The following is a 115,343-nucleotide window of genomic DNA, read 5'->3' as shown; positions in this document are numbered from 1 at the left end:
TGGTATTTTGAATCTGGACGATATAGTAAATCCTCTCCACAAGAGCATGATAAAACCGTAATCAAAAGGGCGTACAAAAATTTAGAATATGCAAGAGTTAATGGACACCGAGCATTTGAATTCTCAGAAATGATGGATTTTAAATTTAAATTTAGGCAACTGATTTTGGAAAAATACGATTATGAATGTTTTATTTGTGGAGTACCTGAATACATTAAAAAACTGAACATGCATAGAGTAATTCCAGGGAAAAATGGTGGCGAGTATGTTGAAGAAAACGTAGTTTTAGTTTGTCCAAAACATCACAGGGTAGTTGAGGGATGGTCATGGGAACAAATTCATCAACTGAAAGCTAATTCGTAAGAAACTTGAACATCACCTAACATATATTCACGCTGCGGACATATGCCCTTGGCCCGGCATTCGCCGGACACTCGACATGCGTCGAGCCGTGAATACAGTAACGTTATAGGAATCAATGCAAAACAAATATCGGAATAATACATAGAGATTGAGTAACTATTAATTTTGGTTATCGAGATAACTAATTGGAGGCTTGCCCATGGAGATTGCAAATGAAGTAATCGAAAGTATGTTGGTTAAGTTTAACTCCGAGAGGAAATGGACGCTACAAGCGATTGCACAATTGTCTGAGGAAGATTTAACATGGGTGCCTAACTCTGAAAGTAATAGTATCACTAATTTAGTTGCTCATATTCGTGGTTGTGTTCATTCCAGAATAGAAACAATCTTTTATGATATTCCAGACACTAGGGACAGAGAAAAGGAGTTTGAACATGGACTCCAATATTCTAAAGAGCAAGTTTACAACATGACAAAAGAAGCATTTGATATAATCATTCTCTATCTCGAACACCTCAAATCCAACCCTGAATTGTTGTTATCACAACCGTTTATCAATCGTCCACCTCTCACATATAGCCAGGTAAACAATGAGACAACGGTTCTTAATCTTATGATAGCAATGATTAGAGAAATGCATTATCACACCGGACAAATAATATATGCCGCAAAGATTAGAAAGGGACAACTTGTATGGCATTATGACTAATATAAAGGTGCCTGAATGTGAAGGTGTTACGAAGAAGGTACTGACATCCTATAACATCATATCTACGCTGCGGGCCGTCCGGTCCTTGGTTCGCAAAATGTGAGAAGCGAAGAGGTCGATTTAGCTCACAGCCCTGTGAGGCTAAGTCCGTCGGACCCGGCGCGTTCGCGCCTTAAGCTTCACGGGTTTATAGATACAGGAACATTAGACGAAACTACTGAAGATATAATTTTAAACCCATGAAAGGAGCAACTATGAAACTTGATCGAATAAATCATCTATGTTTTTTAGTTTCGAATCTTAACCAATCGATTTTATTTTATGAGCAAGCCTTCGAAGCCAAACTGTTAGTGGTAGGTCGAAAGCTTGCTTATTTTGATTTGAATGGCTTATGGATAGCACTAAATGAAGAAGAGAATATACCTAGGAATGAAATTAAAGATTCATACACTCATATCGCTTTCTCTATAGCAGAAGAAGATTACGAGGCTTGGAAAGAAAAATTGGAGAAACAAAATGTCAAAATACTTGAAGGAAGGATGAGAGATACTGAGGATAAGAAATCGATCTATTTTGAAGATCCGGATGGACACAAATTTGAATTACACACAGGACAGCTAGAAGATAGAATGAGACATTATAGAAAGACTAAAACACATATGAAATTCTGTTTGTAAGTAGAACAGCGTATCTTCGTATAACAAAGTGTTCACGCATCGGGCATCCGGCTCTTGGTTCGGCAGAGGCATTTCGAGGGAGCGGGGGTAATCGGACAACTCTGTACTGGCTAAATCCGTCGGACCCGGCGCATTCGCGTCTTAAGCCAGTGAGGGTTCGTGAATACAAGAACGTAAGATGAAATTGCTTAATTGTAAAAAGAGGTGAAATTATGGAGGAAGATCAGCATTTAAGACCAAGACTCTTAAGTTGGAAGTTTGATGATGAAGTTGAAACAGATCATGAGGACGAATGGAATTGGATAGAAATCACTATGTATTTCACGAATGGTTCAAAAAGATGGAGTATTTTGTATACACCTGAAAGATTATTAAATAATTTATCTAGACAAAACATTGATCCACCAGGCCTTCATATGCAACAGCTTATCGTAGTGAGAAGCTATGAAGTAAGTGATATTGACAGAGTGTTAAGAGTTTTTGATGAAGAGGATAAATTGATTATAGCCTCAAGATCATATAGTGAGTGATTCAAAGCAGCTAACAACATCTGAAAAGAATTGAGAAAATACTAGATGCTTATATTGAACAGAAGGTTCCTGATCATCTAAAGAATGAATTGGAAGGACAGTAAGGACAAGTGGCATTTTGTAGACGATATTGAACCAGTGAAAGATTTTGAGAAGCAATTAATGGAGATTGATAATAACGACATCTTTTGGGTGTGATCGATGTTGGCAATGATCTCACATAAATAAAGCAGGTGAGGTATGAGTAATCACTTTACTCGAGCAAGAGAAGCAGAAAGCAATTATCATGAGAAATTCTATGATGAAACCCCTCTTTTTAAGCCTGGAACTTGGTTATCTAAGCCTGTGCAAGTTGTGATGGATTTACTCGAGCAAATGGATCTTAATCAAATCAGCGTACTTGATTTAGGATGCGGAGTGGGGAGGAACAGCATTCCTATTGCTCAAAAGATCCAAAGCCTTGGGGGATGGTTCATGGTGTGGATTTGTTGCCGACTGCAATTCATAAGCTGGCCAGTTACTCAGTAGAGTATAATGTTCAAAAAACGTTGAGTGTTGAAATTGCAGATGCTGAATATTATGAAGTAAACTCGGAAGAACATAATTATATTATTGCTTGCTCATGCTTGGAACATATGTCTACTATAGATGCATTTAGAAAAGTGATTTCACGAATGATTAAAGGGACAAAACAAGAGGGAATCAATTGTATTCTGATGAGTACAGAGGTAAAAGAGTATGATGTCGAACATGGAGAAGAGACAGATGGACTTGTTGAATTGAATTTAAAGACAGAAGTTGCTATACGTATTTTGCGAGAACAATACAAGGAGTGGGAAATCCTGATTGAAAGATGTAGCCCTCAAACCATAAGGGAGAAAAAGCAAGGGAAAGATATTGAATTCAGAAGTTGTTGGTTAACGTTTGTAGCTCAAAGAGGGGGAAGATCATGCGAGCGTATGCACACTTTATATCCAAAAAAATAGATAACGAAATAAAAATATTTAGACACCATACAGAGTTTCATTCTACCAATGGCCCTGGGAGAGTAATAGGATTAGTGGTTATGATGAATCCGGGAGATGCAAGACCAATTGACGATACCCTCTTTCAACGGCTCGAAAATTCTGAATATGAAACAAGGGAGCCTGTTTTGACAGTACCTGATAATACAATAAAAAGGGTTATGCGAATGATTCAGACGGCTTACTCTCAAGAGGGAAGCACACTTCCAGATCAATACTCAATACATATTGAGAATATATTTAATATTCGCGAGAAAAATAGTGATAAGGCTAAAAGATATGCAAGAAGTATGAGTGGAATAAATAATCTCATGTTTAAATCGAGAGAACTATTGGACGATTATAATTTTGTGTTCTTAGCCTGGGGCAAGTTAGACGTAGGGATAGACCGTCAAAGCGACATCCTCAAAAGATACCCACAAGCCATAGTAGTAAATAAATTAAACCAAAAAGGGACACTCAGGAATGTTAATTATCCAGTACATCCTCTCTACATGAAAACAGAATATTTTCTAGAAGCCGCCAAAGGGAAGATAAATGGTATCTTATAACCCATGCCACACCTACAGTAAGGAGCAAAGCCTACAATGATTGAACCAACGATAGAATCGGTTAATGTCTTATTTCAGAAGCATCAAATTACTGATGCAATTGTAAGTGTCCAAAGATTATCAGGAACAACCTCAGGGTTGGTTTTAAGATTAGAATCAAGGCATGGTTCCAAATATATCTTAAAGTTTGATCAACCAACCCAAATTGGATTAGTTGAACAATTCCTTCACACCTATGAGCACTCCGTATTATTGCCGAAAGCCCTTTTTTTCGCCAAAGATAGTTCATATTTTGCTTATACATTTCTTGAAGGAACAACTCATTTTAATCGTGGCTCAAAGAGCAGTTGGATGAAAATATTGATCATGGATTTATTCAACAAATATGTAGAACAAGAAGAAACAAATACATGGGGAAGAATAGAATACCCACTAAAGACATGGAAGCAATTTAATGAAATAAGTATTGATGAAGCAAGGATAAATCTGAGGAATATATTATCAACAGAAGACTATAATTACGTTAAATTGAAAGCTAGCAAACTATTTAATGATGATGCAAAGCAAGGGAGAAAATATTATCTGCACGGTGATACTGGCGTACATAACTTCGTCTATAATCATGCAACATTAACTGGTGTGATTGATCCATCACCCATGGTGGGACCCATCGTATATGATTTTCTATATGCATTTTGTTCTTCGCCTGATGATATTAATACTGACACCTTGTTTACCGCATCGGATTTACTTGAACATGGAAATATTGAAAGAACGAGATGGATTGAAGAGACTTTAATTCAGCTTTACTGTCGATTAGGGCTTAGTGTGCGTCATCATCCGAACGATTTGAAGGAATACATGCAGGCATGGGAATATTGGAAACAACTATGCAAGCAAATTGACGAGGGCATTAGCATCTTTTAACAGTTCACACGCCGGTGTAATATGCTTTAAAGCCCCTTCAAAACCAAAATAAATATTGGAGAATTTACCGATGAAGCATTATGTATACCATTACTATGAATATGAGCGTGGACCCTTCAAGAATCTGTCCAGTTTGTCTGAGGAGATAGCGGAGAAGACATTGGATCAACTGAGACAAAGTGGAGATGTTTTTGCAAGTAAGAGGTCGGCGGATTATTTATCAATTAGAAGAGAACTGGAGAATAAAGCCAGAGAAATGTTTATGAAGAAGGGAGGCAAACCGACCAAGGAGTTCCCACATTATATGACGTTGGGCGAGTGTGAGTGGATTCGGAGTTGGTACAATCAGGGATGTGTCATTCAGATTGACTTGGATCAATTTGATCCGGCTACTATCAGCTTTACCTACGGGGACTTGTTCCCAACGATGAGATACAAGGATAGTAAGCCCTATAGAGGGCAGGTCTATACGCTTGAAGAGATTAGGAAAATCATTGGTGAGTATGGAATGCCGCAGGTGTGGAACCATGATGGTAAGCGTGGACCAGAGCGGTATGTTGAAGTTCAGGTTTGGGATGATACAGTGATAAGTAGACATATTTTGTGAGAAAAAAAGCCCTAAGGTGATGAATATGATAAATCTGGACACAGAAAGATTACTTATAAGGAACTTTCAATCCAATGACTGGAAGGACTTATATGAGTACTTGTCCATAGAAGAAGTGCTGAAGTATGAACCAGGTAACGTTTGTGATGAAGTTGAGTGCAAGCAGATGGCATTTGAGCGGTCACAGAACGATATCTTTATGGCTGTAGTGTTAAGAGAGACTAATAACATGGTTGGACACATTTACTTTAATCAAACAAAACCAGATGAGTTTTTAACGTGGGAGCTTGGGTATATATTTAACCCTAAATACTATGGAAATGGATATGCTACCGAGGCAAGTAGAAGAGTATTACAGTACGGATTTGAAGTGTTAAAGGCCCATCGGGTGATAGCCATGTGTAATCCTGAAAATAATTCGTCGTGGAGATTGTTGGAACGCTTGCTCATGCGAAGAGAAGGCCACCATATGAAAAAAGCATTTTTCTATAAAGATAATGAAGGGCAGCCCATCTGGCATGATGCCTATCAGTATGCCATTTTGGCGGAAGAGTGGGTGTCTAAGTAGCAGACGGTTATGCACAATTTTCTCCTCGAAGGGAATGGCCAGGTTGGGGGAGCTTCAGGAGTTATCTTTATATTTTTGCAAAACTTGTACACTTAATGTACAGCAAAATGGTATCCAACACTTTAAGATATAAAGCATGGAGGATCAATATATGAACAGCAGTAAAACTTTTGATGATGTAATACAATACCTTGAAAAAAACATATTTGACGGTTTTGAAATTGATTATAATGAAATATCAAAAATTGCGATGAGTCCAGCAGCTTTGTTCCAGCGTATTTTTATTTTTATATCGGGTGTCAGTATCGCCGACTATGTAAGGAAACGCAAGCTGACACTAGCTGGATATGATTTGAAAAATGGTGATATCTCCTTTTTAGATGTAGCCATAAAGTATGGATTTCATTCACACTCTTCATTTTCACGCGCATTTAAAGAACACCATGGTATCACGCCATCAGAAGCAAAGATTGAAACTGCTAAACTAAATAACTATCTTCCGATTAATTATTTGGAAATGCGATTTATAGGAGGAAAACGTATTATGGCGGAGATGAAAAAGATTATTTATAAGGAAGTTGAAGAGCGCCTAATGGTAGGAATGCATCGTGATACCTCCTTTTTTGAGGCTGGGGAGGTGTGGCAAGACTTCTTCAAAAGTAACGTTACCGAGAAATTAGAAACTTTGTCGGATGTAAAATGTTGCAATGATATTGACTCGAATGCTGGCATTGGTATGATGTACAATTTTCAAGATATGAATAACTTTGAATTTATTATCGGAGATTTTGTATGTATTGGCACACAAATACCAGATGGATTAGTTGCGAAGCATGTTCCTGCCGGTTTGACGGCACATATTCAGATTGAAGGAGCTAATGTTGCGGAAATACTTGATTCAGCATACTTATTAATCACAGAGGCAATTGAAAAAACCGGTAAAAAAATTGATCATGACAGTTTTTACTGGTGTGAAGTATATACGATCGAACGCTATTGTGAGCCCTTGAATCGGGGGGAGAAGGTCATTATAGATTATGTATTGCCTATTAAAAACAATTGAAATGAAATAGAAAGGAATGAACTTAATGCAAAAAGCAGTGATCGTTTGGTTCTTAACGGAAAAGAGAAATAACTTGGAAGAGCTTAATCATTTATTATCAGATGGCTGGAAAGTAATCAGTCAAAAACCAATGGGGACTGGTGACGGTAATGTTTCGGTCTCTTTAGTTATTGTTGAGAAATAATAGGAATTTCATGATATCGAATTTCTTGTTATTTGGGCTTATCTGCCATCGGCCTCGTTGTGGCATTGTACACATATTGAAAAAGTGTTATTCTCCAAGGAGATGAGTTGTTACCTGGAAAACTACATGATCGTCCGTTTTAGCACTAGATATTCATGTTGAGGATACAAAACGCCCCAGTCTAAGATAAGAACTATCTAAGGCTGGGGTGTTTAGATTGGGGGATATTTGAGATGATACGAAATACAGTAAGAGCTTTAATTATTAAGGATAATCATCTATTATTAATCAAGAAAAGCAGACCGAATATAGGTATTTATTATGCACTGCCCGGAGGAGCTCAAGAACCAAGAGAAACATTAGAAGAGGCACTAATTCGCGAATGTATGGAAGAACTAGGAATTGAAATATCGATAAATAAGTTCGTTTGTATAAGAGAGTACATTTCCAATAATCATGAATATTCATTCATAATGAAAGAAGTTCATTCTATTGAATTTATTTATGAATGCACGGTTCAATCCCCGACTAGTAAATTAAAAAGCGTACAAGCTGATATTGGACAGGTCGGGAGCGAGTGGTTACCCATTAATAAAATTAAGCAAACGGTATTCAAATCACAAGATTTAATAGAACTTTATAAATTTCCTAAAACTACGCATGAATTCTTTAATGAATATTTTTCAGATCAATCCATACTCCCATATACTAGTAAGGTATTTTGAAAAATCATAGAATTATAAAGCAATATAAAAAAAGGCGGTAGATTATATTGAATTACCCCAATATTGAATCTGAAAGATTATTTATGAGGGAACTAACTCTGGATGATGTTGAAGCCGTTTACAAACACTTTTCTTACCCAGAAGTAACGAGATTTATGGACATTGAAGTATGTAAAGATAGGAGTGAGGCTGAAGAGATCATTGCTTTTCACATACAAGATTCAGGCTGTAGATATGGGCTCTTTAGTAAAGAGAATTATGAACTGGTAGGGACATGCGGCTTTCACTGTTGGTCAACAGAGACAATAGAATCCAAGGCTGAAATAGGCTTTGATTTATCCCCTCAATACTGGGGCAAGGGACTTATGAAGGAAGCATTGGAGAAGATGATTAGAATGGGATTCGATCTAATGAAGTTAGATTATATTGAAGCAACAACGGAAGTGGAAAATATTCAGTCACAGAGCGTACTAATAAAAATGGGCTTTAAGCAAGATAGTGAACTTAAAGATAATTTAGCGTATTTCACATTGAGAAATAACGAAAGTGCCTGATTAAGAAAAAATGATGAATGGAGAGGTGCATAATCATGGAGAACATATCGCAATCGGAGAGAGCTGAAGCATTAAAATCGATACAATCTACAATCCACAAATCCGAAACTGCCTTAGCTAAAATGACGGATGAAGGTTCCAATACTACGCTTATAAAGAAACGACTCAAAGCCCATTACATTGGCTTAGCGATGCTTGAATACGATTGGAATCAAACTCCTCACAACTATTCCCAGAATGATGTAAAAGTAGCTCTTGAAACCTTGACCAATTTATTTCCATCCCTTGAGAAAAGTTATGCTAAGTGTAAGGAGAATAGTTCCCAAAGAACACTATTAGATAGAAGAATCCGAGCATTAAAAATGGCTGTTCAAGTCATAAATGAATATACCAACGCATGAATACTCATTCGCAATTGATTTATTGGATTGGCGGATCTCCTTGTTCGGGTAAGAGCACTATTGCTGAGCTGCTAGCTGCCAAGTATAACCTAACCTATTATAAATGTGACGAGGTTTATCAGAATCATATTGAAAGAAGTAAAGCAAACCTACATCCAACAATGAACAAAATTAAGGGACTATCAATAAATGATAATTTTTCACGGCCTCTAGAGCAACAAATAAATGACACGATTATGTTTTACAAAGAAGAATTCGGAATGATCTTGGAAGATATAGAGCGGCATGATTTTAGTAAACCTTTACTGATTGAGGGAGTTGCGTTATTGCCGGAGCTTGTTTTTCAGTATCTTCCCCATGTTAATCATGGTGTGTGGATCATTCCAACTTCAGATTTTCAAATGGAGCAATATTCGAAACGGGACTGGATTCATTCAATATTGGACGAATGTCAAGATCCAGACCAATCTTTTGAAAATTGGATGAATCGGGATATTCAGTTTGCTAATTTTATCAAAAGCGAAGTACATAGCAGGGGTTTGAAATTAATTGAAGTAGATGGAAGAGCAACAGTAGAAGATAACTTGGCCATTGTTGAGAATTTTTTTGAATTGTCGCAAAATCTTTAAAACATGAATTACTCGTAAGGAGACTTTGGGATGTACATTGAAACCACAAGATTAATCATTCGGGATCTCGTAATGGAGGATTGGGTTGATATACATATATATGCTTCTAACCCTAAGGTGACAGAACATATGATTTGGGGACCCAACGATGAAGATGAAACAAAATCATATGTAAAACAACAAATTGAAAAACAACAAGCAGTGGATCGCACTGATTTTGAATTTGCCGTTTTATTGAAAGATAGCAATCAGTTAATAGGCGGATGTGGAATTTTTATTAAAGAGCTAAACGCGGAAATCGGGTATTGCTTCAATCCGGAATACTGGAGAAAAGGATACGCAAGTGAAGCTTCAAAAGCGTTGTTAAAGGTAGCCTTTGAAGAGTTCAAGGTACATCGAGTTTATGCAACATGTCGCCCAGGTAATATTGGATCAGCGAATGTTTTAAGCAAGATTGGCATGAAGAAGGAAGGCCATTTAAGAGAACACCTATGGACTAAAGGGAAATTTCATGACTCCTATTTATTTTCCATTTTGGAGAATGAATATACAAAAATATTCGCTTTGGGGGACATTTATGATTAAGCAACAGATCATCGAGATGTTAGACCAGTTACCCGAGGAGGAGCTGCAAAGAGTATATTGGTCACTTGAGTTTATCCAAAAAAATTATCTGTTCAGAAAGAATCTGCTTCAAAAGGGAGTAGTCATAACAGAAATATATGAAGGGGACCAAGAGATTATAGAACTATGGGAAAATACGTTTGCCCAACATATCAGTGATGAGGTTAAAGAGGCCATTTATTATGATCAATTTAAGTGGCATATTTTCAGTTATGAAAAGCAACCTTGCTTGAAAGAAGCTGAGGCAAGGGAAGCCTTTGATGCTGAAGCTAAAGCGGAGCTATACGTGATGTATCAAAATTCTCCCCTGCTTCTGCAGTATAGTAATGCCAACAATGTGGTTGCTGGAGACTTTGATTCTGAACAAGATATTTATGTATTTGACAAGCATTTTAACTGGACCTATGTTCATACACATGAGTCAACATGCGGGCCCTATTTTTACAAGTTAAGCAACCCGAAATCAGATTGAAGAATAATGAATGCAGTAAGAAAGAGGTAAACGAATTGAAGAAAATGTTCGTAGTGATCTCTGTGCTTTTATTGATCTCTGTTGCAACTAATATCATCTTATATAATAAGTCCAAGAAGGCTGATCGCTATGAAGCTGCTGTTGACATCGCCTTTGACTATTTTTCTGTGGAGTACAAAGTTCGCTCTGTACATGAAGCTTTGGAGCAGGCGATGAAGGAGCAAAGATTGATTTTTGGACAGCCTGGGGCATTCAATAACTATTACAGCGATAGGCTGCAAAAAATAAGCACTACACATTATCAACTTACTATATTATACGGAGTTGTCTTTGACTTCGACCAATATGATCGAATCAGTAGTCTCAGAACCAATGGCCTGTTCAATTTGCTTGTAGATTGTTCGACTTTTTTGCAATATTTGGGTGAAAACTCGAAAAATTCTCTCACCAATGATGGAGAACAGCAATACCTGGACTTTGACCAAATAGATGATGAAGCACTGGCCGGCCTTGAGATGGTAACTGAAATTATTGGCGAACTCTCTGCTTTGCGAAGCTCCAGTTATGACGATAAGTCGGGCAGCGACATCTCTGCCTTACAAGATTATTTGCTTAGAAGTGCAGATTATATTGCATCAGCAGAGGTTCAAGAAAAAGCTAAGCGGATTGAAGCGTTAAATGTACGTGCGAATTAAATCCGTCAACTAGGTCTTACATCCTATTTCCCAATAAAAGGGTTGACATGGAAAAAGAACTTGGCTTAAGATGAGTTACATTAAATGAAGGGAGGTTGAAGGCAATGATGGTAGTTTATGATGCTCGGTCGTTTAGCTTTGGTGTAAATGTAATTCCATATACTGCTCATCGTTTCTTCAGCCTCATACGGGAGACATAGGAGAGAAGGTGACTTATCACGGGATGCCTTAATGTTCCTTGGTATGTCACTTTACGGCTATGGCTATGGAAGGAGCGGCTGTCAGGTAGCTGGCAGCGAGTTCTTCTGCATGAAAATGTTTAAAGCGAAGAAGTCATGGGCGAGCTGGCCCATGGCTTTTTTGTGCTCTATGAGCGAAATATGACTTCGAACAGGATATGTACACTTTATGAAATGGATTAAGAAAGGATTAATAAATAATATATGAATACTCAAATTTATGGAACATCATTAGATGAACAAGGTGCCTTTCGTCATGAGGTGAAGCTGCCCTCTGGCGATCTGACGGTTTATGCGGCACAGCAGCTATTCTCATCGCTGGATTACAAGGTATTTGAAATGGCAAACAACAATCTGCAAATTCCGGATATTCGCTATATGAGTTATACTCCGGACGTGCATGTGGGTGTGGGTACTTGTATCGGCACCACGGCGGTATGGGATGCGCAGAGCGGATATGTATCTCCCAGCATTGTAGGCAGTGATATCGGCTGCGGCATGCGGGTGCATATGACCAACCTGCACAAGGATGATCTTAAAGACGTAAAGCTGCGGCGTAAATTGGTCAAGGCCATTGAAAAGGTGTTGCCGATGGAGGCCAATCAGCGTGGACATTATTCCGATATTCGGTTGGAACATATCGTTCGCAAAGGACTGCACGGATTGCCTAAGAAATATATTCCGGACAGCTATACTCCTAAAAAATCCACCTCATTAACTCACGTGGAGAGCAGCAAATTTACTTTTGATGAAAGTGTGCTGGATCTTGTGCCGGATATGACCTGGCATCGGGCACATAGACAGCTTGGCACGCTGGGAGGCGGCAACCACTTTGCCGAGATTCAGGCGATTGAAATTGCCGAGGAGAACCGAAGTACCGCGGAAGCATGGGGGTTGTATGACGGACAGATCGTTGTCATGATTCACTCTGGATCGCGCGCCTGGGGCGGGTATGTTAGCCAAATGAGCTCATCAGCCATCCTTAAGGTGATGCAGCGCCACGGATGGGGGACCTCTGATCCCAAGCTGGTCTTTGCTCCCTTGGAGCATACAGAAGGCAGACATTATGTGAATATGATGTACTCTGCACTGAACTACGCGGTGACGAACCGCCACCTGATTGCCTATGCCATGCGAGAAGCTTTCCGCGAAGTGTTTGGGCCAAAATGCGAATTTAGCACATTGTATGACTTGATGCACAATTATGCCTGGGAAGAACAACATCCGCAGCAAGGCGGGGTGTTCGTGCATCGCAAAGGGGCAACACGGGCGTTGCCGGCTGGCCATGCTGATAATCCGAAGCCTTATATGGCTACCGGACACCCGGCGCTCATTCCCGGTTCGATGGGGACCGCTTCCTATATTATGGTGGGGCAACCGGAAGGCGCAGACAATTATTATTCCATCTGCCATGGAGCAGGCCGCATCCGCTCACGTACAGCCACCAAACGCTTGGTGAAGGTTGAGGATTTTGAAGCTGCGCTCCGCGTAGGAACCGAAGATGAAATCGTCGTGAACCAGCGCTCGCTGGAATCCATCCTGGATGAGTCACCGCAAGCGTATAAAAATGTAGATGAAATTATTGAAAGTGTAACCGGAGCAGGACTGGCGCAGGTTGTCGCCAAATGCAAACCCCTTGCTGCCGTGAAGGGAGCCAAGTCATGACATTACAGAATCTAAATAAACTACAAAGTATCTCTTCCATTTATGCGCTGAAGCCTCATTCCGTAGAAGAGGTTGAAGGTTATGCTACGTATGCGCATCTCATTAGCGGTATTATTGAGGCGCTTTATTCCCGCTACGGAATACGCTATGAGCTGTTTGCCAGCGATGACCCGAATAATGAATACTGGAGTCTTCTGGAGGAAGATCTTCGCTCGGAGAGCGAGAATGTGGAACTGGTGGCTCGGGTCTTTGAGGACCTGGAGCTTCGCACATTCCACTACGACGATGAAGGAGATGTACCTAAGTACGGCATGCAATATTCGTTGCGTAATAATGTGTTCGCCTATCCCAAATGGGGGGTTGCCCTGGCTAGAATTCCGTTCTTCCGCTCCAACGGCATCTACACAGAAGATTTCGTATTTGCCGCGAGTGAAGAGCAGATGAAGCAATTCTTGAGCACGGTGCGCGAGCGTGAACGGCAGCAAAATATGAAGCGGGTGACCGTCTTCACCGATACGCGGAACGGTATTGAACGTCAAGGCGAAGCGATTACCCGAGCAGTTACCCGGGATCAGGTGGTACTCTCGGAACAGATCAAGCAGGATATCTTTGGTGCGTTGGATCAGTTTTTTGAGGAGGATCGCACATTTTATCGCCAGTTTGATATCCCTTACAAGCGGGGAATTCTGCTGTATGGACATCCCGGGAATGGCAAAACAACCTTGGTAAAATCGATCGCCGGGAGTGTACCTGGCCCGTCAGCCTACTGGCAAATAACCGAGTATACCACGAGCGAGTCGGTGCGTGAGGTATTTGACGCCGCGAAGCGACTTGCCCCGATGGTCCTCATTATTGAAGACATCGATTCTATGCCTGAAGGCGTTCGCTCCTTCTTCCTGAACACACTGGATGGTGCGACTTCCAAAGAAGGCATTTTCTTGATTGGTACGACGAATTATCCGGAGAAGATTGATCCGGGACTCATGAACCGGGCCGGACGGTTTGACCGTGCCTATGAAATTTCGATGCCGAATGAAGTCCTGCGTGAGCAGTATCTCAAGCAACGGGGATTTGATTTGTTTGCTGGAGCAGAAGGAACGCAGGAAGCAGCGCGGCATACCGAATCCTTCTCACTGGCCCAGCTTGGAGAGGTGTATGTGAGTGCGGCGCTGGAGTGGCACCGGGAAGGCCGGGTGGATATTGTCAAGCTGATCCAGGCGCTACGCGGGGAATTGGACAAGAGCCATAAGCATCAGTGGCTGGAGCAGCCGGGACAGGGCCGAGTTGGTTTCTTCTGAGCGGCTGGATCACTATAAATATGACATTAACAAAAATGACCACTTCTTCATCATACAAGAAGTGGTCATTGATTTGAAAATAGGAATCGGAGTAGTGGGATTCGAACCCACGGCCTCACCCACCCCAAGGGTGCGCGCTACCTGACTGCGCCATACCCCGATATTGTGACTCTTAACGCAATAACTGATTATGTCCATTATAATGTATACGCTAGCAAGCCTGCAATATGTGGCGAGTTCTCCACAATATAGCTGCAGCTGAATTTTTGGGCTAACGTTGTAGTCAACTATCTGTTACAACAGCCTATACCGTTCGTCCACGCTTCTCATACTATGCATTAGCTTGCAAAGGAAGGGGAGCTCGTAATGGTCGAAATTTATTATAATTGTATGTATTGTATGAACAAGAGAGTACGTGTCATGTGCCGCGATGGCAATGTTTACGAGGGTACCGTTGTTAATGTAGACCGGGAAAATGTTTACTTGAAAGTCTCGGGCGGACGAGGACGAGTTAAAACATCAGCATTTATTCCTCCGTACGGTTATGGCTATGGACCGTCTCCTGCTGGAGAGCAAATCTTGACGCTTAGCTTGTTTACGCTGTTGGCCATTGCCTTGATCTGATTCGCTGTAATCCGCAGGAAGGGCCTCTGATATTCAAGGAGGCTTTTTTTGCGTATAGCAGTATTGACTCATAGTCGATGATGGAGTATTATAAAAACCAAAAAAACCAAAAAACAAATGAATTGTTCAGAATGAATTTCACAAACAATCATAATTTAATCTATAGGATGCCATTTATTTAGTTTTTTGGTTTTTTGTGAAAAGGGGCTGGCAGATGAAAATCCTTTTGTTCTATTCGTCAATTGGTCAAGGTCATCTTAGTGCTGTTAATGCTATTGAGCAGGATATCCGCCGAAAAGCAGAAGATGCTATCATTGTAAAAAAAGATATACGAGATTTTATGCATCCGGTCATGAACTGGATTGACGAAAAAACGTATTGGTTTGTAGCTAAGCATTGTCCTAAATGGTTTGATTATATTTACCAAAGAAAACAGTCAGAGGGGCAAAAAATAGGAACGCTAACTTCATTAGCTCATGATTACAACGAAAAACAGGTTTATGAATTTATAAAGACAGAATCACCAGATGCCATATTAACCTCTCACTATGGAGCAGCACAGGTATTAGGCAACTTAAGAGAGCAGTGTCTACTTGAAAATATCAGAATAGGTTGGATTCATACGGATTATATCGAAGGATATTTCCCCCGAATTTCCAAAAGACTTGATCGTACGTTCTTAGCACATACAGCGCTTATGGACAAGTGGTTGAGAGCCGGGGTGTTTGCTGATTTGGTTGATGTTTCAGGTCTTCCTGTGAATCTTCCAGTAATTGAGGACAAGAACTCAAGTCCTACAAGGTTATCTAGTAAGACGATTACAATTGCTTGCGGGAAAGAAGGAGTGTGTAATTTCTCAGAGATTGTGCTGAGTTTAATTGATTTTAACGCAGAGCCATTAATAATAAATGCCGTGTGCGGACGCAACACGCGTCAGATTCATCGTTTGGAAAAGATAAAGAAAAACCTCCCGGCTGGTGTTGAACTTAAGGTATTTGGATTTATTCCACAAAGCACTGTTATATCTTTAATTCGCGCCTCTGATATTTATATTACTAAGGCTGGAGGGCTTTCCCCTACCGAAGCGTTTATGATTGGCAAGCCAACCATACTACTCAATGCTATAAGCGGTCATGAAAGTGAGAATGCGGCATTCTTCTCCGAACTGAAGCTTGCAACATTCAATACGGATAGAAGAAAAATCGGACTCCAGGTGCAGGAACTTCTGAGAAGCCCGGAACAACATAATCAGATGCTAGCAGCGCAACGAGAATTCCAGTTAAATGTAAATATAGATAAAATCACTGAATTTCTTGTGGATCAAGAAGGAAATGGTCGCCATTTGTCTCCGGTATTTGGCATGGAATTTGGGTGCCCAGCTAGCAATACTTATGCGGCCTTGGAGCAATTAGCTAATGAGTCTCCAGCGGACATCGAGGTTTTGCTTTCTTATTCCTCTTCACAAGACAAAACTCGAATTGCTATGGAAAATCCTTTTGGTCATATTGCACTTTGTATTAATGACACAGTATATAGCAGCAATCATAGAGCTCGGCCAGGGAAAGAGTTGTTGCTCCAAGGGATGAATTTACATCATTATCTATTCGGGGTGGTTCCGCCTTCCAATAATCAGATTCATACAAGCACCTATGGAATGGTTTATGGCAGAGATACGATTGGGCTCCGGATTAAAGGAATTCCATTGGAAACCCTTGTCAGGATGCATGAAGCAGCTGAACAAATTGAATATGAATTTAGCCGGGGAATTACGGTGTATGATGTAAAAAAATCAAACTGTGCCGACTATGTCAGACGTATTTTTCAACAAAGCGGCTATACAATCCTTCCCATCCAAAGATTAACCTCAATGTATAGCATGCCACTTGATGTATTTGAGGAAATTTGTGTTGCATTGTCAGCTGAACCCGGAATCAAGACAGAGATGGTAGGTTATAGAAGATTACCGGGTTCCCGCTCAGAGTACAGTTATTCCCATTTTCCATACTCTATTGCTCAACCCTTAAGATCATTAGCCCATATCACGAGACAATCAAAAATGGATAAAGTGGAGCTAAAAGTCAACAAGCAGTTGGCAGGGGCAGCAGGGGATGGTCGTGTTTATTATGAACAGTTGAGCGTGCCATGTTTACAACGCGAATTTGTAGATGAGCAACCAGGTCATTACGAAGAGGATTATTATGCTGCTCTAAACAACATGTAAAAATAAAACATCATTTGATCTGGATTCAAATAGGTATATCGTGTTACATCAAAGGGTAAAATAAATGAAGAAACAGCTTTTTATTCGTTGTTTTTTGGTCTTCTGTGTATTTTTTTGCTATAATGAGATGAAAACGAAAAGGAGAGATGTAGTATGAAAGAAACCGTTGAAAAAGCCTTCTCATTGGCATTTGGTCTTGCTGCAATGGGCAAGGAACAGGTAGAAAAGGTCGTCGGAGAAATGGTGAAGAAAGGTGAGCTTACTAAAGAGGAATCTAAAGCATGGATGGATGCTGCGTTCAAAAAGGGAGATGAGGTAGAAAAAGTGATTGAGGAGAAGGCCAAGGATCAAATCGCGATGTTGCTTAAGGAATATGGTCTAGTTACAAAGGAAGAGCTGGAGACACTGACTAAGCGAATTGAAATGTTGGAACAACAGCAGCACTGAATGGAGAGATTGTTTTGTTTACTCACAAAATTAAACACTTGCTGCGTTACCAGGCTATTGTAAGTGCATTAACACGGAATGGACTAGGGTATATTGTTGAAGGCTTGAATGATAGAGGGAAGAATTGGTTCCATACTGGCCATGATGAAGCGGGGTCTAAAGGGAAAAAAATTGGCGTTCGAGTACAGCATATGTTGGAGGAATTAGGTCCAACTTTTATTAAGCTGGGGCAAATCGCCAGTACTCGGCTTGATTTAATTCCAGCAGACATCATAGAGGAACTACAGAAATTGCAGGATAATGTCCAATCATTTCCGTATCATGAAGTGGTCAAACGAGTAGAAGCTGAACTGGGGGCTCCCATTTCTTCTATCTTTTTGTCCTTCACTGAGGAGCCCTTGGCAGCCGCCTCTATTGGTCAAGTGCATCGTGCGGTACTCAAGAATGGAACTGAAGTTATTGTGAAAATTCAGCGGCCAGGTATCCAAGAAATGGTGGAAACAGATTTGGAAATATTGGCTGACTGGGCGCGTATTAGCGAGATGAAGATGGAATGGGCTAAACATTATCAATTACAAACCGCAGTTATGGAGCTAAGTCGTGCTCTGTTGGGTGAACTAAACTATTTGGAAGAGGCCCATAATGCGGACAGAATGAGAACCAGCAATCAGTTGCCTTATGTATATATTCCTGAAGTTTATTGGGAATATACAACAAAGCGAGTGCTAACCCTGGAATTTATACAAGGTGTATCCTTTTCTGATGCTCTTCAGTTAAGTAAAGTAAACGCTGACCACAAACAGCTTGCAAATCGGTTGGCAATGACTATATTTTCACAGATTCTGGAACAAGGATTTTTTCATGCTGATCCTCATCCAGGCAATGTAATGATGCTGCCCGACGGCAGATTGGCCTTTCTGGATTTCGGGATGGTAGGAGAGTTGCACAACCCGCTAAAGAAGCATTTTGTTTCATTTTTAATCTCACTTCGCAACCAAAGTTCAAAAGGTGTTATCCGGGCTATTTCTAACATGGGCGTGATCCCTGATGATGTGGATGATGCGGAGCTATTTAAGGATGTCGACCAGCTACGTCAGAAATATTATGATATTTCGTTAAATCAAATCAGTGTAGGGGGTGCTGTGCAAGATTTATTCCAAGTTGCCTATAGACATCGGATTCAAATCCCAGGAGAAATGACCATGCTGGGCAAATCACTTTTGACGATGGAAGGCGTTGCAACGGCCCTTGACCCTGACATCAGTGTGATGGATATCGCAGAGCCATTTGGTAAGAAGCTATTTATGGAGCGGCTTAATCCTTTGGAGATCGGCAAGGAATTCATGGAGGAAATTCCGGATATTATTGATGTAGCCAAAGAAATGCCTACAGCTTTTAAGCAGCTGATCAAGGGAATGAGGAAAGGGAAGCTGCGAATTGAGGCAGACTCCCCACAGTTAGGCGAGCTATTGACAAAATTGGATCATGTGATTAATCGATTATCCTTTAGCATTGTGCTGCTGGCTTTAAGCATTATCATGCTTGGTTTAATTATCGGCTCCGCTATAAGTGGAACGATGTCTCCGATGCTCGGCAAGATTCCAGTTATTGAAGTCGGGTTTTTGATTGCATTGCTCATGTTTTTTTGGCTTATTTACGCGATTTTTCGTTCTGGCCGCTTTTAAAGCTGCTCAGAAACAAGGTGCATGTCTTCAGTCACTGAGGAACAATGTACTGCATTGTAAGATATCTGTATCACACTTACGCCCCAGGATAATCCAGCACCAAATCCCACCATTAAAACAAGATCCCCCGGGAACAATTTCTTTTGTTCTACCGCTTCTGCGAGTGCAATGGGAATAGAGGCAGCGGAAGTATTACCGTAGTGTTGAATATTCACATAAAACTTGTCCATAGTTATTCCAAGTCGTTCTGCTGCGCTCTGAATAATTCTTATATTTGCCTGGTGAGGAATAATCAGGGCTACATCCTTTAATTCTAAATGGAGCTGCTGTAGTGTTTCCTGAATTGCTTGGCTAAGGGAACGAACGCCAAATTTGAATACTTCACTACCTTGCATCGTAATTGGGCCCTTGACCGGGGCTTGGAGGAGTTCAGGTACTCCTTTCTCGGATTCTAACCGGAAGAAGCTGGGATATGCAGAATATTGCTGCTTAATAATAACCGCTCCAGCTCCATCGCCAAATAAGACGGCAGTTTGTCTGTCTTTCCAGTCCACAATAGTAGACATTTTATCTACACCAATAATAAGTACATTATCATAGGCACCTGTTTGAATGAATTGACTGCCCACAGAAAGAGCATAGATGAAGCCGGTGCAGGCTGCAGATAAGTCGAAGGCTGGAGCGACACATCCAAGCTTATGCCTCACTAGCATGGCAGTTGAGGGGAAGGCGTACTCTGCGGTGGAAGTGGCGACAATGATTAATTGAATATCTTGAATAGAAAGTTGTGATTGGAAGAGTGCCTTTGTTGTAGCAGCAACAGCTAAATCCGCAATGGATGTTTGTGTCGAGGCGATATGTCGCTGTTTGATCCCTGTGCGTTGGGTAATCCACTCGTCGGAAGTATCTATTATAGTGGATAAATTCTTATTTGTTACCGGGTATCCAGGCACATAGAATCCTGTACCGCTAATAACTGCTTTTGGGGAACCAGAAGTTTGTTTCATAATAAATCCTCCATACAAATTCAAATAAATTATACAAAAGACCAAAAAACTAAATAGTAATAGTACTAAATAGTAGTAGTTGACTATGAAAATTCAAGATGATAATATTAAATCACAAAAAACCAAAAAACACAATTTAAACAGGTTGTTAAATCAAGAAAAGGGGTACTGCATGGTGTTATCTAAGAGAAGACTTCAATTTCTGGATAAGCTTGTAGGGATGTATCGAAAGCAAAGGCTGCCTGTTCATTATGAAGCACTGGCTAAAGCTATTGGAGTTAGTAAATGGACTGCCTATGATATGCTTACAGCCATTGAAAAGTCAGGGTATGTTACACGCAGCTACGAAGTGAATCCAAACGAGACAGGTCGCTCTCAAGTTGTGTTTACTCCAACACAGCAAGCGACAGAATTATTTGAACAACAACGTCCTCTTGAAGGAAACGTTGAGAACTGGGAAGAGAGCATGCAGGCGTTGTGGGAGATGCTCAATAGTCTCAAGTACACCAGTTTACAAGACCTACTGAAAAAGATGCTGGATGAGATACCCAAAAGAAAATCAAACCTGGAATTTTGCGGCTATGTTTTGGGTATATTAATTGTATATTTGAGAAAAGTTGGAGGTCGCACTGAAACGGTTATTTGCAAAATCATTAATACAACTGCTGGTTATAGCACTAGTTTACTGATGTTTGTAGGTACGGTGATGGGAATGATGATTCAAAGTATGAGCGAAGAAATTAGCAACGAAGTGGCAGATTTGTTAGGCGCGTATGTAAAAATAATTGGCAGCTTGTCCAATGAGGAACACAAACTTTTAGCTGACTTTGTAACTGAGGCGCTTGCCTGAAGCAAGCGTCTTTTTAACTTATTTTTTGGTGTTTTGGGCATTTCCATTAGGAGTTGAATGAATTTGAAGAAAATAGGATTGGTGTTAGGTGGGGGAGCAGTTCGGGGGCTAGCCCATGTAGGTGTGTTGAAGTCATTGGAGAAGCATCAGATACCACTTCATTGCATCATTGGCACAAGTATGGGAGGAGTGATCGGAGGACTTTACGCCGCTGGTATCTCTGCACAAAACATAGAACATTGTTTTGTCCATACACCCAAATATCGCTTTATTGATCTAGGTCTATGGCAACGAGGATTACTCGCTGGTAATGGAGTTAGCCAAATGGTTGGGGAGTTGCTTGAAAAAAATAATAAAAAAGGTCTCCAGATTGAGCAGTTTCCAATTCGTTTTAAAGCGATCACTGTAGATTTGATGGAAGGGAAGCAGATCACTTTAGATAAAGGGGATCTTGGAGTGGCTTTAAGAGCAACATCTGCTTTTCCTGGTGTATTCGCTCCTTTCGTCGTGAATAATCAAATGTTGGTGGATGGAGGAGTATTAAACAATTTACCAGTTGCAGAAATGCTGAGTGAAGACGTGGATTATATTATTGCTGTAGATGTTGCCCGTGAGCATGAGAAAAAACAGCCCCGCAACATGGTGGAGGTTGTTTACCGTTCTTATAGTTTAATGACCGCGGAGCGTAAGCATAGTAGCTTACACATGGCCAATCTAGTTATTCGACCAGATGTTGGGCAGTATGCTGCATTTGACTTTACAAAAACAATGGAATGTATTGAAGCCGGGGAGCAAGCAACTGAACTCCTTATGCCCCAGATAACCCAATTGATTATGGATAATTAGAGCGAAGTCGCAAATGAGACTAGTAGTGTCAATGATTTCTGCTGTCAATGATTTCTTGCGATGAGCTTGTAAATATGATATTATTACTTTTGTTGTGAATTCGGTGGTCCGCTGCGGATGATGAAGGAGAACACTGAGATTTCTCCGGAAGAGGCATGAACACCTGAGTGGAAGGAGGGAGTCATAGATGAATATCGTACAAGCGATTACGCAAGAACAACTTCGCAAGGATATTCCGAGTTTTCGCCCTGGGGACACTTTGAAAGTGTTCGTTAAGGTTATTGAGGGAACTCGTGAGCGTGTCCAATTGTTTGAAGGTGTTGTTATCAAGCGTCGTGGCGGTGGAATTAGCGAAACTTTTACCGTTCGTAAAATTTCGAATGGTGTAGGTGTGGAAAGAACTTTCCCGATCAATTCCCCAAAACTCGATAAAATCGAAGTGGCTCGCCGTGGTAAAGTGCGTCGTGCGAAGTTGTATTATCTTCGTGAACTTCGCGGTAAAGCAGCGAGAATTAAAGAAGTGCGTCGTTAATTTAATTAACGAACAAGAGGGGCTTGTATATTCAAGCCCCTTTACTTTTTCCATTTACCCATTTGTGAGGGATAAGGGAGGCCGCGACCCATGGAGACACAGGGAGAGCAGCACTATTCGGAGCATTCGCAGTCGTTTGACCAGATGGGGCAACCGGAAGGGCCGGGAACGGTACATAAGGATAAGAATGAAAAAAGCGAGATGCTGGAATGGCTAAAGGCCATTATTATCGCTGTTGTGCTCGTTCTCTTGATCCGTTGGCTGTTCTTTGCACCGTTTATCGTGGATGGTTCGTCCATGCAGCCTAATTTTCACACGAGTGAACGTATTATCGTTAACAAGATCATTTATGATATACGCGATCCCAAGCATGGAGAAGTTATCGTATTCCATGTTCCGCAGGAGGGTCGTGATTTTATCAAGCGTGTGATTGGAGTTCCCGGAGATACTGTACAAGTAGAAGGGGACACGGTAACGGTAAATGGACAAATCGTGGACGAGACATACATTAAAGATGTTGTCGATGAGAAGCATAAACTTAATGAGTTATATAATATAGAAGCCAACTTCCCGAACCAGGACGTGCCTGACGGAACTGTACCTGAGGGGTACGTGTTTGTGCTGGGGGATAACCGGTCGAACAGTACCGATAGCCGGAGAATCGGCTACGTTAGCTACAATGAAATTGTGGGCCGAGCCGATATGGTATTTTGGCCGCTGAGCGATTTTAAGTTCATCCGGCATTAATTGAAGGGTAAACTAGAAGGCGCGTTCATTGGAAATATGAGGTGAGCAAATTTGGCAATACAATGGTTTCCCGGTCATATGACCAAGGCACGCCGGCAAATTCAGGATAAATTGAAGCTGATCGATGTGGTGATAGAACTGCTGGACGCTCGGCTGCCTGTATCCAGTCGTAATCCGATGATTGATGAGATTTTGCAGGGCAAGCCACGCTTGATCGTGCTGAACAAAGCTGATTTGGCTGACCCGCTTGTGACAAAGCAGTGGATCGAACACTTTAAGCAAGAGGGTCATTTGGCGGTGGAAGCGGACGCTTCCAGCGGGCAAGGCTTAAAGGAAATTCCTCGCTTGGCGAAGGAATTGTTCAAGGATAAGATTGAGAAGCAAATTGCCAAGGGAATCAATCCCCGGGCGGTGCGGGCTCTCATTGTAGGGATCCCTAACGTAGGTAAGTCGACCCTCATTAACGGGCTGGCTGGTCGGAAAATAGCCGCTACCGGTGATCGGCCTGGTGTAACCAAGGGACAGCAATGGATTAAGGTCGGTACGGAGATGGAATTACTGGACACGCCGGGTATTCTATGGCCCAAATTCGAGGATCAAAACGTAGGTTACCGGTTGGCCGTGACAGGAGCCATTAAAGAAGAGATCCTGAATGTGGAAGATATCGCCTTTTTTGCGGTCAAATATCTCGTCCGTTATTATTGGGAACCATTCCAGGCACGTTTTGAGCTGGCTGAAGAGCCGCAGGACTATGAGAATCCTGATGAGATTGTTGCCGTGATGGAGGCAGTTGGGCGTAAGCGCGGTTGCATTATGAGCGGTGGACGTGTGGACTTGGAGAAGGCGTCGCAAATCCTGCTTCGTGAGCTCAGGGCCGGTAAGCTGGGTAGATATTCACTAGAAGCACCTTACTAAGAAATAGCCGTCGGCCTCTCGCCGGGGGCTATTTGTTTTTTCACAGGATGTACTATAGAATCCAAGGCAGAAAGCCGATAATAAGGGATAAGGCCATAGTGGTGACTTCCATCAGCTTGGAGTAGCTTATAGGCAAGTTCCACGGTGGAGGTTTGAAGGAGGCATTATGGAAGACTTGTTGAAATATGAACAGGAATATGGAGCTTCCTATCAGCATATTGCTGGCATTGACGAAGTGGGAAGAGGTTGCTTGTTCGGAGATGTGGTGGCCGCAGCGGTCATTTTGCCCCAGCAGCTTGTGCTCCAGGACGTCAATGATTCTAAGAAGCTAAGCGCAAAAAAACGAGATCAATTATACGATATCATTATGGATCAGGCGTTGGCCGTAGGGATTGGTTATGTGGATGCGGCGACCATCGACAGAATTAATATCAAGCAAGCGACTCGGCTGGCTATGAAGCAAGCGGTAGAAGGGCTGGCAGTTCCGGCAGATTTTCTGCTGATTGATGCTGAGAAGGTGGATGTTCCGATCCCCCAATTGTCGGTCATCAAGGGAGATGCGACCAGCCAGTCGATTGCCGCAGCCTCGATTATCGCCAAAGTGACGCGAGACAGGTTATGCCAAGGGGAATGGGATGCGAGGTATCCTGAGTACGGTATTGCCATACATAAGGGTTATGGGACCAAATTTCATCGTGAGCAGATTTTAGCCCTTGGACCCACGCCGCTGCACCGCAGAAGCTTTATGCGAAACCTGCTTGCGGAAGAAGAGCAGACGTTGTTCTAAACCCGTGTCATTGACCCGCTCTCGCAGGAGGCGGGTTTTCCATATCAGGTTATAGGAGGAGGGGAAGTTATGAATATCGGACCGCTGCTGCGCAGCATGATGGGAGATGTAAAGGCCGGGGAGCCCAAATCCTTGGAATTAAGAACGGGGCAGGTGGTTCGGGGCACGGTGTTATCCGTATCGGAGAATGGGCAGGATGCGGTAATCCAGGTTCAGGGTGTCAAGTTACACGCAGCTCTGGAAACTCCACTTCGTCCGGGAGAAACCACGTTGCTTCAGGTCCAGCCTGAAGCCGAGGGGGGATTGCCCGTACTAAAGCCTATGGAGATGACGGCCAATACGGTGTTATCTGCGGCTTCCCTTACCAAGACACTGGAATCCTTAGGCTTTGAGGATACCCCGGCTAATCGGGAACTCCTGCAGTTAATGCAGAAGAGCGGACTGCCTTTGACGAAGGAAAATGTATTATTGCTACAACAGATATCCGGTCAAAGGCCTGCCGGGGTGCCCTTGTCGGAGTGGGTTCAGGCGGCGGGTATTGCCTTTAGCCGTGGCCTGCCGATTACGGGTGAATCGGTTGCAGGGCTGCATCAAGCTATTTTTGGTCCTCCACTTCATATACTGTTATCCTCGCTCGAGGATCAGTTGGCTGCTTTTCTGCGTCAGCCTGAGAGCGGAAATAGTGGGACGGGGGGGAAGAACGTCACTCCCGCACCCACAGCAATGCCTTCCAATCAGACACCGCAACCTGGAGTTGGAACGGGAGCTTCGCCATCTTCGGTGGCAGGGAGTACTGTGGCTGGTGGTACAGCTCAGCCAAATCAGGCGGCGGGTCTGGTGCAGTTAGCGCAGCAAGGAGGTTTGCCTGCCGGCGGGGTAGGGGGACAAGCACTGACGGCAGGCGTATCTGCCGGAAATGCGGGCGCCTCTGCCGAGTTAGCAGGTAGGCTACAAACGTTGCTGCTTGCGCTTAGTTCGGCTATGACGGAGGAGAGCATGGCCGGGGGAACCGCGGGCCGGGGAGCCAGTAGCCCGCAGCAGGGAGGCGCTCCCGGCACAGCGATGCCGGGAGGGAGTGGCCTTGTCGCCGGTAGCCCCGCTCCTCCGGCGACAGCGCCGTTACCCGGCGGCGGTAGCGCCGCCGGGGCTGCGCCAGCGAGCACGCACCCCGCCCCCGCGGCAGAGCCGTGGGTAGGGCGCGTGCTGAAGCTGCTCGGTGCGGAGCACGAGCAGCAAGTGCTGCGCGCGGCCGGGCCGGGCGGCGGTACGCCGGCCCCGGCCGCGGCGCAAGAAGCGCCGCCGCAGGCAGGCGGCGCCGCGGGGGCTCCCGCCGGGGGCGCACAGGCGCCCGGCGGCCCGGGAGCCGGCAGCGTGCCTACGGCCGCGCCGGGCGAAGCCCCGCTGCTGCGCCAGGAGGGCGCAGCAACCGGGGCGGGCGGCGTGAGCACGACGCCGCCCAAGGAACCCGCCGCGCTGGATGCGCGCGCGGCGGGAGCCCCTGCGCAGCCTACGGCCAGCGAGGCGGCCGTCGTGGCCGCCCGCAGCGGCGGCGTGCCGATGACCGGCACCGCCAGCACGGCTGCGCAAGAGAGCTTGAAGGGCCTTCTGCTGCAGGCGATGGCCTCAAGCGAACTGCCGCCGCCTTTGCAAGAGGCCGCTCGGCAACTGGTGATGCAACTGACCGGACAGCAGTTGCTACTGAATACCGATCGGACCGCTCCATTTGCGCAGGTTACGATGTTCCTGCCCTTCATCGGTCCCGACGGGCAGCAGACCGCCGCGGTGCATATCGAATCGCGCCGTGGCCGCAAGGGCGAATTGGACCCGGCTAACTGCCGGTTATGGTTCGATTTGCAGATGCAAGCATTAGGACAAATTATGGTCGACGTACAGGTTGCTGATAAGAAGGTATTGCTTAAGCTGTACAGCGAGAAGGAAGTCACCGGTGTATTTCTGGAATCTCGTCATGACGAGATTGAGACGGCACTAGCTGGGGCTGGCTACAAGCTTCTTTCGCTGAAGGCGGAGCCACTCATCTCACCTGAGACAGAAGAAGGGGAGACGACGGATTTCAGCCTGCCGCTGTCCTATGCGCCAAGTCCCTACAAAGGGGTGGATTACCGGGTATGAGTGAAGGGGCAAAAGAGCCTGAATTGGCTTTCAAAAAGGCGGTTGCTTTGAAATATGATCCTGGTCAGGGAGAGTCCCCTATCGTGGCTGCCAAGGGTAAGGGACTGCTGGCAGAGCGTATTCTGGAGACGGCTCGGGAACATGGGATTCCTGTTCAGGAGGATGCCGCTCTGGTGGAGGTGCTGTCCAAGCTGGATCTGGATCAGCAAATTCCAGCCGAGCTGTATGATCTGGTCGCGGAAATTTTAACGTTTATATATCGTTCCGATAAAATGATGGAAAGAGAGTTGTTCCTTGAATAACCCATACAGGAAAAGAACTCCGGGAGATGAGCGAAAAGAGCGGGGACGTCATGCGGAACAGGCAGCCGCTGAGTATTTACTCTCCCTTGACTATACAATCGTGGAGCGTAACTGGCACTGTCGTTCCGGAGAGATTGATCTGATTGCCCGGCAAGGAGACTGGATCATTATCGTTGAAGTCCGAAGCCGTAGTAGCAGGGCTGCTGGGTATGGAACGGCTGTTGAGGCAGTGACTCCTCGTAAAATCGCTCAGGTTCGCAGCACTGCGGCAGTGTATTTGCATCAGACCGGGCAATCGGATGCCCATGTTCGATTTGATGTGATTGCCATTACCTTTGACCGGACTGGAAAAGTAGAACTGGAGCATATCCCGGCGGCCTTCTAAGCCGCGGGGCATCATTGTATCGTTACCTAAGCTAAGGGTGGAACTTATATTAAATAAATATGGGCCAGGACTTTAGTGGGAATCATCCCCCTTGAAGTCCTGGCCCGTTATTTCTTCAGTGCCTTGTGCCACGGACTTGATGTAGTATACAGTTATTGCTAATCACTATCGTACGAAGAGGGGGAACTTGGAAGACATGAACGGAGAAATGTATCAAATCAGTAGTCTTGTAGCCAGCACGAAGCAGGCGTTGAGACAGAAGAGCAAAATAAAGTACAAGACGACCTCCTACGAGCATTCCGTGACCTTCGATTGTCTTCACAAGGATAGGGCAGTGAGAAGTCCATTCAACAACGTGGAGGAATGGTATAAACAAGCTCTCAAACGCAAACTGACAGAGGTCAAATTTTTGACCCCTGCCGAGGTACAGGATAGGCATTTGCTTGCTTTTGCCGGTGCGCGCCGTAACCTGCTGACTTGTTTTTACAAGGATGGGGAAGTCACGTATTTAATGCCGACGTGGACATTCAATACCGGGAAAAAGGGATGGGACATCCATTATGTTGAACATCGCTGGGAAAACCCGCCGCAAGAGAAGCCTGTTTTCCCAGATAATACAGAGGATTTTGCCAAAGTGCTTCGTGAAATTGCCCAGTTGGCTGACGATATTGAGTGTGACAATTTTGGCTATTTGTTCCGACAAGCGGAGCAGGTGCTAACAGGAGAGTCGCCCAAAGCGTCCGGTATTGAAATTCCCTTGCCACAGAAGCATTTGAACATGTTCCACGCGGCTAGCTCCGCAGATGTCTTTGGGGGCATGGGCTCTTGGAACGATTCCCCCTGGGGAATGGCTCGGGAGAAAAATTTATCCGAGAAGTACGAGCAGCTCTCCTCGGAATTATATAAGCAGATTGTAGGAGCCGTACTGTACGCGGTTAATGAGTGGTAAGCTGGTCGAACTGGCGGTATTGAATGGCTTCGGCAATATGTTCTGCTCGAATTTGTTCTTGTCCGTTCAGATCCGCGATGGTCCGGGCAAGCTTGATGATGCGGTCGCAGGCTCGCAGACTGAGCCCAAGTGATTCAAACCCGGCTTGCAACAGCTTGGTTGCATCCGGCTCCAACGGGGCAAACCTTCTGAGCAGACTTCCGGAAAGCTCACTATTGCGGGAAATTGAGGTGCCTTTGTATCGCTGGCGTTGAATTTGTTCTGCACTAAGCACCTGCTTTCGCATATCAGCCGAACTGAGAGGCTGGATATCCTCCTGCCATTGCTGTGGTCTTGGTACTTCCACCTGCATATCGATACGATCCAGCAGCGGGCCTGAGAGCTTCTCCCGGTATTGAGCGATGCGCCAAGGCGTGCAAGTGCAAGCTGGCAGGGGCGGCTCGGAGCGAAAAAATCCACAAGGGCATGGGTTTAAAGAACCCCCAAGTAAAAAATGGGCTGGGAAAGTAAATGCAGCCCGGGAGCGGCTAATTGTGACCTTACGTTCCTCAAGCGGTTGACGAAGTACCTCTAGCACCTGCCTGGAGAATTCGGGCAGCTCGTCGAGAAAGAGAACGCCGTGATGGGCCAGACTCACCTCACCGGGCTTGGGAATGCTGCCACCTCCAATCAGACCTCCCGATGAGATTGTGTGATGTGGGGAGCGAAAGGGTCGGACAGAGATCAAGCCTTGTCCATGCTGGTTCAGCTTGCCTGCCGAGCTGTAGATTTTAGTGACCTCCAGCGATTCCTCCGGGCTCAGCGGAGGAAGGATTGACGGTAGCCTTTGAATCAGCATGGTCTTGCCTGTTCCTGGCGGGCCAATCAGCACAATATTATGAAAGCCGGCGGCAGCAATGGTCAACGCGCGTTTGATATGGCGCTGGCCCACGACATCGCTATAATCAAGCGTAGGCGCCAGGGCGGTAGAGATGCTGGAACTCGCTCCTGACTCAACCTCAAGATGTTTTAGCGTGGTCAAAATCAGGGGTTGTCCCTCTCCTTGCGGGGGATGACAACTCATATCACTTTCTTCCCTCTTGGAGCCATCAGCCCCAGGATTCAGTTCATTCAGATGCGAGATGCCATATACCCGAATTCCTCCTAGTAATAGGGCCTCCTCCGCATTTTCGCGCGGAAGCAGAACAGAGTGGAAGCCTTCCCTTCGTGCCCGATCCACCATCGATAAAACGCCCGGTACTGGGCGAAGCTGGCCATCGAGCGATAATTCTCCAATGATCAAGATACGTTCATCCGCAGGCAGTCTGACTTGATCGCTCGCCGTAAGCAGGGCAAGGGCGATGGCCAGGTCAAAAGCAGCGCCTTCCTTTCTCAAATCCGCAGGTGCCAGATTAATTGTCACTCGCTGAAGGGGAAAGCGGTACCCGCAGTTTTTGATTGCTGCCCGCACCCGGTCCACTGCTTCCCGAACGGCAGAGTCAGGTAGTCCCACGATATGCGTTTGGGGAATGCCACTAGCCAAGTCTACTTCTACCTCAATCACAACTCCATCAATACCGTACAAGCACGCACTGTGCAATTTTCCATACATCGCAAAAAGCACCCCTTCCCATAAATTACCGCACAATTACAAAGCGGATTTGGAAAAAGGTGCCTCCTTATTTTCCGGTTCAACTAAATAATATGTATTTTAGGATTCCATTGTAAAATTGTCAAGGTATCGTGGACTTAAGTTTCAGAACAACCAAATATATCACAAGAATAGTAGCTTTATTAGAAAAGTTGAAATAGGCTTCATTCATCTCATATTGAGATATTTTGTCGTATTCTGTCAGGAAAAACAAAATAACTGGCCCAAGGTACGATACTTAAGATTAAGGATAAAATCAACAATTAAAAGCGCTTGCATGAAATGGAGAGGCCTCGCACAACTTTTAACCTTTCATTTATTGATTCATCTCAAAATGAGATGAAAACCATATAAAAAAGTTGTGTATAAATAATGAACTTTTTAAGGTAAGCGTTTTAAAAAAGTGGTACAATGATCTCGGTTTGAACTCTCTAATACCGCCTGTTGATAGGAGGATTTTTACCCATGAATATCCATGAATATCAAGGAAAAGAAGTCCTGAAGCAGTACGGCGTGGCCGTTCCTGAGGGAAGAGTGGCCTTTACGGTGGATGAAGCCGTGGAAGCAGCGGTAGCGCTAGGAACTCCGGTTGTGGTCGTGAAGGCACAGATTCATGCTGGAGGACGGGGCAAGGCTGGAGGAGTAAAGGTGGCCAAGGGCCTGGAGGAAGTTCGAGCGTATGCCAGTGAACTGCTTGGAAAGGTACTGGTTACGCATCAGACGAGTCCAGAAGGCAAAGAAATCAAGCGGCTGCTCATCGAGCAAGGCTGTGACATTAAAAAAGAGTATTATGTTGGGGTAGTCATCGACCGTGTAACTGGCCGGGTAACCATGATGGCGTCGGAAGAAGGCGGTACGGAGATCGAAGAGGTGGCCGCATCCTCGCCGGAGAAAATATTCAAGGAAGTTATTGATCCGGCTATCGGCTTACAACCTTATCAGGCTCGGCGCCTGGCTTACAACATCCATATTCCGTCTGAACTGGTCGGCAAAACTGTACAATTTATGCTTGCTCTCTATGAGGCCTTTGTCGATAAAGATTGCTCTATCGCAGAGATTAATCCCCTCGTTGTAACAGGTGATGGAAATGTGTTGGCGCTGGATGCCAAGCTGAACTTTGATTCTAATGCGCTGTTCCGTCATAAGGATATCTTGTCCCTGCGGGATTTAACCGAGGAGGACGAGAAGGAGATCGAGGCATCCAAGTTTGATTTGAGCTACATTTCACTAGATGGCAATATCGGCTGTATGGTGAATGGAGCGGGCCTGGCCATGGCGACGATGGATATCATTAAATACTACGGCGGAGATCCCGCCAACTTCCTGGATGTAGGTGGCGGAGCCACAGCAGAGAAGGTAACTGAGGCCTTCAAGATCATCTTGTCTGATGCCCAGGTGAAGGGGATTTTCGTGAACATATTTGGTGGCATTATGAGATGTGATGTGATTGCTTCGGGTATCGTTGAGGCGGCACGTCAAGTTGAGTTGAACCGCCCGCTGGTCGTGCGCCTGGAAGGGACGAATGTGGAACTCGGTAAGCAGATTTTAGCCGACTCCGGTTTGCCTATCGTTGCGGCGGGCTCGATGGCGGACGGTGCCCAGAAAATAGTTGCACTTGTATCCTGAAGTCATTCACCTATCCATGAAGGGGAGGCTCGAAATATGAGTATTTTGGTTGATAAAAATACGAAGGTCATTACCCAGGGAATTACGGGAAAAACAGCATTGTTTCATGCCAAAGGGGCCTTGGATTACGGGACACAAATGGTTGGCGGAACCTCGCCAGGCAAGGGTGGCACCCAGGTTGATATCACCCTGGAGACGGGGGGAGTAGTTAGCCTGCCGGTATTCAATACGGTACTGGAGGCCAAGGAAGCTACGGGTGCGACAGCGAGCGTGATATATGTACCTCCTGCCTTTGCGGCGGACTCCATTCTGGAGGCTGTGGATGCAGAGTTGGAGCTTGTCATATGTATCACGGAAGGTATTCCGGTGCTCGACATGGTTAAGGTCAATCGTTATATGGAAGGAAAAAATACGATCCTGATCGGTCCGAACTGTCCAGGTGTCATTACTCCGGGGGAATGCAAGATCGGTATTATGCCAGGTTACATTCATCTTCCTGGACATATTGGTGTTGTTTCGCGGAGCGGCACGCTGACCTATGAAGCGGTTCATCAATTGACGACTCGTGGCATCGGGCAATCCTCTGCTGTCGGCATTGGTGGGGACCCGGTCAAGGGTTCTGAATTCATTGATATTTTACGCCGTTTCAATGACGATGAAGACACTCATGCGGTCATCATGATTGGTGAAATTGGAGGTACGGCTGAGGAAGAGGCTGCCGAATGGATTGAGCAGAACATGACGAAGCCAGTCGTGGGCTTTATCGGCGGTGTAACAGCGCCTCCAGGCAAGCGGATGGGCCATGCCGGCGCGATCATATCCGGAGGCAAGGGGACAGCCAAGGAGAAAATCGCCAAGCTTGAGGCTTGCGGGATTAAGGTAGCTCCAACCCCCTCGGAAATGGGAGCGACACTGGTTAGCGTTCTGGAGGAACGCGGCCTCTTAAATCTTTGCACTACCCATTAAGCTTTGCTATAATGCAAGAAAAATGTCTCTTAGAGAGGTAGTGCGAGAATTCAATACCTCTTAATGCAAGGTAAGCAACCTTCTACGCCTATGGGCAGAGGGTTGCTTTTTGTTGTTTTATGAGGCGAATATGGAGGAAGTCTATGGAGAAGAAATGGATATTGGCAGGACTGCACGCCTTTCCGGGAATTGGCTTTGCCACATTGCAACGTATTATTAATCATCCTTTCGGGGACTGGGAGAATGCCTTGCATTTTAGCCCATCCGATTGGTTCGAACGTGGACTGGATCTGGAACTGGCTATGAAGCTGTGCAGTGAGTGGTCAAAGGACTGGATCGAAGCGCGGAGGGAACAGCTTGAACAAAAAGACATTGAGGTCATTACCCGGCTTGATCCGGAATACCCCTTACTAATGAAGGAAACGATGCGTCCTCCCTGGGTACTTTATGCCAAAGGAGATTTAAAGCTGTTACATCGTCTGTCTGTGGCATTGGTTGGTACACGCGTGCCTACAGCTTATGGCAGGAAGGTCGCTGCCATGCTGACGGAGGAGCTGGCATCACGAGGAATCGGGATTGTCAGCGGGTTAGCCCGGGGAATCGATGGTGTCTGCCACGAAGCGGCCTTGCTGGCTGCAGGGCCAACTATTGCCGTGTTAGGTACGGCCATCGATGTACCTTATCCTTCGGAGCATACTTCACTGTATCGGCACATTGTAGAACAGGGCCTGGTAGTCTCCGAGTATCCTCCCGGAACCCCAGGACATCCAGGGATGTTCCCGCAACGTAACCGGATTATCGCCGGAATTGCCCGAGGCACGGTAGTGGTTGAAGCGGATGCGCGTAGCGGGTCGCTTATAACAGCCGATTTGGCATTGGAGGCCAATCGGGACGTATTTGCTGTACCGGGCCCAATCACTTCGCCCAAAAGCCGAGGAACATTGACATTGCTTAAACAAGGGGCAAAGATCGTGACGGATGCGAGTGATATTTTGGAGGAATACGAAGCATTTTTACCGTCTCTGGGAGAGCCTGTCAAGGAAGCGGTAACAGAAAACGAGTTGACAGATGAGGAGCGCCGCATATACCATATGTTGGAGCAGGGAACACTTGGTTTTGATGAATTGCTCATGCGGACCGGGTGGGATTTTGGACTTTTGCATTCAGTTCTGTTATCTTTAATCATGAAAAAAACGGTGGTACAGTTACCCGGCACCGTTTATCAATTAATATAGTCCATTCCTAACTGAGAGTGGCTCCATATATGACTATATGTGTATCATCTATTAGAAGCTTTGTATTGTTCGAGAGGAGGACGAACCTGTGGCGGATTCACTCGTCATCGTGGAGTCGCCTGCAAAGGCGAAAACGATTGGCAAATACCTAGGCAGCAAATTCATCGTGAAAGCCTCAATGGGTCATGTTCGCGATTTGCCCAAGAGTCAGATTGGGGTTGAAGTAGAGAACGACTTCAGTCCGAAGTATATTACGATCCGTGGGAAGGGTTCCGTATTAAAGGAATTAAAAGATGCCAGCAAAAAAGTGAAGAAAATTTATCTGGCGGCTGACCCGGATCGTGAAGGGGAAGCGATTGCCTGGCATCTGGCCCATGTCCTTGACATGGATAAAACGGAAACATGCCGCGTTGTATTTAATGAAATTACCAAGCAAGCTGTCAAGGATGCCTTCAAAACGCCGCGCAAGATCAATATGGATCTTGTCAACGCGCAGCAGGCGAGACGTATTCTGGACCGTCTTGTGGGTTACAAAATCAGCCCGCTGTTATGGAAGAAGGTCAAGAAGGGCTTGTCCGCAGGACGGGTACAGTCCGTTGCGGTCAAAATTATTTTGGATCGTGAGAACGAGATCTCTGCATTTGTTCCGGAAGAATACTGGAGTATTACGGCTAAGTTGAAGACCGGAGATAACGCCTTTGAAGCGAAATTCCATCAACTCCATGGCCAGAAGCTGGAACTGAAGAGTGAAGAACAAGTCCAGGAGATTCTGAGTGCCATTGAGAAGGCCAAATTCAGTGTAGCTGATGTGAAGGAAAAGGAACGTCTTCGCCACCCGGCGGCTCCTTTTACCACGAGTTCCCTGCAACAGGAGGCTGCGCGTAAGCTTAATTTCCGTGCTGCCAAAACGATGTCCGTAGCCCAGCAATTGTATGAAGGGGTGGACCTCGGCAAAGAGGGTACCGTCGGTTTGATCACTTATATGCGTACCGACTCCACACGAATCGCTGCTTCGGCTCAGGAAGAGGCGAAGGAATATATTCTCGGGAAATATGGAGATGCCTATGCGCCCGAGACTCCACGGCAGTATGTGAAGAAGGCTGCGGGGGCACAAGATGCCCATGAAGCCATTCGTCCAACCTCGGCATTGCGTGATCCTGAATCCGTGAAGGAATTCACGACCCGGGATCAATATCGCCTGTACAAGTTAGTGTGGGATCGGTTTATGGCCAGTCAGATGTCCTCTGCCGTGCTGGATACGATGTCTGTGGACATTGCCGCTGGTGAAGCTACATTTCGTGCTGTAGGCTCGAAAATTCGTTTCCCCGGCTTCATGAAGGTGTATGTGGAAGGCAACGATGACGGGAAAGCCAATGAAGACGATAAATTTTTGCCACCATTAAAACCGGGGGATAAGCTTAAGAAAGAAGCCATTGATCCCAAGCAGCATTTCACCCAACCCCCTCCACGCTATACCGAAGCCCGTCTGGTTAAAACACTAGAGGAGCTTGGTATCGGGCGTCCGAGTACGTATGCCCCAACATTGGAGACGATTCAGAAACGTGGGTACGTCGCTATTGAAGAAAAGAAGTTTATGCCTACGGAATTAGGGGAACTCATTATCGAGCAGATGGAACAATTTTTCCCTGAAATATTGAATGTGGAGTTCACAGCTCATATGGAGGAAGACCTTGACCATGTAGAAGAAGGAGCCGAGGATTGGGTCCGAGTGCTTGGCGAGTTCTATGAGTCCTTCGAGAAGCGCCTTCAAGTGGCTGAGGAAGAGATGAAGGAAATTGAGATCGAGGATGAGGTTTCCGACGAAATCTGCGAGAAATGTGGCAAGCCCATGGTTTACAAGCTGGGGCGCTTCGGTAAGTTTCTGGCGTGCTCAGGTTTCCCGGATTGCCGCAATACCAAGCCCATTGTCAAGGATATTGGCGTTCCCTGTCCCACCTGTAAGGAAGGTCATGTGGTGGAGCGTCGAAGCAAGAAAGGGCGGGTCTTCTATGGTTGTGACCGCTATCCGGAGTGCGACTTCGTATCCTGGGATAGACCGTCGCCGAAGCCATGCCCTAAATGTAGCTCTTTGATGATTGAGAAGCGTAACAAGCAAGGTGTCAAATTGCGTTGTACGGCTTGCGACTACGTGGAAGAAGTTGAAGAGAACGATGATGGTGCCGATGAGTAAAAATCCTGGGGCGTGCGGGTAGGCTCCGGCAGCTTAGAGATACTTCATGGGTAGCGTAGGGAGGATTAAAGTTGACAACTAAAGATAAAGTAACCGTGATTGGGGCGGGTCTGGCTGGGAGTGAGGCGGCTTGGCAGATTGCCAGCCGCGGCATCCCTGTTGTGCTGTATGAGATGCGTCCCGTCGTCAAGACCCCGGCCCATCATACCGATCAGTTTGCTGAACTGGTATGCAGCAACTCGCTACGTGCCAATGGGCTAACGAATGCGGTCGGCGTTCTGAAGGAAGAGATGCGGATGCTTGATTCGCTGGTGCTGGGAGCGGCTGATCGTCATGCGGTTCCTGCGGGCGGAGCGCTTGCGGTTGATCGGGATGGGTTCTCGGGAGAGATAACCAGAACTTTGCGTGAGCATCCGCTCATTGAGGTGCGGAATGAAGAGATTACTGAAATTCCGCAAGAGGGTATTGTGGTCATTGCTACAGGTCCACTGACCTCTCCGGCGTTAGGAGAGCAAATTCGTCGTTTGACCGGCGAGGACTATTTCTATTTCTATGATGCCGCTGCTCCTATTGTGGAGAAGGAATCGATTGATATGAGCAAAGTATATCTGGCATCGCGTTATGATAAGGGTGAAGCTGCCTATCTGAATTGTCCGATGACGGAAGAAGAATTTGATGCCTTCTATGATGCTTTGATTACGGCAGAGGTTGCCGAATTGAAGGAGTTTGAGAAAGAGATTTATTTTGAAGGCTGTATGCCAATTGAAATTATGATGCGTCGCGGAAAGCAGACGGCGTTATTCGGTCCCATGAAGCCTGTCGGCCTGATGAATCCCCATACGGGTAAGCTTCCTCATGCGGTTGTTCAACTGCGTCAGGACAATGCTGCGGGCACCCTGTACAATCTGGTGGGGTTCCAGACTCATCTGAAGTGGGGAGAGCAAAAACGGGTCTTCTCCATGATTCCGGGATTGGAGAATGCTGAGTTTGTCCGTTATGGCGTCATGCATCGCAATACGTTTATTAATTCGCCCAAGCTGCTGTCCCCGACATATCAATTAAAGACACGGCCGACCTTGTTTTTTGCCGGTCAAATGACCGGGGTAGAGGGGTATGTTGAATCTGCGGCATCGGGTCTGATTGCGGGCATTAACGCAGCTCGAGCTGCCACCGAGACAGAGGGCATCGTCTTCCCGGAAGATACAACTCTAGGGAGTATGGCCCGATATATAACAACAGCTGATTTTGAGCACTTTCAGCCGATGAATGCCAACTTTGGACTATTTCCGAAGCTGGATGCCCGCTATCGCAAAAAAGCGGAGAAGAACGAAGCGCTCGCTAAGCGTGCGTTACAAAGCTTAACATCCTTTATTACAGAAAAACGGTTGGACTAACAACCGTTTTTTTGCAATCTATAAGGCAAAAAGGTTATGCTGACAATAAGCTATTTCATAACATAGAATGAGCGCTAATGAAAGGAAGGCATAGCCATGGACATGACTTTTCACGCCACAACGATTTGCGCCGTGCGTCATAACGGTCAGGGAGCAATAGCCGGAGACGGGCAAGTCACATTTGGGCAAAATGTAATTATGAAGCAGACAGCCAAGAAGGTGCGCCGCTTGTACCGGGGTCAGGTGATTGCCGGATTTGCCGGCTCGGTGGCCGATGCCATTACGCTGTTTGAGAAATTTGAAGGCAAGCTGGAAGAGCATCACGGCAGTTTGCAAAGGGCTGCGGTGGAATTGGCCAAGGATTGGCGGCAAGACCGCGTATTGCGCAAATTAGAGGCTCTTATGATTGTTATGGATAAGACCGGCATGTTATTGATTTCCGGGAACGGAGAGATCATTGAGCCGGATGATGAGATACTTGCCATTGGCTCTGGCGGGAATTTTGCGCTATCGGCAGCCCGGGCGCTGAAGCGGCATGCTACTGGTATGGAAGCAAAGGAAATGGCTCGTGCTTCCTTGGAGGTTGCTTCAGAAATTTGCGTATACACCAACGGGAACATCATTGTAGAAGAGTTGTGATTTTATGATCTCAGGCAAGAACATAGTTTGGGGGGACGTAAAATGGCTGATCAGAATTTAACACCAAGACAAATCGTTGCGGAGCTTGATAAATATATCGTGGGGCAGAAACAGGCCAAGAAATCGGTCGCGGTCGCTTTGCGTAACCGTTACCGTCGTAGCCTGCTTCATGAAGAAGTGCAAGATGAGATCGTGCCCAAGAATATACTGATGATTGGTCCGACCGGGGTGGGTAAGACGGAGATTGCCCGCAGGCTCGCCAAATTGGTCGGTGCGCCGTTTATCAAGGTAGAGGCGACCAAATTCACGGAGGTCGGGTATGTGGGCCGTGACGTGGAATCTATGGTCCGTGATCTTATCGAAACGGCGATACGTACCGTTAAACTGGAGCGTACGGAGAAGGTAAAGGATAAAGCGGAAGAACTGGCTAACGAGCGTTTGGTTCACATCCTTGTTCCCTCTGAGAATAAAGCTAAAAATGGTCGTAATCCATTTGAGATGCTGTTCGGGGGTGGGAATACCAATGAGACGCCCGCACAGGAATCCAGCACGGAAGATGCTGACTTGACTGAACGTCGCCGCCAATTACGATTTAAGTTGTTATCGGGCCAGTTGGAGGACGACATCGTGGAAGTAGAGGTGGAGGATAACGCCCCGACCATGATGGATATGTTTGCCGGTCAGGGCAATGACCAGATGGGCATGAACATGCAGGAAATGTTCGGTAGTCTCCTTCCCAAACGTACCAAAAAAAGAAAATTGACGGTCAAGGAAGCGCGTAAAGTATTGACTCAAGAGGAAGCAGCCAAATTAATCGATCAAGATGATCTGGTTCAAGAAGCGGTAACACGTGCCGAGCAAACCGGAATTATTTTTATCGATGAAATTGATAAGGTAGCTAGTCGCAGTGGCCAGGGAGGAGGTCCCGATGTCTCACGTGAAGGTGTTCAAAGGGACATTTTACCTATTGTTGAAGGTTCGACGATCATGACTAAATATGGCCCAGTTAAAACAGATTATATTCTGTTCATCGCAGCAGGGGCTTTTCACATTGCCAAACCCTCGGATCTGATCCCCGAACTTCAGGGGCGTTTTCCGATTCGCGTAGAGCTTAGCAGTCTTACACTGGAGGACTTTGTCTCTATACTGACGGAACCTCAGAATGCATTAACCAAGCAATATGTGGAGTTGCTGCGTACTGAGAGTCTGGAGATTGAATTTTCTACGGCAGCAATACAAGAAATTGCTCGTATTGCAGCGGCAGTGAATGCCAATACGGAGAACATTGGAGCTCGAAGATTGCATACCATTCTGGAGAAGCTTCTGGAAGACCTTTCCTTTGAAGCTCCAGAGCTAACCCTTGATAAAATGGTGATTACTCCAGAGTACGTGAAAGAAAAACTGGGAAATATTGCCCAGGATCGTGACCTCAGCCAGTTCATCTTGTAAGCTAATTTGAAAATTTCTGACTGGGACCTGAGACGTTTTTCACAAATTGTTAACAAAGGACCATTTTGCCGGATACAGGCGAATGGTCCTTTGTTTATCTGACAAAATCTACAAAATATTGCCGTAAACTATTTACATTAATATTGAAAATATACCATTATTATATAATAATATAAATGAATTACATGGAATTTTGGAAAGATAGGGCTTTTTTCTTATTGTAATAATGTCGAATCTCCGTGAAACTTAGGATATATGACATTATTAGTCGTTTTTTCGACTAGGACATAAGAAAGATAAAAAGAAAGACAATGATTAGCAAAATAATGTCGAAAAAAAGAGGATTTACGTACTGTTTGTTGAATAATGAAAATTAAGGTAATTTGATGAAGCAGGGGAGGGAAATGAAGTGCAATTGTTGAACGGAGTAGGGTTCGACAGACTAGAAACAGCCGTTCAGGCCGCGAATGTCCGGCAAGGGGTTATTTCCAATAATATTGCTAATGTAGATACTCCCTACTTCAAACGCTCGAGCGTAGCTTTTGAAAATATGCTGCAAGCCGAGATGAAGGATGGAGTACCCGAGTTGCAAGGAAAAAGAACTAATTCCAGGCATTTCGTTATAGGTCCAACGAATGGCGTTCCTGAGCCTTTGGTTACAACGGACGAGAACACGGTTATGAATAATAACCTAAACAACGTGGATATCGATAGTGAAATGACACAGCTTGCAAACAACCAACTGCGTTACAACGCCTATATCGAACAAATGAACTATCTGATTAGAATGAAACGAACTGCTGTAGAAGGGAGATAATGGACAGTGAAGATCAGCGACAGTTTTAGTATCACCTCTTCGGCTTTAACCGCACAACGTCTTCGTATGGACGTTATTTCCTCGAACATCGCCAATGCTGAAACGACTCGATCCAGAGTGGAGGATGGCAAGGCTGTTCCTTACCGCCGCAAAACCGTAGTCATGGCTCCTAAAGAATTTGATTTTAATAGTGCTCTCGACTCAGCTATGGGAAAAGGCGCAATTGGTCAAGGGGTCAAAATCACTAAAATTCAGGAGGATGCGGCCCCGTTCAAACCGGTTTATAACCCAACTCATCCTGATGCAGACAATGAAGGTTATGTATACATGCCTAATGTAGATATTTTAAAAGAGATGGTCGATATGATCTCGGCTACTCGTTCCTATGAGGCCAATGTGACCGCGCTCAATGCAAGTAAAGCGATGATTACCAAGGCTTTGCAAATCGGTAAATAGCAGATAGATGATAGATAACTTATAACTTGTAGTTAGGAGTGTTGATGTTGATTGAGAGAATGAGCTTTGACGCTGTAAAGCCATTGGCCGGAACACAACTGACCAGCCAGACGCAGTCGCAGACTCCCGCGGGATCGATCAAACAGTTTGGTACTTTTTTGAATGATGCTATTGAAGGTATTGCCGCTCAGGAAGTCAATGCACAGCAAGTGAACAATCAGTTCCTCTTGGGCAAAGTGAACGCCGATGAAATGATGATCGCCTCTGAGCAAGCTTTGTTAAGTTTGCAATTGACTACGCAAGTCCGCAATAAAGTGATAGAAGCTTATCAAGAGATTATGCGTACGCAAATTTAATGCTCGAACATGCTTCGGATGAGGTGACATTGTGAATGAGAGAATTACACAGTATCGGGATCGTTTAACCGCATACTGGAACCAATTCAGTCAAAAACAAAAAATACTATTGATCTCAACGATTGCTTTTATTATGCTAGCCATTATTTTGCTGACGATCCAATTCTCCAAGACCGAATATGAGGTAGCTTTCACAAACCTGGATTCTACCGATGCGGCTGGAATCATCACTCATCTAGAATCAGCGGGTGTTCCTTATCAGCTTGGGTCTGATGGCTCGACCATATCGGTGCCCAGCAAGGATGCTGCTCGTGTGAAAGTAGATGTTGGATCACAAGGTATTGTACAGAACGGTTCCATCGGCTTAGAGGCCTTTAACCAAAGTTCCTCTTTGATCGGGATGACCGACAACGAGTTTAACGTTAAGTATAAGAGCGCGTTAAACGGAGAAGTGGAACAACTCCTTAAACGGATGCAGGGCATCAACGATGCCAAGGTGCTCATTAACCTTCCGGCAGAAAATGTTTTTGCCAGTGCGGAAGAGCAACAAAAGGCAACGGCTTCCATCGTATTGTCGTTCAAACCGGGATATCGTCCTAATCAGGATGCCATTGACGGATATTTCAACTTGGTGAAGACGTCCGTGCCTAACTTGCCGACAGAGAACATTTCCTTATCGGCCAGCGATGACACTGTACTTCTTCCAACAGGGCAAGGCGGATCATCGGGTTCGCTTACGACTGCCGTTCAGGAGAACATGGCGCTACAGAAGAAGTTCGAAAGCGATGTTCGCCAAAGCGTAAAACAATTTCTATCCAAGCTGACTGGTCCTGACAAAATTGAAGTGTTGGTAGCCTCCAAGCTCAATTTTGACCAGATTAGTCAAAAAGATAACCTCGTTACTCCGGTAGATACGGAGAATATGAGAGGGATTGAAATTAGTGCTCAGCGGATTCAAAAGAGCTACACAGGTGCGAGTCCGGATAGTGGTGTGCCCGGGACAGGGCAAGAGGATGTCGTTAATTATCCTTCGGCAGAAGAAAGTGGGGGATCGTCGTCAGAAGAAAGCTCGTCGACGATTAACTATGAAGTCAACAGAATTACCAAGGATATTATCGCCAGCCCTTATGTTATTAAAGATTTAACCATCAATGTTGCGGTTGAACCACCTGAAGGCGAAGAAACTTTGGATGAGAATACCCGTACGGCGATTGAGAATATTCTATCTAATATTGTCGGATCGTACTTGGCGGATTCAGGTACTACTTATACAGACGAGGAATTGCAGGGAAAAGTTTCGGTATTGTCCCAACCTTTTCATTCGGGAGACGCACAAAAGGCTGGTTTGAGCTTGTCCAGCCCGTGGGTATGGGGCGTTGGCGCGGCAGCATTGCTGGCTTTGATCGCTCTCAGTATCGTATTGTTCCGTCGTCGCAAGCCAGACCTGGAAGTGGAGGAAGAAATTCCATTGCCGCTCGCTCCGGAGTTTCCATCAATTAATTTGGATACAGTCACGAATGAGAACCAAGTGCGCAAACAATTGGAAACACTGGCCCAGAAGAAGCCGGATGAGTTCGTTAACTTGCTTCGCACCTGGCTGGCTGACGAATAGGGGTGAACGCATTGTCAAAAACAGCGAGCCCGGTTTTAAGCGGGAAACAAAAAGCCGCCATATTGCTGATTACATTGGGTCCGGAAGTATCGGCTCAAATCTTCAAGCATTTGCGGGATGATGAAATTGAACAATTAACGTTGGAAATTGCCAATGTCCGTACGGTTGATAGCGCGGACAAAGATATGATTATGGCCGAATTCCACCAAATTTGCTTGGCTCAGGAATATATCAGTCAGGGCGGTATCAATTACGCCAAGGAAATTTTGGAGAAGGCACTTGGCCAATCCAAGGCTGTCGATATTATCAATCGTTTGACGGCAACCTTGCAAGTTCGACCCTTTGATTTTGCTAGAAAGGCTGATCCAAGCCAAATTCTGAACTTTATTCAGAATGAAAATGCACAAACGATTGCTTTGGTTCTATCCTATTTGCAATTTGAACAAGCCGCGGCGATTCTGTCCTCGCTTCCTCAGGAGAAACAGGCCGAGGTAGCCAGAAGGATTGCGGTCATGGATAGTACCTCTCCTGAGGTTATCTCTCAAGTGGAACGCGTGCTGGAGCAAAAGTTGTCCGCAACGGTAACACAAGACTACACCAGCGCGGGCGGCATCGAGTCCATCGTGCAGATTCTGAACGGGGTAGACCGCGGGACGGAGAGAACGATTCTGGATTCCTTGGAGGTTCAAGATCCGGAATTGGCCGAAGAAATCAAGAAACGGATGTTTGTGTTCGAAGATCTTGTCAACATCGACAATCGTTCGATTCAACGTATTATCCGCGACCTCGAAAATGCCGATTTGCAACTTGCCCTCAAAGTGGCCAGCGAAGAGGTCAGAGAAGCGGTGTTCCGCAATATGTCGAAACGGATGTCCGAGACATTCAAGGAAGAAATGGAATATATGGGGCCGGTACGGCTGCGTGACGTTGAAGAAGCTCAAACGCGTATCGTAGCTACCATCCGCAGATTGGAAGAAGCGGGTGAGATTATCATTGCCCGTGGCGGAGGAGATGACATCGTTGTCTAACCTGATCAAGGTGTCGCAGTATGTTCCCGTTGAAATATTGAAGCAACTAGATTTAGCCAAGTCTTACGCTGCTCCTGCGGCGGAGGAAGTGACAAATTTTCCTGCCGAGCGTGAGCAGGTAAAGGAAGTTGTTCCCTCTCCCGAAGATATTGAGGCAGAGCGAGCCAGACGGCAGATGCTGAGTGATGCCAAGGATTTTGCTGAACAGCAGGTCAGGGAGGCTTCGGACAAAGCCGAACAGCTGTTGACGGAGGCCAAGGAACAAATCGAGCTTTGGTGGCAAGAACGCCGTCAACAGGACGAGGATATGATTGAAGCTCTGAAAGCTGAAGGCTTCAATCAAGGTTATGAAGAAGGCAAGGCTCAAGCCGAGGAAGCGATGAAATCCCAAGTTGAGGAAATGATGCATGAAGCTAGCACAGTCCTGGAGCACGCCTATGAGGAGAAAAATCGTATTATTCAGGAAGCAGAGCCATTCTTGGTAGACTTGAGTTGCGCGATTGCCGAGAAAGTGATCGACAAGCAACTCTCTCTGGAGCCAGACTATACCATGGAGCTTATCCGAAAGAGTCTGGCTCGTAAAAGAGAGCAGGGAGTTATTGCGTTATGCGTATCCCCGGGATACTTCTCGTTTGTACAAGCTGCGCGTGAGGAATTAACGTTGGCCATCGACTCTCAGGCGGAGCTGCAAATTCTTCCAGACCCTACAGTTAAGGATCGCGGTTGTGTTATCCGCTCATCCTTTGGAAGTGTGGACGCACGAATTGATACTCAACTGTCGGAGATTAAAAAAGAGTTGCTTCGCATTTCATTGCAGTCGGAGGATCGGGGGCAAGGGAACGATGAGCATGAACGCTGAACGTTATATCGATCATCTCAAGCAGCTTGATCCGGTCAGGGTTAACGGCAAGGTCACGCAAGTCATTGGGCTGATGGTTGAATCCGAAGGCCCGGATGCCAGCATAGGCGAGCTTTGCTACATTTATCCCAGCAAGGCTTCCCAGCCACTGCAAGCTGAAGTTGTCGGATTTCGTGATAACAAAGTGCTGTTGATGCCACTAGGGGAATTACAGGCGATTGGTCCGGGCTGTGATGTTGTGGGAACAGGCAAGCCACTTACTGTACAAGTGGGTTCTGAACTGCTCGGCAAGGTACTGGATGGATTAGGGCAACCCCTAGATGGGTCATTGCTGCCATCAAGAATGAGCCATCATTCAACCTATAGTAAGCCGGTTAATCCCTTGAATCGTCCCCGTGTACTTGAACCCATTAGTATTGGTGTGCGGGCTATTGACGGCTTGCTGACCATCGGTAAGGGACAGCGGGTAGGGATATTTGCTGGTTCCGGTGTCGGGAAGAGTACTCTGATGGGGATGATTGCCCGCAATACGGCGGCAGACGTCAATGTGATTGCCCTAGTGGGGGAACGCGGACGCGAAGTCCTAGACTTTATTGAGCGGGATTTGGGACCGGAAGGACTGGAACGCTCAGTAGTCATTGTGGCTACTTCCGACCAGCCGGCCTTGATTCGGATGAAGGGTGCGCTAATTGCCACGAGCATTGCTGAATATTTTCGGGATCGCGGCTTGAATGTCATGCTGATGATGGACTCTGTCACCCGGTACGCCATGGCACTTCGGGAAGTGGGACTGGCTGTTGGTGAACCTCCGGCCATGCGTGGATACACTCCATCCGTATTTGCGGCACTACCTAAGCTGATGGAAAGGGCGGGTACAGGGCCAACAGGGTCAATTACCGCTTTCTACACGGTACTCGTAGACGGCGATGATATGAATGAGCCGATTGCTGATGCGGTACGTGGAATTTTGGATGGACATATCGTGCTGAACCGAAACATCGCTAACAAGGGTCACTTTCCTGCCATCGATATTCTAGCGAGTATCAGTCGGGTCATGAAGGATATCGTGACGGACGAGCAAAATGATGCTGCGGAGAATTTGAAGAGACTGATGGCGGTATACAAGGATTCCGAGGATTTGATTAATATCGGAGCCTATCAATCAGGCTCAAATGCAGACATTGATGAAGCCATTGGATACATCCAGAGCATCTGGGCGTTCACAAGGCAGAAGGTAGATGAGAAGGTAACGCTTGCCGAAGTACAGAATCGTTTAATTTCTGAATTTGCAAGGAGATGACCCTTAAAGGATGAGGTTCCGTTATGTCTATCAAAAAGTTGTGGATTTGAAATCAAACGAGAAGACGCAAGCTGAGTGGATGCTCTCTGCTGCGGTAGGACAGCTTCAATCTGAGCAACGTTCCCTCAAACAATTGCTGGAGGAGCAAGAACAGACCGCTGCGGTGCTGCAATATGAGATGGCCAATAGAGCTCCGATGGTCAAACTCCAGGAGTTACAGCGTTATATGGAGTACATGGAGCAGGCCATTGAGCGGAAGCTTGGGGATATCCGAAGGGCAGAAATAAACGTGGAGCAAAAAAAGACTATATTGAACGGCAAGCTGTTGGATGAGAAGGTTTGGCTAAAGGCGAAGGAAAAAGCCAAAGACAAATTTCAGCACGAACTGCTTCTTCGGGAACAAAACGAGCTGGATGAGATGGCGACTGTCCGGTTTGCCATGAGAGCCCGTTAAGGATAGCGGGATTGACATGGACTTGTCGAAGGAGGGGGATTAATGGCTAGAACGAATCTGGAGCTGGATGAGGAGTTGGAAGAATCAGGCGGAGGATTTTCACGTTTCCTGTTTTTTGCGACGCCGATTCTATTCACGGTTGTACTACTGGGAGTTATGCTCACCTTATTTAATATGGATTTCCGCAACATGATGTACCGGTGGGCTGATGCCATTCCTGTCGTAAGAGATTTCGTTCCGGACCCGGAGCGAACGGAAGGCGAGCAGGAGCAGAAGCTGGCCGCAGATAAGGAAAAGGAACTGAAAGAGCAGCAGAAGAGTATAGACGCTGCGGTAAAGCAGCTCCAGGAGCAAGTGGCTAAGCAGGATGCGGATTTGCAAACTGCGGCTCAGCAAGCCGAGGCCCAGCAAGCAAAGGTGAAAGAACTGGAAGAACAACTTGCGGCTGCTCAGGTGCAGAAGCAGGTAGAGGAAGAGAAGGCAGAAGCGGAAGCTTATCAGAAGGAAGTCAAGAAGCTGGCACAGTTATATTCCGGGATGAGCCCCAGTAAAGCGGCTGCTATCTTAGATAAATTAACTACAGAAGAAACGTTGCAAATGCTTGATGCGATGAATAATGAGAGCAAGGCGGCCATCTTAGAGAAGATGAATCCGCAAAAAGCGGCTGACATTTCGATTAAATTGAAAGACGTCAAAGAAGCAGATGATTTGGCCATCGCTGCTTTGCAATCGAGATTGAAAAAAGAAGCAGAGACTGGTCAGGCTGCGTCAACTACCGGAACGGCATTGGACGATACGGAGTTAAGTCAGACCTTCTCCGCTATGCCGGCCGCCGAGGCCGCTAAGCTTGTGTTACAGACCTACAAAATAAGCCCTGATAAAGGCCTGAGAATCATGAAGTCGGTGAATAGTTCGGCACGGTCTGATATATTAGCCGAGATGACGAAGGCGGATGAGAAAACTTCTGTGAAGATCCTGAATCAACTTGTCTCGAAATAAGAGGGCTACAACAACTTTCGCTTGAAAGGAGGTGAAAATGAAAATGAGTCAAGCAATCACGAATGTAAATACGGGCAAGGCAACGACAAATGCTTTGTGGTACGGAGCTAGTGGTAAAGCAGATGCAGGTCAAAGTAGCGGTGCTTCCTTTGATCAAAAGCTTATTTCTATGCTGATGGGCGATGCAAAGTCACAGGAAGGTCAAACCTCGATGTCGCTGCTGGCTTTGGTCGGTTTGACAGGGTTAGCGGAAGGTGCGGAGGCTGAGGGGAATGAGGCTGAGCTAAATACGGCACTTGAAAATCTCTTGCAGGATCTGCCCAAGCTGGATGAGGCGCTGCAAAATGATTCCACGTTGTTGTCTGTTCTTCAGGGCTGGCTGCAATCTCTCCAGACGTTACTTTTGCCGGGGAATGCCGGGACTACAGAGAACGGCAATCAAGAGGCATCTGCTCTGCCTATATTGGCACAGCATTCGGAAACGATACGTTTTGCCGTGCAGGATGCATTGGTTCAATTAATATCGTCAAACGAGTCGCTCTCTGGCAAGGAGAATCAACATCAGGTCAAGTTGATGCTGCAGACATTGCAAAATCTGCTTAATGAGCTGCCAGATACGTCAGATTCCAAAGCCCAAAATCTTAAAGGTGCTGATTTAACAAACTTAACTACGCAAGCCAAGATAGTTCCCGAGTCAGGGGCTACGGCTGGTGGGCAAGGCAACTCAGGACAACACTCTGAGGGGCTGAAGAATGGAAATCTATCAGTTCCATTGCAGCAAGGACCACAAGCATCTGATGTTGCGGCAACCAAGTTTGCTCAAATCATTGGAACGTCAGCAGCTTCGTCTGAATCGGTAAGCGATAATCCAGGTGGAATGCAGGATACGGGGCTGGAAACAGGAAATATCGTGACCGCCGGACAGTTAGCTTTGAGAGATCAGGGTGTGGCTGCCTTGAAGCAAGTAGCTAAGCCAGTGCCAGTTGAGAACTTTGGCAAAGAAATGAGTGGTTTCCTGGTCAACAAACTGGAGATCGTCAAATTACAAGGTGTTTCAGAGGCGAGAATTTCGCTCTATCCGGAACATTTGGGCCAAGTCGATGTGAAAATTACGATGCAAAATGGGCTGTTAACGGCTCAATTTGTAACGGAACATGCCTTCGCCAAGGAATCTCTAGAGCAACAAATGTCACAATTAAGAGCTGCGCTCCAATCGCAAGGGCTACAAGTCAGCAAATTGGAAGTTACGCAGAATACAGCGTTGTCTTCCCATATGTATCATGATGAAGGACGTCAATCCGGTAATGGTACAGGGCAGCAGCAAGCTGAGAAACGTAGACAACTGGCGGAAGATGATCTTCTGACTATCCATGATCTTAATGAAGAGTGGAATGAATGGATAGCTGAAGTGAAGGCCAAGGAGCAGGATTACGGCAGTTCCTTTGTTGCCAGGGCTTAGATTAGGCGGAAAGGAGGTAATTCCATGGCAGATACGTATACATCCTCTGTGATGTGGCCGAATTACTCGCAAGCGAATGTAGAAAAAGCAAGCAAAAAAAGCAATGAGCTGGGCAAGGATGCTTTCTTGAAGCTGATGATGGCTCAAATGCAAAATCAGGACCCGCTGTCTCCTATGGATAACACACAGATGGTTGCCCAGATGGCTCAGTTTACTTCAGTGGAACAACTGACCAACATTTCGGATCAGCTTAGCAAGATGGGAGATTCTTTGGGGAATACATCAGGGCTGATTGGTAAAGAAATAACCTGGCTTATCCAAACGAAAACAGGTAATTATGATGTGGTTACTGGCCAGCCTGAAGTCATTCAGGAGAGAGAGAGTGGCATTGTGGATTCCATTGTTGTACGCAGTGGTGTACATTATGTCAAAATCGGAGCTAGAGAGGTTGAAGTCTCGCAGATTGAACAAGTTTCAGTGCCTGTGGAGGAAGAGACGGAACAGGGAGTTGATCCGTCATGAATATCCCCATAAAAGTTGGACAGTTCTATGCGGGCAGACTGCAACCGGGTAGCCTGCAACAGAGTAAAGCGGTTCAAGCGAGTAACCCCCAAGCGGCATCCTTTAAGGACATGCTGCAGGATCAACTGGTGCACTTTAGCAGCCATGCGGTCAAAAGATTGGAGCAGCGCGGGATTGAATTAAAGCCGGAGCAGCTTCATCAAATCGGTTCAGCCATTGATAGTGCGGCGGCCAAAGGGGCGAAGGACTCGCTGATTCTGATGAAGGATATGGCCTTAATCGTGAATGTGAATAACCGTACGGTTGTAACTGCGATGGATGGCAACAGTATGAAGGATAATGTATTCACACAAATTGATAGCGCAGTAATCATTGTTTAACCAGACTGGCTGGACCGGGTACGGAAGCCAGGAAGACCGTGGATCGACTGAAGCGGCTTCAGAGAAAGACAATTAAAGAGGAGGATGAAAGAATGTTAAGATCTATGTATTCTGGCGTATCCGGAATGCGCGGCTTTCAAACCAAGCTTGACGTTATCGGTAATAACATCGCTAACGTAAATACTGTTGGTTTTAAGGCCGGGCGAGTGATGTTTAAGGATATTATGAGCCAGACTATCGCAGGTGTTACTGCTCCAGTTGAAGGAGAATCCGGCGGGGTGAACCCGAAACAGATTGGGTTGGGGGTATCTATAGGTTCTATTGATACTTTGCATACGGGCGGAAGCGCAATGACTACTAACAATCCGCTGGATATGCGTATTGATGGTGATGGATTTTTTCTAGTTAAACTAACAGAAGATCAAGAAGTACCATTCCTAACTCGAGCTGGAGACTTCCACTTGGATGCTGCTGGTCAACTAGTAACTTCTGATGGCTTGTTTGTATGTAATAGTGATGGAGACATCCTTGAACCTATTGATTTTGAAACGGTTACCGCATTCTCTGTATCTGCTAATGGTACTATAGTAACTAAACTAAATGATGGTACTAATGGTGAGGGTGGAATTATTGGTGTTACTAAAATAACGAATCCTGAGGGGCTTGAGAAAATTGGTGGTAGCCTCTACAGAATAACGGTAAACTCCCTTGTTGACGATCCTGTGTATACCAACCCTAATGATGCGGAAGTTGGTACAGGGGCACTTGTGGCAGGACAGTTGGAAATGTCCAACGTTGACCTCACTGGCGAGTTCACTGAGATGATTGTGGCTCAACGTGGCTTCCAGGCTAATTCGCGGATTATCACTACGTCTGACGAAGTTTTACAGGAAGTCGTTAACCTGAAACGATAAGCTAGTGGGTAGCCTGGGGAGGACCCGTTCTTCCCGGGCTGCTTATACAGTCCCATGATCATTCAGGAGGGAAATCATGATTTCTGTAACGCGCTTGAACGGTTCACAGTTATGGCTTAATGCAATAATGATTGAAACGGTGGAAGAAACACCGGATACATACGTCACCCTTGTAACGGGCAAGCGTATTATTGTGCTGGAGAAGGCGGCCGATGTAATTGCGATGGTCAAGGAATATTACCAGGAAATCGGCATCCACGCAGCAACTATTAAAGTGCAACAAACGGAGGAATGGTCATGAAGAAAATGCTGCCTTGGCTGATGACGATTTTGCTGGCTGTCACCCTGATCGTGCTGGCTGCCTTTTTGCTGGTAAATCAAATGAACAAACCTGAGCCTGGTACAGAAGTGAGAAGTGCTGTTAATAGCGTAGCTCAGACGAAACAATTATCGGCAGACGAAATTGTATTGGTGACAGCAACAATCGACGATATCAAAACGAATCTATCAGATCCTAATTATGTGGTAGTCATGAATTTTGCCTTCCAGTTGGATAACGAAATCTCTAAGGAATCCTTCGACAAAATCAAAGATTATAAAATTAAGCCAATCATCATTAAAACGTTGGCTGATACCAAGCCGGAAGAACTGACAGGAGCATTAGGAAAGGACAATCTGAGTACCAAACTCCTCAACCTGATCAACAAATCACTGCCGGAAGGGAATTTGATTCAGATCGATATTACCAACTTTATTATGACGAGAATTTAAATCTACTAATATCGAACGGATACGAGTTTTCCAAGGGGGTGAGATGGTTGGTTGATGTATTATCGCAGAATGAGATTGACGCACTGCTTGCCGCGCTGTCATCTGGAGAGATGGATGCCGAGGAACTGAAGAAGGAAGAGACGCAGAAGAAAATCCGGGCCTATGATTTTAAACGAGCCGTGAGATTTTCGAAGGATCATATTCGAAGCTTGACTCGAATTCATGAGAATTTTGCCCGTTATCTCACTACCTATTTTTCAGCCCAGCTTCGCACATTTGTTCAAATTAGTGTGGTTCAGGTAGAACAACTTCCTTACGACGAATTTATCCGCTCTATTCCGAAAATGACGATCCTGAACATTTTTGAGGCGGAGCCGTTGGAAGGAAGAATGGTGCTTGAAGTGCATCCCAATGTCGCCTTTGCCATGCTGGACAGGTTGCTTGGAGGGGTAGGAACTACACCTTCAAAAGTTGGTGCTTTAACGGAAATTGAAACGATTATCATGGAACGCATATTTAGCCGGGCATTCGAAAGCTTGCAGGAAGCCTGGAAGACCATTGTGGACATTAGTCCACGGATGGAAGGACTTGAGACAAACCCGCAGTTTATGCAAATTGTTTCACCCAACGAGACGATTGCGCTTATTTCTTTAAGCACCAAGATAGGTGATACGACCGGGATGATCAATCTCTGTATTCCACATGTTGTTATCGAACCTATTATGCCAAAGCTTTCGGTTCACCATTGGTTTGTATCGCAAAAGAAATCGCGTGTTCCTGAAGAAGTTGAAGCACTGCGCAACCGTGTCCATAAGGCCCAACTACCGATTATCGCGGAGTTAGGGGAGTCTCAACTTTCAATACAGGAATTTTTGGGACTTTCTGTAGGCGATGTTATCTCGTTGAATAAACCGGTGCAGGAAGGGCTACAGATTAGGGTTGGGGAGAGGCTGAAATACATTGGTAGTCCGGGAACCTTAAAAGACCGGGTTGCTGTACAAATTGATGAAATTGTCAGCGAAGGAGTTGAAGAACTTGACGAGTAAAGATTATTTATCTCAAGAGGAGATCGATGCCCTGTTGAAGCAGGCTAATCAGGAATCTGATTCTGCGCCAGCCGAACCGACAGTTGATGATGTGTTGTCGCCACTAGAGCAGGATGCTCTTGGGGAAATCGGTAATATCACGTTCGGTAGCGCAGCAACTGCATTGTCTACCCTGCTGAATAAGAAGGTGGATATTACAACCCCGAAGGTATCGGTGATTACACGGGCGCAGTTCGAAGCTGAATTTCCAAAACCGCATGTAGCCATTCACGTCGAGTATGTCGATGGTTTCGAAGGGATGAACTCTCTGGTCATCAAGACCCGTGATGCTCAAGTGATCGCTGATTTGATGTTAGGTGGAGAAGGAAATCCGGCTGAAGAGGAATTAAACGAAATTCATATCAGTGCGGTTCAAGAAGCCATGAACCAGATGATGGGTTCTTCGGCGACATCAATGTCAACTATTTTCAATAGGTTTGTCAACATATCTCCCCCTGGCATTGATATTCTTAATATGTCTGAGGGAAATGGAGTGGGGAGCTTGCCACCTTCCGACCCACTAATTAAAATTTCTTTTCGTCTAACTATAGGTGATTTAATAGATTCTACAATTATGCAACTGCTCACCGTGAAGTTTTCCAAAGAGATGGTTCATAGTTTAATTAGCGGATCTACAACGGAAAGCGCGTCACTCGAAGCAGCGGCAACAGCGGCTCCAGTAGCACCGCCAGCACCATCGATATCAGCGCCACCCATGCCGGCAGCCACTCAAGATGTGCCAGCGCCGGTATATCAGCAGCCGCCAGCAGTCGGATATAGCCAACCTCCTGCACCTTACGGTTATCCTCCGCAAGGTCAGCCTTATGCAGAACCACATCATTATGGAACTGCTCCTGGGCGCAATCCGAATGTGCAGCCTGTACAGTTTGCAAACCTGGGAAATCCGTCATTCAATCAAATTGACGAAAATAATTTAAACTTACTGATGGACATACCCCTGAAAGTCACCGTAGAATTAGGAAGGACCCAAAGGCAAATCAGAGATATCCTGGAATTGTCGCAAGGCTCTATCATTGAGTTGGACAAGCTTGCTGGTGAACCTGTGGATATTCTGGTGAACAATAAGTTGATTGCCAAAGGCGAGGTCGTAGTTATTGATGAAAACTTCGGCGTTCGCGTTACGGATATCGTTAGCCAATGGGACCGCATTCAAAAATTACAATAGTAGATAGTTTAGGGAGGATTTTAAATCAATGGCAAACCGAATTCTAATCGTAGACGATGCAGCTTTTATGAGAATGATGATCCGCGACATTTTGACCAAGAACGGATTTGAAGTTGTGGGAGAAGCTCAAGACGGCGCGCAAGCGGTGGAGAAATTTAAGGAGCTGCATCCTGACCTGATTACGATGGATATCACGATGCCTGAAATGGACGGCATTGCAGCACTGAAAGAAATAAGAACTTTGGACCCGAATGCTAGAGTTATCATGTGCTCTGCTATGGGGCAGCAAGCGATGGTCATCGATGCGATACAGGCAGGGGCGAAGGATTTCATTGTGAAGCCTTTCCAATCTGATCGTGTTATTGAAGCGATCAACAAGACGCTTGGAATGTAGGGTTCAGAGATGACTTTGGTGCAGCAGGAGCCTCCGTACCCTACCGGAGACGTTGATCTTTGGGGAAGTTTGGTTACCGTAATCGTTGTTCTGGTCCTTATTGTGGCGTTGATTATAATATTGGCCCGTTTTCTGGGCAAGCGGAACCGGTACCTTTCTCAGAGTCGCTCTATACGGATATTGGGAGCCGTTGGCCTTGGCCCGAACAAATCTCTCCAGGTTATTGAAATCGGAGATCATGTATACCTCATCGGTGTAGGGGAGGACGTTTCCTTCATTGATAAAATATCCGATCCGGATGAGGTGGCTGTACTGGAGCAAGCGTTTGAGTCGGAAGGCACCGAACTGTCAGGCCTCGCGTCCAGTATTTCTGGTCTGATCTCCCGTTTCAAAAAGGAGCCACCGCAAGAAGAGGAATTGGAAGGCACCGCTTTTCATGAGGTGTTCCAGTCACAACTGCGTAAGCTGCCGGATCGGAAGCGGCAGATGGAAGAACTGCTACAAGAGCCGGAAGAACAATCTACAGATCGGTCGAGGGATTAATGAAGAAAAAAGTGCTGATAGTCAGCTTGTTGCTGGCCTTGTGGAGTGTGCTTGTTGTCACCGTCGCTTCTGCCGAGCCAGTCAATCCGATTCCGAATATAGATATTCAAATCGGAGATTCGGGAGGGACACCAAGCACCAGCTCACTTTCTATTATTCTACTGATTACGGTGCTTAGCATTGCACCCGCCATACTGGTGTTGATGACAAGCTTTACTCGCATTGTCGTCGTGCTTGGCTTTGTCCGTAGTTCCTTGGGTACGCAACAAATGCCACCCAACCAGGTGTTAATCGGTCTTGCCCTGTTCCTGACGTTGTTCGTCATGAGTCCAACGCTCTCTACTATTAATGAAGTGTCTCTTCAGCCTTATATTAAGGGGGAGATCACGCAAACAGAAGCATTGGATAAGGCATCTGTACCGATGAAGAAGTTTATGTATACTCATACGAGAACCAAGGATCTTCAATTGTTTATGGGGTACACCAAGATGGAGAAGCCAAATAGCTATGAAGATATCCCGTTGTCCGTTATGGTTCCAGCCTTCGCTATCAGCGAACTGAAAACAGCGTTTCAGATGGGCTTCATGATCTTTATTCCATTCTTGATCATAGACATTGTCGTTTCAAGCGTACTCATGGCCATGGGGATGATGATGTTACCGCCGGTCATGATCTCATTACCTTTCAAAATACTGCTGTTTGTACTTGTTGACGGCTGGTATTTAATCGTTAAATCATTACTCGTCAGCTTTAATCCATAGAGAAGTGCAGTAGGTTATTTCAGGGAGGGGGAAGACGGTTTATGAGTTCGGAATTCATTATAGGTCTGGCCGGACAAGCCGTGTATACCGTGCTAAAAGTCAGTGCGCCGATGCTGCTTATCGCACTAACGGTGGGGCTCCTGATAAGTATCTTTCAAGCAACAACCCAGATTCAGGAACAGACACTGGCCTTCGTTCCCAAAATTATCGCTGTACTGATTGCTTTATTGATATTTGGCCCATGGATTCTGACTACTTTGGTTGATTTTACGTATGGCATACTAAACAACCTTGCTAGTTATATCGGTTAGGCATCGGTGATTATGGAGACTTTGCTGCAAGGTATTTCTGTGTTTATGCTGATTTTTTGTCGAATGACCGCTTTTTTTGTAGTATCAGCGATTTTTTCATCCCGTTCTGTACCTACTACATTTAAGGTTGGGTTCTCGGGAATGATCGCGCTTGTGATCTTGTTGACCATCGGTACACAACAGGCAGTGCCAAATGACCTGAACTATGTTTTGTATATTATCCGTGAAGTGTTGATCGGATTGCTTATGGGATATGTGGCCAACTTAATTTTTAACATTATTCAAATGGCTGGTTCATTTATTGACATTCAGATTGGCTTTGGGATCGCCAACGTCATCGACCCGATGACAGGTGCTTCTGCACCGGTGCTCGGTAATCTCAAATACATTATCGCTACGCTGGTATTTCTAAGTATGAACGGACATCACTATCTTATTGATGCCGTGATTCGTAGCTATAACTGGATTCCGTTATCCAATGATTTATTCCAAAAAATATATAACGGAAACTTGGCAGAATTTCTTGTTCAGACGTTCAGTCATGCGTTTCTCTTGGCGTTCCAATTGGCTGCGCCAATGGTAGTTGCCTTGTTTGTCACGGATGTAGCACTTGGTTTTCTGGCGCGTACTGCGCCACAATTCAATATTTTCGTGATCGGGATTCCGGTTAAGATTATCGTTGGGTTGGTGGTCTTGCTCATCCTGGTGCCAAGTTTCATTTACGCGTTCCAATCTTTGTTCGAAGTGCTGTTTAATGCGCTGCATGATCTGCTCAGCACGATCGGCCGAAGACCGACGTAGGATGGGGGATTGTAATGGCGTATCGGTATTCGCTGGACCTGCAGCTTTTTGCCGGAGAGAAGACGGAAAAAGCGACCCCGAAGAAGCGGCAGGATGCCCGTAAAAAGGGCCAGGTCGCCAAAAGCCAGGATTTGACGGGTGCCTTCATTCTGTTGGCCGGTTTTCTTAGTCTTACTTTTTTCGGAGGATACATTAAGGAACGTCTGGTGATTCTGTTCACTGATGTTTTTTACCATCGGATGACGATGAATGTCACCCAGGAAAATGTGATGACGATGTTCAGTGATTTGGGAGTTCAGATTCTGTTGTTGCTGGCTCCTATCTTCCTCGTCGTCGTAGTTATCGCCGTGATAGTGAGCTATGGACAGGTGGGGTTCATGCTTACCGGAGAATCACTGAAGATGCAGTTCAGCAAGCTTAATCCTATTAAAGGATTTAAAAATATTTTCTCTATGAGGTCGTTGGTAGAATTCTTAAAGACCTTATTCAAGCTCTCCATTATTGGATATCTCGTATATTCAACGATTTGGGGATATCGTGGTACCATCGCTTCTCTGGGGCATTTGTCCATAGAAGATACTTTCTACTTTACAGCTCGTCTGACTATGAACTTGGGAATCAAGATTGCGGCCGCTCTTATCGTGCTTGCCGTACTGGACTATATGTATCAGAGATACGAGCATGAGAAGAGTTTGAAGATGTCCAAGCAGGATATCAAGGACGAGTATAAGAAGATGGAAGGGGACCCGCTCGTCAAAGGGAAAATTCGTGAACGGCAACGCAGAATGGCGTTGCAGCGGATGATGCAGGAAATCCCTAAGGCTGACGTAATCATTACGAATCCTACGCATTTCGCTGTTGCCATCAAGTATGACGGTACACAGATGGAGGCTCCGCAGGTCGTTGCCAAAGGCCAGGATTACGTGGCCCTTCGTATTAAGGAAATCGCTAAGGAGCATGGGATTATCACGATGGAGAACAGGCCGCTCGCTCGGGCGTTGTTTCAACGGACCGAGATCGGGGAGACCATTCCCGCCGATTTGTTCCAGGCTGTAGCCGAAGTATTGGCCTATGTATACAAACTTAAGGGCAAGGTTAGATGATGAAGGGATCGAGGGGAACAACGATGAAAAAATTCAAAGAAATATTTATCCTTGTTGGCATTATAGGTATTGTTCTGCTCATGATCGTCCCGATCCCGACATGGTTGTTGGACTTTTTGCTGATTATCAATATCTCGCTTTCATTAATTATTTTGCTCGTCGCGATGAACACCAGGGAAGCACTGCAATTTTCCATATTTCCGGCGATGCTGCTCATAACGACCTTATTCCGTCTAGCGCTGAATGTGTCGACCACCAAGCTGATTCTGGGGCAAGCCAAAGCCGGCCACGTTGTGGCCACGTTCGGCTCATGGGTCTCCCAGGGGGAACCCGTTGTCGGTTTTGTCGTCTTCCTGATTCTCGTGGTTGTTCAATTTATCGTTATTACCAAAGGCTCCGAGCGTGTGGCTGAAGTTGCCGCTCGTTTTACCCTCGATGCGATGCCAGGTAAGCAGATGAGTATTGATGCGGATCTTAATGCGGGCATGATCAATGAACAGCAGGCGCGCGAGCGCCGCAGAAAAGTAGAGAGAGAAGCTGACTTTTACGGGGCAATGGACGGGGCGAGTAAATTTGTTAAAGGTGACGCCATCGCCAGCATCATTATCCTCATCATCAACTTGATCGGCGGCTTCATCATCGGGATGACAATCCATGGTATGGAGTTTGGCGAAGCGATGTCCACGTATTCACTGCTGACCATCGGGGATGGTCTGGTAAGTCAGATTCCAGCATTGTTGATTTCTACGGCGGCAGGGTTAATTGTTACCCGTGCTTCTTCCGAAGGTAATCTTGGTGAAGATATTACCGGACAATTGCTGGCTTATCCTAAATTGCTCTATATCGTAGCCGGAACGATTGCTCTGCTCGGGTTGTTTACACCGATTGGCCCTTGGACCACGTTGCCCTTCGCCGGTCTGCTCATCTTTGCGGCTTTCCGAATGCAGAAAAACATCGATCGGCGTGTTGTCGAGCAGGAGCAGCAGGAGGAGGAACAACAGATCGAAGAGGTACGAAGTCCGGAGAGTGTCATCAATCTGTTACAGGTAGACCCTATCGAATTTGAATTTGGTTACGGGTTAATTCCGTTAGCGGATACGGGGCAAGGTGGAGACTTGTTGGATCGTATTATTATGATTCGTCGACAGTGCGCACTTGAGCTTGGACTTGTAGTACCGGTGATTCGAATTCGCGACAATATTCAACTAAAACCGAACGAATATGTCATTAAAATAAAAGGAAATGTCGTAGGTGGCGGTGAATTATTACTTAATCACTATTTGGCCATGAGTCCCGGGATGGAGGATGATAGCATCACGGGTATTGAGACCCAGGAACCAGCCTTTGGTCTTCCGGCCCTTTGGATTGATGAAGCTTCCAAGGATCGGGCAGAGCTGTCAGGTTACACCGTGGTGGACCCCCCATCTGTAGTTGCTACACACTTAACGGAATTAATCAAGAAGCATGCACATGAGCTGCTTGGACGTCAAGAGACCAAAGCCCTGGTGGATAACCTCAAGGAAAGCTATGCCGTGCTTGTGGATGAACTTATTCCGTCCGTGTTGACGATTGGCGATGTACAGAAGGTATTGGCCAAATTACTGCGGGAGAAAATTTCTATCCGCGATATGGTGACGATCTTTGAGACGTTGGCAGATTACGGGACTTACACCAAGGACCCGGATGTGCTGACCGAATATGTCAGACAAGCTCTTTCCCGGCAGATTACCCAGCAGTTTACGCAGCCAGGCGAAACGATGCGAGTCATTACCGTAGGACCTACACTGGAGAAGAAAATCGCAGAGAGTGTGCAGCAGTCGGAGCAAGGCAGCTACCTGGCCCTTGATCCGGCGTCGACGCAGACGGTGTTCCAAAAGTTGACCGAGCAGATCAACCGCTTGATCCAGACGGGACATCAGCCGATTCTCCTGACCTCTCCAACCATTCGCATGTACTTGCGTCAGGTCATTGAGCGTAGCATGCAGGATATCCCGGTATTGTCTTACAGCGAGTTAGAGCCGAATGTTGAAATTCAGAGTGTCGGGGTGGTGAATTTATGAGAGTGAAGCGCTACATCGTAGACACAATGCCTGACGCTATGCTGAAAATCAGGAATGAGCTTGGAGCGGATGCCGTCATCTTGAGTACCAAGGATATGAAGGTAGGCGGCTTTCTCGGAATGTTTCGCAAGAAGAAGATTGAAGTCATTGCGGCAACTGAGAGCCATAGTGCTCCCGCCGCGAAGGGGACTGGAGCCAAACCGCAAGCAACCAAGCCGGCGGCTCCCGCGCCGGTTGCCCGTCGTGCTGTGCCGGAAGCTTATCGCAAATCGGCGCAGTTAGCCTCAACTTCTTCTTCGGAAGAGAAGGCGGTATCAGCGGTAACGGCAACTTTGTTGCAGGAGCGGGAGGAACGGTCACAGGTGTTAACGGCACAGTCTTCTGTGAATGCGGCTCCGCCCAAGGTTCAGGTTCCCCCCGGATCAGCGGGTTCCGCCATCTCGGCGGAGCAATTCGGAGAAGCCATTAAGCGAGCTTCGGCTATGGATACCGCTTCGCTTATTTCCGAACAGGTAAGTCCAGAACTGCACAAGAAGGAAGAGGTTCTGTTAGAAGAAATTAGACAAATGAAGCTGTGGATGAGCCAATTGGCTAAGAAACAGGGAGATGAGCGTGAATTGCCGCCCAAGTTGCTGGAGATTCGCCAGCGCCTGACCGATCAGGAAGTGGCGCCCGAGTGGATTGACGCCTGGATCGACGAGGTTTACGACAAGTGGATGATCTCCGGAAGAAGCTTAAGCGATGAGGATGTGCTGGAGCGCACGAGGGAGACCATCGAGTCATTTCTGGAGGGGAGAGTCAGCTCCGGTATCGGAGAACACACGCGGATAGTGTACATTGCCGGACCTACTGGCGTGGGGAAAACAACAACTATCGCGAAACTGGCGGCTGATCAGATTTTTCGTCTCCGGAAGAAGGTAGGGTTCATCACGGCGGACACGTATCGCATCTCGGCCGTCGAACAGCTAAGAACGTATGCTTCCATTTTAAATGTACCGATGGAGGTAGTGCAGTCTCCTGGCGATGTGCAGCGTGCGATGCAGCGTTTGGAGCATTGTGATTTAATCCTGATGGATACCGCCGGGCGCAATTACTTAAATGAGTTGTTCGTTGCGGAGCTACACAGTCTGTTGACCCCTTCGGACGAAAGTGAAACCTATCTTGTGTTGAGTCTGACCTCAAAGTCACAGGATATGAAACGAATTACCGAGCATTTCAGCAGGTATGACTTGACCCGAGTGATCTTCACGAAGCTGGATGAAACAGAAAGCTTTGGTCCTATCTATAATCTGCTGGGACAGTATCCTCTTCAGGTCTGCTACCTGACCAACGGTCAAAATGTGCCGGATGATCTGCTGCATGCTGAGGAGAAGCTCCTGGTGGACATTCTTCTCGGAGAGCAGCAGCTATGAATGATCAGGCTGAGACGCTCCGAAAGCTGGTGTCCTCAAGGGTAAACCCTGGCGAGCCCCGAGTCGGCAAAGGGGCAGCTCGGATTCTTACCGTCAGCAGCGGCAAGGGGGGTGTGGGCAAATCTAATTTCACGTTGAATTTTGCCCTTGCTTTAAAGACGCTGGGATGTAAGGTTCTGCTCTTTGACGCTGACATCGGGATGGCTAATATCGACGTCCTGATGGGGGTGCGATCCAGGTACAATTTGTATCATTTATTAAAGGGCGAAAGAGATATCAATGAGATCATCGAGTTGGGCACGCAGGCGTTGCCCTTTATCGCCGGAGGTTCCGGCCTCGCCGATCTTTTTTCGCTCTCCGAAGCAGATTTGAATGTTTTTACCTCGCAAATTGAAGCATTGTCAGACGAGATGGATTACATCATCTTTGATACCGGAGCGGGATTGTCGAAGGAAACGCTGAAATTCATCATGGCCGCAGATGAGTGTCTGGTTGTTACTACGCCGGAGCCTACGGCGATTACCGATGCTTATGCGTTAATTAAAGTGGTGCATGGGATGGAAACAGAGGCAAACTTTCGACTGGTGATCAACAGGGTTACGGGAGAGCCGGAAGCGAAGCAGGTGGCCGACAAAATTTCGCTCGTAGCCCAGCGCTTTCTGGACATGGACATCCCTACGCTGGGTTACATCCATGATGATACCCATGTCATGCAGGCGGTCAAGAAGCAGATTCCTTTCTCTGTCGCTTTCCCCGGCTGTATGGCTGCCCGGGATATCCAGCGTTTGGCGTTCCAGTATCTGAATGTTCCGCAAACCAAGCCAAGGGATACTTTATCAGGAATCAAGGGATTTATGCACAAATGGTTAAAGCTAGCAAAATGATTCTGCGTGAAGGAACAGGAGTGGAGGGCAATGCCTTATCGAGTGTTGGTCGTTGATGATTCGGCGTTTATGCGGAAGATCATATCCGATCTCATCGAACAGGACCCGGCCTATCGTGTAGAGGCCACCGCCAAGAATGGAAGGGAAGCGGTTGAACAAGTCGCCGCCATTCAACCGGATTTGGTGACCATGGACGTAGAAATGCCGGAGCTCAACGGTCTGGATGCACTGAAAGTAATAATGAAAGAGCATCCCTTGCCGGTGATCATGCTCTCGGGCATCAATGAGCAGGGCATGCGGGAGACGATCATGGCGCTGGAACTTGGCGCCTTCGACTTCATCCGCAAGCCATCGGCTACCACCAGCTCGCATGACATCGAAGAGGTGGGGCGCGAGCTTCGCGAACAGATGCGGGTAGCGATGGCAGCGAAGGAGCGGCGGGCCGCGCGGGCGGCGGCACTGGATGCCGCCAAGGCGGAACTTCCGCCCGCGGCGCGCAAGTCGTGGGCTAGCGGGGCACCGCCGCCGGCTACGCGCGCGGCGGCTTCCGAGGCGGCCGGCATCGCACCCGCCTCGCCAGTGCCCGGGGCTCCGGGCAGCAGCAGTACACCTGCTGCCCCGCTGCCCCGGGCGCCCCAGCCTCGTCCACAGACGAGGCTGGCTGGGGCCAGCCCGGCGCAGGGACGAGGCGCCGGCGGAGAGCACGCGGCCTCCTGCGGGGGCCGCGCAAGAAGCCCCCGGCGGCGTATCGCCCGCCGGGGTGACCCGCTCGCCGCGCGCATCGGCGCCGGTGGAACCGGTCGCCGCCCCGAGCCGGGCGGCGGGCGCAGCCGGCCTGGTGCCTGAGGCCGGCCCGCGGACGGGCTTCACCGATCTGGTCGCGATCGGGACTTCCACGGGCGGCCCCAAAGCGTTGAAGGCCGTCCTGGAGAAAATTCCGGGGAATTTCCCGGCACCGATTGTCATCGTGCAGCACATGCCCCCGAATTTCACCAAGTCCCTCGCTCAGCGGCTGAATAGCTTGAGCGAGCTGACCGTAGTCGAAGCGGAGCAGGGTGAAAGGCTGCACAGCGGTACAGCTTACATCGCGCCGGGTGGCTTTCATCTGAACGTGGTATCCAGCCCTGGCGGCGGTTATCGCGTACATCTTACAGAGCAGGAGCCGCGTAACGGACACAGGCCTTCAGTGGACGTCTTGTACGAATCGCTGCTTCCTCTGGAAGCATTAAAGCGGCATGCCGTGCTGCTGACCGGAATGGGCAGCGACGGAGCGAAAGTCATGAAGCGGCTGTATGACGCTGGCGTGACTTCCACCCTGGCCGAGAGCGAAGAAACCTGCGTGGTGTTCGGGATGCCGCGCTCGGCTATTGAACTGAATTGCGTCAGTCATGTTTTGCCGTTGCATGACATCGGTCCTAAGCTAGTACAAGTTGTGAAATAACGGAATCTCTTGGAGGAGGTGCCTCACCATGGACATGAACCAATATTTATCCATGTTTATCGATGAGTCGAACGATCATTTGCAATCATTAAACGAAAAAATGCTGGAGTTGGAGGGTAACCCTGATGATATCAGCATTGTCCAGGTTATCTTCCGTTCTGCCCATACCCTGAAAGGGATGGCGGCGACAATGGGCTTCGAGGATTTGTCCTCGCTGACGCATCAGATGGAGAACGTACTTGATCTGGTGCGCAACGAAAAGCTTAAAATGCAGGAGTTCATTTTTGACACGCTGTTCAAGAGCTTGGATGCCTTGCAATTAATGGTCGAAGATATTACGCAGGGCGGGGAGGGCAAGGAGGACGTTAGTGCCATCGTGGCTTCATTGCAATCGATCGTGCGTGGCGATTTCGAAGGCGGAGGCAAATCCGGGGCTGACAAGCCAGCGGAATCGGGAACGGGTGGCTCAGCTACTCCAGCCATTCAATTGGATGAGTTCCAATATTCCGTATTGGAGCAATCGATTGGTGAAGGTCACAAGGTCATGTATATCGATGTGGCGATTCGTGAGGATTGTCAACTGAAGGCAGCCAGAGCGTACCTGGTATTTGACCTGCTAGAGCGTTACGGGGAGATTGTGAAATCCTCTCCATCCGTACAGGATATTGAACAAGAAAAGTTTGACCGCAACTTCTCACTCTATTACATAACCCAAAAAGAAGCTGCCGAAATTCAGAGCATGATTATAAACCTGTCGGAGATCGCTTCTGCTGAAGCTACGGCGCTGGACCATGAGACCTTGTCGCAATTGGCTTCGGGAGCCATGGGAGCGGCAGCTACCGCAGATGTTACGGCTCCGGCAGTAGCCGAGAAGACAACTGATGCTGTACCAGTCAAAAAGGCGGAGCCACCTGCTGCAGACCATAATCAGAAGAACGGTGCACGGGCTGGGGGCGGAACTCCTGCTCCTTCACGGACGATTCGCGTAGATATTGATCGTCTGGATGTGCTCATGAATTTGCTTAGCGAGCTGCTGATTGACCGTTCGCGATTGGAACAACTGGCTGAGGAAGTAAAGCGCACCGACCTTACAGAGACGGTAGAGCATATGAGCCGGGTTGGCAGTGACTTGCAAAATATCGTGCTGAAGCTGCGAATGGTGCCAATCGACACGGTATTCAACCGGTTCCCCCGGATGATACGGGATCTCGCGAAATCGCTGGATAAGAAAATCGATCTCGTCATCGTGGGTGCGGAGACGGAGCTTGACCGAACCGTTATCGATGAAATCGGTGATCCGCTCGTGCATTTACTCCGCAATGCCGTTGACCATGGCGTCGAATCTACCGCAGACCGTATCGCAGCGGGCAAACCCGAGACAGGTACTGTTCAATTACGCGCCTTCCATAGCGGCAATCATGTCTTCATTGAAATAGAAGATGATGGACATGGTATCGACCGGGAGAGAATCCTGAAGAAAGCCATCAAGAACGGTGTTGTTACCGAAGGCGAAGGAAAGATGATGTCCGATGAACAGGTGTTCATGCTGCTGTTCGCCGCCGGTTTCAGTACAGCAGAGGTCATTTCGGATATATCCGGACGTGGTGTTGGGCTGGATGTGGTCAAGTCGAAGATCGAATCCTTGAGCGGTGTCGTGTCCGTTGAATCGAAGCTGGGACAGGGCACGAAGTTCTCGGTGCAACTGCCGCTGACCTTGTCCATTATCTCTGCTATGCTCGTGAAGGTGGGCTTGGAGAAATATGCGATCCCGTTGTCCTCTATTGTAGAGACTGGATTGATCAAGCGCGATCAGATCCGCGAGGTTCACGGATACACCATGATTCCTTATCGCAATACGCATATTCCGCTGATGTCTCTTACCGCACTCTTTGGTGTTCCTGGCTTCTTAGAGAACGAGGAAGAGGAATCCGAGATTGTTGTCATCCGCAAGGGCGAGAGAATGGCGGCCTTAACGGTAGAGGAATTCATTGGTCAAAGCGAAATCGTCATCAAGAATCTGGGCAAATACTTGCCGGCGGTGCAGGGAGTTGCTGGGGCAACCATTCTGGGCGATGGCCAGGTTGCGCTTATCATTGATCCCAACGCGTTCATCAAATAAGACGATTCACATACTCTTAAGGAGGTTTTCCACATGGGAGAGGAATTAAAAGTCATCGTATTTAAATTGGGACAAGAGGAGTACGGGATTGACGTCGATAACGTACAAACCATCGAGCGGATGATGCCGATTACCCGCGTACCCAAAACATTCTCTTTTGTCAAAGGGGTCATCAATTTACGTGGTGTGGTCATACCGGTCATCGATTTGCGAGGACGCTTCGGCTTAGAAGAGGTGGAGCATACCGATCAGACCCGGATCATCATCGTATCGGCGGATGAGTTGGAAGTTGGTTTTATCGTCGATTCAGCAAATGATGTTATCGATTTGGACTCCGACCTGATTGACTCTCCGCCAGATGTGGTAGGAGGTATTAAGGCCAAATATTTGCATGGGGTTGCCCGTATTTCTGAAGAGCGCTTGCTCGTGATGCTGAATCTGTCGGAAGTGCTTAGCCGGAAGGAAATCATTCAGTTGGAAAGTCTAGAGGGCTAAAGCCATGGATCCGGTTAAAGGATTTGAAGAATTCAAGATGGACATTTTGAAGGAAGTGGGCAATATCGGGGCCGGGAACGCGGCTACGGCGCTTTCCAAGTTGCTCGACAAACCCATCGATATGGCTGTTCCGAAAGTGCAGATGCTTCCGTTCGAAGCAATTGCTGAGCGCGTTGGAGGAGCCGAGAATATCGTGCTTGCCGTGTTCTTCCGTGTGGAAGGAGATGCGCCGGGCAACTTGTTTTTCATCCTTAGCCCGGAAGCGGCCAAGAAGCTCTTGCAGCGATTGGCAGGCATCAGCGTAGAAAGTTCTAATGAATTTTCGGAAATGGAATGGTCGGCGTTGTCGGAGATCGGCAATATATTGGCAGGCTCTTATCTGTCTTCATTGGCCGATTTCACTTCCCTGTCCATGACTCCTACGGTGCCGGCTCTTGCCCTTGATATGGCGGGAGCGATTCTAAGCTATGGGCTCCTGCAATTTGGAGAGATGGGGGATTCCGCCCTGCTGATTGATACCACGTTTATTGAAGGACATCATGAGGTGGAAGGACAATTCTTCCTCATTCCTGATCCGGATTCCTTCGCTAAAATTTTTGCCGCGCTTGGAGTATCCACTGATCATGATTGGTGAGCAACACATCGTTAAGGTAGGCATGGCCGAGTTAAGTGTCATTACTCAGCAGGGGTTGATACGAACAACTGGGCTAGGTTCATGCGTCGGGTTGACACTGTTTGACCCACAACTCAAGCTAGCTGGTCTGGCGCATGTCATGCTTCCCTCTGCAAGCATTGCCCGGGAAGGGGCATTGAACATTGCCAAATATGCAGATACCGCTATTCCGGCATTGTTCGACAAATTAATTTCTATCGGTGCAGTTCCTGGCCGTGTAGTAGCGAAGATGGCTGGCGGGGCTCAGATGTTTTCCTTTGCCGGGAGGGGAGATTCCATGCGAATCGGCCCGAGAAATGTTGAATCTTGCAAGATTCAGCTAGAAGAACTAGGTATTCCTTTGCTGGGAGAGGATACAGGCGGGAATTATGGTCGTACGATTGAACTGGACAGTGAGACAGGGTTGTTATATGTGCGAAGTGTACAAATGGGGATAAAGGAATTGTAGCCATGACTGGAAAATTGCGATATTACTTTTTATTGGGCTTTATCGGTTTTCTGATTTCGTTTGCCGCATCGGCGGGAAACAATTTGTTCATGACCAGCTTTATCCGGGGATTAATTTCCTTTGCGGTCTGGTTCCTCCTGGCCTTTGCCGGGGGCCGGATGCTTAGCTTTCTAAAAGAGATGCCCAGCGGTAATAGCCTTGAAGGCGAGGATGAATTTGCATCCGAGGAAGGGAAGGGCGGCAATCTTGACCTGACTACCCCGGATGAAAGTGAAGAGCTTAATGATTTGTTGAAGCCGGAGCCGGCTTCGGCGGAGGATGCGCCATTTGCGCCACTCAATCCGCCCAAACTAGTGAAGACACCTGACGACAAGGATCCGGAAGAGCTGGCTAAGATCGTTCGTCACCTGACAGAACAATAAGGAGGGTGAAGACCATTGATCCAGCGGAAGACATCCACTCTGAATTATGCCGAGCTATGGGAGCAGTGGAAAGAACAAGGCGATTTAGAGGCCAAGAAACAACTTATCGAGAAATACCTGCATATTGTCGACTACGTTTCAGGACGTCTCGCTGTTGGTCTGCCCAAAAATGTGTCTAAGGATGATCTTGCCAGCAATGGAGTCATGGGACTGATCGATGCGGTTGAAAAATTTGACTACAAGCGTGGACTTCAGTTCGAGACCTATGCATCATGGCGGGTCAGAGGAGCCATTTTGGACGGCCTGCGACAGGGGGATTGGGTTCCCCGGTCCGTGAGAGAGAAAGCCAAAAGAATTGAGGAGGGCTACCAGCATCTGGAGCAGCAATACCTCCGCTCTGTTACGGATTCCGAGATGAGTGCCTATTTAGATATCAGCGAGAAAGAGTTCCAAGGCATGCTGCAAGAAGTTGCCGTCATGACGCTTTGTTCCCTGGAGGATCCGATTCGTGAAGAAGAGTCGGAGACTCGTCTTACTTTACTCGTTGACGAAAAAGCAAAAAACCCGGATTATAAGGTTAGAGAATTCTATCTACGAGATTCGCTGACGAAAGGCATCGAGAAATTAACAGAAAAGGAACGCATGGTGATCTCTCTGCTATACTACGAGGATCTGTCGCTAAGCGAAATCGCTGAAGTGATGTCACTTTCTCCTTCGCGTATTTCTCAGTTACATTCCAAGGCGATCTTCAGGCTTCGTTGTAGTTTGGACAAGCAGCGAGATTTACTGCTTCGTGAAGACTAACGGGTTATTGTGAACGAGCAAATGGATGGAAGGAGGAACAACTTCGTGGAACTTCTGGATGATTTGAAACAAATGCTAACCGTAACGCTGAATGATGATAAGACCGTTGCTTACTTGCAATTTGCCAAGAAGGAGGATAACTTCTCCTGTACGGCGGATCAATTGCTCCGTTTCTTGCAAGGAGAAGGGGTGAAGCACGGCATTCAGGACGATATTGTCCGGCGTTTTTCAGCAAATCCTAGGGAGTACTTCTTCAGCAAAACACCGATTGCCATTGGTCAGGAACCATTTGATGGAGAAGACGGTATGATTCGTTATGCGGTGGCCATTGATGATGCTAATCGGCATAAACCTGCGGAGAACGACGAGGGAACAGTAGATTTGAAGGATGTTACTCGGCTGAACAATATCCGCAAAGGGCAGATTATTGCTGAACTCGTCCCTCCTGTTCCAGGGCGTAACGGAACTGCAGTGACCGGAGAAGCAATTCCATGCAGGGAGGGAAAGCCTGCCCATTTTAAAGTGGGCAAGAATGTGGTCATGAATCCGGAGCAAACGGCACTATATGCCGCTATCGATGGATTGGTCACTCGGACGGACAAAGGCGCCCTGAATGTGTTTCCCGTTTATGAGATTAACGGAGATGTTGACTACAGCAGCGGGAATATTGATTTTGTAGGTACCGTGGTTGTCCGTGGCAACGTATTAACCGGTTTCAGAATTACGGCAGCGGGAGACATCCGCGTTGTTGGTGGAGTCGAAGGGGCCGAGTTGTTTGCGGATGGCTCCATCGAAATTTCGGGTGGTATTATCGGTTACAACAAAGGACTGGTCAAAGCCGGTCAAAATGTCAAGAGCTCATTCATCCAGGACGGAAACGTTCAGGCGGGAGAAGATGTTATTGTCTCGCAAAGTATTATGCACTCCAACATTCGCGCCGGACGGGACATTATATGCAGTGGAGCTAAAGGTTTGATCGTCGGGGGCAACCTTCAGGCGGGAGAAAGAGTAGTAGCACGCATTATCGGCAATCCGATGTCGACGACGACGACGATTGAAGTAGGCGTTCTTCCGGAACTTCGGAATGAATTGCAGGACCTTCGCCAGCAGCTTAAGGAGCAAATGGCCAATCTGGACAAAACAGAGAAGGCGCTTACGTTGCTGAACCAGCTTGCTTCTATGGGAAGACTAACGCCGGATAAGGTCGAGATGCGTTCCAAGCTGAGCATGACCAAGAAAGCAAGCACCCAAGAGATGAACCTGATGAAGGAGCGCATGCTTACTATTGAGAAAGCGCTTGAAGATACAGGGAGAGCGCGGGTAGATGTGTTCAAGATGATCTATGGCGGCTCCAAAATCGTAATAGGACGTTATACCAAATATATTAAAGACCCTGTATCTCATATGTCCTTCCATTATAGTGAAGGTGATATCTCCATGTCGGCTTATATCTAGAATCGGTTTTGGAGCGGATTTGAATTCCCAATGCGAGCTATTCAAGCCTTTCACTAACGATGAGGTGATCCCATGAATATGAAATCCGTAGAGATGCAAATCGCAGTCCCCCGGACAGGTGATGCCGGACGTGTTCAGCAAGATCAGCAGCATCGACCGATTCTGGATCAAAGCTTGCTATCAGGCCAAACGGTCAAGAATAGCGAATTAGAACGTCAACGCAGTGCTGGCGTGGACGAGAGTGCCCAGAACCTGAACGTGAGACGGGAAGGGAATGGCTCCGCTTCACCAGAGCATGAGGAAGCACGTTCCGAGGACAGCGCCGAAGAGGAAGAACGGGAACACATGGCGGAACACCCTTACAAAGGAAAACACATCGACTTGTCTTGGTAGCATTCCGGGCAGCCGGAGTGCTACCTTGACTTTCTTGTAGCAAATTCAACAGCAAAAGGTGAGGATTGCATGTTTGAAGCTCCCTGGGTTTTCATAGTATTGCTTGGGATTGCGGCGCTGGTGTATGCCTTGCTGCTTCCCAAGCGTCAAGTCGCGGAGATATCCAAGGGCGAGGCAGCCAGAGAGATGGAAGCTACGCTTGAGCAATATATGGCAGATATCGAGAAAGAAAATGAAGAACTGATCGGTATGGTCGCCCAAATGAAACAAGATTTTGCCGGCAAGCAATTGGCTCAGCAGGAGCTTATGGTTGAACTTCGTCAGCGCCTGGGAGAAGTGGAGGTACTTGCACGTCAAAGTGATTCCCGGCTTCTCGCGGTGGAGGCAGGAATGCAGCAACATGAGTTTGCTGTCGCAGATGCTGTAGCAGAGCAAGCACAATCGCTTGTGGCTGTGGCTGCCGAACCTACACTACCTCCTGTCCCTGCCGAGGTGCAACCGGAGCCCGTCTTGCCTGTGGCAGAGGAGCCCGAGCCTCAGGAAGAGCATGTTCGGGATCGTTATCCCGAGTTGTTTGATTTATATGCCCAAGGAAAGTCGATGGACATGATTGCCAAGACAGTGGGCCTTCAACGCGGCGAAGTGCAGTTGATTTTGCAATTGGCCCGGAAGGAGGAGTCCCCATGATGAAGAATCGCCATTTCATGTTTGGCTTGGGCTGCGGACTTATTGTCGGAGCCTTGTTGCTGCAGCTTATGCTGATCGGCCAGAATATGGGCGGACAGTTACATACCAAGGAGCAAATCGAGCAGGCTGCGGAACGCGCCGGGCTCAGAGTCTCCGAACTGGATGAGGAACTGCTGACCGAAGAGCAGTGGCAGGAACGATCTAATGAGGATGTACCTGCTCTGGAAGGTCAGGAGCAAGGTGATCCAGATACACCGGTAATTCCTGATATGAATCAACCAATAGACCCTGATACCCCGCAGCAGCCTGAAGTTCAGGGGGAAGATTCAGCGGGGAATAAAGGCCAACCTGCAGGGGAGCAGGCCGCGGTTGAAGTGGAATACAAAATTGCAGGCGGAACGACCCTGGAGGGCGTAGCCAACGGTTTGCTACAGGCCGGAGTGATTGCGGACAAGGATAAGTTTGTAGAGGCTGCGGTAGCCCGGAAGATCAACTATAAGGTTCGTGCAGGCACTTACAAATTCCATGTCGGAGAAGAGTTTGACTCTATCATTAAGAAGATTTCCACGCGAAATAACTAGAAGTAACATATGGCAGAAGGGCGCTTTATAGTGCCTTTTTTTCATTTCAGCGGATAGAGGAAACTTCGGTTGCATCCGTTTTTCACTTATGGTATATTAAATGACGGTGTTATAACGCATGGAGATCGATTTCGTCAGGGGTGCTCACTTGATTTGACAAGGAGTCCTGCCGGGAAATGAAATCTCCAGAGGAAGCATCAAAACAAAAAACCAAACTTAGGAGGTGCGTGAAGATGGCAGTAATCTCCATGAAACAACTGCTTGAAGCAGGTGTGCACTTCGGTCACCAAACTCGTCGTTGGAACCCGAAAATGGATCGTTATATCTTCACTGAAAGAAACGGCATTTACATTATCGACCTGCAAAAAACGGTCAAGAAAGTAGAAGAGGCTTATAACTTCGTTAAGAGCATCGCAGAAGAGAATGGTACTATTCTGTTCGTGGGCACGAAGAAGCAAGCTCAAGATTCCGTCAAGGAAGAAGCTGAGCGCGCTGGTCAATTCTACATCAACCAACGTTGGCTTGGTGGTACTCTGACAAACTTCCAAACGATTCAAAAACGGATCGACCGTTTGAAGAAGCTGGAAGCTTGGGAAGAGGACGGCACATTCGCCGTATTGCCGAAGAAAGAAGTTATCATTCTTCGCAAAGAAAAAGATCGTCTTGAGAAATTCTTGGGCGGGATCAAGAATATGAAAGGCCTACCAAGTGCCTTGTTCATCATTGACCCACGCAAAGAGCGTATTGCGGTAGCAGAAGCCCGCAAATTGGGTATCCCAATCGTAGGTATCGTTGATACGAACTGCGATCCGGACGAAATCGACTATGTCATCCCAGGTAACGACGACGCTATCCGCGCCGTAAAACTGTTGACTGGCAAAATGGCAGACGCCGTGATCGAAGCTCACCAAGGCGAACAAACAACGGCCTAATGGCCTGACTAATCCGATAAATTAAAATGAAAGGGTGGTTGGAAGGTGTCAAACCTCTCACTACCCTTTTTTTAAAGTGTGAAGGTTTTAGATTTAAAGGGAACCACCTTATATATCGATATGGAGGGAATATAAACATGGCAGTAGATGCAAAAGCGGTTAAAGAACTACGTGAAAAAACAGGTGCGGGCATGTTGGATTGTAAAAAAGCACTTGAGGAAGCAAATGGTGATTTGACCAAAGCGGCTGAGCTGCTTCGGGAAAAAGGCCTTGCTGCCGCTGCTAACAAAGCAGGACGTATCGCTACAGAAGGCGTTGTTGAATCTTACATCCACGCTGGCGGCCGGATTGGCGTTCTTGTGGAAATCAACTGTGAAACTGACTTCGTAGCTAAAACCGATCAATTCAAAGATTTCGCTCGCGATGTTGCCATGCATATTGCGGCTATGAGTCCGCTTTATGTACGCCGTGAAGAAGTTCCAAACGACGCGATTGAGAAAGAAAAAGAAATCTTGAAGGCTCAAGCTTTGAACGAAGGCAAACCAGAGAAAATCGTTGAGAAAATGGTCGAAGGCCGCATCGGTAAATACTATGAAGAGTATTGCTTGTTGGAACAATCCTTCGTTAAAGATCCAGACAAAACGATCTCCCAATTGCTGAATGAAAAAATCAGCACGATCGGTGAGAACATTTCCATCCGTCGCTTTGTTCGTTATGAGCTTGGTGAAGGTCTGGAGAAAAAAGTGGACAACTTCGTAGAAGAAGTTATGTCTCAGGTGAAGAGATAAGCATAAAGCAAACCATCCATAGAGGGTAGGAAAGTTGGAACACGCGGTGTTCCTTCTTTTTTAACCTGTGAATGAGTTCATGGTGGAGGTATACATTTGAAGCAGCCAGTGTTTAAACGTGTTGTATTGAAAGTCAGTGGCGAGTCACTGGCGGGTCAAAATGGTTATGGTATTGATGCGGATACTATCGCCTCTATTGCAGAGCAGGTGAAGGAAGTCGTGGAGCTTGGCGTGCAGGTGGCCATCGTTTGCGGAGGCGGTAATATCTGGCGGGGTATTGCTGGTAGCGCCAAGGGTATCGACCGGGCAACAGCCGATTATATGGGCATGCTTGCCACGGTAATGAACTCTTTGGCCCTTCAAGATGCCTTGGAGCAAATTGAAGTGCCTACGCGAGTGCAAACTTCCATTGCTATGCAGCAGATTGCAGAGCCTTATATTCGCCGCCGGGCTATTCGCCATTTGGAGAAAGGCCGGGTTGTTATCTTTGCAGCGGGCACGGGGAATCCATTCTTCTCTACCGATACTACGGCAGCTCTTCGCGCCGCAGAGATCGAAGCAGAGGTCATTCTCATGGCCAAGAACAAAGTGGATGGCGTTTACTCCGCGGATCCGTTCGTTGATTCGAGTGCTGTGAAGTATGAGACATTGACGTATATGGAAGTGCTGAACAAGAATCTGGGTGTCATGGACTCAACAGCGTCCTCGTTGTGCATGGACAATGACATCCCGCTGATCGTTTTTGCGATAACCGAGCAAGGGAACATTAAGCGCGTCGTTCTCGGTGAAAAAATCGGGACGATCGTCAAAGGGAGTGTAGATTAATGCCGCAAGCGATTAAGAAACATGCGGAAGAACGGATGGACAAAGCGATTCAAGCCTTGAAGAGAGAACTGGCGACACTTCGTGCAGGAAGAGCCGCTCCTTCGTTGCTGGACCGGGTTCATGTGGACTATTACGGATCGCCGACCCCAATTAATCAACTAGCTAACATCAATACACCAGATTCTCGGACTTTGATGATTCAGCCTTGGGATAAATCATCCTTGTCTGAAATCGAAAGAGCGATTCAGAAGTCTGACTTGGGCTTGACCCCTGCTAATGACGGGGCGCTGATTCGCCTGACCATTCCACCTCTAACCGAAGAGCGTCGGGTTGAACTGGTTAAATTGACCAAGAAATTTGGTGAAGAAGCGAAGGTGGCTATCCGTAATATCCGTCGCGATGCCAACGATGATATTAAGAAGTTGGAAAAAACAGATATTTCGGAAGATGAGTCACGCCGCCACCAGGAAGACATTCAAAAAACGACGGATAAATTTATCGCGGAAGTGGATAAGGTCCTAGCTGCGAAAGAGAAAGAGATCATGGAAGTTTAAGAGACATAAAGCGGCCCCTCCTATTACGGTGGGGTTTGTCTCTTTTTCATCACCCGGCTGGAGGAAAAGGAATGATCAAGTTATTTCAACCCTGGTGGAAAAAGAAAAAGCATCCCACATCCGTCGTGCTGTCCCCGGATAATATTCCCAAGCATGTCGCAATCATTATGGACGGCAACGGACGTTGGGCGCGCAGGCTAGGTTTGCCGCGTATTGTCGGTCATCGGTCAGGGATGAAAGCCGTGAAGAGGGCAACGATTGCCGCGGATGAACTTGGTATTTCTGTTTTAACGCTGTATGCTTTCTCGACGGAAAATTGGAAGCGGCCTAAGGATGAAGTTGATTTTTTGATGTCGCTCCCTCAGGAGTTTCTTGCGGTGGAGCTTGATGAATTGGTCGAAAAAAACGTCCAGGTGCGTATGATGGGACATACGGAAGAATTGCCCCCACATACCTTAACCGCAATGGAAGAAGCCATTGAACGGACGAAAAATAATACAGGTCTTATTTTGAATTTTGCATTGAATTACGGCAGTCGTCGCGAAATTACGGAGAGTGTAAAGGATATAGCCAGAAAGGTGCAATCCGGGGGAATGTCTGTGGAGGAGATTACGGCAGATACAATTCAGGCCGGGCTCTTGTCGGCAGAACTTCCCGAGCCGGACTTATTAATCCGGACGAGTGGAGAGCTCAGACTGAGCAACTTTATGCTTTGGCAAACCGCTTATAGCGAACTGTGGTTTACGGATATTTACTGGCCCGATTTCGGGAAGGAACATTTGATTGAAGCCGTAGCGGAATTTCAGCGCCGCACACGGAGATATGGTGGACTAACCTAGCGAGGAAGGTGTGACTGGTGAAACAGCGGTTAATTACGGGCATTGTCGCCGGTGGCTTTTTTTTAGGAATATGCTGGTTGGGCGGATTGACCTACCACGTACTTGTCTTGCTTATGGCTTTGATCGGGTTTTATGAATTTGTCCGTATGACCAAGCTGCCTGCCTTTGGGGGCACTGCTATTCTGGGTTACCTTGGCGTATTGTACCTGGTCTTCCCGTGGGAGTTGCTTGGTTTTGCCAGACCACTTGACCCGTACGCAGCACTGTGGTTGTTTATGCTATTGTTCTTGGCTGTTACGGTTATTTCAAAAAATGAACAACCGATCGGTCAAATGGCGCTACTATACCTGGGCGTGGTGTACATTGGTGTAGGTTTCTCATCGATGGCTGAAATGCGCAACATCGAGGGCGGCAACGGACTTTTCTGGACCTTGCTGATGCTGGCCGCAATTTGGAGCAGCGATGCCGGTGCTTATTTTACTGGACGCCGTTTTGGTCGTCATAAACTTTGGCCGGCCATCAGCCCGAACAAGACCGTGGAAGGGGCCCTGGGTGGCGTCGTCATGGCAATCGGGATTGCCGTTTTGTTTGCTCTGGCTTCCGGTGGTTTGTTGACGGTTGGACGTGCTGTCTTGCTAGGTGCTTCGGCTGCGGTGGTAGGACAGTTCGGTGATCTCATTCAGTCGGCCTACAAGCGAGTGTATGGTATTAAGGATTCGGGGAAGCTGCTACCTGGCCATGGCGGGATTTTGGATCGGTGTGATAGCTGGATCGCCGTGTTTCCGTTTATACATATCCTCAGTCTCCTTCCGTAAGAATGTTTTTGCTAGCAACTTCTCATCACGAAGAGATGACCTTATATATTACGTTTGACTACGAGGTGTGAAATGAAGAAAATAGCGTTGATCGGCTCAACGGGATCGATTGGTACGCAGACATTGGATGTTTTACGTGCCCATCCTGAAAGCTTCTGTCTAGAGGGAATGGCGGCAGGCACCAATATCGATTTGTTCGTCCAGCAGGTTCATGAATTTGCGCCGAAGAAAGCTTCGGTAGCAACCAAGGAGCTCGCTGAACGGGTACGTCTACAACTTCCTGAGCATGTGGAACTGTACTATGGCGAGCAGGGACTCATTGAGGTTGCTGCCGGTACGGATGCGGATACTGTGGTAACGGCGATTGTAGGCAGTGCCGGATTGCCGGCAACGTTGGCCGCGATTGAAGAAGGCAAGCATATCGCTCTGGCTAACAAAGAAACGCTGGTTACTGCGGGGCACCTGGTAACAGAGCGCGCCAAGCAAAAGGGAGTGGCCCTGTTGCCAGTCGATAGCGAGCATTCAGCTATTTTTCAATGCCTGAACGGAGAAAGGGCAGAAGAAGTAGAGCAAATTACGCTAACGGCTTCAGGTGGCTCCTTCCGTGATCTGACGCGCGAACAACTCCGGAATGTGACTGTGGAAGATGCACTTAAGCATCCTAACTGGTCGATGGGGGCGAAGGTTACGATCGACTCGGCCACGATGGTCAACAAAGGATTGGAAGTGATCGAGGCCCGTTGGCTCTTTGATCTTCCCTTTGAGAAAATTGGAGTACTACTGCATCCGGAGAGCATCATCCACTCTTTCGTTGAGTATCGTGACGGCAGCGTCATTGCCCAATTGGGTACACCGGATATGCGCGTTCCGATCCAATATGCTTTATCGTATCCTTATCGTTGGACTTCACAGGCTCGTCGGCTCTCGCTGGCAGAGGTGGGAAAGTTACATTTTCGCGAGATGGACTTCGAACGTTTCCCGTGTTTAAGACTGGCCTATGAATGTGGTAAAATAGGTGGTACAGCAACCAGTGTTTATAATGCGGCTAATGAAGTGGCTGTTGCCCGCTTTCTTAGTGGAAGCATTTCATTTCTGGAAATAGAAACGATCATAGAGAAGGCTTTGTCCCGGCATGACGTGCAGTCTAGTCCAGATTTGGAAACGATTCGTGATGCTGACCGCTGGGCAAGAACGCTGGCCGAGACTCTGTAGGCGTTCACAGTATTCTCTTGTGCCTGGTCGGGGAATATATTAATTGAAATAGATGCCTGGACGATCCGTGGCCAAAAGGAGGATGCTTACGCTTGGAATTACTAAGAATCATATTTTTAACGGTGCTCATGTTTTTTGTCATCGTTACGGTGCATGAATGGGGACATTATTTCTTTGCGAAGCGTGCCGGTATTTTGGTGCGGGAGTTTGCTATCGGTTTTGGTCCGAAGCTGCTGTCCTTCAAACGGGATGAAACGCAGTTCACTTTGCGTCTGCTGCCTTTCGGAGGTTATGCCAGAATGGCAGGCGAAGACCCTGAACTGGTTCAGATTGCCGAAGGCCAGACAATTGCGCTGCGCCTGGAGCAAGGCAAGGTACAGAAGATTTATCTAGACCGCCTGGACAGCCGCAAAAATGTGATTCGCGGAGAGGTGCAGCATATTGACCTTGAGGATGACCTGACGGTCCGCATGGATGTGGATGGGGAAGTCCTTAGCTACCCTGTTCATCCACAGGCGATGATGGTCACCAAGGGCCGGGAGACACAGATTGCTCCGAGAGATCGGCAATATGGCAGCAAGACGGTTGGACAACGCGCTCTTTCTATCTTTGCGGGACCGCTAATGAACTTTATTTTGGCCTTCGTGTTGTTTGCCTTGCATATCCAAATGGCCGGAATTCCGCTGGAGCAACCTACCCACTTGCAAATCGGTGAAGTGATGAAGGGAATGCCAGCAGAGGAAGTCGGGCTGCAAGCCGGGGACATCATAGAGACCATTAATGGTCAGGCGGTGGGTACGGATGCCAACAAAATGATTGAGATGATTCAGGCATCCAAGAACCAACCGATGGAATGGACGGTCAACCGTGACGGAGCCACTGTTCGTGTGACGATTACGCCACAAGGGGCAAGCAATGAGGACGGCAAAATCGGCAGTACGATTGTTACGGTCTTCCCGACGCGGAGCGCTTCGTTCGGGGAAACGTTCCAGGTGGCCGGGCAAAGCATGGTTCATACCACCAAGGCCATTTTCCTTGGCTTCAAGCAACTGATTAACCAATTCTCAATGGATGATTTGGGTGGACCGGTACGAACTTTTGAAGTAACCGGGCAAATTGCCAAGCAAGGTATTGCACAACTTACCTACTGGGCAGCTATTCTGAGCTTGTATCTCGGGATCTTCAACCTGTTGCCAATTCCGGCGCTGGACGGGAGCCGATTGATCTTCCTGGGCGTCGAAGCGCTGCGAGGCAAGCCGATTGACCCCAACCGCGAAGGCATGGTACATTTTATCGGCTTTGCGATGTTGTTCCTGCTGATGATTGCGGTAACCTACAATGATATTTTACGGCTGATTCAAGGCTGATGCATATTTAAAAACTTGTGTTATTTACGGGAGGAAAAAGGTTCTTATGGCAAAAGAGGAGAAACAATTCGTTACGGAGATTACCCCCCAAGGGGAGGATTTCTCCCGCTGGTATATCGATGTAATCAAGAAAGCGGATCTGATGGACTATTCTCCGGTTCGCGGGTGTATCGTATTCAAGCCGGATGGCTATGAAATTTGGGAGCATATGCAAGCAGAACTGGACCGTCGCTTCAAGGAAACGGGCCATCGCAATGCTTATTTCCCGCTATTCATTCCGGAGAGCTTCTTCCAGAAGGAAAAGGAGCATGTGGAAGGCTTTAACCCCGAGCTGCCTTGGGTGACAGAAGCTGCTGGCGAGAAGCTGGAAGAGCGCCTTGCGATTCGTCCGACCTCCGAAACGATGGTTGGTCATATGTATGAGAAATGGATTCAATCCTACCGCGATTTGCCTGTGCTGATCAACCAGTGGGCTAACGTGGTTCGTTGGGAGAAGCGCACCTTGCCGTTCCTGCGCACGAGTGAGTTCTTGTGGCAAGAAGGGCATACAGCCCATGAAAACGAACAGGATGCTCGTGAGGAAACCATGCGGATGCTGGAAGTTTATCGTGATTTTGTAGAGAACTACCTGGCCATTCCGGTGATTGAAGGGCAGAAGACACCTTCTGAGAAATTTGCCGGAGCGGTAGATACATTCTCGATTGAAGCCATGATGAAAGACGGCCGTGCCGTTCAGGCTGGAACCTCGCATTATATGGGAACCAACTTTGCCGCAGCGTTTGATATTCAATATCTGAACCGTGAAAATGTACGGGAATATGTACATACCACTTCTTGGGGAGTAAGTACACGCTTGATCGGCTCGCTGATCATGGTACATGGCGATGACCGTGGACTCGCCTTGCCACCGAAGGTAGCTCCGAAGCAAGTTATGATTATACCGATTGGCCCGCCAAAAACATGGGAAGCCGTTGTCAACAGAGCGGACGAGTTATTCGCTCAGCTTAAGAAAGCAGGCATCCGTGTAGGAATCGATGATCGTGCCGATTTCCGCCCAGGTTGGAAGTTTAATGAGTATGAGATGCGTGGTGTTCCAGTACGTCTTGAGATTGGACCACGCGACATGGATAACGGCGTATGTGTTCTCGCTTCACGCATTAGCGGAGAGAAGAAAGTGATTCAGCAGGATCAACTGGTTGAAGAGGTTACTGCGATGCTGGAGCAAGTTCATCAGGAGATGTACGATCGGGCTAAGGCTTTCCGTGAGGAGCATTTCTATAACGTCGATACGCTGGATGAAATGAAAGCAAGCATAGAAGAAAAACGTGGCTTTACCTTAGCCGGATGGTGCGGCTCGGAGGCTTGCGAACGTCAGGTCAAGGAAGAGACGGGAGCAACTAGCCGGAACATTCCATTCAAGCCGGCAACGACGAAGGATACCTGTCTCGTCTGCGGGGAAAAGGCGAAACATACGGTTGTTTTTGCCAGAGCCTATTAATAAATGAGCTCGTTTGGCCGTAGAAGCCCTGGGAACTTCAGGTGCGGACAAACGCAATTAGCCACCAAGGCTTTCGGCAGACTGGCACCGGCAGGATTTAAGCGCCTGCTGGCCACTGCCGGAAGCCTCTTTTTTGTTGTAGGTTTGGAACACCAGCAAGCAAGACGGAGGGAGAGAATATGACCGGGATACAGGAGAAGAGGAATCGGCTCGAGCTGTTGATGAAGCAGGCTGAAGTGCCGGAGCCGCTGATCGATCCCTATTTTCTTGATGGACATATTGAGAAGGTAGAGGTCAGCCGGAGCAATCGGGAATGGAAGATTACGATTGCCAAGGATACACTGGTACCGTCTGAAATTTATCGTACCTATTGCCTTAGAATCAAAGAGCGGATGGAGCATATCGCTGCAATATCGTTTGAATTTAAATATGGCCCTGACTTGTCTGCCAAGGAAATCGTTAGCGAGTATTGGGGATTGTTTATTGAGTGGGTGAAGCGTCAAATTCCGTCCGTTAACGGGTGGATGGCACGTGCCAGCTTTGAGGTAGAGCAAGACTTGATAACTATTACGCTTGGCGATGCTACAGCCTTGGAATTAGCGGGCAAAAAGCATATTGATAAAGCAGCGGCCACTTTTTACGAGACTTACTTCGCCCTGGTTTTACGTGTGAAGATGCAAGTAGGAGAAAACCAGAATGAAGCCGTTGAAGAATTTCAGCAGCGGATTGTTGAAGAGAATCGTGAAGTCATTCAGCAGATGATGGAGAGTGCAGCGGCTGAAGCGCCTCCGGAAGAAATGGTTGACGGGGAAGTTATCAAGCTGCAGCTTGGCTACGATATCAAGGAACAGCCCGTCCCTATTCAGCAAATCCAGGATGAAGAGAAGAAGATTACGATTCAGGGTACCGTCTTTGGCTTGGACCGCAAGGAGCTTCGTAACGGGAACACGCTGTTTATGTTCTACCTGACGGATTTCTCGGATTCCTTGCAAATGAAGCTGTTTGCCAAGAACAAAGATGATTTGAAGGTGATGGGCCAACTCGCCAATGGGAAATGGATCAAAGCCCGCGGCAAGGTGGAGATGGACCGTTTTATGACGGTTCCTGAATTAGTAATGATCCCGTCTGATCTTTGTGAGATCGGCGCACCACCGGGACGGAAGGACAATGCTCCAGAGAAACGCGTGGAATTCCACTTGCATACGACCATGAGTACGATGGATGCGGTTGCGCCGATTGGTGATTATGTGAAGTTGGCTGCCAAGTGGGGACATAAGGCCATAGCTGTTACGGATCATGGCGGGGTTCAATGTTATCCTGATGCGGCCAAGGCGGCCAAGAAGAACGGTATTAAAATGATCTATGGTGTTGAGGCGAACGTTGTCAACGATAACGTGGCCGTAGTATTGAACGCCCGAGGTGACAATTTAAAGGCAGCGACCTATATCGTATTCGATATTGAAACCACCGGCCTATCTGTCACTCAGAACAAAATTATAGAAATTGCTGCGGTGAAGATGGAAGAGGGCAAAGAAATCGACCGCTATGCCACCTTCGTCAATCCGCATGTTCGTATCCCCTATAATATTCAGCAATTGACGAACATTAATGACGAGATGGTCAAGGATGCTCCTGACGTAGAAGGGGTACTCAAGCAATTCGTTCAGTTTGCTGGAGATGCGGTGCTCGTAGCCCATAATGCCCGTTTTGACGTTGATTTTGTCAATGCCAAGCTGAAAGAACTCGGTTTGCCAGAGATGACTAACCCGGTGCTGGATACGTTGGAACTCGCACGGATGTTATTCCCGACAATGAAGAATCACCGGCTGAATACACTGGCCGCCAAGTATAAAGTTTCATTGGAGAATCATCACCGGGCCATTGACGATACACTTGCCCTTGGTGAAATTCTGAATGGCCTGCTTGAGGATGCCAACAAGATGGAAGGGTACACGACTCTGGATCGTCTAAATGATAAGGTGGGTAAGGATTTATCCAACTCCCGTCCATTCCATTGCGGTATTTATGCGCTAAATGCTATCGGTAAGAAGAACTTGTTCAAGCTGGTCTCCATGTCGCATACGGAATACTTCAAGCGTGTACCTTGTATTCCCAAATCAAAGCTGGTGGATATGCGCGAAGGCTTACTAATCATGTCCGGCTGTGAGAAGGGCGAATTCTTCGAGGCCGTGCTGAACAAATCGGTAGAGGAAGCTGAAGCTATAGCCGAATTCTATGATGTTTTGGAAGTTCAGCCCCTGACGATGTATATGCATTTGGTTGAAAAAGGGTTGGTTGGCAGCAAGGATGAGCTCCAGACGGCTGTTCGGAAGGTGGTGGAGATTGGCATGAGGCTGGGTAAGCCGGTGGTGGCTACTGGCAATGTGCATTATCTCGAACCGAAGGACAAGCTGTTCCGCGATATTACGATTCACGGAATCACCGGCTTCAGCCCGCTAAAAGATATCCGCAAACCTGATGCTCATCTTCGGACGACCGAGGAGATGCTGGAGGAATTCGCTTTTCTGGGTCAAGATAAGGCGCAGGAAGTGGTAGTGAAGAATACGGTGGCTCTGGCAGAGCAGTTTGAAGAGCTGGAGTTATTCCCTGACAAGTTGTTCACCCCTATTATTGACGGGGCGGACGACGAAATCCGGGAGACTTGCTACAATACGGCAAAATCAATTTACGGCGACGAGTTACCGGATGTCATCATCAAGCGCCTGGAGAAGGAACTAGAGCCCATTATTAAATACGGGTTCTCGGCGAACTATCTGATCTCGGAAAGACTGGTGAAGAAGTCCAATCAGGATGGTTATCTCGTTGGTTCCCGGGGTTCTGTTGGTTCTTCCGTCGTTGCGCTGTTCCTCGGTATCTCCGAGGTGAATCCACTCCCTGCCCATTACATTTGCCAAAATTCTGAATGTCGACATAGCGAATGGTTCCTGGACGGTAGTGTGCCGAGTGGCTTTGACTTGCCTGACAAGGATTGCCCGCATTGCGGCGGCAAGCTGAAGGGTGAGGGCCAGGATATCCCTTTCGAAACCTTCCTGGGCTTCAAAGGAGACAAGGTGCCTGATATCGATTTGAACTTCTCGGGGGAATACCAACCGGTAGCGCACAATTATACCAAGGTATTGTTCGGGGAGAAAAATGTATTCCGGGCAGGTACGATCGGTACTGTCGCCGAGAAGACTGCTTTTGGCTTCGCCAAGAAATACGAGGAAGCTCATAGCAAACAATGGCGTGGCGCCGAATTGAACCGTTTGGCGGGGGGCTGTACCGGAGTCAAGCGTAGCACAGGACAGCATCCCGGCGGGATTGTGGTTGTGCCGGATTACATCGAAGTAGAGGATATTACTCCTGTGCAATTTCCTGCCGATGATACAAGCTCCGAGTGGAAAACCACTCACTTTGATTACCATGCCTTCGACGCGAATCTGTTGAAGCTGGATATTCTGGGGCACGATGATCCGACGATGATGCGGATGCTGCAGGATTTGACTGGCGTTGATCCTACGAGTATCCCGATGAATGATCCGAAGGTCATGAGCATGTTCAACTCTACGGAAGCACTTGAAGTACAACCACAGCAAATACGCACGCCGGTAGCTACTTATGGTGTTCCGGAAATGGGGACCAAATTTGTGCGTCAGATGTTGGTGGAGTCGCAGCCTTCATCATTTGCCGACTTACTGCAAATATCCGGTTTGTCACACGGAACCGGCGTATGGTTAGGTAATGCCCAGGATTTGATCAAGAACGGGACGTGCAACATCAAGACCGTAATCGGCTGTCGTGACGATATTATGTTGTTCCTTATATATAAAGCCGGGATGGATGCAGGTCTGGCCTTTAAGATTACGGAGAGCGTCCGTAAGGGCAAGGGACTTACGCCCGAATGGATCGATGAGATGAAGAAGTGCAAGGTTCCGCAATGGTATATCGATTCCTGCTTGAAAATACAGTACATGTTTCCGAAAGCCCATGCTGCGGCTTATGTTATCTCTGCGGTACGGACCGCGTACTTCAAGCTTTATTATCCCATCGAGTATTATGCGACTTATTTCTCCGTACGCGGTGAGGACTTTGATATCGAGTTGTTCTGTCAAGGGTATGAAGCCATCTATCGTAAGATTGAGGAAATTGAACAGAAGGGTTTTCAAGCGCTACCTAAGGAAAAGAGTATGCTATCCATCTTGGAGATGGCGCTTGAGATGACGGCGCGGGGCTTCCGCTTCAAGCCAATTGATCTTTATCGCTCGGATGCTACCAAGTTTGCAGTGGACGGCGATTCCCTGATTCCTCCTTTCTCGGCATTGGCCGGGATTGGCGAGAACGCAGCCAAGAATATTGCCGCAGCGAAGGATCAAGGCGAATTCTTGTCCATTGAGGACTTCCAGCAGAAATCCAAGGCGAGTAAGACGATTATTGAGTTGCTTAACTCCATGGGCTGCTTCCGCGGCCTGCCAGAAAGTAATCAACTGTCATTATTCTAAGATAAACCGTATGCATGGTAAAGATGGTCGAGTGTCGCACAACATCTACAAGGACCTTTACCGGCACAACCTGATGTTTGGTGGCGACGCATGAGGGGAATTGTCCACTTAACGGGAAATCCTCCAGCTAATATTTACTGCTGTCGCCATTATCAACCATTAGCTGGAAATGCTCCATATAATTTCGCCGAAAACACTGAAAATGGGTAAGAATCACACATTTATAAGGAGGTTTTCCATTTAAATAGCCAAATTCAGTCCATTTAGGCAAATTAGCTGGAGAATTTCCCATTAGTGTACTCGGCACCATGGGGGAACTGAGAACAGTAGACATCAAGAGTTGGATGGGCAGCGGAGCTACACGTTTTCGTAGAAGATGACTTGGAAAGCATGGAGACGTGAGCAACCCAAATGCTTCTGTAAGGAACATACTGTGGAAACATACGCTTGGCCCGGCTGAATTCAAGATTCGCTGCCGAATAAGCCTCTTGTATAGGCTTCGTGATCCGAAGATGATTTTTTAAACAACCGTTCAGTGAAAGTTCAAAAAATTAGGTTTGGAGCATCAAGAAGATTGGATGAAGTTAGGGACTGAGTAGCAGAGCGTAGACAGATCTACGTGAGCAACGGAAGGCCCGGCTGAATTCAAGATTCGCCGTCGAATAAGCTTCTTGTAAAGGCTCCGTGAACCGAAGATGATTTTTTGAACAACCGTTTCAGTGAAAGTTCAAAAAATTAGGTTTGGAGCATCAAGAAGATTGGATGAAGTTAGGGACTGAGTAGCAGAGCGTAGACAGATCTACGTGAGCAACGGAAGGCCCGGCTGAATTCAAGATTCGCTGCCGAATAAGCTTCTTGTAAAGGCTCCGTGAACCGAAGATGATTTTTTGAACAACCGTTTCAGTGAAAGTTCAAAAAATTAGGTTTGGAGCATCAAGAAGATTGGATGAAGTTAGGGACTGAGTAGCGGAGCGTAGACAGATCTACGTGAGCAACGGAAGGCCCGGCTGAATTCAAGATTCGCTGCCGAATAAGCTTCTTGTAAAGGCTCCGTGATCGGAAGATGATTTTTTGAACAACAGCTAGTAAAGGTGTTTTACTTGTCACTATTCCCGGACTATGTTATAATTTTTTTGGCAATCATGAAGATAGAACCGTTGTTTAAAGAGTGGGGAAACCCACTCTTTACTCTTTGGTATACAGGAATGAACCTATGGAGGTAATGTACGCTTGAGCACACCAAAGATCAAAGCGACCGTGGAGGAAATGGTCACGCCTTATTTGGAGGAAAACGGCTTTGAACTGGTTGACGTGGAATACGTCAAAGAGGGGAGCAATTGGTTCCTGCGCGTATTTGTGGATAAGACAGGCGGCATCGACATTGATGACTGCGGCCGAATCAGCGAATATTTGAGTGAGCGTCTTGACAAGAACGATCCGATTCCTTCGGCTTATTTTCTGGAGGTATCATCGCCTGGCGCAGAACGCCCGCTTAAGAAAGCCGAGGATGTATCCAAGGCTGTTGGTAAAGACGTGTTTATTACTACATACGAACCGGTAGACGGCCTGAAAGAATTTGAGGGCCGACTTCTTTCCTTTACCGACGACGAGTTGGTCGTTGAAGCGGGGAAGAAGAGTCACGCCATTCCATATAGCAAAGTTGCCAGCGCCAGATTAGCCATCATTTTTTGATATGAGTCAGGCCTTTTTTGGAGCTTTCGCCTGCGGACTATTCTTATATCTTCTGGATTGGCCGCGGCGGGCGCGGCTTTACTTATGCAAAGAAATATGCATCTGCAACGTTTAATTGTATGTGATTATGTGTGACCTACAGGGGACTATTGAAAGGGGGAACTCGAGGCAAATGAGTATGGATTTTATCGAAGCCTTGAATGAATTAGAACGGGAAAAAGGGATCAGTAAAGACATCTTATTCGAGGCGATTGAAGCTGCGCTGATCTCCAGCTATAAACGTAACTTTAACACAGCGCAAAACGTACGGGTCGATATGAACCGCCATACTGGAGCAATCAAGGTATTTGCCCGCAAGCTTGTGGTTGAGGAGGTCCTTGATCCGCGCACGGAAATTTCGTTGCCAGCGGCCCGGGAGATCAATGCCAATTATCACCTTGACGACATTACCGAAATCGAGGTGACGCCTCGCGACTTTGGACGAATTGCTGCACAAACGGCCAAGCAGGTCGTGACACAGCGTATTCGTGAAGCGGAGCGCGGTTTGATCTACAACGCTTTTGTCGAGAAGGAAGACGATATCGTAACGGGGATCGTGCAACGTCAGGATTTGCGTAACATTTACGTCGATCTAGGCAAGATCGAGGCGCATCTTCCATTGAACGAACTGATGCCGAATGAAAAGTTCAAGCACGGAGATCGTATCAAAGCCTATATTACGAAGGTGGAAAATACGACAAAAGGGCCACAAATCTTGCTGTCCCGTACACATCCAGGCTTGCTAAAGCGCTTGTTCGAACTGGAGGTACCAGAAATATTTGATGGCGTGGTGGAAATTCGTTCCGTGGCCCGTGAGGCTGGCTTCCGCTCCAAGATTGCTGTCTATTCCCGCAACAGTGAAGTGGATCCGGTAGGTTCGTGCGTAGGACCCAAAGGGACTCGCGTTCAAACCATCGTAAACGAACTGCGTGGGGAGAAGATTGATATCGTGCGTTACTCCGAAGAAGTGGAGGAGTACGTAGCCAACGCGCTGAGCCCTTCCAAGGTGCTGGAGGTGCAAGTGTTCGAAGCAGAGAAGATGGCACGTGTCATTGTGCCGGATTACCAGCTTTCACTAGCCATTGGCATTAAGGGGCAAAATGCTCGTCTTGCAGCCAAATTAACCAGTTGGAAAATCGATATTAAGAGTGAAAGCCAAGCGGAAGAGGAATTCGGAAGAGAAAAGACCGAACAAAGCGAATTGCCTCAGGATTCCATCTCCGTAGATTAAGCGGGAGGTGGCGTGATGAAGATAAGGAAAGTGCCGTTACGCAAATGTGTAGCCTGTCAGGAAATGATGCCCAAGAAAGCATTAATTCGTATCGTGCGTTCTCCGGAAGGAGAAGTATCGATCGACCTGACGGGGAAGAAGTCGGGTCGTGGGGCTTATCTGTGCGGCAAGGAGGCCTGCTTCAAGCTGGCGCAGAAGAATCGCGCGCTGGATCGTGCGCTCAAGGCGCCGGTAGGGGCTGAGGTATACGAGCAGCTAGCCCGCGACTTCCTGGCCGTAGAGGAACAATTTAACGCCGCTGGGGCGCAGGAAGAGCATGAAGATGAATAGGCAGCCTTTATCGGGGCTTGGCTTGGCCATGCGGGCTGGGAAGCTGGTAACCGGTGATGAAATCGTAACGAAGGCGATTCGTTCCGGCGAGGCCAAGCTCGTCATTGTAGCGAAGGATGCATCAGACAATACTCAGAAGAAGTTTCGCGACAAATGCGGAACCTACAAAATCCCCTTGATGGTCGGATTTGACCGCGAGCGGCTCGGAAACAGTGTAGGGAAGCCGGAAAGGGTTGTCATGGCCCTCATCGATCAAGGGTTTGCCGATATGATTCGTAAAGCGATCGTGAAAACGTCGGAGGTGGAGTATATTGAGTAAACAAGAAAAACAAGATAAGCTCAGAGTGTACGAATATGCCAAGTCGCTCAACATGAGCAGCAAGGAAATTATCACCATTCTTAAACGCCTGGATATCCCGGTGAACAACCATATGAGTGTCATGGAGAATAACGCCGTGACCCGAGTGGAACAATTCTTCAAGGATATCAAGAGCAATGCGGCAGCGAAACGCGAGAACTCGGTGCGTTCGGAGGCTTCTGCCAAATCGCCGGCTTCGGCTTCCGCAGGAGGAAGCCAGACACCGAAAACTTCAACCCGAGAGGGTTCCGCAACGCGCGGAGAGCAAGGACGCCAAACCCAAGGTAACCATAGTTCGGCAAGAAACCAAAATCAACAGGAAAAGCAGGTAAGCATGAATAATAGACCAAATACAACTCAAAATGTAACGAGCGGCAGCACGACTGTCCAGGAAAGACAAAATCGTCCTACCAGCAATCAGCAAGGAAGTCGCCCGCAGGGGCAACAAGGTGGCGGTGCAAACCGTGGACCTCAAGGCAACAACCGGAGTCAGGGTCAAGGAGGCGCACCGCGCCAAGGCCAGAGCTCGGGAGCACCACGTCAGGGGCAAAGTCAAGGCGGGGGCGCACCACGCCAAGGCCAAACGCAAGGTCAAGGCCAAGGTGGAGGCAATCGCAGCGGACAGCAGCAAAACCGCAGCTTTACTCCAAGTAATAACAGCGGTGGAAGCAACAACAACCGTAGCCAAGGCCAAGGTCAGGGTCAAGGTCAAGGCGCGAGAAAAGGAAATAATAGCGGCGGTCGCAACCAAAGAGGTTTTGATGACCGTGGCGGCAATTACAGAAACAATCGCGGTGGTAAAGGCGGCCGTGGTGGTAGAGGCGGCAATCAACAACCACCACGTGAGAAGATTGATAATACGCCGAAGAAAATCATTGTACGCGGTACAATGACCGTTGGTGAAACCGCTAAGCTGCTCCACAAGGATGCTTCAGAAGTCATCAAGAAGCTGATTACGCTTGGAGTTATGGCAACCATTAACCAGGAGTTGGACATCGATACGATCCTGCTGCTGGCAGGAGACTTCGGAGTCGAGGTCGAAGTGAAGATTCCGGTAGAGGAAGATCGCTTCGAGACACTTGAAGAGGTTGATGAAGAAGCAGATCTTAAGGAACGTCCTCCGGTTGTAACGATTATGGGTCACGTTGACCACGGGAAAACAACACTCCTGGATGCCATTCGCTCGACAAATGTGAGCAGTGGTGAAGCCGGGGGGATTACCCAGCATATTGGTGCTTATCAGGTGGAGATTAATAATAAGAAGATTACGTTCCTCGATACCCCGGGTCACGAAGCCTTTACGGCTATGCGTGCTCGCGGAGCACAGATGACGGACATTACCATTATCGTGGTAGCAGCCGATGATGGCGTTATGCCACAGACCGTTGAGGCAGTTAACCATGCCAAGGCGGCAGGCTTGCCGATCATCGTAGCGGTGAACAAAGTCGACAAACCGGACGCGAATCCGGATAAAGTAAAACAAGAACTGACCGAGTACGGACTTGTGCCGGAAGAATGGGGCGGGGATACGATCTTTGTTAACGTTTCGGCGAAGCAAAGGATCGGTCTGGAAGGTTTGCTGGAAATGATTCTGCTCGTTGCCGAAGTCAATGAGTACAAAGCTAATCCGAACAAACGTGCTCGCGGAGCCGTCATTGAGGCCGAGCTTGACAAGAGTCGTGGTCCAGTAGTCCGGATGCTCATTCAGCACGGTACGCTCAAAGTCGGGGATGCCTTTGTGGCAGGTAACTGCTTCGGACGTGTTCGTGCCATGGTCAACGACCGTGGACGTCGTCTGAAGGAAGCCGGTCCTTCCACTCCGGTGGAAATTACCGGTCTGACCGAGGTTCCTCAAGCGGGTGATCCGCTTATGGTGTTCGAGGATGAGCGTAAAGCCCGCTCCATTGCCGAGAAGCGCGCAAGCGACCAACGTCAATCGGATTTGGGTGTGAATACGCGGGTTACGCTGGATGACTTGTTCCGTCACATCAAGGAAGGCGAGATCAAGGACCTGAACGTCATCATCAAAGCTGACGTACAAGGCTCTGTTGAAGCTCTCAAAGGCTCGCTGGAGAAGATTGAAGTTGAAGGCGTACGTGTGAAGATCATCCATAGTGGTGCCGGAGCTATTACAGAATCCGATATCATTTTGGCAGCGGCTTCCAATGCTATTGTCATCGGCTTTAACGTTCGTCCGGATAGCCAGACGAAGGCTACTGCCGAGCAAGAGAAGGTGGATATCCGTCTTCACCGGGTAATCTATAACGCGATTGAAGAGATCGAACAAGCGATGAAGGGAATGCTTGATCCGGTCTTCAAGGAAGTGGTTATTGGTCATGCGGAAGTACGCAATACGTTCAAGATCAGTAAAGTGGGTACGATCGCGGGTTGTATGGTAACCTCGGGTAAAATCACCCGTTCTGCGGAAATGCGTTTGATCCGCGACGGAATTGTCATATTTGAAGGTAAAATCGATTCCTTGAAACGGTTCAAGGACGACGCCAAGGAAGTTGCACAAGGTTACGAATGCGGAATTACCTTGGACAATTACAATGACCTTAAAGAAGGCGACGTCATCGAAGCGTTCATCATGGAAACGGTGCAGCCGAAGTAAGGTAGGTGTGAAGAAATGGCCAAAAATCGTACCGGCCGCGTAGGCGAACAGATCAAGAAAGAACTCAGTTTGCTCATTCAAAGCGAACTTAAGGACCCGCGCATCGGCTTTGTCACCGTGACCGGCGTCGATGTCACCAATGATCTTTCGCAGGCCAAAGTGTACCTCAGTGTATTCGGCGACGATGAGAAGAAAAACGAGTCGTTGAAGGGAATTGAAAAAGCAACCGGCTTTCTGCGTACGGAGCTTGGCAAGCGAATTCGGCTTCGCCATACTCCGGAGCTGATCTTCAAGATTGATGAATCGATTGCTTACGGAAGCCGAATTGAGAAGTTACTGGGCGATATCACGCACGATAAATGAATGTAAAAGGAGACGGCAATGCAGACCATGAATCGGGAGCTGCATCAGAGTAAACAATTTCTGATGGAGCATGACCACTTTCTCGTAGTGTCGCATGTACAGCCGGACGGAGACGCAGTCAGTTCCACCCTAGCGGTGGGCTGGCTTCTGTCATGTCTGGGTAAAAAATACGTTATGGTCAATGAAGGACCTATCCCGAAACGGATGGGTTACTTGTGGCAGGCAAATCAGATCCATGATCTTTCGGTAACCCCGCTGGATCAGAAATTTGAGCATGTTATTTGCGTGGATTGTGCTGATTTTAAACGGGTTGGGAAGACCAAAGACTGGTTCGAAGAAGGTGCGAAACTGCTGAATATTGACCACCATCCGACGAATGATGCCTTTGGTACAGTCAATTTGGTGGTGCCTGATGCTGCAGCGACGGCTGAAATTTTATATGATCTTGTGGCGTATATGGGGCTTGAGTTGAACAAGGAAGTAGCGACAGCCCTTTATACCGGGCTTTTAACCGATACTGGCGGATTTCGCTATTCAAGCACATCCCCAAAAGTTATGGAGATTGCATCCATACTGCTGGAGTACGGTGTAGACGGGCCGGCTCTGTCCGAACTGTTGCTTGAACAGATGACGTTGCCACAGTTGCGCTTATTAACGCGGGCTTTGAACGGTTTGCAGCTAAGCGATGATGGACTTATTGCCTGGGTATCGGTGTCCGATGAGGACCTGCAAGCTGCGGGGGCAAGCCACGAGGATATGGAGGGTATTGTGAACTACCCTCGCAATATTCAGGGGGTTGAGACAGGCTTGTTGTTCAAGGTAATTGATGAACAAGCGGTCAAGGTGAGTATGCGCTCGGCAGGTAAAGTGGATGTGGCCCAGGTGGCAAAGCACTTTGGCGGTGGCGGACATGTCCGGGCTGCAGGCGCGCGCATTGAGGGTACGCTGAACACCATTGTTCCTCAAGTTCTGGAGCAGGTGAGGCTACAATTATGACATCGTATGAGGGCATACTGCCTATATATAAGCCGACAGGCTTTACTTCACATGATGTGGTTGCCAAGTGTCGCGGCATTCTGCGAATGAAGCGTATCGGGCACACCGGAACGCTGGATCCTGCCGTAACGGGCGTGTTGCCCCTATGCCTGGGGCGGGCCACACGAATGGTTGAGTATTTGCAGGAGTTGCCGAAGGAATATGAGGCCACCCTGGTGCTCGGAATAGCCACCGATACAGAGGATATGACGGGGAATGTGGTAGAAGAAGCCGATCATATTGCCGTGACAGAAGCTCAGTTGGAAGAGGTGTTCAGCCGCTTTGTCGGAACGATCTTGCAAATTCCGCCGATGTACTCCGCTTTGAAACAGGATGGGAAACGTCTCTATGAGTTGGCTCGCGAAGGCAAAGTGGTGGAGCGGCAACCTCGTGAGGTGACTATACACGAACTGGAACTGTTGTCATTCCAGGCTGAGGGACCTCATCCGCAAATCTCTTTCCGTGTTCTCTGCTCGAAAGGAACTTATATACGTACATTATGCGTGGATATCGGCCAAGCCTTGGGCGTGCCTGCCGCAATGAATCAGCTTGTACGTACGATGTCCGCTGGATTTACTGGAGAGAAATGCTTGACGTTGGAGCAGGTGGCAAGCCATGTTACCGCTGGAACATTACAGGATTACATACTTCCAGTGGATTATGGCGCACGGCATCTTCCGGCTCACACGGTGGTTGCGGAGAAGGTAGCTGCTGCTTTGCAAGGCCAGCGCCTGTCCTCAGCCGTTGTTGAGCCAACCGCTTCACGTGGAGAGACGATCCGCCTTTATGATCCGGAGCAGCGGTTTTTAGGTATTTTTCGAGCCGAGGAAGACACCGGGGCTATTAGAGCGGTCAAAGTCTTCTTGCCTGAATAGGCCATAATTGCGAGTTCAAAAAGTCGGGTTTACAGGACCAAGAAGGTTGGATGAAGCTAGGGAGTGAGTAGCGGAGCGTAGACAGATCTACGTGAGCAACTGAAATGTTTCTGCAAGAAACATACTACGGAAGCATATGCTAGGTCCGGCTGAATTCAAGATTCGAAGCCCGAATTTACTTCTCGAACAGCTTCGTCCTGGGAAGACGACCTCTAAATAAGTTAAAGTGCTAATCCGTGGGAAATGGCAGGTGATATAATATGCAAACGATCAGATTGGCTTATCCGTTAACTGAACAATTTATAGAGCAACATTCCCGGCCGCAGGTGCTGGCTATCGGACAATTTGATGGACTGCACTTGGGACATGCGAGTGTTATAGAATCCGCTATAAAGCTGGCAACGGAGCTTGGCTTGCCTGCTTCCGTGATGACGTTCCATCCGCATCCGAAGGAAGTGATGAAGAAGGGGGATTACGACGGATACTTGACACCGCCCGGGGAGAAAGAACGCATTTTGCGGGAGATGGGTGTGGAGTATGTGTACATTGTCGATTTTGATGATGCCTTTTCCCAAGTCAGCCCTAAAGATTTTGTGACGGGTATTCTCGTTCCGCTTCAAGTGCATACGGCTGTCGTGGGCTTCGATTTTCATTATGGTTATCGTGGTGAAGGAGATGCCGGGATGCTTCGCGAACTGAGCGGGAACGCTCTGGATGTCCACACCGTTCCCCCTTTTCTGATTAACGGGGAGAAGGTAAGCAGCTCTGGAATTCGTAAAGCGTTGCAAGAAGGGCAAATTGAGCACGCCAATCGCTGGTTCGGCCGCTCTTATTCATTGAAGGGTACCGTCATGCACGGAGAGAAGCGCGGACGCCAGCTTGGCTTTCCAACAGCAAATCTCAAGCTGTCAGAGCATTATGTAGTACCTGCTAGCGGGGTTTATGCCGTGCGAGCGACTCATGGGCAAGACAGCTATGGTGGGGTTATGAACGTAGGAGTCAAGCCGACATTTCATGAGGATGGCAAGGTCTTCTGGCTGGAGGCGCATTTGTTTGACTTCTCGGGAGATTTGTATGGTCAGACTCTCTCCGTTGAACTGGTTAGCTATATTCGGCCAGAACGCAAGTTTAACTCGCTGGACGAACTGGTTGCACAAATTACTCATGATGCAGCTTGCGCCAAGCAACTTCTAAGTGTAACGCCTTAACGGGCATTTACTTTTGCCTGGAGGCTATGGTATACTATGTAACGTTGTTATGAGGAATTTATTTCTTGCTGGCAACAGGAACCTTGGCTTGGTCGTACGGTTTCACCGCCGGCAACGAGGCCAATGGCGATTTGATATGAAGGAGGTGAATAGGATGGCATTGACTCAAGAACGTAAACAACAACTGATCCAAGAGCACAAGACTCATGAATCCGATACCGGATCTCCAGAGGTGCAAATTGCTATCCTTACGGAGAACATCGTGAATTTGACGGACCACTTGCGTACGCACAAGAAGGACCATCATTCCCGTCGCGGTCTTCTGAAAATGGTTGGTCAACGTCGTAAATTGTTGGCTTACTTGAAGAACAATGACGTAAGACGTTACTCCGCTTTGATCGAGAAGCTTGGATTGCGTCGTTAATATGCAATGTTTGATCAAAGCAGCCTAGTTGCATGGCGGACGCTGGCATAGCGTGCGCCGTGCGGCCAGGTTGTTTTTTACAAATGAGACTTACCATAACTATTAGAACGAGTAGCTCCGTCAGGAGCTTTTGTTACGAATGGGGTTATCTCCCGTAAAGCAGGAAATAATGAACCCAGTACCGAACTTTTATTCAAGATAAGGAGGGATTTCATGGAGAATCAAGTGAAAATGCAGCTAGGGGGAAGAACCCTGGTGCTGGAAACCGGCCGTTTGGCCAAGCAGGCAAATGCAGCGGTCATGGTTCGGTATGGTGATACTGCAGTATTGTGTACCGTTACAGCATCTTCAGAACCAAAGGATCTGGACTTTTTTCCACTGACGGTCAACTATGAAGAGAAACTGTATGCCGTGGGCAAGATTCCAGGTGGATTTATCAAGCGTGAAGGACGTCCTAGCGAAAAGGCGATTCTTGCGAGCCGTTTGACGGACCGTCCGATTCGTCCGCTGTTCCCGGAAGGATTCCGTAATGATGTACAAATCGTTAATTTAGTCATGAGTGTGGACCAGGACTGTGAGCCGGAAATTGCGGCTATGATCGGGACTTCAGCCGCGCTTAGCATCTCCGATGTTCCGTTTAATGGGCCGATCGGTGGTGTCGCTGTTGGACGTGTGAACGGGCAATTTGTAATTAATCCGGACATTGCTCAGCAGGAAGCCAGTGACATCTATGTTGTTGTTGCCGGAACCAAGGAAGCCATCATGATGGTGGAAGCGGAAGCCAATGAAGTGCCTGAGGATGTAATGCTCGAAGCGATCATGTTTGGTCATGACGAGATTAAAAACATCGTAGCGGTTATTGAAGAGCTGGTGAAGGTAGCTGGTAAAGAGAAAATGCAAGTAAAGCTGCATGCCGTGAATGCGGATGTGAATGCGGCGGTTCGTGCATTTGCTCAAGAGAAGCTGGTAGAAGCGGTCAAGATTGCCGAGAAGCATGCACGTCAGGACGCCATTGATGCTATCAATGAAGCAACGGTGGTTCACTTCGAGGAGCAATACATAGACACGCCCGAGTTGCTTGGCGATGTCAAAGAGGTATTGCATGATATCGTGAAGGAAGAAGTGCGTCGTCTGATTACTCATGACAAGGTTCGTCCTGATGGACGTAAGCTGGATGAGATTCGTCCGATCGAATGTGATACCAGTCTGTTGCCGCGTACGCATGGTTCGGGCTTGTTCACACGTGGACAAACACAGGCCCTTAGCATCTGTACATTAGGTGCACTGGGTGATGTGCAAATTCTGGACGGTATCGACTTGGAAGAGTCGAAGCGCTTCATGCATCATTATAACTTCCCTCCATTTAGCGTAGGTGAAGCGCGTCCACTCCGTGCACCAGGCCGTCGTGAAATTGGACATGGCGCCTTAGGTGAACGAGCATTGTCCAAGGTCATCCCGTCGGAGACAGAATTCCCGTACACGATTCGTCTCGTATCCGAAGTGCTTGAATCCAATGGTTCTACTTCCCAGGCCAGCATCTGTGCCAGTACCTTGGCGATGATGGATGCAGGTGTACCGATCAAAGCACCTGTAGCTGGTGTGGCGATGGGCTTGATCAAGGATGGAGAACATGTATCCATTTTGACAGATATTCAAGGGATGGAAGATCATCTTGGCGATATGGACTTCAAGGTGGCTGGTACCAGCGAAGGCGTAACCGCTATTCAAATGGATATCAAGATTGACGGTATCGACCGGCAAATTCTGACGGAGGCCTTGTCCCAAGCTAAGGAAGGCCGGATGTTTATCTTGTCCAAGATGACAGAACGGATTCAGAAGCCAAAAGAGCAATTGTCTCCATACGCACCGAAGATCGTTATCATGCAGATCAATCCGGACAAGATTCGCGATGTCATCGGAGCCGGCGGCAAAATCATCAACAAAATCATCGAAGAAACCGGCGTGAAGATCGATATCGAGCAAGATGGACGCGTATTTATCGCATCGACTAGCCAAGAGATGAACAGCAAGGCCCAAGCGATCATTGAGGGCATTGTTAAAGAAGTTGTCGTTGGTGAAATCTATGTGGGTACGGTTAAGCGGATCGAGAAGTTTGGTGCGTTTGTTGAAATCTTGCCAGGTAAAGACGGGCTGGTGCATATCTCGCAACTGTCTACAGAACGTGTAGGCAAAGTAGAGGATGTAGTGGCTATCGGAGATACCGTAACCGTGAAGGTTACCGAGATTGACCAACAAGGCCGCGTAAACCTTTCGCGTAAGGCTGTATTGACGGCGGAAACGGAAAAGTCTTCTTAATAAGATGAATTTCAAAAAGTAACTTTTGATCACACTTTATTGGAGACTGCGGGAAAAGAGACAGAATATTTATTCTGGCTCTTTTTTAATGCTGTTTTTCTCTGAATGTCATGGGCTAAGACTTGCCTGGTTGTTGCATAATCCCGAGCTTGTCAACATAAGATGGGGACAACAACCATAGGAAAGGGATGGGCCTTGGTATGGATCGGAACAAGTTTGCCATCATTGCAATATGTATTGCCTTGGTGATGATATTGGGGCAGTTTTCGGGGGTACGCGCGTTCGTGGAGCGTGGGAACAATACGGAAGTTGATAGCTTTGCTTTTCGATTGCTGACCGGCCTGATCGATGGAGAAGACGGCAAGGATACGCAGGCTGCAGACGGCGGTCGTGATACGTTATCGAGGGAAGAAATCCTGCTTCGCCAAATTCGTCAGGCTGCTATTCAGCGGCGTGTGGAGCCCGTGGATGCCGTAGTGGACCGGGTATGGAAGGCGATTCCCGGATATAACGGTCAGGAAGTCGATATTGAACAGACTTATGACCAGGCGAAGGGCTTGCCCAAGGATACGCCAATTCCCTACGTATATAAGGAAATCCCACCCAAGGTGATGTTGGATGATTTGGGTCCTCAGCCGATTTACCGAGGCAATCCGAATAAACCGATGGTCGCTCTGATGATCAATGTGGCTTGGGGCAATGAATTCCTGGTGCCGATGCTGGATACGTTGGATGAGATGGGGACCAAGGCGACCTTCTTCCTGGATGGAAGCTGGTTGAACAAAAATGAACAACTGGCCCTGGAAATTAAAAAACGAGGGCATCAGATTGAAAATCATGCCTATTCGCACCCGAATATGAGCCAATTGGAGTCTACACGGGCGCGTCTTGAAATAACAAAGACCAAAAAGCTTTTGCAGGAGCGGATTGGAATAGAAAACCGCTGGTTTGCGCCACCCTCGGGAGATTTTAACCAACAAACGGTTAAGCTTGCCGCGGAGGAAGGGCTAAAGACGGTTCTCTGGACGGTAGATACGGTAGATTGGAAGAAGCCACCAGCCTCCGCGATCGTCTCGAAAATCGATAGCAAGATTGCCCCGGGGTCCCTGGTGTTGATGCATCCGACGGCTTCAAGCAGGGATGCATTGAAGGATATGATTAAGGTGATACGTGGCAAGGGGCTGACCCTTGGGACGGTGGAGCAAACGCTCTCTTCAGACCGGGTGGAGTTACCGCAAAGTTGAGCTTGCTCGCTTTTTTTGATAGGATAGGAATGCATTTATGATGCTTTTTTGGAAACGGGTTTTGCGGGTTGCAAAACTTTGAAGGAGGGCCTTAGATGAATAAGCTGCAATTAAAAAACGGCCTTCGGGTGGTGATGGAGCGCATACCGACCAGCCGATCGGTATCGTTTGGTATTTGGGTGAAGACCGGCTCACGTAACGAGGTACCTGAACAAGGCGGAATATCCCACTTTATTGAGCACATGTTGTTCAAAGGAACACAGCGATTTGATGCCAAAGACATCGCTGAGCAATTCGATGCTATTGGCGGGAATGTTAACGCGTTTACTTCCAAGGAATATACATGTTATTTTGCGAAGGTACTGGATGAGCACTTGCCGATTGCGGTAGATGTGTTGTCTGATATGTTCTTCCGTTCCTTGCTTGATGACGAAGAGCTGCGGAAAGAGAAGAACGTGATTGTCGAGGAAATCTCGATGTATGAAGATACACCGGACGACATCGTGCACGATCTGGTCTCTCAGGCGGCTTATGGTGAGCATCCGCTGGCTTTGCCGATACTTGGAACTGAAGAGAAGCTTCGGACGATGAGTTCTGAGCATCTGCGAAAATATATGCAGGAGCATTATACAATACAGAACACAGTCATCAGTGTGGCCGGCAATATCGATGATGGAGTCATTCAGCTCCTTGAGAAATACTTCGGAGATTTCTCCAATGTGGGAGAGGCTGGGGTACCTAGTGTTCCTGACTTCCTGGGAGGTTTGGAGTATCGGCGCAAGAAGACGGAGCAAAATCATATTTGCCTATCGTTCCCAGGCTTGCGAATCGGTGATGATAAGCAATATGCGATGGCTTTGCTGAATAACGCCATTGGCGGCGGGATGAGTTCCCGATTGTTCCAGGAAATTCGCGAAAAGCGTGGATTGGCTTATTCGGTCTATTCTTATCACAGCTCTCATGCCGATAGCGGATTGTTTACGGTATATGCCGGAACTGCACCACGCCAGACCAAAGAGGTGCTCGATCTGACCAAGGAAATTTTGGCTGATGTATCCGTGAAGGGAATGACGGACAAGGAACTGAGCAAAGGGAAAGAGCAGCTCAAGGGCAGCTTGATCCTCAGTCTGGAAAGCACGGGAAGCCGAATGAACCGCCTGGGTAAAAATGAGCTGATGTTAGGCCGACATTATACATTAGATGAGATGATAGCTCGTATTGAGGCAGTGACTATGGATGATGTCAACGCGGTGTTGAAGGGAATGTTCCAACAGCCGTTCTCATTAGCTATGGTAGGCTCGTCCGATCGGGTAATATCAGGAATAAGGAGAGATGAACTTGTCATTTGAAGTACAGATCCATCGTCTAGCCGGGAACGAAGATATTGAATTGCCACGTAAAATGTCAGAGCTGGCCTCCGGTTTTGACTTGTATGCCGCCGTCAGTGAGGAACTGACGCTGGGGCCGGGACAACGCTTGCTCGTACCAACAGGGATAGCTATTGCTATGCCTGGGGGCCTGGAAGCACAAATCCGTCCACGTAGTGGATTGGCTTATAAGCACGGGATTACCTGTCTGAATTCACCGGGTACGATTGATGCGGATTATCGCGGTGAAATCAAGGTGCTACTGGCGAATTTAGGACAAGAAGCCTTTGTCATTCGTCGTAATGAGCGTATTGCGCAAATGGTCTTCCAAATCGTGCCCGAAGTAGAGCTCATTCAAGTGGACGAGCTGTCCGAGACCCTTCGCGGTGCTGGTGGCTTCGGACATACGGGAACAAAATAGAGATAGCAGGTCCAGATCAAAAACCTTCAATGACTGCCTTGTGCAGTTATCATTGAAGGTTTTTTTGCGTTTCACCACATTTCGGCTGGCGGCATAAGATGGTTTATACTGTGTTGCTTGGAAGGAGTGCCATCTGCGAATGCTGACCGGAATATCGATTGTATTCCTCGGTGGAGACGCCCGTCAGGTAGAAGTCATTAATAAATGCTTGGAACTGGACGCCGGGGTAGCGGTCGTTGGTTTTGACCGGCTGGACCCTCCGCTTACAGGAGTAGCTCATGAGAAGATAAGTCCTGCTTTGCTGGCTAACGCTGATGTAATCATTCTTCCAGTAACCGGTTGCGATGATCAAGGCGTCATTCCGGCCCCGTTCTCGGCAGAACAGCTTGTCATTGAACAGGAGTGGTTCTCGTCTATTCGGCAAAGCACCTTGGTGTATACAGGTATTGCCAAGAAGTTGCTCAAGCAAATGGGAACAGAGCATGGTTTCCGTATTATTGAGTTGCTGGAACGTGATGATATCGCCATTTACAACTCTATTCCTACGGCCGAAGGCGCTGTAATGATGGCGATTCAGAATACGGATATCACGATTCATGGCTCGACATGCATCGTGCTGGGTATGGGACGAACCGGATTCACCCTGGCCAGCACATTGCAAGGGTTGGGAGCAACGGTGAAGGTTGGAGTGCGGCGGGAGGACGATGTGGCAAGGGCTGTGCAAATGGGCTGGAAGCCTTTTGCAACAAGGGATTTGGCTGCGAATATCGGGGAAGTTGACTTGATTTTTAATACAATTCCGACTATGATAGTCACAGCGCAAATCATCTCGAAATTGCCCCGTAGAACAGTTGTCATTGATCTGGCTTCCGCTCCCGGAGGAACGGACTTCCGCTTCGCGGAGAAGCGGGGGATCAAGGCAATTTTGGCTCCCGGCATCCCCGGAATCGTTGCTCCCAAAACGGCTGGAATCATTATGGCCAATACGACGTGTCAGTCGATTTTGGAAGAGTATCATTTACGGGGGGATGAAGAGTGAATTGGCAAGGGAAAACGGTAGGATACGCCATTACGGGCTCGCATTGCACGTTCGCCGAGGTTATGCCGCAGATTCAGCGCTTTGTGGACGGAGGCGCAAAGGTGGTGCCGATCATATCCCATACGGTGCTGATGACAGACACCCGTTTTGGCAAATCGGAAGATTGGCGGAAACAGTTGAAAGATATTACCGGGAATGATATCATTTCTTCAATTGTGGAGGCTGAGCCGCTTGGTCCAAGCAAATTGCTTGATGTCTTGGTTATTGCTCCCTGCACAGGGACTTCAACAAGCAAGCTGGCGAATGCCGTAACGGATAGTCCTGTGTTGATGGCGGCGAAGGCGCAATTGCGCAATGGACGGCCGCTAGTTATTGCAGTGTCCACCAACGACGGTTTAGGATTTAATCTGGCGAATATCGCCAAGCTAATTGTAGCGAAGAATGTGTACTTCGTGCCGTTTGGTCAAGATAATCCCACAGCCAAACCTAACTCGCTGGTAGCGGACATGAGTTTGGTGCCGGAGGCTTGCTACGCGGCGTTGGAAGGTAAACAGCTTCAACCTTTAATTATTGAACGCTTTCATGCTTGAACAATTTCGTCGCATTCATCATACAGTGGTGTTTCGGAAAAGAAACTACGCACCGAATGAGCAACTGAACATGAATATCGTGGCGGAGCCCCTGCGACTCCGAATTAGTAGGCTTGGAACAGGTGGAACGTGTCCTGTAGATTGCTCTGGGGGCGCAGCTTCGAATGCTGTAGAATTGCGGAGAGATCAGACAGCCAAGGGTCCAGAGTGAGATGGGTACGATGAATCCGCTCTGATGACCACTGGCATATTGAACAAACGGAATGAAGTCATCGCTTTACTCCGCATTTATTAACTGGAGGAATACCCATGCGCATTTTGGTGCAAAAATTTGGCGGCACGTCTCTATCTACGCAAGCAGCCAGGGAGCATGTTGTTTCACACATTCGCCGGGAGCTGAACAATGGTTTCCGGCTTGTCGTAGTGGTGTCGGCTATGGGACGTAAGGGTGATCCTTATGCCACGGATACGCTGCTTGGATTGGTAGCCGAAGGGGGCGGGAGCTTGCCGCCTCGCGAGCAGGACATGTTGATGGCCTGTGGAGAGATTATATCGGCATCCAAGCTTTGCAGCTTGCTGACGGAACGGGAAATTTCATCAGTCGTGCTTACTGGCGCGCAAGCGGGCTTCCGGACCGACGGACAATATGGCAATGCGAGAATTCTTGATATTGTCCCGACCAGAGTGCTGGAAGAGATGAAGCATAAGGACGTCGTCATTGTGACGGGCTTCCAGGGGCAGAACCAGAGCGGAGACTTCACGACGCTTGGACGTGGGGGCAGTGATACATCGGCAACGGCACTTGGGGCCGCTCTGCATGCAGAAATGGTCGATATTTATACGGATGTGAACGGTATTTTGACGGCAGATCCTAGAATTGTAGAGGATGCCAAGCCGCTGGAATATGTCAGCTATGCAGAAATATGCAATATGGCGCATCAAGGTGCCAAGGTCATTCATCCGCGTGCGGTGGAGATTGCCATGCAGGCAGGCATTCCGGTGCGCGTACGTTCCACGTTTTCAGAGGGAGAAGGAACCTTGGTGGCTAACCCGGAAGGCTTTCGGGATGTGCAAATGGGTGTGGTTGACCGTTATGTGACAGGTATTGCTTATGTGGCTAACATTACGCAGATTCGGGTCGAGTCTGCCGATACGGGAGTTCATCATCTTCAACTTCAGGTCTTTAAAGCGATGGCGGAAAACGCCATCAGCGTCGATTTTATTAATGTGACCCCGTCTGGGGTTGTTTATACCGTCTTTGACAAGGATGCGGACAAGGCGCTGGCGGTGCTCCAAGCTTTGAAGTTATCGCCGCAAATATGCTCCGGCTGTGCCAAGGTATCTGTGATTGGCGGGGGCATCAACGGGGTTCCAGGCATCATGGCCAACATCGTTGAAGCTTTAACAGATCAAGGCATTCAGATTCTGCAGTCAGCGGACTCCAACACCACCATCTGGGTGCTTGTGCATAAGGATGACATGGTTGATTCCTTACGAGCCCTGCATGCCAAGTTTGAACTCGCACGGTAATAAGACAACAGAGATTATGAAATGAACATAAATCGCACAGCGGGAGATGGGAGGAGGAAATGGCGTGATTGATTTTGGACGAATGATTACAGCCATGGTAACGCCTTTTGATGAACAAGGAAAGATAGATTGGGATCAAGCTGCAAACTTAATTGACTATTTGGTGGAGGAGCAGAAGTCCGATAGTCTTGTGGTCTGTGGTACGACGGGGGAATCACCAACTCTGACGGACGAGGAGAAGCTGGAGTTGTTCTCTTTTGCCGTGAAGCATGCGGCGGGCCGTTGCAAGATCATTGCCGGTACAGGCAGCAATAATACCGCTCATTCCATTCATTTAACCAAGCAAGCCGAAGAGCAAGGGGCTGATGGCATATTGCTGGTTGCTCCTTACTACAACAAGCCTAATCAGGAGGGGCTTTACCAGCATTTTAAAGCGATAGCGGAAGCGACAACGTTGCCGGTGATGTTATATAATGTGCCAAGCCGTACGGCTGTTAGCCTGACGACAGAAACGACGTTGCGTCTAGCTCAAATCACGAATATCGTAGCGACTAAGGAATGTGCCTCTCTGGATCAAGTGGCGTCTGTGGTCGCGGCAGCTCCTTCTCATTTCAGAGTATATTCTGGCGATGATTCTTGTGCATTGCCTGCCATTGCTGTGGGGGCCTACGGAATTGTCAGTGTGGCCAGCCATCTTGCCGGACGTTCTATTCAAGATATGATTCACTGTTACCTAGAGGGTAAGGTGGAGGAAGCGGGCAAGTTGCACCGTAAGTTACTTCCGTTATTCAAGGGGCTGTTCGAGTGTCCAAATCCGGTAGCGGTAAAATATGCATTAAATGAAATCGGCCATCCGGTAGGCTCGGTGCGGTTACCACTGGTACCACCAAATGAGCAGGAAGCAGCTCGCATACGCGGCTTGTTATAAAGTAAACAGACTCCACAACCAAATCTACGCTGTACTTCCAGAAACCGATGTCTTCTTAGAAGGCATCGGTTTTTTTCATGTTGAGCAAGGTAATGTTAAAGAGAGGTAAACCTATCTGACTTGTGTTTTGCCAAAAAAATCATGTATAATAGTGTCAAGTGACTGGGTGCGGTGAATTTTTATGAAGATAATGACTTTGAGACTCGGCAAGACCGTCCATATATTCGAGGCGGTTGTTTATTCCTGCGAATATGTTGTCGCCATGCAGTGATCGGAGCCATTTCCATATGAAATAAGAAAACAACGTCCAATAAATTAGGAGGGTTAGATAGACTTGTCTAAAAAAATGAATAATGAAAAATTGACGATCTTCGCTTTGGGCGGTGTCGCAGAAATCGGGAAGAACATGTATGTCGTCCAATATGGCAATGACATTGTAGTCATTGACTCCGGTTTGAAATTTCCGGAAGAGGACATGCTGGGTATTGACATCGTCATTCCCGATATCACTTACTTGACGGAGAACCGTGACAAGGTAAGAGGGATTGTCTTGACGCATGGACACGAGGATCACATTGGCGGATTGCCTTATGTACTGAAGAATTTGAATGTACCGGTCTACGGGACGAAGTTGACCTTGGGGCTAGTGGAGAACAAGCTTAAGGAAGCGGGACTACTCGGAGAGACCAAGCGGATTCTCATTCATGCCGATTCCGTTATTGAGCTCGGTTCGACGATGAAGGCTAGCTTCTTCCGTACCAACCACAGTATTCCCGACTCGGTCGGCGTATGTATTGAAACACCGGAAGGCAATGTTGTTCACACGGGGGACTTCAAATTTGATCATACACCAGTCAATGATCAATATGCAGATTTGCACCGGATGGGCGAGATTGGCAAGAATGGCGTGTTAGCTCTTTTGTCGGATAGTACCAATGCAGAAAAACCAGGCTTCACTCCTTCGGAGAAAAATGTCGGCCTCGTGCTGAATGATATATTCTATAAAGCTAAGCAACGTGTGGTTGTGGCTACATTCGCTTCCAATGTGCACCGGGTTCAGCAGGTGATTGATGCAGCTTATGCAACGGATCGCAAGTTGACCATTATTGGTCGGAGTATGGTGAATGTAGTGAACATCGCCAGCGAGCTTGGTTATCTGAATGTTCCTGACGGCATATTGATCGAGCCGGAGGAAGTCAACAAGATGGCTGCGGATCGTGTAGTTATTTTATGCACCGGTAGCCAAGGGGAACCCATGTCCGCTCTGACGCGCATGGCGCGCTCGACGCATCGCAAGGTTGACATTTTACCGGGTGATACTGTGATTATCGCGGCTACGCCGGTTCCGGGCAACGAGAAATTCGTGGGACGAACCATTGACGAGTTGTTCCGCCTGGGAGCGGAAGTGATCTACAGTGGCTCCAATTCGGGAGTTCACGTATCTGGTCATGGTAGTCAGGAAGAATTGAAGCTGATGCTGAATTTAATGCGTCCGAAATATTTCATTCCGATTCACGGCGAATACCGTATGCTACGCAAGCATGCCCTGTTGGGTGAATCCGTCGGGGTAGATCCGGAGAATATTTTCCTGATTGATATCGGCGAAACGATTGAAATTCAAAATGGTCAGGCACGCAAGGCGGGCAAAATCCCTGCCGGGAACGTTCTCATTGACGGTCTGGGCGTGGGTGATGTCGGAAATATTGTATTGCGGGATCGCAAGTTGCTATCTCAAGATGGCATTCTGGTCGTTGTCGTTACGCTAAGCAAGCAAGACGGCAAGATCGTGTCAGGACCGGATATTATTTCAAGAGGTTTTGTTTACGTTCGGGAGTCCGAAGGGCTGTTGGATGAAGCAAACCGTATCGTCTCCAGTACGTTGGAGAAGTTAATGAGCGAGAATGTGAATGAGTGGGCTTCCCTGAAAACGAATGTTAAGGATTCTCTGGGACGCTTCCTGTTTGAGCAAACACGCCGTAGACCGATGATCCTGCCGATCATCATGGAAGTATAAATACAAAGATAAATGCACACAGTCGCCTCTTCTTCCCACTGGTAATTTTGGACGGTTACCAGTCGGGAGAGGGGGCTTTTTTTGTTTGGATTGCAATGGGGAGTTTTTCTTCTGTATAGAGTCGGGAAGGTTGTCGGCATACTAAAGCTTGCATATGGTTGACTACCTCTAAACAAGGCTAATGGCTGAACCGAAAGGAAGGCTTACCATGAATCCCAATCTGAATCAACCAAATTCTCGCGAAGAATCGGAGCTGCCCGCCATACAACCACCTCCTGTTGCTGATCCTGGGCCCAAGGAGGCTACGGTACCCGAAATCATTCAACAACTGGGACAGACCACTGTGCCAACGCCAGGGGAATCCAATGTCTACTGCTTGACCATCATCGGTCAAGTTGAAGGCCATTTGGTGCTACCGCCGCAGAACAAGACTACCAAGTATGAGCACCTGATCCCTCAGCTTGTAGCCGCCGAGCAGAATCCACGGATTGAAGGGTTACTTATCATTTTAAACACGGTAGGTGGTGATGTGGAGGCCGGTCTGGCTATCGCGGAGATGATTGCTTCTCTAACGAAGCCCACTGTCACGGTCGTTATTGGAGGTGGGCATAGTATCGGTGTGCCTATTGCTGTGGCCTCGGATTATTCCCTGATTGCCGAGAGCGCAACGATGACCATTCACCCCATCCGGATGACGGGGCTCGTCATTGGTGTTCCCCAGACCTTCGAGTATATTGAGAAGATGCAAGAGCGGGTGGTACGTTTTGTGACTACTCACTCGCATATTACGGAGAAACGCTTCAAGGAATTGATGTTCAAGACGGGCGAGCTAAATCGGGATATTGGAACCGCTGTCGGAGGCAATGACGCAGTGAAGTATGGCCTTATCGATGCCATCGGCGGAATCGGGGAGGGATTGACCCGGCTGCAATCGTTGATGGACACAAGGCGGCAAACAGGGACTCCAGGAGGGATGCCGCAATGACTCATTACACCATATTGCCCGAAGAGGCCTATTGGGAGAATGCCGAGAATCAAGCGGCATACAACGAAATAGAAATGCAGGGAATTTTAATGCAGGTCAGGATGGAGGGAGGTAATCGGGCTACGATCATCCGCTTGCTGCGTTGTCAACTGGACGATTATCTGAATCCGGACCTGGCACCGGGCCGAGAGATCGCTTTTTACCCGGTACTTATGGCGAAAGAGCAAAATTAAGAACATATGCCCGCATTCCTCCTAGGTTCCCCCCAGATGAATATGGTATAATATTCATCTGGGGGGTGTTTTCGTTTTGGCACGGAAACGGAAGAAGAGGAAAGCTGCCCTGGGCAGCATGCTTAAATATGAAATATACGGAATCATCCTGATTACGTTATCCATTATAGCTTTGTCGGGGGAAGCGGCTGTCGGCAGGACATTGTCGAAGATGGCGGCACTGGTCCTCGGCAAGTTTTATTTTGTGATACCACTGGTTGGCATTTACATAGGCCTGTCCGTAATGATTCAGCGGAAATGGCCCAATCGCTGGAATACGCGGCGAAGTGGGGTGCTACTGGGCGTATTAGCCCTTTCGCTCATGAGTACCATATCCGCCATGGGACAGAAGCTCGCTCCTACCGGATCGCTTGGGGCGGGCAGCATTCTTGGACAGATTCACCGTGATTTGCAGGGGGCATTGTTCCAGTCGGCATCGCCAGACGCAGGCTTCAGCTTGCTTGGGCTGGACATTAGCGGCGGCTATGTGGGCGGCTTGGAATTCGCAATGCTGTTCTCTTTGTTTGGTATGGCAGGAGCTAAATTGATTATGATCGTCATGCTCGCCATCAGCTTCATGCTAATTACCGGACTTTCTTATGTCGATTTGTTCCGTCTTCTGCGCACCAAATTAGGTACGCTGGGTGAGCAACTGGGGCAGAAGATACGTATGCTTCGTCCGGTGCCGGTTCGCGGAAGAGCAAAGAAGGTGAAGAAGCCAGCTCCGGTGGTAGCTATGGCAGAGCAAGCGATGCAGGATGAGGAAGAAGATCTGTACGTTGCCGATCCCGAGGAAGAAGTTCCCGTGTTGGCATCGACTCGCAAGAAGCCGGTGTTCTTCCAGTTGTTTGGTTTCAAGGGACGCCAGGAGCGCCCTGAGACGCAAACCTCCAGTATCCTGGAGACCGAAGAAGCCGGGAATCATGGACCCGATACAACGGTACCCGACATACCAGGGGGAGCCGTCAACTGGAACGAGCTGAGTTATGCGGGCAAAGGAACAACGGGATCCTTCGGGGCTACTGGATCAGATCTTACCGAGGATGAGAGCAATACGGGTCCGATCATTCGTGATTTCTTCGATCATATCCAACGGGAAAGCTTGCATAGCGACGAAGAACAGGATGACAGCGAGTTTGACGCAACTGCTGCTCCAGTGGCACCGTTTGGCGAGGCAATGGACCTAGATACTGACTTATCCGCTGCTGTGGACGAAGCCTCTGTTAACGAGGGTGAGGAAATAGACGGAGAGTTGGAGGGTGAGCTACAGGGCAGTGGTGATGCTGCTCTGGAAGCACCTCTTCCACCCAAGCCAGCTCCAAAGCCGTACAAGCTGCCCTCCTTCCGCTTGCTAGCAAAGCCGGCGGCCTCGGGCAAAGCTGGAGATCAGGCCGATTATATGCAGACAGCACGCAAGCTGGAAGCGACGCTGGAAAGCTTTGGTGTTCGTGCCAAGGTACTGGAGGTTGTAAGGGGGCCGGCGGTTACTCGCTATGAAATTCAGCCGGACATCGGGGTGAAGGTGAGCCGAATCGTCAACTTGACGGACGACATCGCATTGGCACTGGCTGCCAAGGATATTCGGATGGAGGCGCCGATCCCTGGCAAGTCCGCCATTGGTATCGAGGTACCGAATAATGAAGTATCTGTGGTTACGATGCGTGAGGTGATGGAGACGCCAACGTTTATGGAGGCGGATTCCAAGCTGACCATTGCCTTTGGTCGGGATATCTCAGGACAGACCATTGTGGGCAACCTGGCCAAGATGCCCCATTTACTAGTCGCAGGGGCTACAGGCTCAGGCAAGTCGGTGTGCATTAACGGGATCATTACGAGCATTCTGTTCAAGGCCAAGCCGGACGAAGTGAAATTTCTGATGGTTGACCCGAAAATGGTTGAACTCAATGTATATAATGGCATTCCCCATTTGCTAGCTCCGGTTGTTACCGATCCCCGTAGGGCGTCGTTAGCACTGAAGAAGATCGTTGTCGAGATGGAGAAGCGTTATGAGTTATTCTCCAAATCGGGGGCCCGTAATGTAGAAGGTTACAATCAGATGATGAAGGATAATCCGGAGGCGATTCTGCCTTATATCGTGGTCATTGTCGATGAGTTGGCGGATCTGATGATGGTGGCAGCAAGTGATGTTGAGGATGCGATTGCCCGCTTGGCCCAAATGGCTCGTGCCGCTGGTATTCATCTAATTATAGCTACGCAACGGCCTTCTGTAGATGTCATTACCGGTGTAATCAAAGCGAATATCCCGTCACGGATTGCGTTTGGCGTGTCCTCCCAGGTTGATTCGCGGACGATTCTTGATATGGCGGGAGCCGAGAAGTTGCTGGGTCGCGGAGATATGCTGTTTATGCCGATGGGAGCCTCCAAGCCGGTTCGAGTACAGGGTGCTTTTATGAGCGATCAGGAAGTCGAGACGATTGTTAATTACGTCAGAGGCCAAGGTCAGGCTGAATATGACGAGAGTCTGGTGCCAGAGGTGGACGACGAGGTGCAGGAGCATGAGGAGGTGTTGGACGAGCTGTATGACCAAGCCGTTCAGATTGTACTTGAAGCCAAGCAGGCCTCGGTCTCTCTCTTGCAACGTCGTATGCGTGTCGGTTACACCAGGGCAGCCCGGCTCATTGATTCCATGGAAGCTCGGGGAATCGTAGGCCCTTATGAAGGTAGCAAACCACGCGAAGTGTTAATGTCGATTGAGCAATATAAGATGGGTAAGAGTGGGTAAGATGAAGCCGACATGATGGATTTTCCGCATGTCGGATTTTTATTATGGACGCCGATATATTTGACATTAAGTAACAGGTTGCATATTATAAAGGTAACTAGTTACTCATATAGAGGGAGGAGTAAAAATGTTGGAATTAGAAAAGCAGGCTTATATCTTCGGGGGGATTCTAACCTTGGCTAATCGGTTGCAAGTGCTGGGTGATCAACTGGATCAGCAGGTTACGCTCAAGCAATGGCTACTCGTTGCCATCATCATGAAAATGGAGCCATCTGCTCCCACCCTCAGCGAAGTCGCCAGCATCACGGGCAACTCGCGGCAAAATGTCAAGAAAATGGCGGCTATTCTGGATAAGCAAGGGTTTGTGAGATTAGTTAAAGATGATCTGGATGCAAGAATCGTCAGAGTTCACCTGACAGCTAAATGCAAAGCTTACTTTGAGAGCAGGGCTGAAATGGAACAAAGCTTTATGAGTAATCTGTTCGATAATTTCGATGGAGAATTAACGGACGGTCTGTACCAAGGAATCATGAAGCTGGCGATGAATGTGAGCCAAATGGAGCAGAAGTAATGAGAAGGAGGCATAGAAGAATGTGGTTGACGATTTCGGTCATCGCGCTGATGGTAAGTGGAATCGGTCTGCTTCTGGGGTGGCCCCATTCCAGAACGAAGGCTGAATTTGAACGGCTGGCTACAAATCATCTCAGTAGCCAAGCGCTCAGGGAGTCCAATGTGTTCACATTGAAAGATATTAAGGAACTCCCAGAGCCGGTTCAGGCCTATTTCAGGTATTCTGGATTTCTGGGCCAGCCCAAAATGGCCTACATGAAAATAACTTTCCAAGATGTTAATTTTGTGATGTCACCTCAAAACAAGAAGCTGAAGATGGATTATACGCAATATAATTTCGCTCGTGAGCCTGTCAGACTGGCTTACATTGATGCTGCCATGTACGGCATTCCCTTTGAAGGACTGGATACCTATATTGGCGGCCATGGAGGAATGAAGGGGGTATTAGGCAAGTGGATATCCTTATTTAATCAACAAGGAAAAGAGATGGATCAGGCGTGCCTCGTTACCTTTCTATCGGAAAGTTTGATTTTGCCCAGTGCAGCCTTGCAGCCTTATGTGGTTTGGGCTTCAATGGATGATCCCAATCAAGCCAAAGCGACGATTACCTACGGCGGAGGACTCTCGGCCAGCGGCATCTTTACGTTCAGCGAAGAAGGGGAACTTCTGACCTTCACTACAGAGGACAGAGCTATGATTACAACGGATGGGGAACAACGGCATATCCCATGGTCGGCTTTATTTAAGGACTACAAATTAATCAATGGAATACGGCTGCCCACTCATTTACAGGCGGTCTGGAATGAGGAGAAAGGTGATCTTATCTATTTTGACAGCCATCATTTTACGGTTAGTTACCAGTAGCTTTGAATCAGAAGTAGGGCGTTAGGCTTGCCTGAATTTTAGGGTGCATAGGAAGGGAGAGTGCTTGTCATACTAAAGTTACCCATCCTTGTTAATCCACTAAAAGAAAGGTAGAGCTAAACGTATGAATAAAGCGAAAATCTGGTTAGCCTTCGGTCTAGTGCTGCTTCTGTTCGGAATCGGATACGGAGCAGGTACATTATGGCATACGATTCAGGCCAGCGGCATCCCTTCTCAGGAAGCGGAGCCTGCGTTCAGCGATCAGATCATTGATTACGGGGCATATGGCAAAGACGTGTATGAGCTCCAGGGCCGGTTATCCTACCTTGGCTTTTACCATGGCAAGCTGGATAGTCAGTTCGGCTCCAAGACCCGAGATGCCCTGAAATGGTTCCAATCGGAGTTCGGAATGACGGTTGATGGTCTGGCTGGTCCGAAAACGAAGCTCAAGCTATACAATGCTACAAAAAATTGGAAGCCGGGCATGGAATATGCAAATAGCGGCGGCGGTAAGGGTAGCGGGAATGCGGGTTCGGGGGAAAAGGCCAAGCCGGAATCCGAGCTGGCTCCGTCCAATGCTATGGGATTATCGGAAAATGACCTGAAGATTATGGCCAATGCCGTTTACGGCGAATCGCGCGGCGAGCCCTTTGAAGGACAAGTAGCCGTAGCGGCAGTTATTCTCAACCGGGTTAAATCTCCAAGCTTCCCGAACACGGTGTCGGGCGTTATTTTTCAGCCAGGGGCATTTACTGCGGTAGCCGACGGGCAGATCTGGCTGGAGCCTAATGAGACCGCACGGAAGGCGGTGCAGCAGGCGCTTAATGGCTGGGACCCTAGCGGTGGATGCTTGTACTACTTCAACCCCAATACGGCCACATCCAAATGGATTTGGACAAGACCACAGGTCAAGACCATCGGGGAGCATATTTTCTGCATGTAATTAAATAAAAGAAGTGAAGGGAGCAGCCCGTCGTTGTCAGGTTGCTTCTTTCCTTTGAATTGGTATAGAATGGAACTGAATTTCAGGATTGATAAAGTCTCTGGCAAAGGAGTTTTCGCTTTGAACAAAACGGTATTTGAGCGCGGCAGTGTGGGGCATATTGGGTTGCATGTATTGCCGACCACCCGATTTAAGACGTTTGCGATTTCCCTCTACGCAGGTTTGCCGCTGGATGAACAGAAGGTAACAACTACGGCTCTTACCCCCTTTGTTCTGCGGCGGGGCACGGAATCCTATCCGGAAACGACTCAGTTCAGGGAGCAATTGGAGCATCTTTACGGAGCCGGGTTCGGGTTTGATGTATATAAACGTGGGAACTATCAGCTTATTCAATTTCGTATGGATACGATCAATGATTCTTTTGTACAAAGTGAAGGATCATTACTGGATAAGAGCTTTGCCTTTCTAGGTGAGGTACTTACCAAACCTGCTCTGGAGAACGGTGCCTTCCGTGAGGGTTATGTCAATTCAGAGCGGGAATCGGTGCGCAAGAAGCTGGAAGGCATTATTAATGATAAAATCCGCTATGCCGCCGAGCGCTGTATGGAGGAGATGTTCAAGAACGATTCCTATCGGTTACATCCACTCGGAGAACGCAGCGAACTGGATGCCATTACGCCAGAATCGCTATATGCTGCTTATCAAGAATGGCTGCAGCAAGCCCATTTGGACCTGTATGTGGTGGGAGACACCACTCTGGCCGAAGTGGAAGAGCTGGTTGCCCGGCATTTTAGCTTGAGCCGTTCTGCTACTCCGCAGTATGAGCCGGAGAAGGTGAGCTTGCGCTCTGGAGAAGTAAGATCGGTCAAGGAAGCACTGGATGTCAATCAAGGCAAATTGAACCTGGGGATGCGAACATCGATTACCTATGGAGACGAACGTTATGCCGCGGCCTTGCTATATAATGGAGTGCTCGGAAGCTATCCGCATTCCAAGCTGTTTATCAATGTTCGGGAGAAGGAAAGCCTGGCTTATTATGCATCTTCAAGATTTGATGGTCATAAAGGGATCGTAAGCATCCAATCCGGGATCGAGATTGCCAACTATGAGAAAGCACTGCAAATTATCCAAGCACAATTGGCCAGCATGCGTGCCGGGGAGATTAGCGAACTGGAGATGTCGCAAACCAAAGCCATGATCCGCAACAGTTTGCTCGAAATGCAGGATTCTGCTTTTGAAATGATTGCGTACGACTTTAACCGCGTATTGTCGGGCAAGGAGCGTTCTGCTGAACAACTGTTGCAGCAAGTCGAGCAGGTGACCGTTCAGGATATCGTGCAGGCGGCGGAAGCCGTACAACTGGATACGATATACTTTTTGACAGGTCGGAAGGAGGAGTAGCCGGATGGATACCATTCGTTACGATGCGTTGCAAGAGACGCTATATCATGAAACGATGGATAATGGGTTGCAGGTTTATGTGCTGCCCAAACCCGGATTTCAAAAAATATATGCAACGTTCTCCACGAAATATGGATCAATTGATAACCATTTCCGTGTAGAAGGCGAAGAAGACATTGCGGTCCCAGACGGTATCGCTCATTTCCTGGAGCATAAAATGTTTGAGGAGCCGGAAGGCGACATTTTTGCTACCTTTGCCTCCCAAGGAGCCTCAGCCAATGCGTTTACGAGCTTTGATCAGACCGTCTACTTGTTCTCCGCAACAGACAATATTCCAGCTAATTTGGAAACCTTGATTAATTTTGTGCAGAATCCTTACTTCACAGATCAAAATGTGGAGAAGGAGAAGGGCATTATTGGCCAAGAGATTGGCATGTACCGCGATAACCCGGATTGGCGGGTTTACTTTGGATTAATTGAAGCGATGTATAAAGTGCATCCTGTTCACATTGATATCGCCGGGACGGTAGAATCGATTACAACGATTACGAAGGAAACCTTGTACACGTG

At 47.7% G+C, this 115,343-nt stretch carries 120 protein-coding genes and 1 tRNA gene (2 of these 121 cut by a window edge); 118 read left to right on the top strand and 3 right to left on the bottom strand.

The window, feature by feature from the left end; genetic code table 11:
- From AC1VOR_RS02140 to AC1VOR_RS02035, 22 genes are all read left to right on the top strand, one after another.
- Nucleotides 1–363: the final stretch of an HNH endonuclease gene (locus tag AC1VOR_RS02140; RefSeq protein ID WP_482615567.1), read on the top strand. Its footprint begins 402 nt before the window's first position; 363 of the gene's 765 nt are visible here — the last part of the coding sequence; the start codon falls outside the window, past its left edge; it ends in the stop codon at nucleotides 361–363.
- A gap of 199 nt (nucleotides 364–562) precedes the next feature.
- Complete coding sequence (locus AC1VOR_RS02135; RefSeq protein ID WP_482615565.1) at nucleotides 563–1,072, top strand: DinB family protein; 510 nt, start codon at nucleotides 563–565, stop codon at nucleotides 1,070–1,072.
- 254 nt (nucleotides 1,073–1,326) lie between these two features.
- Nucleotides 1,327–1,749 (top strand): metallothiol transferase FosB, encoded by a 423-nt coding sequence (gene fosB / locus AC1VOR_RS02130; RefSeq protein ID WP_482615563.1) that lies wholly within the window; start codon nucleotides 1,327–1,329, stop codon nucleotides 1,747–1,749.
- A gap of 212 nt (nucleotides 1,750–1,961) precedes the next feature.
- Nucleotides 1,962–2,279 (top strand): hypothetical protein, encoded by a 318-nt coding sequence (locus AC1VOR_RS02125; RefSeq protein WP_482615561.1) that lies wholly within the window; start codon nucleotides 1,962–1,964, stop codon nucleotides 2,277–2,279.
- Between the two features lie 84 nt (nucleotides 2,280–2,363).
- Nucleotides 2,364–2,477: a DUF3024 domain-containing protein gene (locus AC1VOR_RS02120; protein ID WP_482615559.1), complete on the top strand. Its 114-nt coding sequence runs from the start codon at nucleotides 2,364–2,366 to the stop codon at nucleotides 2,475–2,477.
- A gap of 42 nt (nucleotides 2,478–2,519) precedes the next feature.
- A complete protein-coding gene (locus tag AC1VOR_RS02115) occupies nucleotides 2,520–2,807 on the top strand; it encodes a hypothetical protein (RefSeq protein ID WP_482615558.1) in 288 nt (95 codons plus the stop codon).
- A complete protein-coding gene (locus AC1VOR_RS02110) occupies nucleotides 2,759–3,265 on the top strand; it encodes a hypothetical protein (RefSeq protein WP_482615556.1) in 507 nt (168 codons plus the stop codon). Before AC1VOR_RS02115 ends, AC1VOR_RS02110 begins: the two co-directional genes overlap by 49 nt.
- The gene (locus AC1VOR_RS02105) at nucleotides 3,229–3,855 is read left to right on the top strand and encodes a DUF1643 domain-containing protein (RefSeq protein ID WP_482615554.1); all 627 of its coding nucleotides are present in this window, start codon (nucleotides 3,229–3,231) and stop codon (nucleotides 3,853–3,855) included. Before AC1VOR_RS02110 ends, AC1VOR_RS02105 begins: the two co-directional genes overlap by 37 nt.
- Nucleotides 3,856–3,891: 36 nt before the next feature.
- Nucleotides 3,892–4,782 (top strand): phosphotransferase, encoded by an 891-nt coding sequence (locus AC1VOR_RS02100; RefSeq protein WP_482615552.1) that lies wholly within the window; start codon nucleotides 3,892–3,894, stop codon nucleotides 4,780–4,782.
- Nucleotides 4,783–4,852: 70 nt separating this feature from the next.
- Nucleotides 4,853–5,389: a hypothetical protein gene (locus tag AC1VOR_RS02095; protein WP_482615550.1), complete on the top strand. Its 537-nt coding sequence runs from the start codon at nucleotides 4,853–4,855 to the stop codon at nucleotides 5,387–5,389.
- A 25-nt stretch (nucleotides 5,390–5,414) separates the two neighbouring features.
- Complete coding sequence (locus AC1VOR_RS02090) at nucleotides 5,415–5,957, top strand: GNAT family N-acetyltransferase (RefSeq protein ID WP_482615547.1); 543 nt, start codon at nucleotides 5,415–5,417, stop codon at nucleotides 5,955–5,957.
- A gap of 151 nt (nucleotides 5,958–6,108) precedes the next feature.
- Nucleotides 6,109–7,020 carry a helix-turn-helix domain-containing protein gene (locus AC1VOR_RS02085; RefSeq protein ID WP_482615544.1) on the top strand — a complete coding sequence of 304 codons (912 nt, stop codon included), beginning with the start codon at nucleotides 6,109–6,111 and terminating at the stop codon, nucleotides 7,018–7,020.
- A 25-nt stretch (nucleotides 7,021–7,045) separates the two neighbouring features.
- Nucleotides 7,046–7,204, top strand: coding sequence for a hypothetical protein (locus AC1VOR_RS02080; RefSeq protein WP_157686468.1), 159 nt, complete (start codon nucleotides 7,046–7,048; stop codon nucleotides 7,202–7,204).
- Between the two features lie 233 nt (nucleotides 7,205–7,437).
- Complete coding sequence (locus AC1VOR_RS02075; RefSeq protein WP_482615542.1) at nucleotides 7,438–7,929, top strand: NUDIX domain-containing protein; 492 nt, start codon at nucleotides 7,438–7,440, stop codon at nucleotides 7,927–7,929.
- Between the two features lie 47 nt (nucleotides 7,930–7,976).
- Nucleotides 7,977–8,483 carry a GNAT family N-acetyltransferase gene (locus tag AC1VOR_RS02070; protein WP_482615540.1) on the top strand — a complete coding sequence of 169 codons (507 nt, stop codon included), beginning with the start codon at nucleotides 7,977–7,979 and terminating at the stop codon, nucleotides 8,481–8,483.
- 35 nt (nucleotides 8,484–8,518) lie between these two features.
- The gene (locus AC1VOR_RS02065) at nucleotides 8,519–8,884 is read left to right on the top strand and encodes a hypothetical protein (RefSeq protein WP_482615537.1); all 366 of its coding nucleotides are present in this window, start codon (nucleotides 8,519–8,521) and stop codon (nucleotides 8,882–8,884) included.
- Nucleotides 8,881–9,513 (top strand): hypothetical protein, encoded by a 633-nt coding sequence (locus AC1VOR_RS02060; RefSeq protein ID WP_482615535.1) that lies wholly within the window; start codon nucleotides 8,881–8,883, stop codon nucleotides 9,511–9,513. Before AC1VOR_RS02065 ends, AC1VOR_RS02060 begins: the two co-directional genes overlap by 4 nt.
- Nucleotides 9,514–9,543: 30 nt before the next feature.
- Nucleotides 9,544–10,098 (top strand): GNAT family N-acetyltransferase, encoded by a 555-nt coding sequence (locus AC1VOR_RS02055; RefSeq protein ID WP_482615533.1) that lies wholly within the window; start codon nucleotides 9,544–9,546, stop codon nucleotides 10,096–10,098.
- Nucleotides 10,091–10,609 (top strand): DUF4275 family protein, encoded by a 519-nt coding sequence (locus AC1VOR_RS02050; RefSeq protein ID WP_482615531.1) that lies wholly within the window; start codon nucleotides 10,091–10,093, stop codon nucleotides 10,607–10,609. The genes AC1VOR_RS02055 and AC1VOR_RS02050 overlap by 8 nt, the downstream gene beginning before the upstream one ends.
- Nucleotides 10,610–10,644: 35 nt before the next feature.
- On the top strand, nucleotides 10,645–11,304 hold the full coding sequence (locus AC1VOR_RS02045) for a hypothetical protein (RefSeq protein ID WP_482615529.1): 660 nt from the start codon (nucleotides 10,645–10,647) through the stop codon (nucleotides 11,302–11,304).
- Nucleotides 11,305–11,747: 443 nt separating this feature from the next.
- A complete protein-coding gene (locus AC1VOR_RS02040) occupies nucleotides 11,748–13,208 on the top strand; it encodes an RtcB family protein (RefSeq protein ID WP_482615527.1) in 1,461 nt (486 codons plus the stop codon).
- Entirely contained in the window at nucleotides 13,205–14,506 is a 1,302-nt protein-coding gene (locus AC1VOR_RS02035; protein WP_482615525.1) for an AAA family ATPase, read from the top strand. Before AC1VOR_RS02040 ends, AC1VOR_RS02035 begins: the two co-directional genes overlap by 4 nt.
- Nucleotides 14,507–14,592: 86 nt before the next feature.
- On the opposite strand, the gene AC1VOR_RS02030 is transcribed toward AC1VOR_RS02035, so the two are convergent.
- A tRNA-Pro gene (locus tag AC1VOR_RS02030) sits at nucleotides 14,593–14,666 on the bottom strand.
- Nucleotides 14,667–14,872: 206 nt separating this feature from the next.
- On the opposite strand from AC1VOR_RS02030, the gene AC1VOR_RS02025 reads away from it, so the two are divergent.
- The 4 genes from AC1VOR_RS02025 (at nucleotide 14,873) to AC1VOR_RS02010 (ending at nucleotide 19,483) form a co-directional block, all read left to right on the top strand.
- Entirely contained in the window at nucleotides 14,873–15,130 is a 258-nt protein-coding gene (locus tag AC1VOR_RS02025) for an LSm family protein (protein WP_482615524.1), read from the top strand.
- A gap of 214 nt (nucleotides 15,131–15,344) precedes the next feature.
- Nucleotides 15,345–17,351 carry an MGDG synthase family glycosyltransferase gene (locus tag AC1VOR_RS02020; protein WP_482615522.1) on the top strand — a complete coding sequence of 669 codons (2,007 nt, stop codon included), beginning with the start codon at nucleotides 15,345–15,347 and terminating at the stop codon, nucleotides 17,349–17,351.
- A gap of 153 nt (nucleotides 17,352–17,504) precedes the next feature.
- Nucleotides 17,505–17,798, top strand: a complete 294-nt coding sequence (locus tag AC1VOR_RS02015; protein WP_482615520.1) for a phasin family protein — start codon at nucleotides 17,505–17,507, stop codon at nucleotides 17,796–17,798.
- Nucleotides 17,799–17,812: 14 nt separating this feature from the next.
- Entirely contained in the window at nucleotides 17,813–19,483 is a 1,671-nt protein-coding gene (locus AC1VOR_RS02010) for an ABC1 kinase family protein (RefSeq protein WP_482615518.1), read from the top strand.
- Here AC1VOR_RS02010 and AC1VOR_RS02005 read toward each other — a convergent pair.
- Entirely contained in the window at nucleotides 19,480–20,490 is a 1,011-nt protein-coding gene (locus AC1VOR_RS02005; RefSeq protein ID WP_482615516.1) for a beta-ketoacyl-ACP synthase III, read from the bottom strand. The genes AC1VOR_RS02010 and AC1VOR_RS02005 overlap by 4 nt on opposite strands.
- Nucleotides 20,491–20,575: 85 nt before the next feature.
- Here AC1VOR_RS02005 and AC1VOR_RS02000 point away from each other — a divergent pair, with 85 nt between their 5' ends.
- The 10 genes from AC1VOR_RS02000 (at nucleotide 20,576) to AC1VOR_RS01955 (ending at nucleotide 28,933) form a co-directional block, all read left to right on the top strand.
- Nucleotides 20,576–21,340, top strand: a complete 765-nt coding sequence (locus AC1VOR_RS02000) for an Lrp/AsnC family transcriptional regulator (protein WP_482615515.1) — start codon at nucleotides 20,576–20,578, stop codon at nucleotides 21,338–21,340.
- Nucleotides 21,341–21,403: 63 nt separating this feature from the next.
- The gene (locus AC1VOR_RS01995) at nucleotides 21,404–22,186 is read left to right on the top strand and encodes a patatin-like phospholipase family protein (protein ID WP_482615514.1); all 783 of its coding nucleotides are present in this window, start codon (nucleotides 21,404–21,406) and stop codon (nucleotides 22,184–22,186) included.
- 187 nt (nucleotides 22,187–22,373) lie between these two features.
- A complete protein-coding gene (gene rplS, locus AC1VOR_RS01990; RefSeq protein WP_482615512.1) occupies nucleotides 22,374–22,718 on the top strand; it encodes a 50S ribosomal protein L19 in 345 nt (114 codons plus the stop codon).
- A 90-nt stretch (nucleotides 22,719–22,808) separates the two neighbouring features.
- The gene (gene lepB, locus AC1VOR_RS01985) at nucleotides 22,809–23,465 is read left to right on the top strand and encodes a signal peptidase I (protein WP_482615511.1); all 657 of its coding nucleotides are present in this window, start codon (nucleotides 22,809–22,811) and stop codon (nucleotides 23,463–23,465) included.
- Nucleotides 23,466–23,516: 51 nt separating this feature from the next.
- Nucleotides 23,517–24,380, top strand: coding sequence for a ribosome biogenesis GTPase YlqF (ylqF, locus tag AC1VOR_RS01980; RefSeq protein ID WP_482615509.1), 864 nt, complete (start codon nucleotides 23,517–23,519; stop codon nucleotides 24,378–24,380).
- Between the two features lie 166 nt (nucleotides 24,381–24,546).
- Nucleotides 24,547–25,167 (top strand): ribonuclease HII, encoded by a 621-nt coding sequence (locus AC1VOR_RS01975; RefSeq protein WP_482615508.1) that lies wholly within the window; start codon nucleotides 24,547–24,549, stop codon nucleotides 25,165–25,167.
- Nucleotides 25,168–25,236: 69 nt separating this feature from the next.
- Entirely contained in the window at nucleotides 25,237–27,297 is a 2,061-nt protein-coding gene (locus tag AC1VOR_RS01970) for a flagellar hook-length control protein FliK (protein WP_482615507.1), read from the top strand.
- Nucleotides 27,294–27,599, top strand: a complete 306-nt coding sequence (locus AC1VOR_RS01965) for an EscU/YscU/HrcU family type III secretion system export apparatus switch protein (RefSeq protein ID WP_482615506.1) — start codon at nucleotides 27,294–27,296, stop codon at nucleotides 27,597–27,599. Before AC1VOR_RS01970 ends, AC1VOR_RS01965 begins: the two co-directional genes overlap by 4 nt.
- Nucleotides 27,592–27,984 (top strand): YraN family protein, encoded by a 393-nt coding sequence (locus AC1VOR_RS01960; RefSeq protein ID WP_482615505.1) that lies wholly within the window; start codon nucleotides 27,592–27,594, stop codon nucleotides 27,982–27,984. The genes AC1VOR_RS01965 and AC1VOR_RS01960 overlap by 8 nt, the downstream gene beginning before the upstream one ends.
- A 196-nt stretch (nucleotides 27,985–28,180) precedes the next feature.
- Nucleotides 28,181–28,933, top strand: coding sequence for a hypothetical protein (locus tag AC1VOR_RS01955; protein WP_482615504.1), 753 nt, complete (start codon nucleotides 28,181–28,183; stop codon nucleotides 28,931–28,933).
- Here the strand turns inward: AC1VOR_RS01955 and AC1VOR_RS01950 are convergent.
- Complete coding sequence (locus AC1VOR_RS01950) at nucleotides 28,920–30,524, bottom strand: YifB family Mg chelatase-like AAA ATPase (protein WP_482615503.1); 1,605 nt, start codon at nucleotides 30,522–30,524, stop codon at nucleotides 28,920–28,922. The two genes, AC1VOR_RS01955 and AC1VOR_RS01950, sit on opposite strands and share 14 nt — an antisense overlap.
- Before the next feature lie 504 nt (nucleotides 30,525–31,028).
- Here AC1VOR_RS01950 and sucC point away from each other — a divergent pair.
- The 82 genes from sucC to yfmH form a co-directional block, all read left to right on the top strand.
- On the top strand, nucleotides 31,029–32,189 hold the full coding sequence (gene sucC / locus AC1VOR_RS01945; RefSeq protein ID WP_482615501.1) for an ADP-forming succinate--CoA ligase subunit beta: 1,161 nt from the start codon (nucleotides 31,029–31,031) through the stop codon (nucleotides 32,187–32,189).
- 36 nt (nucleotides 32,190–32,225) lie between these two features.
- Nucleotides 32,226–33,155 (top strand): succinate--CoA ligase subunit alpha, encoded by a 930-nt coding sequence (sucD, locus tag AC1VOR_RS01940; protein WP_482615500.1) that lies wholly within the window; start codon nucleotides 32,226–32,228, stop codon nucleotides 33,153–33,155.
- Nucleotides 33,156–33,298: 143 nt separating this feature from the next.
- Nucleotides 33,299–34,390 carry a DNA-processing protein DprA gene (gene dprA, locus AC1VOR_RS01935; protein WP_482615499.1) on the top strand — a complete coding sequence of 364 codons (1,092 nt, stop codon included), beginning with the start codon at nucleotides 33,299–33,301 and terminating at the stop codon, nucleotides 34,388–34,390.
- Between the two features lie 88 nt (nucleotides 34,391–34,478).
- Nucleotides 34,479–36,581, top strand: coding sequence for a type I DNA topoisomerase (gene topA / locus AC1VOR_RS01930; RefSeq protein WP_482615498.1), 2,103 nt, complete (start codon nucleotides 34,479–34,481; stop codon nucleotides 36,579–36,581).
- 71 nt (nucleotides 36,582–36,652) lie between these two features.
- Nucleotides 36,653–37,975: a methylenetetrahydrofolate--tRNA-(uracil(54)-C(5))-methyltransferase (FADH(2)-oxidizing) TrmFO gene (gene trmFO, locus AC1VOR_RS01925; protein WP_482615496.1), complete on the top strand. Its 1,323-nt coding sequence runs from the start codon at nucleotides 36,653–36,655 to the stop codon at nucleotides 37,973–37,975.
- Nucleotides 37,976–38,071: 96 nt separating this feature from the next.
- On the top strand, nucleotides 38,072–38,614 hold the full coding sequence (hslV, locus tag AC1VOR_RS01920; protein ID WP_059053561.1) for an ATP-dependent protease subunit HslV: 543 nt from the start codon (nucleotides 38,072–38,074) through the stop codon (nucleotides 38,612–38,614).
- Nucleotides 38,615–38,656: 42 nt separating this feature from the next.
- Complete coding sequence (hslU, locus tag AC1VOR_RS01915) at nucleotides 38,657–40,063, top strand: ATP-dependent protease ATPase subunit HslU (protein WP_482615494.1); 1,407 nt, start codon at nucleotides 38,657–38,659, stop codon at nucleotides 40,061–40,063.
- Nucleotides 40,064–40,472: 409 nt separating this feature from the next.
- A complete protein-coding gene (gene flgB / locus AC1VOR_RS01910; RefSeq protein WP_482615493.1) occupies nucleotides 40,473–40,880 on the top strand; it encodes a flagellar basal body rod protein FlgB in 408 nt (135 codons plus the stop codon).
- Between the two features lie 6 nt (nucleotides 40,881–40,886).
- The gene (flgC, locus tag AC1VOR_RS01905) at nucleotides 40,887–41,336 is read left to right on the top strand and encodes a flagellar basal body rod protein FlgC (RefSeq protein ID WP_482615490.1); all 450 of its coding nucleotides are present in this window, start codon (nucleotides 40,887–40,889) and stop codon (nucleotides 41,334–41,336) included.
- Between the two features lie 44 nt (nucleotides 41,337–41,380).
- Complete coding sequence (gene fliE, locus AC1VOR_RS01900; RefSeq protein WP_482615489.1) at nucleotides 41,381–41,692, top strand: flagellar hook-basal body complex protein FliE; 312 nt, start codon at nucleotides 41,381–41,383, stop codon at nucleotides 41,690–41,692.
- 31 nt (nucleotides 41,693–41,723) lie between these two features.
- Nucleotides 41,724–43,304, top strand: a complete 1,581-nt coding sequence (gene fliF / locus AC1VOR_RS01895; RefSeq protein ID WP_482615487.1) for a flagellar basal-body MS-ring/collar protein FliF — start codon at nucleotides 41,724–41,726, stop codon at nucleotides 43,302–43,304.
- 11 nt (nucleotides 43,305–43,315) lie between these two features.
- Nucleotides 43,316–44,332, top strand: a complete 1,017-nt coding sequence (gene fliG, locus AC1VOR_RS01890; protein WP_482615486.1) for a flagellar motor switch protein FliG — start codon at nucleotides 43,316–43,318, stop codon at nucleotides 44,330–44,332.
- Nucleotides 44,325–45,191, top strand: coding sequence for a FliH/SctL family protein (locus AC1VOR_RS01885; RefSeq protein ID WP_482615485.1), 867 nt, complete (start codon nucleotides 44,325–44,327; stop codon nucleotides 45,189–45,191). Before fliG ends, AC1VOR_RS01885 begins: the two co-directional genes overlap by 8 nt.
- Nucleotides 45,175–46,491: a flagellar protein export ATPase FliI gene (gene fliI / locus AC1VOR_RS01880; protein WP_482615484.1), complete on the top strand. Its 1,317-nt coding sequence runs from the start codon at nucleotides 45,175–45,177 to the stop codon at nucleotides 46,489–46,491. The genes AC1VOR_RS01885 and fliI overlap by 17 nt, the downstream gene beginning before the upstream one ends.
- Before the next feature lie 10 nt (nucleotides 46,492–46,501).
- Complete coding sequence (fliJ, locus tag AC1VOR_RS01875; protein WP_482615482.1) at nucleotides 46,502–46,945, top strand: flagellar export protein FliJ; 444 nt, start codon at nucleotides 46,502–46,504, stop codon at nucleotides 46,943–46,945.
- 42 nt (nucleotides 46,946–46,987) lie between these two features.
- Nucleotides 46,988–47,944, top strand: a complete 957-nt coding sequence (locus AC1VOR_RS01870) for a MotE family protein (RefSeq protein ID WP_482615481.1) — start codon at nucleotides 46,988–46,990, stop codon at nucleotides 47,942–47,944.
- Between the two features lie 43 nt (nucleotides 47,945–47,987).
- The gene (locus AC1VOR_RS01865) at nucleotides 47,988–49,403 is read left to right on the top strand and encodes a flagellar hook-length control protein FliK (RefSeq protein WP_482615479.1); all 1,416 of its coding nucleotides are present in this window, start codon (nucleotides 47,988–47,990) and stop codon (nucleotides 49,401–49,403) included.
- 24 nt (nucleotides 49,404–49,427) lie between these two features.
- A complete protein-coding gene (locus AC1VOR_RS01860; protein ID WP_482615477.1) occupies nucleotides 49,428–49,925 on the top strand; it encodes a flagellar hook capping FlgD N-terminal domain-containing protein in 498 nt (165 codons plus the stop codon).
- On the top strand, nucleotides 49,922–50,305 hold the full coding sequence (locus tag AC1VOR_RS01855) for a TIGR02530 family flagellar biosynthesis protein (protein WP_482615476.1): 384 nt from the start codon (nucleotides 49,922–49,924) through the stop codon (nucleotides 50,303–50,305). Before AC1VOR_RS01860 ends, AC1VOR_RS01855 begins: the two co-directional genes overlap by 4 nt.
- A gap of 92 nt (nucleotides 50,306–50,397) precedes the next feature.
- Entirely contained in the window at nucleotides 50,398–51,219 is an 822-nt protein-coding gene (gene flgG / locus AC1VOR_RS01850) for a flagellar basal body rod protein FlgG (protein WP_482615474.1), read from the top strand.
- Nucleotides 51,220–51,295: 76 nt separating this feature from the next.
- A complete protein-coding gene (locus AC1VOR_RS01845) occupies nucleotides 51,296–51,520 on the top strand; it encodes a flagellar FlbD family protein (RefSeq protein ID WP_059053537.1) in 225 nt (74 codons plus the stop codon).
- Nucleotides 51,517–51,990, top strand: a complete 474-nt coding sequence (locus AC1VOR_RS01840; protein ID WP_482615472.1) for a flagellar basal body-associated FliL family protein — start codon at nucleotides 51,517–51,519, stop codon at nucleotides 51,988–51,990. Before AC1VOR_RS01845 ends, AC1VOR_RS01840 begins: the two co-directional genes overlap by 4 nt.
- Nucleotides 51,991–52,037: 47 nt before the next feature.
- Nucleotides 52,038–53,036, top strand: a complete 999-nt coding sequence (fliM, locus tag AC1VOR_RS01835; protein WP_482615470.1) for a flagellar motor switch protein FliM — start codon at nucleotides 52,038–52,040, stop codon at nucleotides 53,034–53,036.
- Nucleotides 53,026–54,261, top strand: coding sequence for a flagellar motor switch phosphatase FliY (fliY, locus tag AC1VOR_RS01830; RefSeq protein WP_482615469.1), 1,236 nt, complete (start codon nucleotides 53,026–53,028; stop codon nucleotides 54,259–54,261). The genes fliM and fliY overlap by 11 nt, the downstream gene beginning before the upstream one ends.
- A 28-nt stretch (nucleotides 54,262–54,289) precedes the next feature.
- Complete coding sequence (locus tag AC1VOR_RS01825) at nucleotides 54,290–54,655, top strand: response regulator (protein WP_482615468.1); 366 nt, start codon at nucleotides 54,290–54,292, stop codon at nucleotides 54,653–54,655.
- 9 nt (nucleotides 54,656–54,664) lie between these two features.
- On the top strand, nucleotides 54,665–55,198 hold the full coding sequence (locus AC1VOR_RS01820; protein WP_482615467.1) for a flagellar biosynthetic protein FliO: 534 nt from the start codon (nucleotides 54,665–54,667) through the stop codon (nucleotides 55,196–55,198).
- Complete coding sequence (fliP, locus tag AC1VOR_RS01815) at nucleotides 55,198–55,959, top strand: flagellar type III secretion system pore protein FliP (RefSeq protein ID WP_482615466.1); 762 nt, start codon at nucleotides 55,198–55,200, stop codon at nucleotides 55,957–55,959. The genes AC1VOR_RS01820 and fliP overlap by 1 nt, the downstream gene beginning before the upstream one ends.
- Nucleotides 55,960–56,000: 41 nt before the next feature.
- Nucleotides 56,001–56,270, top strand: a complete 270-nt coding sequence (gene fliQ, locus AC1VOR_RS01810; RefSeq protein ID WP_059053526.1) for a flagellar biosynthesis protein FliQ — start codon at nucleotides 56,001–56,003, stop codon at nucleotides 56,268–56,270.
- Between the two features lie 12 nt (nucleotides 56,271–56,282).
- Nucleotides 56,283–57,071: a flagellar biosynthetic protein FliR gene (fliR, locus tag AC1VOR_RS01805; protein WP_482615464.1), complete on the top strand. Its 789-nt coding sequence runs from the start codon at nucleotides 56,283–56,285 to the stop codon at nucleotides 57,069–57,071.
- A gap of 14 nt (nucleotides 57,072–57,085) precedes the next feature.
- Nucleotides 57,086–58,174: a flagellar biosynthesis protein FlhB gene (gene flhB, locus AC1VOR_RS01800; RefSeq protein WP_482615463.1), complete on the top strand. Its 1,089-nt coding sequence runs from the start codon at nucleotides 57,086–57,088 to the stop codon at nucleotides 58,172–58,174.
- A gap of 23 nt (nucleotides 58,175–58,197) precedes the next feature.
- Complete coding sequence (flhA, locus tag AC1VOR_RS01795) at nucleotides 58,198–60,234, top strand: flagellar biosynthesis protein FlhA (RefSeq protein ID WP_059053521.1); 2,037 nt, start codon at nucleotides 58,198–58,200, stop codon at nucleotides 60,232–60,234.
- Nucleotides 60,231–61,646, top strand: a complete 1,416-nt coding sequence (gene flhF, locus AC1VOR_RS01790; RefSeq protein ID WP_482615461.1) for a flagellar biosynthesis GTPase FlhF — start codon at nucleotides 60,231–60,233, stop codon at nucleotides 61,644–61,646. The genes flhA and flhF overlap by 4 nt, the downstream gene beginning before the upstream one ends.
- Entirely contained in the window at nucleotides 61,643–62,530 is an 888-nt protein-coding gene (locus AC1VOR_RS01785; protein ID WP_482615460.1) for a MinD/ParA family protein, read from the top strand. The genes flhF and AC1VOR_RS01785 overlap by 4 nt, the downstream gene beginning before the upstream one ends.
- 30 nt (nucleotides 62,531–62,560) lie before the next feature.
- Nucleotides 62,561–63,376, top strand: coding sequence for a response regulator (locus AC1VOR_RS01780; RefSeq protein ID WP_482615458.1), 816 nt, complete (start codon nucleotides 62,561–62,563; stop codon nucleotides 63,374–63,376).
- 67 nt (nucleotides 63,377–63,443) lie between these two features.
- A complete protein-coding gene (locus AC1VOR_RS01775) occupies nucleotides 63,444–63,971 on the top strand; it encodes a CheB methylesterase domain-containing protein (protein WP_482615456.1) in 528 nt (175 codons plus the stop codon).
- A 28-nt stretch (nucleotides 63,972–63,999) separates the two neighbouring features.
- Complete coding sequence (locus AC1VOR_RS01770; RefSeq protein ID WP_482615454.1) at nucleotides 64,000–66,090, top strand: chemotaxis protein CheW; 2,091 nt, start codon at nucleotides 64,000–64,002, stop codon at nucleotides 66,088–66,090.
- A 33-nt stretch (nucleotides 66,091–66,123) separates the two neighbouring features.
- On the top strand, nucleotides 66,124–66,585 hold the full coding sequence (locus tag AC1VOR_RS01765; protein WP_059053512.1) for a chemotaxis protein CheW: 462 nt from the start codon (nucleotides 66,124–66,126) through the stop codon (nucleotides 66,583–66,585).
- A gap of 4 nt (nucleotides 66,586–66,589) precedes the next feature.
- Nucleotides 66,590–67,219 carry a chemotaxis protein CheC gene (locus tag AC1VOR_RS01760; RefSeq protein ID WP_482615453.1) on the top strand — a complete coding sequence of 210 codons (630 nt, stop codon included), beginning with the start codon at nucleotides 66,590–66,592 and terminating at the stop codon, nucleotides 67,217–67,219.
- Nucleotides 67,209–67,706: a chemotaxis protein CheD gene (locus tag AC1VOR_RS01755; RefSeq protein ID WP_482615451.1), complete on the top strand. Its 498-nt coding sequence runs from the start codon at nucleotides 67,209–67,211 to the stop codon at nucleotides 67,704–67,706. The genes AC1VOR_RS01760 and AC1VOR_RS01755 overlap by 11 nt, the downstream gene beginning before the upstream one ends.
- Before the next feature lie 2 nt (nucleotides 67,707–67,708).
- The gene (locus AC1VOR_RS01750; RefSeq protein WP_482615448.1) at nucleotides 67,709–68,128 is read left to right on the top strand and encodes a hypothetical protein; all 420 of its coding nucleotides are present in this window, start codon (nucleotides 67,709–67,711) and stop codon (nucleotides 68,126–68,128) included.
- Nucleotides 68,129–68,143: 15 nt separating this feature from the next.
- Nucleotides 68,144–68,932 (top strand): FliA/WhiG family RNA polymerase sigma factor, encoded by a 789-nt coding sequence (locus AC1VOR_RS01745; RefSeq protein ID WP_482615445.1) that lies wholly within the window; start codon nucleotides 68,144–68,146, stop codon nucleotides 68,930–68,932.
- Between the two features lie 45 nt (nucleotides 68,933–68,977).
- The gene (locus AC1VOR_RS01740) at nucleotides 68,978–70,387 is read left to right on the top strand and encodes a DUF342 domain-containing protein (RefSeq protein WP_482615442.1); all 1,410 of its coding nucleotides are present in this window, start codon (nucleotides 68,978–68,980) and stop codon (nucleotides 70,385–70,387) included.
- A gap of 72 nt (nucleotides 70,388–70,459) precedes the next feature.
- On the top strand, nucleotides 70,460–70,780 hold the full coding sequence (locus AC1VOR_RS01735) for a hypothetical protein (RefSeq protein WP_482615439.1): 321 nt from the start codon (nucleotides 70,460–70,462) through the stop codon (nucleotides 70,778–70,780).
- A 69-nt stretch (nucleotides 70,781–70,849) separates the two neighbouring features.
- Complete coding sequence (locus AC1VOR_RS01730; protein ID WP_482615437.1) at nucleotides 70,850–71,467, top strand: hypothetical protein; 618 nt, start codon at nucleotides 70,850–70,852, stop codon at nucleotides 71,465–71,467.
- Entirely contained in the window at nucleotides 71,464–72,048 is a 585-nt protein-coding gene (locus AC1VOR_RS01725) for a hypothetical protein (RefSeq protein ID WP_482615435.1), read from the top strand. The genes AC1VOR_RS01730 and AC1VOR_RS01725 overlap by 4 nt, the downstream gene beginning before the upstream one ends.
- 233 nt (nucleotides 72,049–72,281) lie before the next feature.
- Nucleotides 72,282–72,980, top strand: a complete 699-nt coding sequence (rpsB, locus tag AC1VOR_RS01720) for a 30S ribosomal protein S2 (protein ID WP_059053496.1) — start codon at nucleotides 72,282–72,284, stop codon at nucleotides 72,978–72,980.
- Between the two features lie 137 nt (nucleotides 72,981–73,117).
- Nucleotides 73,118–73,768: a translation elongation factor Ts gene (gene tsf, locus AC1VOR_RS01715; RefSeq protein ID WP_482615433.1), complete on the top strand. Its 651-nt coding sequence runs from the start codon at nucleotides 73,118–73,120 to the stop codon at nucleotides 73,766–73,768.
- A 96-nt stretch (nucleotides 73,769–73,864) separates the two neighbouring features.
- Complete coding sequence (gene pyrH, locus AC1VOR_RS01710) at nucleotides 73,865–74,593, top strand: UMP kinase (RefSeq protein WP_482615431.1); 729 nt, start codon at nucleotides 73,865–73,867, stop codon at nucleotides 74,591–74,593.
- A complete protein-coding gene (gene frr / locus AC1VOR_RS01705) occupies nucleotides 74,593–75,147 on the top strand; it encodes a ribosome recycling factor (protein WP_482615430.1) in 555 nt (184 codons plus the stop codon). The genes pyrH and frr overlap by 1 nt, the downstream gene beginning before the upstream one ends.
- Before the next feature lie 71 nt (nucleotides 75,148–75,218).
- Nucleotides 75,219–75,986 carry an isoprenyl transferase gene (locus AC1VOR_RS01700; protein ID WP_482615428.1) on the top strand — a complete coding sequence of 256 codons (768 nt, stop codon included), beginning with the start codon at nucleotides 75,219–75,221 and terminating at the stop codon, nucleotides 75,984–75,986.
- 17 nt (nucleotides 75,987–76,003) lie between these two features.
- A complete protein-coding gene (locus AC1VOR_RS01695) occupies nucleotides 76,004–76,801 on the top strand; it encodes a phosphatidate cytidylyltransferase (RefSeq protein ID WP_482615426.1) in 798 nt (265 codons plus the stop codon).
- A gap of 72 nt (nucleotides 76,802–76,873) precedes the next feature.
- Complete coding sequence (locus AC1VOR_RS01690) at nucleotides 76,874–78,013, top strand: 1-deoxy-D-xylulose-5-phosphate reductoisomerase (RefSeq protein WP_482615424.1); 1,140 nt, start codon at nucleotides 76,874–76,876, stop codon at nucleotides 78,011–78,013.
- Nucleotides 78,014–78,105: 92 nt separating this feature from the next.
- Nucleotides 78,106–79,380: an RIP metalloprotease RseP gene (rseP, locus tag AC1VOR_RS01685; protein ID WP_059053484.1), complete on the top strand. Its 1,275-nt coding sequence runs from the start codon at nucleotides 78,106–78,108 to the stop codon at nucleotides 79,378–79,380.
- 46 nt (nucleotides 79,381–79,426) lie between these two features.
- Nucleotides 79,427–80,878: a proline--tRNA ligase gene (gene proS, locus AC1VOR_RS01680; RefSeq protein ID WP_482615421.1), complete on the top strand. Its 1,452-nt coding sequence runs from the start codon at nucleotides 79,427–79,429 to the stop codon at nucleotides 80,876–80,878.
- Between the two features lie 179 nt (nucleotides 80,879–81,057).
- Complete coding sequence (locus AC1VOR_RS01675) at nucleotides 81,058–85,377, top strand: PolC-type DNA polymerase III (protein ID WP_482615418.1); 4,320 nt, start codon at nucleotides 81,058–81,060, stop codon at nucleotides 85,375–85,377.
- Between the two features lie 1,230 nt (nucleotides 85,378–86,607).
- Complete coding sequence (gene rimP / locus AC1VOR_RS01670; protein WP_482615416.1) at nucleotides 86,608–87,069, top strand: ribosome maturation factor RimP; 462 nt, start codon at nucleotides 86,608–86,610, stop codon at nucleotides 87,067–87,069.
- 172 nt (nucleotides 87,070–87,241) lie between these two features.
- A complete protein-coding gene (nusA, locus tag AC1VOR_RS01665) occupies nucleotides 87,242–88,339 on the top strand; it encodes a transcription termination factor NusA (RefSeq protein WP_482615414.1) in 1,098 nt (365 codons plus the stop codon).
- A gap of 15 nt (nucleotides 88,340–88,354) precedes the next feature.
- Nucleotides 88,355–88,669 carry an RNase P modulator RnpM gene (rnpM, locus tag AC1VOR_RS01660; RefSeq protein ID WP_482615412.1) on the top strand — a complete coding sequence of 105 codons (315 nt, stop codon included), beginning with the start codon at nucleotides 88,355–88,357 and terminating at the stop codon, nucleotides 88,667–88,669.
- Complete coding sequence (locus tag AC1VOR_RS01655) at nucleotides 88,662–88,988, top strand: L7Ae/L30e/S12e/Gadd45 family ribosomal protein (protein ID WP_059053472.1); 327 nt, start codon at nucleotides 88,662–88,664, stop codon at nucleotides 88,986–88,988. The genes rnpM and AC1VOR_RS01655 overlap by 8 nt, the downstream gene beginning before the upstream one ends.
- Nucleotides 88,981–91,641, top strand: coding sequence for a translation initiation factor IF-2 (infB, locus tag AC1VOR_RS01650; protein ID WP_482615410.1), 2,661 nt, complete (start codon nucleotides 88,981–88,983; stop codon nucleotides 91,639–91,641). The genes AC1VOR_RS01655 and infB overlap by 8 nt, the downstream gene beginning before the upstream one ends.
- A 15-nt stretch (nucleotides 91,642–91,656) precedes the next feature.
- Nucleotides 91,657–92,004 (top strand): 30S ribosome-binding factor RbfA, encoded by a 348-nt coding sequence (gene rbfA / locus AC1VOR_RS01645; protein WP_059053468.1) that lies wholly within the window; start codon nucleotides 91,657–91,659, stop codon nucleotides 92,002–92,004.
- A gap of 18 nt (nucleotides 92,005–92,022) precedes the next feature.
- The gene (locus tag AC1VOR_RS01640) at nucleotides 92,023–93,000 is read left to right on the top strand and encodes a DHH family phosphoesterase (RefSeq protein WP_482615409.1); all 978 of its coding nucleotides are present in this window, start codon (nucleotides 92,023–92,025) and stop codon (nucleotides 92,998–93,000) included.
- Complete coding sequence (truB, locus tag AC1VOR_RS01635; protein ID WP_482615407.1) at nucleotides 92,997–93,914, top strand: tRNA pseudouridine(55) synthase TruB; 918 nt, start codon at nucleotides 92,997–92,999, stop codon at nucleotides 93,912–93,914. The genes AC1VOR_RS01640 and truB overlap by 4 nt, the downstream gene beginning before the upstream one ends.
- 260 nt (nucleotides 93,915–94,174) lie before the next feature.
- A complete protein-coding gene (locus tag AC1VOR_RS01630) occupies nucleotides 94,175–95,122 on the top strand; it encodes a bifunctional riboflavin kinase/FAD synthetase (protein ID WP_482615405.1) in 948 nt (315 codons plus the stop codon).
- Between the two features lie 154 nt (nucleotides 95,123–95,276).
- A complete protein-coding gene (gene rpsO, locus AC1VOR_RS01625) occupies nucleotides 95,277–95,546 on the top strand; it encodes a 30S ribosomal protein S15 (RefSeq protein ID WP_059053460.1) in 270 nt (89 codons plus the stop codon).
- Between the two features lie 213 nt (nucleotides 95,547–95,759).
- Nucleotides 95,760–97,862 (top strand): polyribonucleotide nucleotidyltransferase, encoded by a 2,103-nt coding sequence (gene pnp, locus AC1VOR_RS01620; RefSeq protein WP_482615402.1) that lies wholly within the window; start codon nucleotides 95,760–95,762, stop codon nucleotides 97,860–97,862.
- Nucleotides 97,863–98,062: 200 nt separating this feature from the next.
- Nucleotides 98,063–99,106 (top strand): polysaccharide deacetylase family protein, encoded by a 1,044-nt coding sequence (locus tag AC1VOR_RS01615; protein ID WP_482615401.1) that lies wholly within the window; start codon nucleotides 98,063–98,065, stop codon nucleotides 99,104–99,106.
- 95 nt (nucleotides 99,107–99,201) lie between these two features.
- Nucleotides 99,202–100,455 carry a M16 family metallopeptidase gene (locus AC1VOR_RS01610; protein ID WP_482615400.1) on the top strand — a complete coding sequence of 418 codons (1,254 nt, stop codon included), beginning with the start codon at nucleotides 99,202–99,204 and terminating at the stop codon, nucleotides 100,453–100,455.
- Complete coding sequence (gene dut / locus AC1VOR_RS01605; RefSeq protein WP_482615399.1) at nucleotides 100,445–100,894, top strand: dUTP diphosphatase; 450 nt, start codon at nucleotides 100,445–100,447, stop codon at nucleotides 100,892–100,894. The genes AC1VOR_RS01610 and dut overlap by 11 nt, the downstream gene beginning before the upstream one ends.
- Before the next feature lie 139 nt (nucleotides 100,895–101,033).
- Nucleotides 101,034–101,933 (top strand): dipicolinate synthase subunit DpsA, encoded by a 900-nt coding sequence (gene dpsA, locus AC1VOR_RS01600; protein ID WP_482615397.1) that lies wholly within the window; start codon nucleotides 101,034–101,036, stop codon nucleotides 101,931–101,933.
- Nucleotides 101,930–102,523 carry a dipicolinate synthase subunit B gene (locus AC1VOR_RS01595; RefSeq protein ID WP_482615395.1) on the top strand — a complete coding sequence of 198 codons (594 nt, stop codon included), beginning with the start codon at nucleotides 101,930–101,932 and terminating at the stop codon, nucleotides 102,521–102,523. The genes dpsA and AC1VOR_RS01595 overlap by 4 nt, the downstream gene beginning before the upstream one ends.
- A gap of 309 nt (nucleotides 102,524–102,832) precedes the next feature.
- Nucleotides 102,833–104,053 (top strand): aspartate kinase, encoded by a 1,221-nt coding sequence (gene dapG, locus AC1VOR_RS01590; protein WP_482615393.1) that lies wholly within the window; start codon nucleotides 102,833–102,835, stop codon nucleotides 104,051–104,053.
- Between the two features lie 67 nt (nucleotides 104,054–104,120).
- Entirely contained in the window at nucleotides 104,121–104,981 is an 861-nt protein-coding gene (gene dapA / locus AC1VOR_RS01585) for a 4-hydroxy-tetrahydrodipicolinate synthase (RefSeq protein ID WP_482616377.1), read from the top strand.
- A gap of 334 nt (nucleotides 104,982–105,315) precedes the next feature.
- Nucleotides 105,316–106,995, top strand: coding sequence for a ribonuclease J (locus AC1VOR_RS01580; RefSeq protein ID WP_482615391.1), 1,680 nt, complete (start codon nucleotides 105,316–105,318; stop codon nucleotides 106,993–106,995).
- Between the two features lie 208 nt (nucleotides 106,996–107,203).
- Complete coding sequence (locus AC1VOR_RS01575) at nucleotides 107,204–107,980, top strand: ClpP family protease (RefSeq protein ID WP_482615389.1); 777 nt, start codon at nucleotides 107,204–107,206, stop codon at nucleotides 107,978–107,980.
- Entirely contained in the window at nucleotides 107,977–108,213 is a 237-nt protein-coding gene (locus tag AC1VOR_RS01570; RefSeq protein ID WP_482615387.1) for a YlzJ-like family protein, read from the top strand. The genes AC1VOR_RS01575 and AC1VOR_RS01570 overlap by 4 nt, the downstream gene beginning before the upstream one ends.
- Before the next feature lie 76 nt (nucleotides 108,214–108,289).
- The gene (locus tag AC1VOR_RS01565; protein ID WP_482615385.1) at nucleotides 108,290–110,995 is read left to right on the top strand and encodes an FtsK/SpoIIIE family DNA translocase; all 2,706 of its coding nucleotides are present in this window, start codon (nucleotides 108,290–108,292) and stop codon (nucleotides 110,993–110,995) included.
- 127 nt (nucleotides 110,996–111,122) lie between these two features.
- Nucleotides 111,123–111,566, top strand: coding sequence for a MarR family winged helix-turn-helix transcriptional regulator (locus tag AC1VOR_RS01560; RefSeq protein ID WP_482615383.1), 444 nt, complete (start codon nucleotides 111,123–111,125; stop codon nucleotides 111,564–111,566).
- A 20-nt stretch (nucleotides 111,567–111,586) separates the two neighbouring features.
- Nucleotides 111,587–112,429 (top strand): DUF6544 family protein, encoded by an 843-nt coding sequence (locus tag AC1VOR_RS01555; protein ID WP_482615381.1) that lies wholly within the window; start codon nucleotides 111,587–111,589, stop codon nucleotides 112,427–112,429.
- A 124-nt stretch (nucleotides 112,430–112,553) separates the two neighbouring features.
- Nucleotides 112,554–113,372, top strand: coding sequence for a spore cortex-lytic enzyme (sleB, locus tag AC1VOR_RS01550; protein ID WP_482615380.1), 819 nt, complete (start codon nucleotides 112,554–112,556; stop codon nucleotides 113,370–113,372).
- Between the two features lie 120 nt (nucleotides 113,373–113,492).
- Nucleotides 113,493–114,773, top strand: coding sequence for an EF-P 5-aminopentanol modification-associated protein YfmF (gene yfmF, locus AC1VOR_RS01545; RefSeq protein WP_482615379.1), 1,281 nt, complete (start codon nucleotides 113,493–113,495; stop codon nucleotides 114,771–114,773).
- A gap of 4 nt (nucleotides 114,774–114,777) precedes the next feature.
- Nucleotides 114,778–115,343: the 5' end (the start) of an EF-P 5-aminopentanol modification-associated protein YfmH gene (gene yfmH / locus AC1VOR_RS01540; RefSeq protein ID WP_482615377.1), read on the top strand. Its footprint extends 715 nt past the window's final position; the window shows 566 of its 1,281 coding nt (coding positions 1–566); its start codon is at nucleotides 114,778–114,780; its stop codon lies beyond the right edge, outside the window.

It is taken from the genome of Paenibacillus sp. 1SOY10 (assembly GCF_056836745.1).
The sequence above is the reverse complement of the archived record's forward strand: the minus strand, read 5'-3'. Positions and strand labels throughout refer to the sequence as shown.

Coding starts and splice junctions, on each gene's coding strand:
- AC1VOR_RS01785 (WP_482615460.1), top strand. CDS start 61,643: ATGAATGATCAGGCTGAGACGCTCCGAAAGCTGGTGTCCTCAAGGGTA.
- lepB (WP_482615511.1), top strand. CDS start 22,809: ATGGAGACACAGGGAGAGCAGCACTATTCGGAGCATTCGCAGTCGTTT.
- flhF (WP_482615461.1), top strand. CDS start 60,231: ATGAGAGTGAAGCGCTACATCGTAGACACAATGCCTGACGCTATGCTG.
- sleB (WP_482615380.1), top strand. CDS start 112,554: ATGAATAAAGCGAAAATCTGGTTAGCCTTCGGTCTAGTGCTGCTTCTG.
- dpsA (WP_482615397.1), top strand. CDS start 101,034: ATGCTGACCGGAATATCGATTGTATTCCTCGGTGGAGACGCCCGTCAG.
- fliQ (WP_059053526.1), top strand. CDS start 56,001: ATGAGTTCGGAATTCATTATAGGTCTGGCCGGACAAGCCGTGTATACC.
- AC1VOR_RS02085 (WP_482615544.1), top strand. CDS start 6,109: ATGAACAGCAGTAAAACTTTTGATGATGTAATACAATACCTTGAAAAA.
- AC1VOR_RS01640 (WP_482615409.1), top strand. CDS start 92,023: ATGCAGACCATGAATCGGGAGCTGCATCAGAGTAAACAATTTCTGATG.
- rnpM (WP_482615412.1), top strand. CDS start 88,355: ATGAAGATAAGGAAAGTGCCGTTACGCAAATGTGTAGCCTGTCAGGAA.
- AC1VOR_RS02025 (WP_482615524.1), top strand. CDS start 14,873: ATGGTCGAAATTTATTATAATTGTATGTATTGTATGAACAAGAGAGTA.
- AC1VOR_RS01975 (WP_482615508.1), top strand. CDS start 24,547: ATGGAAGACTTGTTGAAATATGAACAGGAATATGGAGCTTCCTATCAG.
- AC1VOR_RS01690 (WP_482615424.1), top strand. CDS start 76,874: ATGAAGAAAATAGCGTTGATCGGCTCAACGGGATCGATTGGTACGCAG.
- fliR (WP_482615464.1), top strand. CDS start 56,283: ATGGAGACTTTGCTGCAAGGTATTTCTGTGTTTATGCTGATTTTTTGT.
- AC1VOR_RS01760 (WP_482615453.1), top strand. CDS start 66,590: ATGGATCCGGTTAAAGGATTTGAAGAATTCAAGATGGACATTTTGAAG.
- AC1VOR_RS01575 (WP_482615389.1), top strand. CDS start 107,204: ATGAATCCCAATCTGAATCAACCAAATTCTCGCGAAGAATCGGAGCTG.
- AC1VOR_RS02020 (WP_482615522.1), top strand. CDS start 15,345: ATGAAAATCCTTTTGTTCTATTCGTCAATTGGTCAAGGTCATCTTAGT.
- AC1VOR_RS01770 (WP_482615454.1), top strand. CDS start 64,000: ATGGACATGAACCAATATTTATCCATGTTTATCGATGAGTCGAACGAT.
- AC1VOR_RS02100 (WP_482615552.1), top strand. CDS start 3,892: ATGATTGAACCAACGATAGAATCGGTTAATGTCTTATTTCAGAAGCAT.
- rbfA (WP_059053468.1), top strand. CDS start 91,657: ATGGCCAAAAATCGTACCGGCCGCGTAGGCGAACAGATCAAGAAAGAA.
- sucD (WP_482615500.1), top strand. CDS start 32,226: ATGAGTATTTTGGTTGATAAAAATACGAAGGTCATTACCCAGGGAATT.
- dprA (WP_482615499.1), top strand. CDS start 33,299: ATGGAGAAGAAATGGATATTGGCAGGACTGCACGCCTTTCCGGGAATT.
- AC1VOR_RS02125 (WP_482615561.1), top strand. CDS start 1,962: ATGGAGGAAGATCAGCATTTAAGACCAAGACTCTTAAGTTGGAAGTTT.
- AC1VOR_RS02135 (WP_482615565.1), top strand. CDS start 563: ATGGAGATTGCAAATGAAGTAATCGAAAGTATGTTGGTTAAGTTTAAC.
- flgG (WP_482615474.1), top strand. CDS start 50,398: ATGTTAAGATCTATGTATTCTGGCGTATCCGGAATGCGCGGCTTTCAA.
- rplS (WP_482615512.1), top strand. CDS start 22,374: ATGAATATCGTACAAGCGATTACGCAAGAACAACTTCGCAAGGATATT.
- dapG (WP_482615393.1), top strand. CDS start 102,833: ATGCGCATTTTGGTGCAAAAATTTGGCGGCACGTCTCTATCTACGCAA.
- AC1VOR_RS02040 (WP_482615527.1), top strand. CDS start 11,748: ATGAATACTCAAATTTATGGAACATCATTAGATGAACAAGGTGCCTTT.
- proS (WP_482615421.1), top strand. CDS start 79,427: ATGGCAAAAGAGGAGAAACAATTCGTTACGGAGATTACCCCCCAAGGG.
- pnp (WP_482615402.1), top strand. CDS start 95,760: ATGGAGAATCAAGTGAAAATGCAGCTAGGGGGAAGAACCCTGGTGCTG.
- AC1VOR_RS01840 (WP_482615472.1), top strand. CDS start 51,517: ATGAAGAAAATGCTGCCTTGGCTGATGACGATTTTGCTGGCTGTCACC.
- AC1VOR_RS02000 (WP_482615515.1), top strand. CDS start 20,576: ATGAAAATTCAAGATGATAATATTAAATCACAAAAAACCAAAAAACAC.
- AC1VOR_RS01655 (WP_059053472.1), top strand. CDS start 88,662: ATGAATAGGCAGCCTTTATCGGGGCTTGGCTTGGCCATGCGGGCTGGG.
- AC1VOR_RS01630 (WP_482615405.1), top strand. CDS start 94,175: ATGCAAACGATCAGATTGGCTTATCCGTTAACTGAACAATTTATAGAG.
- AC1VOR_RS01615 (WP_482615401.1), top strand. CDS start 98,063: ATGGATCGGAACAAGTTTGCCATCATTGCAATATGTATTGCCTTGGTG.
- AC1VOR_RS02075 (WP_482615542.1), top strand. CDS start 7,438: ATGATACGAAATACAGTAAGAGCTTTAATTATTAAGGATAATCATCTA.
- AC1VOR_RS02080 (WP_157686468.1), top strand. CDS start 7,046: ATGCAAAAAGCAGTGATCGTTTGGTTCTTAACGGAAAAGAGAAATAAC.
- frr (WP_482615430.1), top strand. CDS start 74,593: ATGCCGCAAGCGATTAAGAAACATGCGGAAGAACGGATGGACAAAGCG.
- AC1VOR_RS01955 (WP_482615504.1), top strand. CDS start 28,181: ATGAACGGAGAAATGTATCAAATCAGTAGTCTTGTAGCCAGCACGAAG.
- AC1VOR_RS01675 (WP_482615418.1), top strand. CDS start 81,058: ATGACCGGGATACAGGAGAAGAGGAATCGGCTCGAGCTGTTGATGAAG.
- flhB (WP_482615463.1), top strand. CDS start 57,086: ATGGCGTATCGGTATTCGCTGGACCTGCAGCTTTTTGCCGGAGAGAAG.
- AC1VOR_RS01555 (WP_482615381.1), top strand. CDS start 111,587: ATGTGGTTGACGATTTCGGTCATCGCGCTGATGGTAAGTGGAATCGGT.
- tsf (WP_482615433.1), top strand. CDS start 73,118: ATGGCAGTAGATGCAAAAGCGGTTAAAGAACTACGTGAAAAAACAGGT.
- AC1VOR_RS02015 (WP_482615520.1), top strand. CDS start 17,505: ATGAAAGAAACCGTTGAAAAAGCCTTCTCATTGGCATTTGGTCTTGCT.
- rpsO (WP_059053460.1), top strand. CDS start 95,277: ATGGCATTGACTCAAGAACGTAAACAACAACTGATCCAAGAGCACAAG.
- fosB (WP_482615563.1), top strand. CDS start 1,327: ATGAAACTTGATCGAATAAATCATCTATGTTTTTTAGTTTCGAATCTT.
- flhA (WP_059053521.1), top strand. CDS start 58,198: ATGAAAAAATTCAAAGAAATATTTATCCTTGTTGGCATTATAGGTATT.
- AC1VOR_RS02005 (WP_482615516.1), bottom strand. CDS start 20,490: ATGAAACAAACTTCTGGTTCCCCAAAAGCAGTTATTAGCGGTACAGGA.
- truB (WP_482615407.1), top strand. CDS start 92,997: ATGACATCGTATGAGGGCATACTGCCTATATATAAGCCGACAGGCTTT.
- AC1VOR_RS01865 (WP_482615479.1), top strand. CDS start 47,988: ATGAGTCAAGCAATCACGAATGTAAATACGGGCAAGGCAACGACAAAT.
- AC1VOR_RS01730 (WP_482615437.1), top strand. CDS start 70,850: ATGTTTGAAGCTCCCTGGGTTTTCATAGTATTGCTTGGGATTGCGGCG.
- AC1VOR_RS01965 (WP_482615506.1), top strand. CDS start 27,294: ATGAGTGAAGGGGCAAAAGAGCCTGAATTGGCTTTCAAAAAGGCGGTT.
- AC1VOR_RS01970 (WP_482615507.1), top strand. CDS start 25,237: ATGAATATCGGACCGCTGCTGCGCAGCATGATGGGAGATGTAAAGGCC.
- AC1VOR_RS02090 (WP_482615547.1), top strand. CDS start 5,415: ATGATAAATCTGGACACAGAAAGATTACTTATAAGGAACTTTCAATCC.
- AC1VOR_RS02055 (WP_482615533.1), top strand. CDS start 9,544: ATGTACATTGAAACCACAAGATTAATCATTCGGGATCTCGTAATGGAG.
- AC1VOR_RS01860 (WP_482615477.1), top strand. CDS start 49,428: ATGGCAGATACGTATACATCCTCTGTGATGTGGCCGAATTACTCGCAA.
- fliP (WP_482615466.1), top strand. CDS start 55,198: ATGAAGAAAAAAGTGCTGATAGTCAGCTTGTTGCTGGCCTTGTGGAGT.
- AC1VOR_RS01735 (WP_482615439.1), top strand. CDS start 70,460: ATGAATATGAAATCCGTAGAGATGCAAATCGCAGTCCCCCGGACAGGT.
- fliE (WP_482615489.1), top strand. CDS start 41,381: ATGTTGATTGAGAGAATGAGCTTTGACGCTGTAAAGCCATTGGCCGGA.
- hslV (WP_059053561.1), top strand. CDS start 38,072: ATGGACATGACTTTTCACGCCACAACGATTTGCGCCGTGCGTCATAAC.
- rpsB (WP_059053496.1), top strand. CDS start 72,282: ATGGCAGTAATCTCCATGAAACAACTGCTTGAAGCAGGTGTGCACTTC.
- sucC (WP_482615501.1), top strand. CDS start 31,029: ATGAATATCCATGAATATCAAGGAAAAGAAGTCCTGAAGCAGTACGGC.
- fliJ (WP_482615482.1), top strand. CDS start 46,502: ATGAGGTTCCGTTATGTCTATCAAAAAGTTGTGGATTTGAAATCAAAC.
- AC1VOR_RS01765 (WP_059053512.1), top strand. CDS start 66,124: ATGGGAGAGGAATTAAAAGTCATCGTATTTAAATTGGGACAAGAGGAG.
- AC1VOR_RS01845 (WP_059053537.1), top strand. CDS start 51,296: ATGATTTCTGTAACGCGCTTGAACGGTTCACAGTTATGGCTTAATGCA.
- AC1VOR_RS01750 (WP_482615448.1), top strand. CDS start 67,709: ATGACTGGAAAATTGCGATATTACTTTTTATTGGGCTTTATCGGTTTT.
- AC1VOR_RS02115 (WP_482615558.1), top strand. CDS start 2,520: ATGAGTAATCACTTTACTCGAGCAAGAGAAGCAGAAAGCAATTATCAT.
- AC1VOR_RS02095 (WP_482615550.1), top strand. CDS start 4,853: ATGAAGCATTATGTATACCATTACTATGAATATGAGCGTGGACCCTTC.
- AC1VOR_RS01700 (WP_482615428.1), top strand. CDS start 75,219: ATGATCAAGTTATTTCAACCCTGGTGGAAAAAGAAAAAGCATCCCACA.
- AC1VOR_RS02120 (WP_482615559.1), top strand. CDS start 2,364: ATGAATTGGAAGGACAGTAAGGACAAGTGGCATTTTGTAGACGATATT.
- AC1VOR_RS01570 (WP_482615387.1), top strand. CDS start 107,977: ATGACTCATTACACCATATTGCCCGAAGAGGCCTATTGGGAGAATGCC.
- AC1VOR_RS02035 (WP_482615525.1), top strand. CDS start 13,205: ATGACATTACAGAATCTAAATAAACTACAAAGTATCTCTTCCATTTAT.
- AC1VOR_RS01560 (WP_482615383.1), top strand. CDS start 111,123: ATGTTGGAATTAGAAAAGCAGGCTTATATCTTCGGGGGGATTCTAACC.
- hslU (WP_482615494.1), top strand. CDS start 38,657: ATGGCTGATCAGAATTTAACACCAAGACAAATCGTTGCGGAGCTTGAT.
- AC1VOR_RS02060 (WP_482615535.1), top strand. CDS start 8,881: ATGAATACTCATTCGCAATTGATTTATTGGATTGGCGGATCTCCTTGT.
- AC1VOR_RS01610 (WP_482615400.1), top strand. CDS start 99,202: ATGAATAAGCTGCAATTAAAAAACGGCCTTCGGGTGGTGATGGAGCGC.
- nusA (WP_482615414.1), top strand. CDS start 87,242: ATGAGTATGGATTTTATCGAAGCCTTGAATGAATTAGAACGGGAAAAA.
- AC1VOR_RS01825 (WP_482615468.1), top strand. CDS start 54,290: ATGGCAAACCGAATTCTAATCGTAGACGATGCAGCTTTTATGAGAATG.
- AC1VOR_RS02105 (WP_482615554.1), top strand. CDS start 3,229: ATGCGAGCGTATGCACACTTTATATCCAAAAAAATAGATAACGAAATA.
- AC1VOR_RS01855 (WP_482615476.1), top strand. CDS start 49,922: ATGAATATCCCCATAAAAGTTGGACAGTTCTATGCGGGCAGACTGCAA.
- AC1VOR_RS01755 (WP_482615451.1), top strand. CDS start 67,209: ATGATTGGTGAGCAACACATCGTTAAGGTAGGCATGGCCGAGTTAAGT.
- AC1VOR_RS01725 (WP_482615435.1), top strand. CDS start 71,464: ATGATGAAGAATCGCCATTTCATGTTTGGCTTGGGCTGCGGACTTATT.
- AC1VOR_RS02050 (WP_482615531.1), top strand. CDS start 10,091: ATGATTAAGCAACAGATCATCGAGATGTTAGACCAGTTACCCGAGGAG.
- AC1VOR_RS01780 (WP_482615458.1), top strand. CDS start 62,561: ATGCCTTATCGAGTGTTGGTCGTTGATGATTCGGCGTTTATGCGGAAG.
- AC1VOR_RS01950 (WP_482615503.1), bottom strand. CDS start 30,524: ATGTATGGAAAATTGCACAGTGCGTGCTTGTACGGTATTGATGGAGTT.
- AC1VOR_RS01820 (WP_482615467.1), top strand. CDS start 54,665: ATGACTTTGGTGCAGCAGGAGCCTCCGTACCCTACCGGAGACGTTGAT.
- AC1VOR_RS02065 (WP_482615537.1), top strand. CDS start 8,519: ATGGAGAACATATCGCAATCGGAGAGAGCTGAAGCATTAAAATCGATA.
- AC1VOR_RS01870 (WP_482615481.1), top strand. CDS start 46,988: ATGGCTAGAACGAATCTGGAGCTGGATGAGGAGTTGGAAGAATCAGGC.
- fliI (WP_482615484.1), top strand. CDS start 45,175: ATGAGCATGAACGCTGAACGTTATATCGATCATCTCAAGCAGCTTGAT.